The organism is Streptosporangium carneum, assembly GCF_027922005.1.
GTDB lineage: Bacteria > Actinomycetota > Actinomycetes > Streptosporangiales > Streptosporangiaceae > Streptosporangium > Streptosporangium carneum.
The window spans coordinates 198,107-313,449 of record NZ_BSEV01000009.1 but is presented as its reverse complement, the minus strand read 5'-3'; the positions used below and the strand labels follow the sequence as shown (position 1 = coordinate 313,449).

Below are 115,343 nucleotides of genomic sequence, written 5' to 3'. Positions count from 1 at the left end.
AACGGCGAAGCATCCCTTTTGACCGTCATTTCTACCGCCGAGCGACCCACAAGAATGCCGCAAATACCAGATAACGGTCAAATTTCACCTTAAGCCGTATGGCATGGCGAAAGGCGTGACGTCGCCTGCGCCACCCGCCGCGACGTCCTCGGCCCGGCTCAGGGAACGAGTGCTCAGCGGCCGCCGGCGGTGTGCACGACCTCACCGTTGATGTTGCCGTTCGCCTCCGAGCAGAGAAAGACGACCACGCGCGCGACGTCCTCCGCGGTGCTCAGGCGACCGCTCGGGGTCTCCCGTACGGCTCGCTCGAGCAGCTCGGGGTCCACCGCCTCAAGGCTCTCCGTCAGCGTGCCTCCCGGCGCGACCACGTTCGCGAGCACCCCGTCGCGGGTCCACATCAGCCCTCGCGCGAAGCCGTGCAACGCCGCCTTGGCCGCGCTGTAGAGCTCGGAGCCCGGATTCCCGTGGGTCGCGGTGACCGAGGACAGCAGCGCGATGCGCCCCCAGCCCCGTTCCCGCATTCCGCCCAGGGCCTGCCGGACCGTCCACAGATGACCCTCGACGTTCTCGCGGAAGAGGGCGAGCCAGTGGTCCATGGGGAGGTCCTGGTACGGAGGCACGTCCTCAGGGTTGATCCACACCCACGTCTGGGCGTTCGCCACCACGACGTCGACCCCGCCCCAGCGCTCCTCGACCGTGGCGACCGTCTCGGCGGCGGAGGCCGGATCGGCGAGGTCGTAGCGCAGGGCGCACGCCCGGTCGCCTCCGCCGAGCTCCTCGACCACACGCTTGGCCGCCGCGTCGGAGGTGTGGTAGGTGACGGCGACCCGCGCGCGCTCCCGCGCGAACACACGCGCGGTCGCGAGGCCGATGCCACGGGTGGCGCCGGTGATCAGTACCCGCTTGTCTTCCAGACCAAGATCCATCGTGTGTTCCTTACGGCCTGCCGCCCGGCCTGCTGCTCGGCGTCGAGGACATGTCGGCCATCAATCTCCGCCAACGGGCTCGAGAGCGGCTGGGACGCGTCCGAAGCGGAGCCCCGCGTCCGGCGGCGGCCTCCAGAAGGCGTCAAGCGGGTCTCGGTACGGTCCCACCGGAGTTCGCGCCGTGACGAAGGAAGGCCGATGCTGCACAGGAAACTCATGGCGGTCGGGGAACCGGTGCTGCGAAAGGTGCAGGACCATCCCTTCTGGTCAGGTCTCCGGGACGGTTCGCTGCCGGGCGAGGCGCTCGCCTGTTTCGTCGAGCAGGACACCGCCTTCCTGCTCCCCGCCTACGCCCGGGCGCTGGCCCGGTGCGCGGCGACCGCTCCCGACGACGAGGACACGCTCCTGCTCGGCCAGTCGATCGTCGGCACGCTCGAGGCCAGGGACAGGTTGCGCCGGACCTACGCCGACCTGGCGGACGAGTTGGGCCTGCCGAAGCTCGGCGAGCCGCGTCCGGTGGATCCCGCCACCCACGCGCACGCGTCGTTCTTCGCGGCCGCCAGCGCGCGATCCTTCAACTCCGGCGTCGGCGCGCTGCTCCCCATGGTGTGGTTCAACGCGGAGGTGTCCGACCGCCTCAAGCGCGACGCGACGCCCGGCTCGCGCTACCTGCCGTGGATCGAGGTCTACCACCCGGGCGAGTCGTACCGGTACGCGGTCCAGGCGTTCTTCGACATGGTCGACCGAGCCGGCGAGAGGTGCTCGACCTGGCAGCGTCAGCTGATCGTCGAGCAGTTCTCCATCGGCGTCCGTTACGAATGGGCGTTCGCGGAGTGCTGCGTCCTGCAGCCTCCGTGGCCGGTGTGACCCGTGGACCTCGAAGACGAGCAGCCGACGAGAAAGGTCTCCAGCGAGATGAGCACCGAAACTCCAGTTTCATATCCCTTTCAGTGGACGCCGCCGATGGAGGTCCCCACCGGACTGCGGGGACTGCGCGAGAAGGCCCTCGTCGAGGTCAGACTGCCCAGCGGCGACACCGCGGTGATGGTGACCCGCTACAAGGACGTCAGAAGACTGTTCGCGGACGAACGACTGAGCAAGAACATCGCCAGGCCGGAAGTCGCGAGGATATCCGCGGACAACGAGCTGTTCGTCGACCCCCGGATCGACGCCGACCCACCGGACCACACGCGGATGCGCGGCCTGGTCACCAGGGCGTTCACCGCTCGCCGGATAGAACTGCTGCGCCCGTTCGCCCAGGCGGTCACCGACGAGCTGCTCGAGGAGATGGCGAAGGGCCCCAGGCCCGCCGACCTGAACGAGGCGCTCGCCTTCCCGCTGCCGATCCTGGTGATCTGCAGGCTGCTGGGCATCCCTCCCGAGGACCGGAACAGGTTCCGCGGACTGGTGGACGGTTTCCTGTCGGTCACCAAGCTGCCCCCGGAGAAGGTCGAGGAATGCCGCACGGGACTGTGGAGCTACCTCGTCGAGCTGATCGCGTTCAAGCGGGCGAACCCGAGCGACGACCTGATCAGCGATCTGATCAGGGTCAGGGACGAGGACGACAACCGACTGTCCGAGCATGAGCTGCACTTCTGGACGCAGAGCCTGCTCATCGCGGGCTACGTCACCACCGCCAGCCAGATCGGCACCGGAACCGCCGTCCTGCTGCACCGGCAGGATCTGGTCGAGGAGATCAGGGCCGACTACTCGCTGGTCCCCTCGGCGGTCGAGGAGCTGCTGCGGGCGCAGATCATGGGGTCCTCGATCGGCACGCTGCGCTACGCGTTGGCGGACATCGAACTGTCCGACGGCACGGTGATCAGAAGCGGGTCCAGCGTCCTGCTGTCCGAGGAGTCGGCCAACATGGACGAGAGCGTCTTCAGCGACCCCTTCACGCTCGACATCCGCCGCAAGGAGAACCACCACATGACCTTCGGCGCCGGCATCCACTACTGCGTGGGCGCGGCGCTGGCCCGGATGGAACTCCAGGTCGCGACCGAGACCCTGCTGCGCCGCTTCCCGGACATAGACCTCGCGGTCGCCGGCGAGGACCTGCCCAGGGGGCTCGGCGGATTCATGGAGGGGTTCAGCGAGATCCCGGTCGTCTGGTGAACCGCGACCCGATCCGGCGCCCTCCCGCCCCCGTGGGAGGCGGGCGTCGCCGCGGCGACGTGGAGGTGGGCGGATGACCCACGGGGAAACGGCTGCCGAACCGCGCACCGCTCTCGTCACGGGAGCCAACCGCGGCATCGGCCGCGCGGTCGCCGCCGAACTGCACCGCAGGAACCTGCGGGTCGTGGTGACCGGGCGGGACGCCGAGGCGGCCCGCGCCGCGGCCGCGGAAATCGGCTCCGGCGTGCGCTCGCACGCGCTGGACGTCACCGACCCGGACGGCGTCATCCGGTCGAGCGAGGAGATCGGCCCGGTCGACGTGCTGGTCTGCAACGCGGGCGTGCTGCTGGACATGGGGACGGATCCGCTCTCCGTCCCCCTCGAACTCGTCGAGCGGACACTGCTGGTGAACCTGCTCGGCTCATGGCGGGTGACGCAGGCGTTCGTGCCGCCCATGGTCCGCAGGGGATGGGGCCGGGTGGTGCTGGTCTCCAGCGGCACGACCGCCGAGTTCGGCGGCGCCCTGTTCGCCGGCGCGCCCGGCTACTCGATATCGAAGAGCGCGCTGAACGGGCTCACCGCGATGCTGGCCGCCCAGACCGAGGGGTCGGGAGTGCTGGTGAACGCGGTGAACCCGGGACGGGTCCGCACCAGGATGATGCCGACCCAGACGACCCTCCCAGAAGAGGCGGCCCGGTACATCGCCGACGTGGCGACCCTTCCGGCCGACGGGCCCACGGGACGGTTCCTCACCGGGAACCGCAGCCGAGGCTGACTCGCCCCCAGGAAACAGGAGACGGCATGGAATTCGACCTTTCCGGCAGGAAAGCCGTGGTGACCGGAGCCGGCGCCGGAATCGGGCTGGCGTGCGTGCAGGCACTCGTCTCGGCGGGCGCCGAGGTGTTCGGCGGCGCGCGCACGATCACCCCGGAACTGCTCGCGGCCACACCGCACACGTTCGAGGTCGACCTCCTCACCGAGGAGGGGCCCGGACTGCTGATCGAGCAGGCCCTCGCCAAGTTCGGCGGCATCGACGTCCTGGTCAACAACGTCGGCGGCGGCGTGAAGCTGGCGGCCGGTTTCCTCGACATCGACGACGACGTCTGGCGGCACACGTTCGACCTGAACGTCATGACCACGATACGGGCCACCCGGGCGGCGCTGCCCAGCCTGATCGAACGCGACGGCGCGATCGTCAACATCGGGTCGATGAACGCGAGCATGGTGGACCCCCGGCTCGGCCACTACTCGGCGGCCAAGGCCGCGCTCGCCAACATCGGCAAGGCGCTCTCGGCGGAGTTCAGCTCGCAGGGAGTCCGCGTCAACACCATCTCCCCCGGCCCCGTGCGGACCCGGCTGTGGACCAACCCGGAGATCGCGCGGCGGGCGGGGGTCACCCCCGAGGAGTTCGTCGCGGCGGTGCCGAAGATAACCGGACTGTCCACCGGCAAGATGATCGAACCCGACGAGGTGGCGGCCCTGGTGGTGCTGCTGGCGTCCGGCAGGGTGCGCAGCGTGACGGGCGCGGACTACACGATCGACGCGGGAATGGCCCCGCCCGCGCACTACAACCGCCCGAAGTGAACGTGCCCGCCACGTCCCGCGCGTCCCCGTGACGGCGTGGACGGGCGACGGGCGAACGACCACGGCCGGGTCGGCCAGGCGGTGACGCCTGACCTGCCCGGCCGCCGCGCGTCCACGCCGCCGGGCCGCCCCGTACCCGGTGAGCAGAGCCGAAAAGGCCAGGGCGTCCGAAGACACCGGACATGGCCAGCCAGGGCGTCCGAAGACACCGGACATGGCCGAAGGAGCGGGAGACGTCTGAAAGAGCGGGACACGTCCGAAGGGGCGGGGGCCGGAGAGCCCGCAGGGTCCGCCGTACCCGGGTCAGCCCGCCGTGCCGAGAATCCGGCCGAGCACCCCGTCGAGCAGGGCGGCGGGGTCGCCGGTCCCCGCCTCCGCCCTCCAGGCCACGTAACCGTCGGGGCGGACGAGCGCCGCGCCGTCACCGTCGAGGCCGTAGCGGGTCTCCCAGACGCCGTCGACGTCGACCAGCTCGACGCCGGAGGAGGCGGGGCCGACGCGGTAGGCCCGCAGCGGGACCCCGGTCCGGGCCGCGACCCGGCCCGCCGCGTCCGCCCACGCGCCGCCGCCGGGCCCCGTGAGCAGCACGAAGGCGTCGTGGAAGAGGTCGTGCACGGAGATCGGCGCGCCCTCCGCCTCCAGACGGAGATGCGGCGCGCGGACGCCCGCGACGGCCCGCTGCTCCAGTTTGTCGCCGTAGACGGTCTCGTGCTCCGCGCCGGCAACCGCCGCGGACCGATAGCGCTGACCGAGCGTGCACAGCACGTCGTCCACGTCGTCCACGTCCTCCTCGTCCGGGCCGCCGCCGAAGCGGGCCCGCTGCCGCCGTACGGTGATGTCCGCCAGCGCCCTGGCGACGGGTCCGCGCTCCGCCTCGTAGGAGTCGAGCAGACCGTCGGCCGCCCAGCCCCCGACCACGCCCGCGAGCTTCCAGGCCAGGTTGTGGGCGTCCTGCACGGCCGCGTTCGCCCCCATCGCCCCCGCGGGCGGCCACACGTGCGCGCTGTCCCCGACGAGGAAGACCCGGCCTTCGCGGAAGCGCTCGGCGACGCCGACCGCCTCCTCCCAGCTCGCGACGTCCAGGATCTCGACCGCGACGTCCCTGCCGACGACCGCCCTCGCCAGCCTGGCGCAGCGCTCGGGGGTGAAGTCGGCCGCCGACTCCTTCCCGGGGTCGTAGGTGACGCTGATCGCCCACTGGTTCGGGACGGCCGTGGTGAGGAACGAGCCGAGGCCGATCTCGGGGTTGACGACGATCCAGAACAGCGCCCGTCTCCTCACGACCTCCGAGAGGTCGGCCTCGACGACGAAGGTCACCCAGTGCTGGGTGACCCCGGGTCCGAGACGGGCGACGCCCAGCCGCCGCCTGATCGCGCCGCGGAAGCCGTCGGCCGCGACGAGATAGCCGGAGCGGACGGTGCGCCGCCGCCCCTCCCGGTCCTCGGTCACCGCCGTGACACCGTCCGCGTCCGCCTCGACCGAGACACACCGGACGCCGAAGCGGATGTCGGCGCCGTTCGCGCGCGCGGCGTCGATCAGGACGGGCTCGACGCTGCGCTGGTCCGCCATGCCGAACTCGCAGGCGGTCAGCTCGGGCAGCGCACCACGCGTGTCGTCCTCCAGGATCCAGTGCCACTCGTCCGCCAGACTCCGGCAGCGCACCACGCCCGCCTCCCCGTCGAAGGGCCGGCCCGCCTCCCTGATGCGCGCCGCGACGCCGAGCGGGCGGTAGATCTCCATGGTCCGCTGGTTGATCCCGCGTGCCCGGCCCTGGATCGACACGTCCGGATGGCGGTCGACCAGCACGGAACGCACACCGTGGTGCGACAGGAAGAGCGAGGACGCGAGGCCCGCGTATCCGCCGCCGACGATGAGGACCGGCACGGTTTCGTCGTACGCCGCCACTGCGCCCCTCCTTCTCCGGTGCCCGCCCGGTTCGCCGGCCGGTCACCGGCGTTGAGCTCCGGTTTCCCCACGCGAGGCTGCCACGGCCGACTCGAGCCTCACTGGGGCTGCCCCGGCCGACCGCCGATCGAGCCGCCCCCCAGCGCTCCGGTGCATCCTGCGGCACGACAGCGGACGCCAAAGGAGGACGCGATGCCGTTCGTAGCGATCACCTACGACATAGAGAGCGGTTACGAGGACGAGGTCGCCGAGGTCTTCTCCGACTTCCAGCGGCCGAAGTCGGCGGTGGTGCCGGACGCGGACGGCCGGCAGGCAGGGCGGATCCTGGCCACCGCGGTGTTCGTCAGGGACAGCCTGCTGGTGCGGTTCATCGAGTTCGAGGGCGACCTGGACGCCGTGGCACGGCACATGGCGGCCCAGCCGGGCGTCCAGGAGGTGGAGCGCAGGCTCAAGCCGTACCTGCGCTCCCCCCGCGACACCGACACCGTCGAGGGCTTCGTCCGGACGTTCAACAACGGCATGCTGCGCTGTGTCACCCAGCTGTCCGTCCCCAGGTCCGCCGGTTAAGGCGCTGAAGCAATCCGTTCCGGGTCCGGTCCATGGTCGATCGCCGTAGCTGAAGCCCCCATGCAGAAAGGAGCTCAGGGCTGAGGTGGAAAAACCCCGACTAGAAAAGGCCTTTCCCACCCGTGAGGCGCCGACTTCGGTGAGCCGCCTGTTGCCCGCCCTCTGATCGTTGCCCAGAGCCCCCCTGGAATCCTTGTCGCCTCCCCGAGAAGTATCGCCCTGCCCGAGAAGCATCATCCCGCCTTGGAAATGTCACTCTGCCCGAGAGGTCGAGAAATATCGTCCTGCCTTATAGCTCCTAACAGAATGATCTCCGTTGTGGTTTGATCTCTCGCTGTAACGACAGCGGGAGAGGTGAGCGGGTTGGCGCGGCTGAAGCCGTGGGAGGTCGGCGACGAGCTGTGGGCGATCATCGAGCCCCTGCTGCCCAAACATCAGCGGCGAGCCCGCTGGCCAGGGCGAAAGCGCCTGGATGACCGTCTGGCCCTGCAGGGTGTGCTGTTCGTGCTGCACACCGGGATCTCCTGGGAACACCTGCCGCAGGAACTCGGGTACGGCTCGGGCATGACGTGCTGGCGGCGGCTGAACGAGTGGCACAAGGCCGGTGTCTGGCAGCGCCTGCACGAGGTGCTCCTGGCCCGGCTGCGCGCGGCAGGAGCGATCGACCTCTCCCGGGCTTCGGTGGACTCCTCCCACGTCAGAGCCCTAAAAAGGGGGGCGCAGACCGGCCCGTCGCCGGTCGATCGGGGACGATCCGGCAGCAAACACCAGCTGATCAGCGACGCCACCGGCATCCCGCTGGCGGCAATTGTGACTGGCGGCAACCGCGGGCGACGTCACCCAGCTGATGTCGCTTCTGGAGGCCGTCCCGCCGGTGCGCGGCAAGCGCGGCCGGCCGCGTCGGCGCCCCGATGTCGTCCTCGCCGACCGCGGCTACGACCACGACAAGTACCGCAAGCAGGTCCGCGGCTTGGGCATTCGCCCGCTGATCGCCCGACGCGGCACCGAGCACGGCTCCGGCCTGGGCAAACACCGCTGGGTCGTCGAGCAGGCCTTTGCCTTGTTGCACCACTTCCGTCGACTGCGTATCCGCTGGGAGGTGCGCGCCGACATCCACGAAGCCTTCCTCAGCCTCGGCTGCGCCTTGATCTGCCGGCGCCGCCTCAGCTCATTGCGTTAGCGGTTCCAATGGGCCCACTTCGAGAGGGAGATCAGCAAGCTCACCTTGTCCCCTCCGGGGCTGAGCGCGCCGATCGAGATCATCCCATCCCTTGAGTAGTCCTGCCGCTGTTCGACGAGGGTGAACATCGTCCACCGCCACCGGGTGGCGATCCTGCCGATCCGGTGCGCGGACGCCTGGGCGGGGGCGCGGACGAGTCCCGCGACCGACTGCCACGCCTTCATCCTGGCGTACCCGCCACGGAAGCCTCGGACATGGCGGACATCGCAGCAGGCGTTGTAGAACAGCTCGGCGAACGCCTCCTTCAGGGTGGCCGGATGTCCCTTCAGCCTGATCTCCCTCCCGCACCAGCCCGGCAGCAGCGCGTTCACGGCCGGTGACCTCATCTCCCCGGGTTCGAAACGCCGGGGAAGCTCGATGGTCATCGCCAGGTACGGCGGGCCCCAGTGCTCCACCGCGGCGGCGATGAGTCGCTCCTGCCCCGGAGTGCTCACGCGCCGGGGCTCGCCGTGCCCAAAGCCCCCGCGCGAGGAGCGCGCATCCCATCCGGGGAGGGGGAACGTCGTTTTCTTCTCGATCTCCGTTTCCTCCCTGAGGTAGTAGTGGGAATGGTGGGGCTCCCAGCCGCGGACGGAGCACGAATGCCTGTTCAGCCTGTTTCCCTCCCCCCGGGAGAGTCGCAGGGGCAGCCTGGCCAGGGGGTGGCCCTGCTTTCGCAGGGCGGCCGCGCAGCGCAGCGCCGCCGGTACGCGAGTCAGGTCGGCACCGAGCAACACCAGTTCCTGTGTCAGGCAGGCGATCAGCTCCGCCCATACGCCGGGCTTGGCGGGTACGCGCTCGAAGAGGGGCAGCAGGCCCAGCACCGGCTCCCACTCCTCGAGCATCAACTTGTCCAGTACCGGCTCCCACTCGTCGTACAGCGGGTTCCTCGAATCGAAGGGCCTTTCCCGAACGGCCAGCAACGCGGCCAGATCACGGATCTTGTAGGGATGCCGGTCCGCGGCGTAGTAGGCGGACACCAGCGCAGCCAGCGGCCTGACGTCGCGGGGGTCGCGGGACAGGGCCAGCGTGCGCAGCCCGCGCCGGAACTCGTCCGAGACCGCGAAGGCCTCCGGCGTCATGATCATGAAGGCTCCCATGGTGGCGGATGAGGAACCGGCCGTTCTCCGTCCCCCGCCCGGCGTCGTCCGGCCGGGGAGCGGAGGCGGGGCCGCTGTCGCGGCCCTCGCGTGAGATGACGAACATGTCGGCGTTCCCAGCATCGCGCGGGCCGGCCCCTCCACCAATAGGTGAACGATCTTGCGTATCGGTTGCGGGCGGCTGGGAGCCAGGCGGGCGGGTTCGGGCCGCTGGGGTTCTCGAACGTGACGCTGCGTAATTGAATACGTCATCGCCTTGTGCAGCTCTACGGATCCCGCCGATCGCTCTCACCGGCCACAATCAGGCACCTACAGTTGTCGGGCCACGCCTACGTAGCCGTACGATCACCCGATCAAGGACCGCGATGTCGATACACGAGAGTCTGGCAATCCTTCACCGCGCCGCCGAAGCCGGAACGGTCATCATCACGGCGTCGGAGCCCGCCTCCGCCGAAGCCGTCCGCGACCGCGAGACAGGGCTGAAGCCCCATTTCGGAACCGTCGACTGGACGGCTCCGCCCGGCTACCGGGCTTTCCTCGCCGAGCACAACACCTTTGCCTGTAAGCGCTGGGACGTCTCATCCAACGGGTACATCGAGTTCGTCGTCGTCGGCGACGATGCCATCGTTGAGCTGAACTCCGATCTCGTGCACATGCCCGAGCATGTGGACCGCGGCGACGGCCGGTGGCTGTCCACCAACCACCTGGTCGGCTTCGCCCTCGCCGACGCGGACAACGAGGCGGTCTGGTGCTTCGATGTCACCCAGCCGGACGCAGACGGCGAATATCCGGTCTACTACCACCACTACGACGATCAGGAAGGGCACGCACGCTACGTTGAGGGCGGGGACTGGGAGGACCTGGCCAACTCCACCCCGGACTTCCCCACGTTCGCTGCCTGGCTGGACGCGATGACCAACGCGTTCACCGCGCCTGAGCCACCGAGCTGGTTCGAGCAGCTGGGCTCTCCGGGCTTCTACCCGGGGCTGTAGGAGACTGTACGGGTAGGGGTGCGATCATGGTCGGCGATTCGGGCGTCCGTCCCAGCGGTGAGTCGTCCATGCCTGACGGATCAGACTGCGCACGGTGATGATCGTGTCGGCGAGGTCGAAGAATGCGTCGACGACGGTGGCGTGCCGCTCGTAGCAGCGGGCGATCCGGCAGAAGGCGTTCTGCCAGGCGTGGGTGCGTTCGACGTGCCACCTCCAGCTTGCCTGGACGGGCGCCTTCTCGCCCTTGTGTGCGATGCGGCCGTGCAGGCCGCGTTCGTCGAGGAGGGCGCGGGTCTTGTCGGAGTCGTAGCAGACGTCCAGGTGCACGGTGACGTCGTCGGGCAGCGGTCCCAGGTCGTCCAGGCGGTCCAGGGCCGGGGCGAGCAGCGGAGAGTCGTGACGGTTTGTCGAAGACGATCCGGTCGGTGATGCGTGGGCGGTGGCAGCCCAGCGGATGAGTCGCCGCGTAGGTCGGCCGCTCGGACAACAGAGCGGCGAATCGGCCCCCGAGTGGTTCGGTCAGCCATGACGGAAGCACAGGCACAGGTCTCCCCGGTGGTCACAGAGCGTCACAACTCCATGATCGCCAGGACCTGTGCCTGTCTTACTGCCGGGGTAGCACCAGCACGCCTGTCTGCGCGACCTCTTAGGAATGTCGCTCTGTCTGAGAAATATCGCTTTGTTCGAGGATCGTCGCCTCAGGCGAGCAGGGCCGCCCAAGGATTTCGGAGTGCTCTGGGCAACAATCATGGGGTGGGCAACGGGAGGCCCACCGTGGATGAAACCCCTGCGGATTGCTTCAGCCGCCCAGGGATGAATGGGCGGCCGGAAAGGAAGCGACTACGGTCCGCGCGTCGTACGGCGGGGCAGCCGTGCGTGGAGGGGGGCGGGTGGTCCGGCCGGCGTATAAAAGGACCGCAACCACCGACGCCCGCCAGGCCGGAGGCCTGATCTCACCAGAGCTCAGCTGAGACGGCCGGCCGGACCACCCGCCCCCCTCCACGCGAACAAAAGAACCAAAAGAACCAAAAGAACCAAACCAGCCCAGAGACCCCACCGAAGCCTCGCCGTCAGCCTCGCCGGAACCGGGCCACGGCCAGACAGAAGAACACGACCATGATGACGACGGCCCACACCAGAGAGCCCGTGACGTAGTACGCGGCGTCGTGGCCGAGGAAACGCCGTGCGTGGTCGCCGAGGGTGAGAGCCCGTACGGCGTTGGCCATCCACGTGACCGGCTGGTTGTCCGCGAACGCGCGCAGCCAGTCCGGCATGGTCTCGACGGGCACGTACGCGCTCGACCCGAAGGTCAGCGGGAAGACGAGCATCGCCATCCCCTGCGCCGCCTGGCCGTTTCCGGCGAGCAGGCCGAGTGTGATGAAGACCCAGCTGAAGGCGAGCCCGAACACCAGGCACAGCCCGAAGGCCGCCAGCGCCTGCGGGACCGAGCCGTGCGGCCGGAAACCGATGGCGAACCCGGTCAGTGTGGCGATCGCCAGACTCCACGCGAGCACCACGCCGTCGGCGAGCACCCGCCCGGCCAGCACCGCCGCGGACGGGAACGGCAGCGAGCGCAGGCGGTCGACGAACCCCCTCTGGAGGTCCTCGGCCATCACCACGGCCGTGCCGATGAGCGTGAAGGGCACCCCGGCGGCGACGAAGCCGGGAACGGCGAAGTCGACGTACGACAGGCCTCCCCGGGTGTCGAACGCGCCGCCGAAGACGTAGCGGAAGGTCATCAGGAAGCCCACGAGCTGCACGGTGCCGAGGACGACGAGCTGGGGCGTCCGCAGGAAGGTCAGCACGGCTCGCCTGGCGACGAGCATCGTGGCGATCGGCAGGGTGGCCCCGCGCGAGGCCCCGGCAGCGGTCATGGTCGCCTTCCGTCCCGTTCTCACCGCGTCACCCCGGTGGACGCGCCCGCCGCCGTGACCGGCGTCTCCCCTCCGGTCAGCGCGAGGAACACCTCTTCGAGCGTGGGCTGCCGCACGCCGATCTCGAGCGGTTCCGCCCCCGCGTCCTCGACGGCCCGCAGTCCGGCGGCCAGGCCTCTCGCGGCCGTCTCCTCGACCGTGCCCACGCTGACGCGACGGGTGGCCTCGTCGACCCGCGGTTCCGCGTGGCCGAGCCCGGCGAGGGCGGAGGCGATCCTCGCCAGGTCGGCGCGGTCCCGCGCGCGCACCTCCAGCACGCTGCCGCCGACCCGCCGTTTCAGTTCGGCGGGAGGCCCGGAGGCCACCGCGCGTCCGCGGTCGACGATGACGACGTGGCCGGCCAGGCGCTCCGCCTCGTCCAGGTACTGGGTGGTGAGCAGCACGTCGGTCCCCTGGTCGACGAGCCCGTCGATCGCGTCCCACAGTTCGACGCGGGAGCGCGGGTCGAGCCCGGTCGTCGGCTCGTCCAGCAGCAGCAGGCGGGGCCTGCTCACCAGGCTGGCGCCCAGGTCCAGTTTGCGGCGCATCCCTCCGGAATAGGTCCGTGCCAGCCGGTCGGCGTCCGCCGTGAGGCCGAAGCGCTCGAGGACGTCGGCGGCGCCGGCGCGGGCGGTGCGGGCCCGCTGGCCGTACAGCCGCGCCACCATCTCCAGGTTCTCCCGCCCGGTCATGGCGGGTTCGACCGAGGCGAACTGGCCCGCGAGCCCGATAGCGCGACGGACCGCCTCGGGCCGACGCCGCACGTCGAGGCCCGCGACCCGCAGCACACCGCCGTCGAGGCGCAACAGCGTCGCCACCGCCCTGACGAACGTCGTCTTCCCCGCCCCGTTCGGCCCCAGGACCGCGACCACCCGTCCCGGTTCGACCGTGAGATCGAGCCCGGCCAGAGCCGCCTTCCCGCCGAAACGTTTGACCAGTCCACACGCCTCGATCGTGAGCTCCGCCATGGCTTCACCTCGAACGTCGTCGCGGCATCGGACGTCATTGTGTCCGCCCGGCCTTGAATTGTGTCCGCCCCGCCTTGAGCGGCGCTGGAGGCTGCCACAAGCGCCAGGTGCTGCCATGGGCGGATGCGCGTACTATTCACCACCTGGGCGTGGCCGTCACATCTGTATGCGATGGTTCCCCTCGCCTGGGCGTGCCGGGCCGGCGGACACGACGTGCTGGTCGCGAGCCAGCCCGAACTCACGGAAACGATCCTGCGCACCGGCCTGCCCGCCGCGCCGGTGGGCCGCGACGTGGACGCGGTCGCGACCTTCAGGGACATCGCACTGCCCGGGGACATCGCACCGCCCGGGGACATCGCACCGCCCGGGGACATCGCACCGCCCGGGGACATCGCACCGCCCGGGGACATCGCACCGCCCGGGGACGTCGCACCGCCTCCGCCCGGGCGACGGCGGAGCGGCGAGCCTGGGGGAACGCTTGGCGGCGGGGCGAACGGAGGACCGGGCGGAACGCCTGCCGGAGGACCGGGCGGAACGCCTGCCGGAGGACCGGGCGGAGGCGGGCCTCGCGTCCTCGGGCTGTTGACCGCCCTGGCCGACGCCATGGTCGACGATCTCGTCGAGCTCGGCCGGAGATGGCGGGCGGACCTCGTCGTGTTCGAGCCCACGGCCTTCGCCGGGCCGCTGGCGGCGGCCGTGCTGGGCGTTCCCGCCGTACGGCACCTGTACGGCACCGACCTCATGAGCGTCGTCGGCCGGTTCCTCCCGGCAGCGCTGGACCCGCTGCGCGAGAGACTGGGCCTGCGGGCCGTCGACCCGTTCGGCGTGGCCACCGTCGACCCGTGCCCCGCCGGGCTGCAGGTGCCCGTCGGCTCCCGGCGGCTGCCGATGCGGTACGTCCCGCACAACGGCCCCGGCACGCTGCCGCCGGAGCTCCCACGCCCCTCGGGCCGTCCGCGCGTGTGCGTCACCTGGGGCACGACCATGAGCCGCGTGGACCCCGGGCTGTTCCTCGCCGGTCAGGTGGCACGGGCGATCGGCGACCTCGAGGTGGACGTGGTGGTCGCGGTCACACCGGGTCAGCGGGAGCTGCTCGGCCCGCTGCCGCCCCGGGCGCACGTCGTGGAGTCCGCGCCGCTCCACCTGCTGCTGCCCTCGTGCGACCTCGTGGTCGCCCACGGTGGCGCGGGCACGCTGCTGACCGCGCTGGCCCACGGCCTGCCGCAGCTTCTCCTGCCGCGGCTGCCCGACCACGTGCGTCACGCGGGCAGGCTCGCCGAGGCGGGCGCGGGCGTCGTGCTCCCGGCGTCGGCCTCGTCACCGGAGACGATCAGGGACGGGTTGTCCGAACTGCTGGCCGTCCCCGGCTACCGGACCGCCGCGGAACGGCTGCGGCGGGAGATGCACGGCCAGCCCTCACCCGAGGAGGTCGGGCGCGAGCTCGAACGCGTCGCGACGGGCGCCGCCGTCCGGTCATGACCGCGAAGGACCGCGAAGGACCGCGAAGGGCTGTGAAGAGCTGCGAAGGACCGCGAAGGGCTGCCGGGGCCACGGCTGTCGAGCCGTCCACGAGCCGCTCTCAACCTGCGGGTGCGACTCTCCGAGAGTCCTGCCGGATCCGGGTCTGTCGGCCGGGCGCGGGCGCCGCGCCGAGCGGCATGGCCCGGCGTCGTGGGGGCGGCCCCGCGAGGGTCCGCCCCGCAGGGAACCTCGGCGGGACACGCAGGACGCACATGGCCCCGCCAGGACCCGGCAGGACCCGGCAGGACCCGGCGTGGCAGCGGAGACGGACTTTTCATCCTTGAGAGGCAAGACGGGAGCAAACTATATGAATTCCTCCCCTAAGTTCGAACACGAATCCTTCGCCCAGCGGCACCGCGGCGGGATGCTGCTCGAGAGGCACGGCCTCGACCTCTACCCCCATCCCTTCCTGGGGTTCACCCTCGCCCCCGGGCACCGTTCAGCCGTGCTCAACACCGACGACGAGGGCTTCCGCCTCTCCGACTCGCCGTTCGGCACGGTTGACAGCGCCACCTGGCTCTCCTCGGGCGGAGGAGGGATCGTGCTCGGCAACTCGGTGGCGATCGGCCTCGCGGCGAGCTCGGACAGCGCGACCCCGGCCTCCCACCTGGCTTTCCTCACCGGAACCCGGCAGCTCAACCTGGGTCTCTGCGCGGCGGTCTCCCTTCAGGAGGTGGTGGCCGCGCTGCCGTTCCTGCACGCCGCGTCCACGGTGGTGATCATCGGCGGGGGGCCGGACTTCGTCAACCTGGTGGGCTCCCTGACCCCGGACAGCGTGTTCGGCGCCGTGTCCTACGAGCGCACGTTCGCGGAGCTGACGCGGCTGCCGCTGTTCGACCTCGCGACGCTCGCGACGGGCAGGCCACTTGACGACCTCGACTCCCGCAGGCGCCCGCAGGGGAAACCCTCCCCGTGGACCATCGCGGACACCCTGCCCCGCATGGAGACCGCCGCCCGCAGACGACTGCGCGACCTGGCGTTCCTGTCCAGGGCCGCCGGTGACCGGACCCGGATCCTCTTCTGTCTCCAGCCGTTCGTGAGCTCCCGCACGCGCGCGCTCACCGTGCAGGAAAAGGAGCGCTACGACTTCGACGCCCCCGTTTTCGGCATCCTGCACAGCGCCATCGAGAACAACTGGGACTCCTACGCCGCCCTGCTGGCCAAAGGCTGCGCCGACCTGGGGGTGTCCTTCGTGAACCTGTCGGCCGACCTCTTCGTCGGCGACTCCTTCGCCGACACCGTGCACTTCACGGACGAGGGAAACCGGCAGGCCGCGCAGATGATCTACCAGGCTCTCGAGGAGGCCTCGGCGGCGGAGAGCGTGCCGGCCCCTCGCTGAGACGTGTCAGCCCCGGTGAAAGACGTGAAGAGCCCGGCGAAAGACGTAAAGAGAAGGAAGCGCGATGACCCAAGCGACAACGAACCAGTCCGAACGAGTCCGGCAGCTGCGCGACATCCTCGTCGACGTCCTCGAGATCGAACCGGACGAGCTCACCGAGACCAGCGACTTCGTGAACGACCACGGCGCCGACTCGCTGCTGGCCATCGACATCATCTCCAGCATCGAGCGGGACATGGGCGTCTGCATCCCCAGCGAGGCCCTGCCCGAGATGACCGATCTGAGCGCGGTCCTCGGCCTGGTGAACCGATACGCGCCCGAGGCGGGGACCGATGCCTGAAGGGGCGTCGCGTCGCGTGGTGGTGACCGGGCTGGGGGCGGTGAGCAGCCTCGGAACGGGTGCTCGCGCCTTCACCGAGGCCATCCGTGAGGGACGCAGCGGCGTGTCGCCCATCAGAAGCTTCGACGCGACCGGATTCCCCCACACCTTCGCGGGCGAGGTCCACGACTTCGAGCCAGGCCGGATTCTGCGCAGGCTCCGCACGGGACAGTGGGGCCGCAGCAGCCTCTTCGCCGCCTCGGCCGCGCGGCTGGCGGTGACGGACGCGGGCGTCGACCCCGGCCTGCTCTCGGCCGCGCGCGCCGGTTCCGCGATGGGAACCACCCTCGGCGAGTCCACGGTCGTCGAGGCGCTCACCGGCCAGTGGGTGCGCGAGGGCATGAAACAGCTCGACCCGGCACTGGTGCGTCAGGCTCCGGCCAGCCGGATCGCCGTCGCGGTCAACGCCGAGCTCGCGCTCACCGGCGAGGCCCACACGGTCGCGACAGCCTGCTCCGCGAGCAACTACACGCTGGGCTACGCCTACGACATGGTCAGGACCGGGGAGGCGGACTTCATGATCGGCGGTGGGGCCGACTCCGTCAACCGGTGGGAACACGCGGGCTTCTACCGGCTCGGGGCTCTGGCCGAGTCGGTGTGCAGGCCGTTCGACACCAGGCGCTCGGGAATCCTGACCGCGGAGGGCGGTGTGGCGCTGTTCCTCGAGCCACTCGAGAGCGCGGTGGCCCGCGGGGCCAGGATCTACGCCGAGATGCTCGGCTACGGCGTCAACTGCGACGCCAAGCACCCGGTCGCGCCGGACCCGACCAGCATCGCGGAGTGCATCCGGGCCGCGCACCACAACGCGGGCGTGCGCCCCGAGGACGTCGACTACATCTGCGCCCACGGCACGGGCACCCCGACCAACGACGCCACCGAGGTCAGCGCCGTGCGCGAGGTGTTCGGCGACCGCCTGCCACCGATCAGCTCGATAAAGTCCATGATCGGACACACCATGGGCGCCGCCAGCGGCTTCGGGGCGCTGATCTGCTGCATGGCGCTGTACGACGGGTTCCTGCCGCCCACGGCCAACGTGACGGAGATCGACCCCGCGCTGGGCCCCGGGGTGGACTGCGTCCCGGGCAGGGGGCGCCCGGCGTCGCCGCGGATCGCGCAGAACCACGGGTTCGCCTTCGGCGGCAACAACGCGATCACGATCCTGGGGAGGGCCGCGTGACGACGACCACGACTCTCGCCCCGCTCGTGATCACCGGTTGCGGGGTCGTCTCGCCCGCGGGCGTCGGCCTGGAGGCGCTCGCGGACATGGTGAACGGCACGGTGAACGGCACGGTGAACGGCACAGTGAACGGGATCGAGGGCGGCCACCAGCCGGGAGAGGCCGAGCTGGAGGCGATCGGCGGGGAGTTCCCGCCGGTCCCTTTGGCCGCGACACCGGACTTCAGGGCGGAGGAGCACCTGGAGGGCAAAGGGGTCCGCTCACTGGACCGGACCACGCGTCTCGCCCTGGTGGCGAGCGCCCTGGCCCTGTCGGGGCTCGGCACGCCGCTGGCGGACCGGGACCGCGCGCGGACCGGCGTGGTGATGGGGACCAGCACCGGCAGCGTCCGCAGTTCCAGCGAGTTCTCCCGCGAGACGCTCGTGCGGGAGAAACCGTACCTGGTGCGCGCCAATCACTTCCCGCCCTCGGTGATGAACTTCTGCGCGAGCCAGATCGCCATCAGGAACTCCCTTCGCGGCGTGAACGCGACGATCGCCGACGGCCGGATATCGGGCCTGGCCGCGGTCAGGTACGCCCGCAACGCGATCGCCCAGGGGCACGTCGACCGCGCGCTGGTCGGGGCCGTCGAGGAACTGTGCCCCCAGTCCGCGTGGGGGTGGTACCTGTCGGACGCGCTCGCACGGGACGCTGCCGTCGGCGAGGGGGCCGCCGTGTTCGTCGTCGAGACGCCTGAGGGGGCCGCCGCGTCGGGCCGGACGCCGCTGGCCGAGCTGCTCGCCTGCGAGGTCGGCACCATGGGCATGTCCGGGCTGCGCCGCGGCATGGCCGTGTGCGTCGGGCGCGCCCTGGAACGCAGCGGCGTGTCCGCCGAGTCGATCACCACGGTCTCGCTGGGCGCGACCGGATTGCGGGGCCTGCGGGCGGCCGAGGAGGACGGCGTCCGCGCCGCCCTCGGCGGCCTGCCGCCCCACCGGATCAGGACGGCCGACGTCATGGGCGAGAGCTTCAGCGCCAGCGGCTCCCTGCAGATCGCCGCCCTGCTCGCGGCGTGGCGGCCCCGCGACGGCGCGGTGGGCCCCGTGGCGCTGGTGACCTCCGTGGGGGATGACGGCAACGTCGGCTGCCTGGTGGTGCGCCGCGCCGCCTCCTGACGCCCCGACGACACCCCGCTGATGCCCGGGCACGACACCGCGGACCCCTCTCGCCCGCGTCACCGGAGACGACCTCCCGCGGACGACCGTCCTTCCGCGCGGCGCGTGGAACGACCTCCCGCCACGGGCCGCCCCCGCGCGCGGCGTGTGCCTCCGGACGCCGGAACCCGCCCGCCGTCACGCGGCGTGTCCGCCCGCGCCCTCTCTTCTCCGCTCTCACCGGGGAGCCGGCTTCGCCTCCGGCACGCCGCTCCCGCCGGTTCCCGCGCGACGGCTCATCCGGCGGCCCTCTGCCGAGGGCCGCGTCCCGCCGTCCGGCTCCCCTGGGAGGACACCGCGGTGAGGGCGTCCGGAGCGCCGGACGGCCGGGGGAATCGGTCATGCGCCCGCGTGAGGGAAGACCGGCGGCAGAGTCGTTGACTCGATATTTTACTTGCTGTTATATGCAAGATATATCGCGATGGGCGAGTGCTTGCCGATCTCCGATCGGGGCGGACGGTCATCGCGAGTTCACGTTGCCCACCGGCCCCCGCTCGTCACGGCGGCGCCCGGGAGGTCCGGGCGCGGGCAGCGGGTCCCGGAGAGCAGCACCGAGCCGACCCCGCTCACAGCCGCATCAGCCGCAGCAGCAAGGAAGGTGCTCAAGTGTCCGAACAAGCGTTGCACGTTGTGATCATCGGAGCGGGCCTCGGCGGCGCGTGCCTGGCGCACGGGCTGAAGAAGGCCGGCATCAGCGTGGCCGTGTACGAACGGGAGGCAGCCAGGCACGACGGCTTGTTCGGCTTCCGGGTCGTGATCGCCCCGGACGGCAGCCGGGCGTTGCGCGACGCCCTCCCCCCCGACCTCTACGAGACCTTCGTCGCGACGTGCGCCGAGTCGCCACGGCACCTGACGGTCTACTCCGAGGGACTCGAGGAGTTGTTCACCACCGGTCTTCCGGAGGCGGACCGACAGGACGCGCGGGCCGTTCCCGGCATGAGGTACGCCAGCCTCATGACCCTGCGCCAGTTGCTGCTCACCGGGATCGAGGACACCGTGCGGTTCGGCAAGGAGTTTCTCCGCTACGAGCGGCGGCCCGACGGCCGGATAACCGTCTTCTTCGCCGACGGCACCTCCACGGTCGGTGACGTCCTGGTCGGCGCCGACGGCTCGCACTCCCGGGTACGGCACCAGCGCCGCCCCAGGGACGGCGTCCAGGACTGTGGCTTCGTCGCGGCGTACGGGCAGGTCGACCTCATCGAGGCGGCCCGGCTGCTGCCCTGGGAGATGCTCCGTGGGATATCGGTGGTGCACAGCCTCCAGGGGCCCTCCCTCGTCACCCAGCCCATGGAGTTCCGGTGGGACTGCGAGGGGGAGCTGAAGACCCACGTCGGCGGCGTCGACGCGGCCCTCATCAAAACCTGGCCCGGGCTGCGCTACGACAACACCAGGGATCACCTCATGTGGGGGCTCATGAGCTCCTCGCGCCTGTTCCCCGCCGAACCCGAGGGACTCGGCGGAAGCCGTCTCATCGACGTCGTCGCCGACATGACCAGACGGTGGTCCCCCGCCCTGCACACGCTCGTCAAGCTGACCGATCCGGCCACGGCGGTGGCGACGCGCGCCGTCGTCTCGCGCCCCGTCGACTCCCAGGAGACGACGAAGGTGACCCTGCTCGGCGACGCGGGCCACGTCAGGGTCCCCGACCCGGGCACGGGGGCGAACGCGACGCTCCGCGCCGCCGGACTGCTGTGCCGCCTGCTGTCCAGGGCCGTGGCGGACCGTCGGCCGGTCGTCGCCGCGATCCGCGACTACGAGGCACAGGCGCTCGGCTCCGGCTTCGACTTCCTGGCGTACTGGAAGTGCCTCAACCGCCAGGCCCGCCTGAACAAGCCGTTCATCGGCCCGGTGCTCGCGGCGGGCAGCCGTACCCGCCTGCGGGTCGCCAACCAGACCCCGAAGCTGAAGAGGCGCGTGGCCGGGGAGTTCAACTGGCTCCAGGGCGGCGGCCCCGCCGGATCCCCCCGGGTCTGGTGACCCAGCGGCCCGCGAGGCGTCCTCGAGCGGGCCGAGAGCGCGCGACGCCGCCCCGGGGCGGCTCCCGCCGGGGACGCGGCCTCCCGCCAGGACCGCGGGGGGCCGTGCGCGGCGTGACGGCGGACGGGCCCCGATGACGTGCGGGGGACGCGCGGGAAGGTACAGCCGTCTTCCAGTGGTCGTTGAGCCGATCATGTGAACCTGCCGGAGTGAGCGTCCGAACAATGGCTTCCGGAACGGCCGAGTGGGTCAGCTGTTCCCGGTGCCGAGAACTGACGTACGGCAGGCGCTTCGAGCGCGACCTGCGAGTCTGCCCCGGGTGCGGTGCGCACAGCCCGCTCACCGCCCGGCAACGTGTCGAGCAGTTGCTGGACGCCGACTCGGTCAGGCCGCTCGAGCGGCCGGCCGTCCTGGAGGACCCACTCGGTTTCACGGACTCCCTCCCCTACCCGGAACGGCTGCGCCGGGCGCGCGAGCGGACGGGGAGCGAGGAGGCGGTCACCTGTGTCACGGGCACACTGATGGGACATCCCGTCGTGGCGGCGGTCATGGACTTCCGCTTCATGGGCGGCAGCCTCGGCGTCGGGGTCGGCGAGGCCGTGACGAGGGCCGCGGAGACCGCGCTGCGGACGCGCGCCCCCCTCGTCGTCGTCACCGCCTCCGGCGGCGCGCGCATGCAGGAGGGCGCCCTGGCGCTGATGCAGATGGCGAAGACCAGCCAGGCGCTCGCGGAGCTGGACGAGGCGGGGATCCTCACCGTCTCGCTGCTCACCGACCCCACCTACGGCGGCGTCGCCGCCTCCTTCGCGACACTGGGCGACGTCATCCTGGCGGAGCCGGGGGCTCGCATCGGGTTCGCGGGGCCGAGGGTGATCGAGCAGACGATCAGGCACGAGCTCCCCGAGGGCTTCCAGACGGCCGAGTTCCTGCTGGCCAGAGGGCTCGTGGACGCGGTGGTGCCGCGAGTCGCGCTCAGGCCCGTGCTCGCCTCTCTTCTCGACGTCCAGGCGCCCGCGCCCGCCGCCTCGAAACCCGCGGTCTCCGCGCCCGCGACGCGGACGCGCCTGGTCCGGGATCCCGGCGAGCTGCCGGAACGGGACCCGGAGGAGGTGGTGCGGACCGCCCGTCACCAGGAGCGGCCGACCACCCTCGACTACGTGAACCAGCTGCTGGACACCTTCCAGGAACTGAGGGGCGACCGGCTCAGCGGCGACTGTCCCGCGATCGTGGGCGGTGTCGGGCGCTTCGACGGCCGGGCGGTCGTCGTCATCGGGCACCAGAAGGGCCACGACACCCCGGAACGGGTCCAGCGCAACTTCGGCATGGCGCTGCCGGAGGGCTACCGCAAGGCCGCGCGGCTGATGCGGCTGGCGGCCAAGCTGGGCCTGCCGGTCGTCACCCTGGTCGACACGCCCGGCGCGCACCCCGGCGTCGGAGCGGAGGAGCGGGGCCAGGCGTGGGCGATCGCGGAGAGCATCCGGCTCATGTCCGGGCTTCCCGTCCCGATCGTGACGGTGATAACGGGCGAGGGCGGCAGCGGCGGGGCGCTCGCCCTCGCGGTGGCGGACCGGGTCCTGGCCTGCGCGGGCGCGATGTACTCGGTGATCAGCCCGGAGGGGTGCGCGGCCATCCTCTGGAAGGACGGTTCCGCGGCGCCGAGGGCGGCGGCGGCGCTCCAGGTCGGCGCGCGCGACCTGCTCCGGCACGGGATCGTCGACGCCGTCGTGCCCGAACCCGAGGGCGGGGCGCACCGGGATCCCATGGCCGCCGCCGAGCTGTTGCGCGAGGCGCTGTCCGCGACCCTGCGCGAGGTCACCGCCCTCCCTCCTGACGACCTGGTGGCACAACGCCGACGACGGTTTCGGCGATACGGCGTCGAGATACCGAGGTACGCATGAAAGACGAGGACACCGTCACCGCGCCGAGCGGGATCGACGAGCTCTGCCGACAGGCCGCGGGTCTCATCGAGGCCGCGGGAGGACCGCTGAAGAGCGTGCGGTTGCGGGCGGGCGACCTAGCCGTCGAGGTCGAGTGGCCGGAGCCTGGCCGGGGGCCGGACGGGAAGGCCGCGTGGAACGGGCATGCCGTCGTCCAGCCCCTTCCCGCGCCCGCGACGCCCGACCCGCGTGAGGTCGTGCCGCCCGAGGACGACGGCACGTTCGTCGTCCACGCCCCCCTGGTCGGGACCTTCTACCGCGCCTCCTCCCCCGGCGCGCCGCCGTTCGCCGACGTCGGGGACGAGATCGTGGCAGGCCAGCAGCTGGCGATCGTCGAGGCGATGAAGCTGATGAACGCGGTCAAGATCGACCGTCCTGGCCGTGTCGTCGAGGTGCTCGTCTCCGACGGGTCGCCGGTGGAGTACGGCGAGCCGCTGTTCCTGCTCGCCCCGGTGTGAGCCGGGCCCTCGCAAACGCCGTGACGGAGAGGAACTCCATTGTTTTCGACGATCCTGATCGCGAACCGAGGCGAGATCGCGCTTCGCGTCGCCCGCACCTGCCGCGAGATGGGCATCAGAACCGTCGCCGTCTGCTCGGACAGCGACCGTGAGTCGGCCGTGACGCGCTTCGCCGACGAGTGCGTCCGCATCGGCCCCGCCGCCCCGCGGCTCAGCTACCTCAACGCCGCCGCGATCGTCACGGCGGCGCTGCGGACCGGCGCGGACGCCGTGCATCCCGGGTACGGCTTCCTGTCCGAGGACCCGGACTTCGCGGAGATCTGCGAAGCCGAGGGGCTGGCCTTCGTCGGCGCGCCCGCGTCGCTGCTCAGCAGGCTCGGCGACAAGGCGCAGGCCAGGGAGATCGCCCAGGCCGCGGGGCTGCCGGTGCTCCCCGGGAGCTCACGGTCGCTGGCGACCCTGGAGCAGGCCAGGTCCGTCGCCGACGGCATCGGCTATCCGGTGATCGTCAAGGCCACCGCCGGTGGGGGCGGGCGCGGCATGACCGTGGTGCGGGACCCCAGGGAGCTGCCGCGGGCCTGGGGCCAGGCGCGCGCCGGCGCCCAGGCGGCCTTCGGCGACCCCCGGCTCTACATCGAGGCGTTCCTCGACAACGCCAGGCACGTCGAGGTCCAGGTGCTCGGCGACGGCGCGGGGGGCGTGGTCGAGCTCGGCGAGCGTGACTGCTCGGTGCAGCGTCGCAGGCAGAAGCTGGTCGAGGAGACACCGGCTCCCGGGCTTCCCCGGGAGCTGGCCGAGCGGATACGCGCCGCCGCGGTGCACGCCGCCCGGGAGGTGAACTACTCGGGGGCCGGGACGTACGAGTTCCTCGTCGACGGCGACGACTTCTTCTTCATGGAGGTCAACTGCAGGATCCAGGTCGAGCACCCGGTCACCGAGATGGTGACCGGCGTCGACCTGGTCAGGGAGCAGCTCCGCGTCGCCGCCGGGTACGGGCTGTCCGTCCGCCAGGAGGACGTCCGGCCCAGGGGCGTGTCGATCGAGTGCCGCGTCAACGCGGAGGATCCCCTCAGGGGGTTCCTGCCGACGCCCGGCGTGGTCGAGGAGTTCCTGCCGCCCGGCGGTCCGTTCGTGCGGGTCGACACGCACGGGTATCCCGGCTTCCGGGTGACGGCCGACTACGACCCGCTGCTGGCCAAGGTCGCGGTCTGGGCCCCCGACCGCAGGCAGGCCATCGCGCGGGCCGACCGCGCCCTGGAGGAGTTCCGCGTATCAGGGCGCGGCATGCACACGACCAGGGACTTCCTGCGCGAGGTGCTCGGGGCTCCGGTGTTCCGCGCGGCCAAGCACACCACGGCCCTGGTCGACGACATGGGGACCGGCTCCGCCGAGCTCTCACGGCTGGGTTGAGCCGCCCGCGTCAGGCGGCCCGAGCGGGACGCGGGAGGCCTCCGAGAGGCGGCGGGCCGAGCGCCGTCACCGCGTGGCCGCCCCGTCGTGTCCTCGGGGACGGTCACGGGGAAACGGTCTCGGTCCGGTCGGCGGAGGCGCCGGCCGTACGGCCCGAGCGGGTGATCAGGAGGGTCTTGCCCAGGGTGGCGCGGGCCTCGATGGCCGCGTGGGCGTCGGCGGCCGCCTCCAGCGGGAAGGTCTGGCCGACCGTCGGACGCAGCCGTCCCGCCGCCGCCTCGGCCAGTGCCGTACGGCTGAGCTCCCTGAGGCGCTCCGGGGTGAGGGGCGCGCCGAACCCCACGGTCCGCAGGCCCCGGCTCTCCGCCTCGCCCTCCGGAAGCGAGGTCATCGCGCCGCCCGCCATGCCGAAGGCGCTGAGACGGCCCCCGTCACGCAGCAGCGCGACGGCGGACGCCCCGATCCGGCCGCCGACTCCGTCGAACACCAGGTCGACCCCGGCGCCGCCGGTGGCCGCGCGCACCCGGTCGGCCCAGTCGGGCCGCGTGTAGTCGACGGTGACCTCGGCGCCGAACCGCTCGGCCAGGCTCAGCTTGGCCTGCCCGCTCGCCGCGGCGACCACCCGGGCTCCGGCGGCGTGTGAGAGCTGCACGAGCAGGCTGCCCACACCGCCGCCCGCCGCCTCGACCAGCACCCACTCCCCGGCGAGCGGGGCCGCCCCGCGGACCAGTCCGACCGCGGTCCGCCCGTCCGCCAGCAACGCCACCGCGTCGGTCGTTCGCACGCCTTCGGGAATCGGGATCAGGTCGGCGGCGTCCACCGCCGCCGTCTCGGCGTAGCCGCCGCTGCCTCCGGTCGTGCTCACCACCCGCGAACCGATCAGCGCCCGGTCCACGTCGGGGCCCACGCCGACCACCGCTCCGCCGACCCCGTTGCCCGGGATCATCGGCAGTTCGGGCCGGTGGGCGGGAGTGGGCCCCTTCCCCGCCCTGATCTGGGTCTCCACGAACGTGATGCTCGCCACGGCCACGTCGACCAGCGCCTGCCCCGGGCCCGCGACGGGAGCGGGCACCTCCTCGGCGACCAGCACCTCAGGCGGACCGAACTCCCGCACCAGCACAGCCCGCATGCGACACCTCTTTCGGAGTGATTTACTCCGAATAATGTAATTCGGAGTAAATCACTCCGCAAGCGGAGCCCCGCCCCTCCGGGGGGCATGGCGTCACCACGAGGAACGGTGGCCGCCGCCGATCCCTGGGCGTGACGAACTCCGTGTGTCGGCCAGACGGTCCGCGTGCCCAGAAGCAGGGCGGGCCCGCTGTCGCCTTCCGGCGAGGGGCGGAGGGGACGGCTCGTCAGGAGTAGGCGGCGACCATGCCGGTGACGACGCCCACGAGCGAGACGGCCGTGAGCAGGGATCCGAGGATCACCGTGAAACGGCGGCCCCGCCGTACCCGGAGGACGTAGAGGAACACGTACGGCACGAAGCCCAGGACCCCCACGCCGAGGAAGGGCATGGTGAGCGCCGCGAGAAGGCCGACGGCGCCGGTCGCGACGGCGCGTTCGCCCTGGGGGGCGAGCTGGGCGCGCTTGACGTCCCCGACCGTCGAGTCCGGCGAGACGGCGACCGTCCTCGCCTCGCCGTTGTCGGCCACGAACCTGCCCTTGCAGTCGTAGCGGCCCTCGCCCAGCGACTCGCACGAGACGACCGTCAGGGTGCCCGGCCTGCCGATCTTCCCCGTCGCCAGTTCGATGTCCCTGATCGAGACGTAGAAGGGCAGCAGGCCCAGCCCCACCCAGAGGACCAGCAGGATGGTCATGCCGATCTTCCCCGGCGTGCGTCCGGGGCCCGGGGTCGGCCCGGGCTGGAAGGCGCTGACGAGGCCGTCGAGTGCGTCGCTCATACGGACAGCGTGGAGCAGGTCACTTGCGGCTCACCTGCTCACGACTTGTGGCGCGCCGCCTTGGCCTCCGCCTCCGCGGCGTCCAGCTTGGCGGCCTCCTCCGGAGTCGGCGCGGTGCCGCCGAGATGACGGGGCTGCCACCACGCGCCCGGCGGGATCTCCGGATAGGTCCGCTGGGCCCGGTCGAGCAGCTCGGCCATGCGCTCGCGCAGCTCGGCGGTCACCGCGTCGTAGTCGTCGCCGCGCTTGGGGTTCAGCGGCTCGCCGACCAGGATCGTGATCGGCACGTGCCGCTGGAAGAGCCTCTTGGGGCGGCCCTTGGTCCACAGCCGCTGGGTGCCCCACAGGGCGACCGGGATCAACGGCACCTTGGCGGCGACGGCCATCCTGACCGCGCCGTTCTTGATCTCCTTGACCGTGAAGGACTGGCTGATCGTGGCCTCGGCGAACACGCCCACGACCTCACCGGCCTTGAGCGCCTTCAGCGACGCGCCGAACGCCGCGGCGCCCGCCGCGCGGTCGACCGGGATGTGGTGCATGCCGCGCATCAGCGGCCCTGAGATCCGGTGGTCGAAGACCTCCTTCTTGGCCATGAAGCGCACCAGGCGCTTGGCGGGCAGGGCGGCCAGACCGGCGAAGATGAAGTCCAGATAGCTGATGTGGTTGCTGGCGAGCACCGCTCCGCCGGTCCGCGGGATGCGCTCTGCGCCCTCAACACGGATCTTGAGGTCCAGCGCGCGGAACAGGGTCTTCGCCGCCCCGATCACCGGGGGGTACACGATCTCAGCCATAGGCTGAACCGTACCTCAGCCTCCCGGTCTCTCTCAGCCCGGTGGGCGTCCTCCCCGCCCTGACCTCCCTCGCGGCCGCTCCGCCCGTCCCCGTGGCCCGTGGACGTCAGTGCCCGCGGAAGGCCTCCTCCAGCCACCACGAGGCCCGCGCGCCGCTGACCCTGGCGTGGACCAGCATCGGCCTCTCCCTCGCCCCGGCGAGCCAACCGGCCACCGCGGCCAGGTCCTCCCTGTCGCGCACGGTCACCGCCTCGCACCCGAACCCCCTGGCGATCTCGGCGAAGTCGACGGGCGGGAAGGTCACCGTGCCCAGCGGGTGCCCGTCGGGACCGAAATGGTGCACCTCCGCCCCGTAGCCCTCGTCGTCGTAGACCACGATCAGCATGGGCAGGCCCAGCCGTACGACGGTCTCCAGCTCGGCGACGCCCATCAGCGCGCCCCCGTCGCCGAGCGCGGCGACGGGGAGCCGGTGCGGCTGCGCCAGCGCGGCGCCGATCGCGGTGGCCAGGCCGAGGCCGACCGACTGGAAGGCCTGGGTGAAGCAGAAGCCGCGTTCGTCGGGAACGTCGAGGAACATCGCCGGGTAGCCCATGAAGTTCCCCGAGTCGGTGGAGACGACCCGCTCCGCGGGAAGCAGGCCGTCCAGCGCGATCGTCAGGGTACGGGGGTCGATGCGGCCGTCCCCGCCCTCGTCGGCGTAGGGCACGTCCCGCCAGCGGTTCTCCCCGGCGATGCGCGCAGCCAGCTCCTCGGAACGGTATCCGGCGCGGTCGTCGGGCGCGGCCTCGGCGAGCAGCCCGGCGACGGCTCGCGCGGTGAGGACGACGTCCCCGGTCACTCCGAGGTGAACCGGGCGGTGGAGACCGAGGGCGCCGGGATCCAGGTCGACCTGGACGACCCTGGCGTCCTGGCCGACGAGCGTGCCGTGACGCATGGTCCACATGTTGAGCGCGCAGCCCCAGCCGACGATCACGTCGGCGTCGCGGATGAGCCCGGCCGTGAGAGGGGAGGCGAAGCCTCCGCTCACGTCCAGGTCCCAGGGACTGCCCCTGAAGAGCCCCTTGGCGACCGCCGAGGTGGCCAGCAGCGCTCCGGTCAGCCCGGCGAGCCTCTCCAGCTCCCGCCTGGCCGCGCGCGCTCCCCGGCCCGCCACGAACACCGGGCGGCGCGCCGCCGCCAGGACCTCCGCCAGCCTGGCGGCGTCCTCCGCCCTCGGCTCCCCGCCTCTCGGACAGGTGCGCGGCTCCCGCCCCGCCCCTGGAGAGTTCGCGGACCGCGAGTCCTCCGAGGGACCGCCTCCCTCGACGTGCGGCCCACGCCAGGCGGGAACGGCCTGTCCCTGCACCTCGAGGGGGAGGTTGAGCAGGACCGTGCACCGCTCGTCACGGGCCACGCGGAACGCCTCCGCCGCCTGCGCGACGGCGGTCTCCGCCGAGGTGACGCGCATCGGGACCGCGCCGACCGCGGTGGCCAGGGCCGCCTGGTCGACGAAGAAGTTGGAGTGCGGCGCGGTCGCCTCCCCGGCCAGCACGATGAGCGGCGTGCGGCTCTTGGCCGCCTCGGTGACGCCCGTCATCGCGTTGGTGAGACCGGGCCCCTGATGGACGGTGAGCACGGCGACCCGCCCGCTCGTGCGCGCGTACGCGTCGGCCATGGTCGCCGCGCCGCCCTCGTGACGCGCGGCGACGAACCGCACGCCGTGCTCGATCAGCGCGTTGGTCACGTGGAAGTTGCCGCTGCCGACCACCCCGAAGGCGGCGTCGACGCCGAGCGAGGCGAGGACGGCGCCGACGGCCCGGGCGACGTTCACCGCTCGACCAGTGCCAGGACGCGCACCGGGCTGCCGGAGCCGCCGACGATGGGAAGCGGCGGAGCGACGATCACTGCGCCGGTGACCGGGAGCCTGTCGAGGTTGCGCAGCTGCGTCAGGCCGTACTTGCCCGCGCCGAGCAGGAACGAGTGACACGGGAAGGCGGGGTCGAAGCCGTGCGCGGCGCCCGCGTCCGTGCCGACCGTCTCGACGCCGATCCCCGCGATCGGCGTCTCCTCCGCCAGCCACCTGGCGCACTCGGCCGAGACGCCCGGCGTGTGCGGACCGGTCTCGTCGGCGTTGAGGAAGCTCTCCTGATCGTGGGAGCGAGCGTCCCAGCCGGTGCGGTAGAGCAGCCAGCCGCCCTCGGGCAACGGCCCGTTCGCCTCCTGCCAGGCCTTGACGTGGTCGATCTCCAGCAGGAAGTCCGGGTTCCGCGCGGCCTGCGCGGCGAGGTCGAGCACCGCGGCGGGGGCGATCAGCCGGTCGAGCGGCACCTGCGAGACGTCCTCGCCGTCCCTGCCGGTGACCCAGTGGACGGGCGCGTCGAAGTGCGTCCCGGTGTGCTCGCCGGTCGAGATGTCGTTCCAGTACCACGCGGGGCCCCGGTCGTCGTAGCGGCTGATCTCCCTGAGCGTGAACGGGACGGTGTTGCCGAAGGGCTCGGGCAGCCGCAGGACCGGCGTCCGCGACGACAGCGGCGCGGTGAGGTCGACCACCTCGATCCCGCCGTTCCGCACGCTGTCGACCAGGTTCCGCAGCACCGACATGACACCTCCAGCATCACAAGAAGACCTGGTCAGATCCTCCTACAGGCCGGTGTCCTCCGTCATCCCCGCCGGGCGGGGCGCGAACGACCGATGGGAACAAGAGGTTCCACGCGGTGGCGCTTGCCTCGACGCGCGAGCGGGAAAAAGTAGCAACTGTGAAGAAGCTCATCAACAGCGTCGACTCGGTCGTCGCGGACGCGCTGCGCGGGATGGCGTCCGCGCACCCGGGACTGCTGCGGGTGGACGAGGAGAACCGGATCGTCTCGCGCGCCTCGGGGCCCCGCGCGGGCAAGGTCGGCCTGGTCTCCGGCGGAGGCTCCGGCCACGAGCCGCTGCACGCGGGCTTCGTCGGGTACGGCATGCTCGACGCGGCCTGCCCCGGCGAGATCTTCACCTCCCCGGTGCCCGACCAGATGATCACGGCGGCCACGGCGGTGAACGGCGGCGCGGGCGTGCTGTACGTCGTGAAGAACTACACCGGCGACGTCCTGAACTTCGAGCTGGCGGCCGAGCTCTGCGCCGACGAGGGCGTCGAGGTGGCCCGTGTGCTCGTCGACGACGACGTGGCCGTGCGCGACTCCCTGCACACGGCGGGCCGCAGGGGCACAGGGGCGACCGTCTTCGTCGAGAAGATCGCCGGAGCGGCGGCCGAGGGCGGCGCGCCGCTGCCGGAGGTCGTGCGGGTGGCCGAGGAGGTCAACGCGCGGAGCCGGTCCTTCGGCGTCGCGCTGAGCGCCTGCACCACCCCCGCCTCGGGCAGGCCGACCTTCGAGCTGGGTGAGACCGAGATCGAACTGGGCATCGGCATCCACGGCGAACCGGGGCGGACCCGCTCGACCATGCGGCAGGCCCGTGAGCTGGTCGCCGTCGCGATGGACGCCCTCGACGAGGACATGCCGATCTCCGGCGACGTCCTGGTCATGCTGAACGGCATGGGCGCGACACCGCTCATCGAGCTCTACGTCGCCTTCGCCGAGGTCGCGGAGTACCTGTCGGGCAAGGGCGCCAGGGCGGCCCGGAGCCTGGTCGGCGACTACGTCACCAGCCTCGACATGCGAGGCTTCTCCGTCACGGTCTGCCTGCTGAACGAGGAGCTCACCCGGCTCTGGGACGCCCCGGTCGAGACCCCCGCCCTGCGCTGGGGCCGCTGAGATGGACACCGCCGTCTTCGCGCGCTGGATCGGCGAGATCGCCGCAGCGGTGCGCGCCGACAAGGACCGGCTCACCCGGCTGGATGCCGCGATCGGGGACGCCGACCACGGGGCCAACCTCGAGCGGGGCTTCGACGCCGTCGTCAGGGCGCTGGCCGACGACTCCCCCGACACCCCGGGAGCACTGCTCGGCCTGGTGGGAAACACGCTGATCCGCAGGGTCGGCGGGGCCTCGGGCCCCCTGTACGGCACGGCGTTCCGAGAGGCGGGCAAGGCTCTCGGCGACGCCCGGACGGTGTCCACGGCCGACCTGGCCAGGGCGCTGGAGGCCGGGCTGGCGGGCGTCCGGCGGCTGGGGGGTGCGGCGGAGGGGGACAAGACGATGGTGGACGCGATCGCTCCCGCGGTCAGGGCGCTGGCGGAGGCCGTACGGGACGGGAGCGGGCAGCGGGAGGCGCTCGGCGCGGCGGCGTCCGCGGCCCTCGCCGGAGCGGAGGCCACGATTCCGATGCGGGCGGGAAAGGGCCGGGCGAGCTATCTCGGCCCTCGCAGCGTGGGCCACGAGGATCCTGGCGCCGCCTCGGCCGCGCTCGTGTTCGCCGCCCTGTGCGCGGCCGAGGCGGCGTCCGACGAATCCCGGGGAGGGTAGGCCGCCGATGGTGGGCATCGTTCTCATCTCCCACAGCGGGCCGCTCGCGGCCGAGGTCGCGGCGCTGGCCGCGCGGATCTGCGCCGTCGACGTCCCCCTGGGCGCGGCGGGGGGCACCGAGGACGGCGGTCTGGGCAGCAGCCCCGAACTGGTGGCGGCGATGATCGAGCGGGTGGACCAGGGGGACGGGGTGATCCTGATTCCCGACCTCGGCGGCTCGGTGCTGACCGCCCGGCTCTTCGAGGCTCCGGGGGTGGTGGTCGCCGACGTGCCGTTCGTCGAGGGCACGATCGCGGCAGTGATCTCGGCGAGCGCGGGGGCGCCGCTGCGGGCCGTGCTCGCCGCGGCCGAGGATGCGAGGAGGTTCCGCAAGTTCTGACCTACCGCGGGCCCGTTCCGGCGTTCACACGGGCCTGGACAGGAGCGGGAAGGTCCCCGAGAACCCGAAGGGCCCCCGCCGGTGAGAGCGGGGACCCCGTCGGACGGGTTACGTCATTCCACGATCTTGCCGAGCGCCCCCTCGTACTGTTGGGCGTCCATTGGCATCAGTTCCTTCGACACGCGCACCACGACCGGGCCCTTCACATAGCTGTACTCACCTGCGGTCGGGCCGCTCTTCGCGGCCTCCTTGACGGAGGCGGCCCTCGCCTCGGCGTCCTCCGCCGTGGCGAACACCTCGACGGTGCCGCCGAGGTTCACGTCTCCCTGCTTGGCGGTGGGCACCTTGGCAGGGTCGACGCGCTGGTCGGCGAAGGACGCCTTCGAGGTGTAGCCGTTCGGACGCCCGAGCAGCTTGTTCGGGTCGCTGGCCTTGTCGTACGTCACAGTGGGGGTGACGGGCATGCCTTGCTTGGCGAGCGCCTCGACCATGCCGCTCGCGTCCAGGGTGGTGGTCGGAGCGGAACCGCAGGCGGTCAGGACCAGAGCCAGCGTTCCCGCGGAGAGCACCGCGTTCAGTCGAAGGATGTGGGGGGAGCTAAACATATTTCCTCTTCGTTTGGACCGCTCCTGCCATTACAGAAGCGGAAGCTCCTGTGATTACACGAACGGAGGCGGTTCTGTGAAGAGGCATCCCGGCAGAAGGAAGCTCACCCCCCGGATGGACCCGGTCACGGAGCGGGCTCGGGTCGGCCACGGCCCGGCGGGACGGGCCGTACCGCTCCGCGCGCCATGGCAGGCGTACGCCCCTCCGATCTACGCTAGGATCATGACGTCCAGCCCGAGAGGGCGAAGGACGATCGGGACGTAGCGCAGCTTGGTAGCGCACTTGACTGGGGGTCAAGGGGTCGCAGGTTCAAATCCTGTCGTCCCGACTGTAGAGAACGACGGTCGGCCTGATTCCTCCACGCCGTGGAGTCTCGCGGCCTCCCGTGTTCCGTCACCGTCGGTCAGAGACCGACGGAACAGAGCGAGATCCGGAGAACGGCGGGCACCCTTCCCACGGACGGGCCGTGCGCCCTCGGCGGAGCCTGGAGGAGCGGTCGCGTCGCGGGCCTACTTGTGCCGGAAGTAGACGAACAGGCGGCCGTGGTTCTTGGAGTCCTTGTCGATGCGGTGGTAGAGGGCCTTGATCTCCTTCTGCTCCAGGAAGCGCAGGACCTTCTTCTTGAGCTGACCTGAGCCCTTGCCCGGGATGATCTCGACCTCGGTGGCCCTCTTCCTGATGGCCTCGTCGATGACGTCCCGCAGCGCCCTGTCGATCTCGCCGCCGCGGTTGAAGATCGGGTGCAGATCCAGCTTCAGTTTCACGTGTCCAAGCCTCTCATCCCTCGCCCTCACGGGCCACCCGGGGACGCCCGGCGAGGCCTCGCCGGGCGGGGCGCCGGACCCGCCAGGTAATTAGATGTGACCAATTCCCACGTCGATTGTGGCAATTTCCGGATCTATGCAAAGAAAAGGCCTCTAGTTAGGCTCCCAACCATGATCGGCCACCTTTAGGGGTGGCCGTTCTCTCGTCACCCAACGGGGAGGGCCGAGTCCTCCTTCAGCCATGCCCTGGCACGGGCATGCCGGGTGACCTGGCGCCTCCTGACGGCGTGACGCGGCCATGCGCCCCTACAGGAGGTCCAGTTGTCAGGCAATCCCCTTTTATCGAGGGCCAGGCGCCTCGCGGCGGTCGTCGCGGGCGTCGGACTCGTCGCGGTGATGACGCCGCCGGCGAGCGCGGACCCGGCCCCCACCCCCAAGAAGTGGACGGCGACCCCGCTGGCCGGCGGGGAGCTGGTGCAGGGAGCCAAGTCACAGACCGGCAAGCTCGCCGAGAGCGACCCGGCGCTGCTGAAGTCCACCTCGGGCGCGACCGTCAACGTGATGGTCAAACTCGACTACGACTCCTATGCCGCCTATCAGGGTGACCTCGACGGGCTTCCCGCCACGAGCCCTGCGAAAACCGGCAAAGCCCTCGATATCAAAAGCAGTGCGGCCAAAAAATACGAAAACCACATCGAGGAGGTGGAGAACGCCTTCCTCGCCGAACTGGTCAAGGCCGTGCCCGGCGCCAGTGCGGGTCAGAGACTTCGGACCGTCTACGGCGGCATCGCGCTGCGGATCCCCGCCAACAAAGCGGCGACGGTGTTGAAGCTGCCCGGGGTCGCCGCCGTGCAGGAGGACAGGCCGGAGCAGCTCCTCACCGACTCCAGCGCCTCCTTCATCGGCGCGCCCGCGATCTACAGCAAGCTGGGCGGCAGTTCCTCCTCGGGCAAGGGCGTCGTCGTCGGCATCCTGGACTCGGGCGCGTGGCCCGAGCACCCCCAGTTCGCCGACCCCGGCACGCTGCCCGCCGTGCCCCCGACCAAGGACGGCACCCCTCGCGTCTGCGACTTCGGGGACAACCCGCTGACCCCGGCGGCCGACCCGTTCGTCTGCAACCGCAAACTGATCGGCGGCGCGCCGTTCCTGGAGACCTACAACGCCATCTACCCGAACGAGGTGTATCCGGACAGCGCCCGTGACTCCAACGGCCACGGCACGCACACCGGCACGACCTCGGCCGGCGGCCCCGTGGCCGACGCCAACCCGCTCGGCATCAGCCGCGGCCCGATCCACGGCATCGCCCCCGCGGCGCACGTGTCGGTGTACAAGGTCTGCGGCGAGCAGGGCTGTTTCCCCTCGGACTCCGCGCAGGCGGTCGGCCGGGCGATCCTCGACGGCGTCCGCGTGATCAACTTCTCCATCTCGGGGGGCACCTCCCCCTACAGCGACCCGGTCGAGCTGGCCTTCCTCGACGCCTACGCCGCGGGCGTGCTCGTGTCCACCTCCGCGGGCAACTCGGGCCCGGGCACCGCGACCGTCAACCACGTCAGCCCGTGGGTGACCACGGTCGCGGCCTCGACGCAGAGCCGGACGTTCCAGTCGACGATCACACTCGCGGGCTCGGGCGGCGCGACCGCCACGCTGAAGGGCTCCTCCATCACGGCGGGCATCGCCTCCCCGCTGCAGGTGGTGCTCGCCTCGGCGCCGCCGTACTCCAACGCCCTGTGCACGACCCCCGCGCCCCCGGGCCTGTTCGTCGGCAAGATCGTCGCCTGTGAACGGGGGCCCAACCGGGTGCTCAAGAGCTTCAACGTGCGCCAGGGCGGAGCGGCCGGCCTGATCCTCTACAACGCCACGCCGAACGACGTGATGACCGACAGCCACTGGCTCCCCTCGGTCCACATCGACAAGCCGGAGACCGACGCCCTGCTGGCCTTCCTGTCCGCGAACGCGGGCGCGACCGCGAAGTTCACCCAGGGCGCCAAGGCCACCTGGCAGGGTGACGTGATCACCACGTTCTCCTCGCGCGGTCCCGGCGGGGACTTCCTCAAGCCCGACGTCAGCGCGCCGGGCCTGCACATCCTGGCCGGTCAGACCCCGACGCTGGAGAACCCGGGGCTGGGCCCGCAGGGCAACCTGTACCAGGTCATCGCCGGCACCTCGATGGCGTCGCCGCACGTCGCCGGCGCCGCCGCCCTGGTGTTCGCGCTGCACCCCGACTGGACGCCGGGCCAGGTCAAGTCCGCGCTGGAGACCACGGCCAAGACCTCGGTCACCAAGCAGGACCGCGTCACCCCCGCCGACCCCTTCGACCTCGGCGGCGGCCGCATCGACCTGACCAAGGCGGGCGACCCCGGCCTGACCCTGAGCGAGACCGCGCAGAACTTCGCCGCCTCGGCGAACGACGAGCTGAACCGGATCGACCTCAACCTGCCGTCGGTGAACGCCCCGATCATGCCGGGCCTCATCACGGCCAAGCGGACGTTCACCAACGTCACCGACAGGACGCTCACCTACCAGGGCAGCGGCACGACCGTGAACGGGGCGAGCGTCACGGTGCTGCCGCAGGTGTTCAGCGTCAAGCCGGGCAAGTCCGTCAACGTCACCATCGCGATCGCCGCTCCGGACCTGCCCGACGGGCAGTACTTCGGCCAGGTGAACCTCAAGCAGGTCGGCGGCAAGCGTGATCTGCACCTTCCCGTGGCGTTCTTCCGCAAGGAGGGCGCCGTCCCGATCGACCAGACCTGCGCGCCGGCGACCATCCCGCGCAACACCGGCGAGGCCACCTGTACGGTCACCGTGCAGAACAGCACCCTCAAGGACGCCGAGGTGACGGCGGTCAGCACGCTGAACGGCAAGCTGCGGCTGAACGGCGTGACGGGCGCCACACAGGTGGGCTCGCAGGTGGCGACCGCGAAGGCCACCCTCGCCGCCAGGCAGCCCGACAAGCCGGGCGTCGCCCCCGGAACCGGGCCCGCGCCGTACCTGCCGCTCGACGCCTTCGGCGTCACGCCGACGTCGATCGGCGACGAGCAGGCGCTGAACTTCACCGTTCCCCCGTTCAAGTACGCGGGCAAGACCTACACCAGGATCGGCGTGGTCTCCAACGGCTACGCGGTCGTGGGAGGCACCTCGGGGTCGACCGACATCAGCGCGACACCGCAGTCGCTGCCGAACCCGTCGTCCCCGAACAACGTGCTCGCCCCCTACTGGACCGACCTGGACGGCACGGGCGCTCCCGGCGTCTACGTCGGCACGCTGACCGACGGCGTGAACAGCTGGCTCGTCGTCGAGTGGCGGCTCAACGTCTACGGCACCACGGACGCCAAGGTGTTCCAGCAGTGGATCGGGCTCAACGGCGAGGAGGACATCACCTACACCTACGCCCAGGACAGGCTGCCCGGCAACCCGCCCGCGGGCTACGGCCTGACCGTGGGCGCGGAGAACGACGAGGGCACGGCGGGCGGCCAGATCTCCGGACCGCCCACCGAGGACCTGAGGGTGACCAGCACGCCCGGCGCCCCCGGCGGCAGCCTGACCTACACGCTGAAGGTCAAGGGAGTCAGCACGGGCGTGGGAACGGTGACGACGGGCACGTCGACGCCGCAGGTCAAGGGCATCACCATCGAGGTCGACAAGGTGACCGTGCAGTAGGCGGCGCCACCCGGCCCCTCTGAGGCAAGGCCCCGCGCGGCCCGGCGACACCGGGCCGCGCGGGGCTCGTGCCGGTCTCAGCGGTGAAGGTAGTCGACCAGGTAGGCCTTCTCGGTCTCCAGCGTCTCGATGGCGCTCTTGACCACGTCTCCGATGCTCACGATGCCGACCAGCCGTCCTTCGGCCACGACCGGGACGTGCCGGATGCGGTGCGTCGTCATGGTCTGGCGCAGGTCGTCGACGTTGGCGTCGGGCGGGCAGCTGCGGACCTCGGTCGTCATGATGGACGCCACGGGGGCGCTCAGCACGTCCGCTCCGCGATCGTGCAGCCTTCGCACGATGTCACGCTCAGAGACGATGCCGGCGATCGAGGAGCCGTCCTCCGAGACCACGGCGGCGCCGATGTTGTTCTCCGCCAGTAGGTCCAGCAGCTCGGTCACCGTCGCCTCTGGGCGGACGGTCGCCACGTTCGAACCCTTGGCCTGCAGAATCGTCCCGATCAGCATCGACACCACCTCAGTTCAGCCTGGCTGGGGTATCCCTAGGTTTTGCCCCGCCCGAGCTGTTCCTAAGCGTGGGCGGCACTGAACCCGGTGATCGCAAAATCACGGAAAGCGACTCGAGGTCCGCTGGACGGAGTCCTGGTGATCACCGCCTAAAGTGGGGTGCGTGGCCCGTCCGGTCGTGAGTAGTGTGTGAAATATCACTAACCTCCGCTCCGGGGACACGATGACCGAGAAGCTCAACACCGGCAGCCACGACCTGCCGGTCTCCGACGCCCTCGCCGCGTTCATGCGCACCGGCTGGGCCGACACCCACCGGGCCGACCTGGCCGCCCTGCCGCTGGCGGCGTACACCGCCAAGCGCCGCGCCGCGCTCGCCGCGCGCTTTCCCGGCGAGCGGCTGATCATCCCGTCCGGCACGCTCAAGGTCCGCAGCAACGACACCGACTACCGGTTCAGGGCGCACAGCGCCTTCGCCTACCTCACGGGCGGCCAGGAACCGGGTGACGTCCTGGTCGTCGACCCCTCGGGCTCGGCCACGCTGTTCCTGCGCCCCCGCTCGCCGCGCTCGGCCCCCGGGGCGGCGGGGCAGGAGTTCTACCGCGACCGCCGCTACGGCGAGTTCTGGGTCGGCAGGCGTCCCGACCTGGCCGAGGCCGAGGCGCTTTACCTCGTCGACTGCGCGTCGATCGACCGGCTGGACGACGCGCTCAGGGGGCCCGCCCGGGTGCTGCGCGGGGTCGACCCGTCGGTGGACGCCCGGGTCGCGCCGCACGAGGGCGACGACGAGCTGGAGACGTTCCTGTCCGAGATGCGGCTGGTCAAGGACGAGTGGGAGGTCGCCGAGCTCCAGTTCTCCGTGGACGCGACCGTCCGTGGGTTCGAGGACGTGGTGCGGGCGCTGCCCGCCGCCATGGAGCACCGGCGCGGGGAACGCTACCTGGAGGGGGTCTTCGGCCTGCGGTCCCGCCTCGAGGGCAACGCGGTCGGCTACGACAGCATCGTGGCCTCAGGCGCGCACGCGTGCGTCCTGCACTGGATCCGCAACGACGGCAGGCTGAACGGCGAGGAACTGCTGCTGCTCGACGCGGGCGTGGAGACCGACAACCTCTACACCGCCGACATCACCAGGACGCTGCCGCTCTCCGGGCGCTTCAACCCGGTCCAGCGCCAGGTCTACGAGCTGGTCTACGAGGCCCAGAGCGCGGCGATCGCCACCCTGCGCCCCGGCGCGAGGTTCCGCGACTTCCACCTCGCGGCCATGCGGGTCATCGCGGAGGGCCTGCACGACTGGGGCGTGCTGGGGGTCGGGCCCGACGAGGCCATGGAGGCGGGCAACGGCCTGTACCGCCGCTACACCCTGTGTAACAGCGGTCACATGCTCGGCATCGACCTGCACGACTGCGCCAGGGCGCGCTCGGAGGTCTATCTGGACGGCGTGCTCGAGGAGGGCCAGGTGCTCACCGTCGAACCGGGCCTCTACCTCCAGCCGGACGACCTGACCCTCCCTCCCGAGCTGCGGGGCATCGGGGTGCGCATCGAGGACGACCTCGTCATCACCGCGGACGGCGCCCGCCTGATGTCGGCCGGGCTGCCCCGCCACCCCGACGAGGTCGAGGGCTGGATGGCGGCGATCGCCTCCTGATCACTCACCCACGACGCCTGAAAAGTCACCTTTTATCGCCTGAAAAAGGTTGATCTGCCTAACCTAGGCAAATGCGTGATTGCCTGGTGCTGGCCGGCCACACCGACGAGATCTACTCTCCCACCGCGCTGGACCTGCTCACCGACGTGGAACGGGAACGGGCCGCGGCCTTCCGCCACGAAACCCACAGGCGTGACTTCGTCGCGGCCCACCTCCTGGTACGGCGCTGCGCCGCCAGGGCGACCGGCGTCCCCGAGGACAGGCTGACGCTGCTGCAGCACTGCGACCGGTGCGGCCCCGGGCACGGCAGGCCGTACATCGCGGAGATCCCCGGGCTCGGCGTCAGCCTCACCCACAGCAGGGGCTACGTGTGCGCGGCCGCGGGCCCGGGGAAGATCGGCGTGGACGCCGAGCACGTGCCCCAGGGCCCGCTGGACGAGTCCCTGGCCGCGCAGGCTCTCGCTCCCGCCGAACGACCGCTGGTCTCCGACAACGAGGCCCTGATCCGCCTGTGGGTCCGCAAGGAGGCGCTCATCAAGCGGGGCGAGCTCACCCTGGGCGACCTGCGCGACATGGACCTGTCCGCGCTTCCCGTCGACGGAACCCCGCGGGAGGACGAGCCGCGCCGTCTCGAGTGGGAGGGCAGGCGCCTGCTGGAGTGGCGGACCCGTTCAGGCGTCGCGGTCAGCGTCGTCACCGACCATCCGGCCCTGCTTGGCCGATCTGCCGGGAGTCGGGTCGAGGAAGACCTGTGAGATCGACGGGAAGCGCTCGACGAGCCTGCGCTCCACCCGGTCGGAGGCCCGTTCGAGAGCCGCCCCCGTGGTCTCGTCGACGAAGTCCACCCGGGCGGCGACCATGATCTCGTCGGGTCCCAGCATCATGGTCAGCAGCTCGACCACCGACTCGACCTCGGGCAGGGCGAGCAGTTCGGCCCTGATCTCCTGCTCGATCCGCACCGGCGCGGCCTGGCCGATCAGCAGGGACACATTGGTCCTGATGAGGTTGAGCGCGACGCCCAGGAGAAGCAGGCCGATCACCACGGAGGCGACGCCGTCCCACAGGGGCGAACCGGTCAGCTGGTAGGCCAGCAGCCCGCACGCGGCGATCAGCAGGCCCGCCAGGGCTGCGGCGTCCTCGAAGAGCACGGCCTTGAGCGCGGTGTCCGGGGTTCTGGAGACGTAGCGCCGCGGGCTCACCCTGAACCGTCCGGCCTGGGCGCGCACCTGTGACAGCGCCTTGAGGAACGAGATCCCCTCGATCACGAACGAGACCGCCAGGACGGCGTAGGAGATCCTGAGGTCGGCGAGCTCCTCGCCGTGGGCGATCTCGTGGACTCCGTGGGTGATCGAGAATCCGGCGCCGCCGATGAGGGTGGCGAAGGCCGCCATCAGGGCCCAGAAGAACCCCGCCTTGCCGTGTCCGAACGGGTGCCGCGCGTCCGGCGGATGGCCGGCCCTGCGCACCGCGACGAACAGCAGGATCTCGGTGACCGTGTCGGCCGCGGAGTGCATGGCCTCGGACAGCATGGCCGACGAGCCGCTGATCAGACCGGCGACCAGCTTGGCCACCGCGATGGCGAGGTTGGCCAGTCCCGCGACGACCACGGTGCCGAGGCTCTCCGCGGACCCGTTCGCCGCCCCGTCGGCCGCCGCCCCGCCGCTCTCCGTGCTGGTCGCGTCACTCGTCGCCCGGCCCGCGAGCTCGTCCGCCGCCTCGTCGGGCGTCCCGTTCGCCGCCCTGCCCACTGCCCCGTTCGTCACCCTGCCCGTCGCTTCCTCCTCCACCCGGCCACCCTATGCGACCGTGATTCACGTCTCCCTCCCCTGCCGGAATGATTGAATCTTCATCTATGTTGACCGGCAAGGAGCTGAAAAAACACACGTATAGCCATATAGGGGATCAAATGACTCTCGCTCTTTCCGTGGACGCCCAGGACCTGCTCTTCCGTGAGGCGCGCACCGCCAACACCTTCACCGACGAGCCTGTCGACGACGAGCAGGTGCGGGCGATCTACGATCTGGTCAAGTACGCCCCGACGGCGATGAACCAGCAGCCGCTGCGGGTCGTCCTGGTGCGCTCCCCCGAGGCCCGCGCCCGTCTGGTCGAGCTCATGTCTCCGGGCAACCGCGCCAAGACCGCCGCCGCCCCTCTGGTCGCGATCCTCGCCGCCGACCTCGACTTCCACGAGGAGCTTCCCAAGGTCTTCCCGCACAGGCCGGAGGCCAGGGACATGTTCTCCTCCGACGAGGCGCGGCGCGCCAGGAGCGCCGCTTTCAACGCGACCCTGCAGGTCGGCTACTTCATCCTGGGCGTCCGGGCCGCCGGGTTGGCCGCGGGCCCGATGGCGGGCTACGACGCCGACGGCGTCGACAAGGAGTTCCTCGACGACGCCCACACCGTGCTGGCGGTCGTCAACATCGGCAAGCCGGGCAGGGACGCCTGGTTCGACCGCCTTCCCCGTCTGACCTATGAGGAGGTCGTGAGCACCGTCTGAGGTAGGTTCTGCTCTATGAGCCGGGAGCGAGCACGACACAGCGGACGAAGTGGCCGGTCGGCGACAGTCTCCCGCCCGACGAGCAAGGAACGGGTGATACGACCAGTGAACGACGAGGAGCCCCGCTGGCTCACCTCGATGGAGCAGCGGGCCTGGCGTGCTCACCTGGCCGCTCACAAACTCCTTGAGCACCGCCTCGATCGCGATCTGCAGACTTTCGGGCTGTCGGTGAACGACTACGAGATCCTGGTCAACCTGTCGGAGAGCTCCGAGCACCGCATGCGCATGAGCGACCTCGCCGACGCCACGATCCAGTCCCGCAGCCGCCTGTCCCACCAGATCTCCCGGATGGAGGCGGCCGGGCTGGTCGCCAGGGAGACCTGCGTGGACGACCGGCGCGGCACCTTCGCGGTGCTCACCGAGCACGGATGGGCCACGATCCAGCAGGTCGCGCCGCATCACGTGGCCAGCGTGCGGCAGCACTTCATCGACCTGCTGACCGACGACCAGCTCCGCGAGCTGGAGGCCGCGTACACCCCCGTGGTGAACCACCTCAAGAGCCTGCGCTGAAGCGAAACCGATACCGGTCGGTTCTCCCTTGGGTGACCGGGCGATCGCTACGATCCGCCCATGTCTCCTCGCCGGATCCTCACAGCGGCGGTCGCCGCCGCGCTCTTCCTGGTCACAGCGTGCGGCGGCGCCTCCGACGGGGCTCCGCCTGACGGCCCCGAGCTGGTCAGGAGGGCCGCGGAGGCGATGCGGGCGGTCAAATCCGCCGCCTTCGCCATGGAGACGGAGGGAGCTCCGCCGGTGCCGGTCAGGAAGGCCACCGGTCGCCTCAGCGGCGCGGGCGACGCCGACGGCACCATCCAGCTCGAGGTGATGGGCACCCTGCAGGAGATCACGTTCGTGCTGATCGGGGACACCGTCCACTTCAAGGGCGTGACGGGCGGCTTCCAGCGGATGTCCCGGAGCCAGCTGGCCTCGATCTACGACCCGTCGGCCATCCTCGACCCGGGGAAGGGCGTCGTCCAGCTCCTGACCAACGCGCTGAACCCCCGGACGGAGGCGGAGGAGAAGATCGAGGGCACGGAGGCCTACCGGGTCTCGGCCACGCTCTCGCAACAGGTCCTCGCGGTGATGGTGCCCGGCCTCAAGCAGAACGTCGACGCCACCCTCTGGATCGACAAGGTCACGGGACGCCTGCTCAAGGCCGACCTGCCGCTGACCGGCGGCAAGGTGATCGTCACCTTCAGGGACTACGACGTGCCGGTCCAGATCACCGCGCCCGCGGAGTGAGCCGGTGACCGACCCCGTTCCCGGACTCGGCCCGGCGGCCCGGCGGCGGATCGTCCTGGGCGTCGGCGGCACCGCGGTGCTGCTCGCGGCGCTGGACGCCTACGTCGTGGTCACCGTCCTCGTCGACATCGCCAGGGACGTCGACGTCCCGCTGAACCACCTGGAGCGTGCCACCCCCGTCGTCAGCGGCTTCCTGCTCGGCTACATCGCGGCCATGCCGCTGCTGGGCCAGCTCTCCGACCGGTACGGCAGGCGCCCGCTGATCCACCTGTGCCTCGCGGGCTTCGCGACCGGCTCCGTCGTCACCGCCCTGGCCGAGACGGTCCCCTGGCTGGTCGCGGGGCGCGGCCTGCAGGGCGTCGCGGGAGGCGCGCTGCTGCCCATCACCATGGCCCTGGTCGGAGACCTGTGGGACGAGCGGGCCAGGCCCGTCGCGCTCGGCGCGGTCGGCGCGGCCCAGGAGCTCGGCAGTGTGCTCGGCCCCCTGTACGGCGCCGCCATGGCCACCCTGGTCCCCACCGCCCTGGAGGTCGGCGGGACACAGCTGGGCGGCTGGCGGTCGATCTTCTGGCTGAACGTTCCGCTGGTCGCCGTCGCGGCGATCGCCGTACAACGCTGCGTGCCCGCGCCCGAACGCGCCCCGACCGGGAAGGCGCGGGTCGACGTGCCGGGCGGGCTGCTGCTGGCGCTCGCGCTCGGCCTGCTGGTCGCCGGGTTGTACAACCCGGACCCCGGCACGTCGGTCCTGCCCCCGTGGGGCCCCGTGATGGTCGGAACGGGCGCGGCGGCCCTCGCCGCGTTCGCGGTGTGGGAGACCAGGGCGAAGACCCGGCTGATCGACATGACCGGGGTACGGCGCGCGCCGTTCCTCGCCACGCTCGGAGTGAGCCTCATCAGCGGGGCGGCGCTGCTCGTCACGCTGGTCGACGTGCAGCTCTGCGCGCAGACGCTCCTCGGGCTCGGAAGCCTTGACGGGGCGCTGGTGCTGTCCCGCTTCCTCCTCGCGCTCTCCGTGGCCGCGCTGCTCGGCGGGGTCGTCGCCCGCAGGTACGGCGAGCGGGCGGTCGCGGTGGCCGGGCTGGCGCTGGCCACGATCGGCTACGTGCGCATCGGGCAGTGGCCTCTCGCCCTGGCCGAGGCGGGACACCGGCTCGACGTCGACCTGGTCGTCGCGGGGCTCGGCCTCGGCGCGGTGATCGCGCCCGTCTCCTCGGCCGTACTGCTCGTCACCCCCGCCGCCCGGCACGGCGTGGCGTCCGCGGCGGTGGTCGTGGCGCGGATGATGGGCATGCTGCTCGGTGTCGCAGGTCTTTCCGCGTGGGGTTTCCACCGCTTCCAGACGCTCACCGCCGATCTCGACACGCCGCTGCCGTTCGGCGTCGCCCCCGCGGTGTACGCCCGGCGGCTCGCCGACTACGAGAGAGAGATCCGGGCCGCGCTGCACACCGAGTACAGCGAGATCTTCCTGCTCACCGCGGCCCTGTGCGCGGTGGGCGTGCTGGTGGCGTCGCTGCTGCCGCGCGGGGCGAAGGACACGGCGACCCGCTGAGACAGCCCTCGGCCGACACGCCGGCGGCGGAAGGCGGGATCACGCGACGGCGGGGCGGAGGGGTGACGCCGCCCCGCCTCGCCCGAAAAGGCGACGGGCGGCCGGGGCCCCGCGAGGCCCCGGCCGCCCGCACCGGTCACTTCTTCTTCTGGACCTGCTTCTTCTGGCCCTGCCGCTTCTCGCGGATCTTCATCGTGACCTCGATCGGGGAGCCGGCGAAGCCGAACTCCTCCCTGATCCTGCGTTCGATGAAGCGGCGGTAGGTCTCCTCGAGGAAGCCCGAGGTGAACAGCACGAACCTGGGCGGCTCCGTCGTCGCCTGGGTGGCGAAGAGGATCTTGGGCTGCTTGCCTCCTCTGACCGGAGGCGGGGTCGCCGCGACCAGCTCGGTGAGGAAGGCGTTGAGGCGGGAGGTGGGAACCCGGGTCGACCAGGAGTCCAGCGCCTTCTCCAGAGCCGGGACGAGCCTGTCGACGTGCCAGCCGGTCTTGGCGGAGATGTTGACCCGCAACGCCCACGGCACGCGGACGAGCTGGCGGTCGATCTCCTTCTCCAGGTAGTAGCGGCGGTCCTCGTCGAGGAGGTCCCACTTGTTGAAGGCCACCACCATGGCACGGCCCGACTCGATCACCAGGGAGATGATCCGCAGGTCCTGCTCGGTCAGCACCTCGCTGGCGTCGATGAGCACGACCGCGATCTCCGAGCGCTCCAGGGCCGCCCTGGTGCGCATGCTGGCGTAGAAGTCGGCGCCCTTCAGCTCGCGGTCACGCCTGCGGATGCCCGCGGTGTCGACGAAACGCCAGGTCTTGCCGCCAAGCTGGATCAGCTCGTCGACCGGGTCCCGGGTCGTGCCCGCCATCGGGTCGACGAGGACGCGCTCCTCACCGGCCAGCTTGTTCAGCAGGGACGACTTGCCGACGTTCGGCTTGCCGACCAGGGCGACCCTGCGCGGGCCCCGCTCCGCGCCGAAACGCTGGGGCGGCGTCTCCGGCAGCTTGTCGAGGATCACGTCGAGCAGGTCGCCGCTCGAACGGCCGTGCAGGGCGGAGACCGGGTGGGGTTCGCCGAGGCCGAGGGACCACAGCCCGGCGGCCTCCATCTCCATCTGCTGGTTGTCGACCTTGTTCGCGGCCAGGATGACCGGCTTGCCGGAACCGCGCAGCACGTGCCCGACGATCTCGTCGGCGTCGGTGACACCGACGACCGCGTCCACGACGAACAGGATCACGTCGGCCAGCTCGGCCGCCACCTGCGCCTGCTCGGCGATCTTCAACGCCATGCCGGTCGCGTCCGGATCCCAGCCGCCGGTGTCGACGACCGTGAACCGTCGCCCACGCCAGGTGGCGTCATAGGTGACCCGGTCGCGGGTCACGCCGGGAACGTCCTCCACGACCGCCTCCCGGCGGCCGATCATCCGGTTGACCAGCGTGGACTTGCCGACGTTCGGTCGGCCGACCACGGCGACGACCGGCTGGGGCCCGGTGTCGGGCTCCGTCTCGTAGGAGCTGTCCTCGGTACCCGGATCGACCAGCTCGGCGTCGATCCAGCCGCTGTCTTCCTCGTATTCCTCCGTCACGCCTTTTCCTTAATCAAACGCAGTATCTCGGCGACGACCTCTTCGAGGTTCAGCGCCGTGGTGTCGAGTTCGACGGCGTCCGCCGCCATGGTCAGCGGGTCGGCCCTCCGCGTCGAGTCCAGGGTGTCGCGCCTGGCCATGGCGGCCTTCTGCGCCTGCACCGTGGTGCCTTCCAGCTCCGCCGTACGGCGCAGCGCCCTGGCGTCCGCGCTCGCGGTCAGATAGATCTTGACCGGGGCGTCGGGCACGACCACCGTGCCGATGTCCCGGCCCTCGACGACGATGTCGCCCGCGCCGATGATCTCACGCTGCTCCGCCACCAGCCTGCGCCTGACCTCGGCGACCGCGCTGACCGCCGAGACGGCGGCGGTGACCTCGGAGGTGCGGATGGGGGCGAGGGCGTCGGCTCCGTCGACGGCCACCGAGGGGGCGTCGGGGTCGGTGCCGATCGTGAGCACGGGGTCGAGCGCCCTGGCGGCGATCGCCTCGGGATCGGAGAGATCGACGCCCCGCTGGAGCATCCACCACGTGATCGCGCGGTACATCGCCCCGGTGTCGAGATAACGCAGCCCCAGCGCCCGCGCGACTCCGCGCGACGCGCTCGACTTACCCGACCCCGAAGGACCGTCCATGGCGACGACCAGTCCGGTCACGACGCCTCTCCCTTGCAGCCCGCTTCAGTTGTCCGTACGAGGCTACCGGGAACGACGGGGGACTCACGCATCGAACGACCCCCGCCGCCCCCGTGGCCCGCCTGGACGGGCCACGGGGGCGGGGAACTCAGGGCAGCTGCCAGCCGTGCGCCCGCAGCGCCTCCGACAGGGCGGGCACGGCCTCCGGCTGGACCGACAGGTCCGCCGCGCCCAGCGGCAGGCCGGGGGCGTGCTCGAGGCGGACGTCCTCGATGTTGACGCCCGCGGCCTGGGCCACCTGGAACAGCCGGGCCAGCTCGCCCGGACGGTCGCCGATGATGACCTGGACGGTGGCGTAGGCGCGCGCGGGACCGCCGTGCTTGCCCGGAATCCTGCCCGTGCCCGCGACGCCGCGGCGCAACAGGTCGGTGACGTCGCCGAGCGTCTCGGGGTCGGCGGAGGCCCGCAGCGCGGCGGCCGCCGCGGCCAGGTCGGCCGCGACCGCCTCCAGCACGTCGGCGACCGGCAGCGCGTTGCCCGACAGGATCCCGGTCCACAGACCCGGGTCCCCCGCCGCGATCCGCGTGACGTCGCGGACTCCCTGACCGGCCAGGCCGAGCGCGGTGGCCGGAGCCTCCGCGAGCCTGGCGGCCACGGCGGAGGCGGCCACGTGCGGGGCGTGCGAGACGACCGCGACGGCCCTGTCGTGCTCGGCCGCCTCGACCTCGACCACCTCGCCGCCGCAGAGCTTGATCAGAGCGCGCATGACCTCGACCGCGTCCGGGGAGGTCTGCTCCGTCGGGCACAGCGCCCACGGCCTGCCCAGGAACAGGTCGGCGCGCGCCGCCGCCGGCCCCGAGCGCTCCCTGCCCGCCAGGGGGTGCCCCGCGACATAGGAGGTCAGGTCACAGCCGAGGTCGGCGGCCTGCCTGAGCGGGAGCGCCTTGACGCTGGCCACGTCGGTGTAGAACCGGGCCGCGCCCGCCTTCTGGAGGCCGGCGAGCTGCTCGGCGACCAGGTGCGGCGGGACCGCGATGACCGCGACGTCCACCCTGCCGTCCGCGCGGTCACCCGCACCGCCGTCCGCACCGTCCCCGGCGCTCCACTCAATACCCGCTCCCAGCTCCCGCGCCAGCCGTACGGCCGCCGCGTCGCGGTCGGACAGGTAGACGGTGACGCCGTGCTCCCGCAGGGCCAGGGCGACCGAGGTGCCGATCAGACCCGTGCCGACGACGAGGACGCTCTCGAGGCCGCTCACCCGTGCTCCTCCGAGGTGGTCGCGCGCGAGGCGCTCACTGGGCGATGTCCACGCGCAGGGCCGCGGCGCCGCGCAGGTAGACGTGCTGGATCTCCTGGCGCGGCCGGTCGGTCTCCACGTGCGCCATCAGCCGCACGACGTGGGGCAGCGCGCCCGGGACGTCGATCTCGGACGCGCAGATCAGCGGGACGTCGTGGAAGCCGAGCTTGCGGGCGGCCAGGGCGGGAAACTCCGCGGTCAGGTCGGGCGTCGCGGTGAAGATCACGCTGATCACGTCGTCGGTGGTGAGCCTGTTGCGCCCCATCACCTCGGTGACCAGCTCGGTCACCCCGGCCAGGATCGCGTCCCTGTCGTTGCCCTCGACCTGGATCGCACCGCGGATCGCCCGCACCATCGTCGTTCCTCCGTATCGTTCACCCCGGGCCGCCCTGAGGCGGCCCGGGGTGTCCTGAACGTATGTGTCCAGGAAGGTTACAGGCCGACGGCGGCGTAGAGGTCGCCGACTTCCTTGACGGTCAGCGCCCGGACCGTCCCCGGCTTGAGACGGCCGAGCTTGACCGGCCCGAACTCGATGCGGGCCAGGTCGATGACCGGGTGCCCGGTCTCCTCCAGCATGCGCCGGACGATGTGCTTGCGTCCCTCGTGGAGGACGATCTCCACCAGGGCCTGCTGGCCGTGCTCCTGGACGATGGTGAAGGAGTCGGCCTTGGCGATGCCGTCCTCCAGCTCGATGCCCTTCTTCAGGCGGCGGCCCAGGTCACGCTCGATCTTCCCGGGAACCTTCGCCCAGTACTTCTTCTGCACGCCGTAGCTCGGGTGGGTGAGCCGGTTGGCCAGCTCGCCGTCGTTGGTGAGCAGGATGAGGCCTTCGGTCTCGGTGTCCAGACGGCCCACGTGGAACAGCCGCTCGGTGCGGTCGGCCACGTAGTCGGCCAGCGAGGGGCGGCCGTCGGGGTCGGACATGGTGCTGACGACGCCGATCGGCTTGTTGATGGCGAGATAGACGAGGTCGGGCATCGTGGGCAGACGCTTGCCGTCGACGTGGATGATCTGCTTGGTGGGGTCGACCCTGGCGCCGAAACGGCGGACCACCTGGCCGTCGACCGTCACCCTGCCGTCACCGATCATGTCCTCGCACGCCCTGCGGCTGGCGACGCCCGCCTGGGCGAGGACCTTCTGCAGCCGGACGCCGCCGGGAACCTCGGTGGTGTCGCGCTCGTCGACGTAGTCGCTGTCGTAGAAGTCGGAGTCACGCCGGGGCTGGCGGGCGGTCTTGAAACGGTCGTTCTCGATCGCGCCCGGCCTGAGCTCGGCCTTCTCCGCGGGGCCGCGCCCGCTTCCCTGAGCGCCGCGTCCGGCCGTCGCACGGCGCTCGCCGTACGAGCCCGCCCGCTTGCCGCCGATCGTCTGGACCTCGTCGCGCTTTCCGGTCCTGCCGAACCGCGCGCGGGAACCGCCGGGCGCCTCGCCCCGGCCGCGCTCGGCGCGGAACCCGCCGCGGTCGTCCCTGCGCGGAGCCTCCGAACGGAACCCACCGCGATCGTCACGACGCGGACCCTCGGAACGGAACCCGCCTCGATCGTCCCTGCGCGGAGCGTCGGAACGGAACCCGCCACGGTCATCGCGACGCGGACCCTCGGAACGGAACCCGCCTCGATCGTCACGACGCGGACCCTCCGAACGGAACCCACCACGGTCGTCACGACGCGGAGCGTCGGAACGGAACCCACCGCCCTGCGAGCCACCGTCGGACCTGCCGAACCGCCCGCGTGAGCCGCCGCGCTCGGCGCGGAACCCGCCGCGGTCGTCCTTGCGCGGAGCCTCCGAACGGAACCCGCCGCGATCGTCACGACGCGGAGCGTCGGAGCGGAACCCACCGCGGTCATCGCGACGCGGACCCTCCGAACGGTATCCGTCACGGTCGTCCCTGCGCGGACCCGCAGAACGGAAACCGTCACGGTCGTCCCTGCGCGGAGCCTCCGAACGGAACCCACCGCGATCGTCACGACGCGGACCCTCGGAACGGAACCCGCCACGGTCATCGCGACGCGGACCCTCGGAACGGAACCCGCCACGGTCATCGCGACGCGGACCCTCGGAACGGAACCCGCCTCGGTCGTCCCTGCGCGGAGCGTCGGAGCGGAAGCCGCCGCCCTGCGACCCGCCGGACTGACTGCGCGAGCCACCGCGGTCGGCGCGGAAGCCGCCCTGCGACCCGCCGCGAGATCCGCCCCTGGAGTCGTTGCCCCTGCGAGGGGCGCCACCGCGCGGGACGCCGCCACGGCCTCGACCGCGTCCATCACCGGACGGGGTGCTACGCCTGCTGTTCACTACTTCTGCTCCTCTAGGTTTTCCACGTCGTCGGGCAGGAACGGCGCCAGTTCGGGGAGCTCGTCGAGATCCCGCAGGCCCATCCGCTCGAGAAAATACGAACTTGTCCGGTAGAGCACAGCCTGGCTCTCCGGGTCGGTGCCGGCCTCCTCGACCAGCCCCCTCGCCACCAGCGTGCGCATGACACCGTCGCTGTTGACTCCTCGGATGGCCGCCACCCGGGCCCGGCTGACCGGTTGCCGGTAGGCGACCACGGCCAGTGTCTCCAGGGCCGCCTGGGTGAGCCGCGCCTGCTGGCCGTCGCGGACGAACCGCTCCACGAGGGCCGCGCACTCGGCCCGTGTGTAGAACCGCCAGCCGCCCGCGACCTCTCTGAGGTCAAAACCCCGGCCGGCGCCGGTGTATTCCTCCGACAGCTCGCGAAGCGCGCTGGCGACCTCGTGGGTCGGCCGTTCGAGCACCTGGGCGAGGGTCGTCTCGGCGACCGGCTCGTCGACCACGAGCAGGATCGCCTCCAGACCGGCGCGCAGGTCCGGCTCGAGTGCCGCGTCAGTCATCGGAAGGCTCTTTCCCCGTGCTCGCGTCGTAGTCGTCGGCGACGGTGACGTCACCGTCGTCGCTGCCGGTCCAGGTCACGTGCAGATCCCCGAGGGGCTCCAGCTGCTCGAAGGAGACGGCCGCCTCCCGGTAGAGCTCCAGGACGGCCAGGAAGCGCGCGACGACCTCGAAGGTGCCCGCGCAGTCGGAGGTGAGGGCTCGGAAGGTCGCCCGGCGCATCCGCCGCAGCCGCTGTACCAGAATAGCCGCCTGATCGCGGACGTTGGCGAGCGGTTGGTAGATGTGGGCGACCGAGACCGAGGGCGGGGCCTTCGGCGCGAAGGCGCGTCTGGCGAGCTCGGCGAGGCGCTCGGGGCCTATGCCCAGGACCAGCGTGGGCAGGAGGTTGGCGAACTGGGCCTCCATCGGCACGGTCCTGGGGAAGCGCAGGGCCTCGTCCGCCATGCGCGCGGAGAAGACCTTCACGACCTCCTTGTAGGCGCGGTACTGCAGGAGGCGGGCGAACAGCAGGTCGCGGGCCTCGAGGAGGGCGAGGTCCTCCTCGTCGTCGACCTCGCCCGAGGGCAGCAGCCTGGCCGCCTTGAGGTCGAGCAGAGTCGCCGCGACGAGCAGGAAGTGGCTCGTCTGGTCCAGGTCCCACTCCGGGCCCCTGGCCCGGATGTAGGCGATGAACTCGTCGGTGACCTGGCTGAGGGACACCTCGGTGATGTCCAGCTTGTGCTTGGAGATCAGACCGAGCAGCAGGTCGAAGGGGCCCTCGAAGACCTCCAGATGCACTCTGAAGGTGTCGTCGGCCGTCTGCGGCTGCTCGGTCATCCCGTCATTGTCCCGCACCCGGGACCGTGGTCACGGCCGGCGGATCACGGTTGTTGGGAGCTCCACCTGGCGAGGACCTCGCGAGCCAGCTCCCGGTAGGCGCTGGCGCCGAGCGAGGAGGAGTCGAAACTCGTGATGGGTTCTCCGGCCACGGTGGCGTCGGGGAAGCGAACCGTTCGGTTGATCACCGTGTGGTACACCTTGTCGTCGAACGCCTCGACCACCCGGGCGAGCACCTCACGGCCGTGCAGGGTGCGCGCGTCGTACATGGTGGCGAGCAGGCCCTCGATGACGAGGTCCTCGTTGATGCGCTGCTGGACCTTGATGATGGTGTCCATCAGCAGCGCGACGCCGCGCAGCGCGAAGAACTCGCATTCCAGCGGCACCATGACGCCGTGCGCGCACGCGAGCGCGTTGATCGTGAGCAGGCCCAGGGAGGGCTGGCAGTCGATCAGGCAGACGTCGTATTCGGGCAGGAGCGGCTTGATCACCCGTCCGAGCACCTGCTCGCGGGCGACCTCCGTGACGAGCTGGACCTCGGCCGCCGACAGGTCGATGTTGCTGGGCAGCAGGTCCATGCCCTCGACGCCGGTCTCCATCAGCACGTCCCTGGCGGTGATCTGCCGCTCCATCAGGAGGTTGTAGACCGTCAGGTCGAGCTGGTGGGGGTTGATGCCGAGGCCGACGGACAGGGCGCCCTGCGGGTCGAAGTCGACCAGCAGCACCTTCAGCCCGGCTTCGGCGAGCGCCGCGCCCAGGTTGATGGTGGTGGTCGTCTTGCCGACCCCGCCCTTCTGGTTGACCATGGCGACCACGCGCGCCGGTCCGTGCACGGTGCGAGGGGGCGGGTCGGGGAACACCGGGCGGGGTCGCCCGGTCGGGCCGAGGACTCCCCCGCTATGAGGGGTCCCGGCGGTCTTGGTGTCCCCCCAGGGATTCTCGGGGGTTCCGGGGGTCGTTGCCCGGACAGAACCGTCGGTGGTCACAGTCACCAGTCGAACCTCCCTGACGGCCTCGAACCGGACCGTCCGGACGGACACTATGGCGTCAACACGTATGCGGCAAGGCGGCACGCCCGGACACAACGAAGGTCAATGCCGCGCGCGCGGATGCGCGGCCGCATAGACCTCCCGAAGCTTGTCGACCGTGACCAGGGTATACACCTGGGTGGTGGTCACCGAAGCGTGGCCGAGTAATTCCTGAACCACCCTAACGTCCGCACCCCCATCCAGGAGGTGCGTTGCGAACGAATGTCGCAAGATATGCGGCGAGATTCCCGCCAGCCCCCCTCGCTCGGCCGCGCCCTGGAGGACCTCCCAGGCTCCCTGACGGGTGAGCCGCCCGCCCCTGGCGTTGAGGAACAGCCCCGAGCCGCCTCCGCCCTGGGCGGCGATGCCCGGCCTGGCCCTGGTGAGGTAGGCGCCCAGCGCCTCCCCGGCGAAGCGGCCCAGCGGCACGAGGCGGGCACGCCCGCCCTTGCCGCAGAGCCTCACGTGCCGGCTTCTCAGGTCGATGTCGTCGACCGCGAGCCCCACGGCCTCGGAGATGCGGGCGCCCGTGCCGTACAGCAGCTCGAGCAGCGCCCGGTTGCGCATCGTGAGCGGCGCCCCCTCCGGCCCCGACGCGGCGATCAACCGTTCCACGTCGTCCACGCTGATCGCCTTGGGCAGCCGCCTGAGCCGGGGCGGCAGGCGCACCTTGTGGGTGGGGTCGTGGTCGCACACGCCCTCCCGGAGAGCGAAGCGGTGCAGGCCGCGCACCGCGGAGACGGCACGCGCCGCCGAGCTGGCGACGAGGGCCTGGTGCTCCTCGTCGCCCTCCCTGAGCGCGGCGAGGAAGGCGGTGACGTCGGCCTCGGCGACCTCGTCGAAGGTGACGTGGCCACGACCCTTCAGGTGCTCCAGGTACCGCAGGAGGTCACGGCGGTAGGAGGCCAGTGTGTTGGCGGCCAGACCCCGCTCCATCGCCAGATGGGCGAGGTAGCTGGCCAGGACGGCCTCCGTCTCGCTCAGGGTCTCCTCCTGTCATGCCTCCGGTGCGTCGGCGGGCCGCAGCGAGGCGAAAGCATCCGCCGAAGCGGCGTATGCGGCGAGAATACCGGCCACGGCTTGGGAATTGTGGATCATTCCCTCCAGGGCACGCCGAACCGCGTCGGACAGGGGAATCCAGACCACCGGCATGTCGGACTCCTCGTGTCGCCGGACGAAGTCCAGCTCCCCCTCCGGGATGAGGGTGAGGTCCCTGGCGAGGAAGATCCGGGTCCGCTCGTCGGTCATCCCGGGCGAGGTGAAGGCGTCGACGAGGGTGTGCCAGGTCGCCGCCCGGTAGCCCGCCTCCTCGGCGAGCTCCCGGGCGGCGGCCACGTGCAGCGGCTCGTCCTCGACGTCCCGCAGTCCCGCGGGCAGTTCCCAGAGCAGGCGCCGGGCGGCGTGACGGTACTGCCGGATCATCAGCACCCGCTCGCGCTCGTCGAGCGCGAGCACGGCCACCGAACCGGGATGGACCGCGTAGTCGCGGTTGACGACCTCCTCGTCCGGCATGAGGACGGCGTCGGTCACCACGGTGATGACGCGCCCGCTGAAGTGCTCGACGGAGGAGACGACCTTCCACTCCTCGGGGAGGTCGACGACGTCGGGCGCGGAGCCGGAGACGGGGGCGGGCTCCGGAGCCGCCTTCCCCGGGGGGGCCGACGCGGGGCCGGATGCGAGGTCGCTCACTTTCCCCGCCCCGCCCTGGCCGCGGCGCCGCGGACGTCGGCGTAGGTCAGCGCGGCTCCGATCAGGCCCTTGAACAGCGGGTGCGAGCGGGTCGGCCGGGAACGGAACTCGGGGTGCGCCTGGGTCCCGATGAAGAACGGGTGGACGTCGACGGGCAGCTCGGCGTACTCGACCAGGCGGCCGTCCGGCGACAGCCCGGAGAAGACCATGCCGACCTTCTCCAGCTGGTCGCGGTAGGAGTTGTTGACCTCGTAGCGGTGACGGTGGCGCTCGTCCACCTTCGCCATGCCGTACAGCTGGCGGGCGAGGGAGCCCTCGGCGAGCTTGGCGGGGTACAGGCCCAGGCGCATGGTGCCGCCCATGTCGCGTTCGCCGGAGACGACGTCCTGCTGGTCGGCCATGGTGGAGATGACCGGGTGGGTGGTCTCGGGGTCGAACTCGGTGCTGCCCGCGTCCTCGATGCCCCCCAGGTTGCGGGCGGCCTCGATGACCATGCACTGCATGCCCAGACAGATGCCGAGCAGCGGGACCTTGGCCTCGCGGGCGTGCCGGACCGCGCCCAGCTTGCCCTCGATGCCGCGCACGCCGAAGCCGCCGGGGATGAGCACGCCGTCGACGCCGTCCAGCTCACGCTCGGCGCCCTCGGGGGTCTCGCAGTCGTCGCTCTTCACCCAGCGGATGTTGACGCGGGCGTCGTTGGCGAAACCGCCCGCGCGCAGCGCCTCCGTGACCGACAGGTAGGCGTCGGGCAGGTCGATGTACTTGCCGACGAGGGCGATCGTCACCTCCTTCGCCGGGCGGTGCACCCGGTGAAGGAGCTGCTCCCACTCCTTCCAGTCGACGTCGCGGAAGGGCAGGCCGAGGCGGCGCACCACGTAGGCGTCCAGCCCCTCGGAGTGCAGCACCCTGGGGATGTCGTAGATGCTCGCGGCGTCGACGGCGGAGACGACCGCGTCCTCGTCGACGTCGCACATGAGGCTGATCTTGCGCTTGAGGGAGTTGGTGATCGGCCGGTCGGAACGGCACACGATCGCGTCCGGCTGGATGCCGATGCTGCGCAGCGCGGCGACCGAGTGCTGCGTCGGCTTGGTCTTCAGCTCGCCGCTCGGCCCGATGTACGGCAGCAGCGAGACGTGCAGGAAGAAGACGTTGTCACGGCCGACCTCGTGACGGACCTGGCGCACGGCCTCGAGGAAGGGCAGCGACTCGATGTCGCCGACGGTGCCGCCGACCTCGGTGATGACCACGTCCACGTCGGGGCCCGCCATGGAGCGGATGCGGTCCTTGATCTCGTTGGTGATGTGCGGGATGACCTGCACGGTGTCACCGAGGTACTCGCCGCGGCGCTCCTTGGCGATGACGTTGGAGTAGACCTGGCCCGTGGTCACGTTCGCCGAGCCGTGCAGCTCGGTGTCGAGGAAGCGCTCGTAGTGGCCGACGTCGAGGTCGGTCTCCGCCCCGTCGTCTGTGACGAAGACCTCACCGTGCTGGAACGGGTTCATCGTTCCGGGGTCGACGTTGAGGTAGGGGTCGAGCTTCTGCATGGTGACCCGCAGGCCCCGCAGTTTCAGAAGGCGTCCGAGGCTGGAGGCCGTCAGTCCCTTGCCGAGACTGGAGGCGACGCCGCCGGTGACGAACAGATGCTTGGTGTGTGCGGCGCTGCGCAAGAAGTCTCCCGTGGTCGTCATAGATCAGTCGGCGCGCCCTGCTGACGGCCTACATGTCCACGGGCTCTCAGAATATCAAACGGTTACCGCGATCGGCCCGTACATCCCCTGACCCGCATTTCGCCGGGATATGACCAGGCGGTAACTTGGGCCGCTATGTCACTTCGTGGTGTGGTACGCCGTGCCGTCGGCAGCCTCGTTCACCGCCTCTGGACCACGGTCCGCGCCGCCGGCGCGGTGAGCGCCGCCAGCCCGGCGGGCTACGGCTTCCGCCGCCTCGGCCAGGGCGCGTGCCTGGCCTTCCCCGTCGGAGCCGTCTTCGGCGAGGCGTGGATCGAGATCGGCGACCACACCCTGGTCGGCGAGCGGGTGTCCATCTCCGCCGGCATGGGCCCGGGGGTCGACCTGGGCCCCGGCTCGATCGTGCGGATCGGCGGGAGCTGCTCGATCGGCAGGGGCAGCCACATCGTCGGACACCAGTCGATCGACATCGGCGACCACGTGTTCACCGGGCCGTACGTCTACATCACCGACCAGAACCACGTCTACGACGATCCCGAGACGCCGATCGGCCGTCAGTGGCCGCGCAACAACCCCGTGGTCATCGGCTCGGGCTCCTGGCTCGGCGCCGGCGCGATCATCCTGCCGGGGACCCGGATCGGCAGGCAGTGCGTGGTCGCGGGCGGGGCGGTGGTCCGCGGGGAGTTCCCCGACCACAGCGTGATCGCCGGCGTGCCCGCGCGGGTCGTCCGCCACTACGTGCCCGGCGAGGGGTGGTTGCCTCCCCATCTCGGCGGCGGCCGCGCCGAGCCCGCCGGCACCCGCTCCGCCCCCGCCGCGACAGGCGGCGTCCGCGCCGAGCCCGCGGGGTCGGTCGGCGCGGCCTGACCCCTTCCGGGCGTTCTCACCCCGCCGCCGGCTCACCGGCCCCTCAGCGCGCCGTTCTCCCCAGCAGGCCGGATGCCTCCTCCGGCCTCTCGCGCGGGTCCTCGACCGCCCCGCGCGCGCCTTCCGCCTTCCCGCGCGCGCCCCTGACCGCCTCGCCGCCCTCCGCCTCCTCCCGCAGGCTCTCGGCGAGCCTGCGCAGCGCGGGAAGGGCGGCGGCCAGCGCCGCCATGTCGTCCTCGCCGAGCCGTTCCACGTGCGCGCGGACGAGCTCGGCCCGTCGCTCCTGCCAGGCCCGCAACCGCGCCTCGGCCTCGGCGGTCGGCAGCAGCAACGCGGACCTGCGATCGTCCGGGGCGGTCTCGCGGCGCAGCAGGCCGGCCTTCGTGAGCTGGTTGACCAGCGTGGACACCGAGTTCCCCGCCAGATAGAGCTCCCTGGCCGCCGCCGAGACGCCGATGCCCGGATTGGCGGAGACCAGACGCAGCAACTCGACCTGCGCGCCTCGCAGCCTCGGCCCGGTCATGCCTCGGCGCAGCCTGCGCCGGACGAGCCGTTGGACGCCGGCCAGGACGTCGGCCAGCCCCTCGGGGAAGTCCGTGGTGCTCATAGGGGAATATTAGCTCTTAGTACGAGATAAGTACGCAAGCCCCTGGCCCGGAGCCCGCCATCGGCTTGCGGCTCCGTCGTCCCCCTGAGGACGGACGCGCCGTCACCCGCTGGACGGAAATCGTCCGAGGACAGGGTGGATTGCGGGGATTTTCCCTTGTGAGCGGCTCAGCGCCGCTCATAGCTTTCCCATGTTCGCTCCCGCCGACGGATATGGCGGGGATGGTGAAGGGGATTGCGTTGAGCGGAGTTCGTATCGGTCGCCGGCTGCTCGCGGCTGCCACAGGGGGGATCGCGCTGCTGGCCGCGGCGACCGGTCAGGTCGCCGCAGCGCACGCGGCCGACAGCGAGACCACGGTCGTCGCCAAGGGACTCGACAGCCCGCGCGGACTGTCGTTCGGCCCCGACGGCACGCTGTACGTCGCCGAGTCAGGCCACGGCGGCAAGGTCAAGTGCGCCACGCCTCCGGCACAGGAGGGCGAGAAGCCGGAGAAGATCTGCCTGGGCCTCACGGGACGCATCAGCACCGTCAAGGACGGCAAGACCTCCGTGCTGGTCGACGGCCTGCCCTCCGCGGCCAGCGGTCCGTTCGCGCTCGGACCGCACGACGTGGCGCTCACCGACAAGGGCGACCTCCTGGTGACCATCGGCTTCACCGGTGACACCGCCTTCCGCGCCAAGCTGGGCCCCAAGGGCAGGACGCTGGGCACGCTGCTGACGCTCTCCAAGAAGGGCAAGCGGCTCTCCGTCGCAGACCTGGTCGCCTACGAGACCAAGCACAACCCCGACCGCAAGGACAAGGGCAGCGCCGTCGACTCCTACCCGTTCGGCGTGGCCCCGCTGCCCGGCGGCGGCGCGCTGGTCGCCGACACCGGCGGCAACTCCGTGCTGCGGGTGGACAAGAAGGGCCGCGTCAGCACCGAGGCCGTCCTCCACGCCAGGTCCGTGGCGGCTCCCCCCGCGCTCAAGCTGCCCAAGGGCAGCAAGATCCCGATGCAGTCGGTGCCGATGGGCATCGCCAAGGGCCCCGACGGGGCCTACTACGTGGCCGAGCACGGAGGCTTCCCGAACCCGGAGGGCGCCGCCCGGGTCCTCCGCCTCAAGAACGGCAAGGTCACCACCGCCGCGAAGGGCTTCACCACGGTCGCCGACGTGACCTTCGACGCCGAGGGCAGGATGATCGTCCTCGGCTCCGTCGGCCCGCTCCCCGCGGAGGGAATGAGCAAGAGCACCGTCTACCGGATCGAGAGCGACGGCACCCGCACCGAACTCCTCAAGCCCGGCACGCTGGTCACCCCGCTCGGCGTGGCCGTGGGCCCCGACGGCGCCGTCTACGTGGCCAACCAGGCCATGGCGCCCGGCAAGGGCGAGATACTCCGGGTCCCCGTCTCGGAGTAGCCCTCGGGAGAACGAGGGGCGCACCCTGTTGCGGAGTGCGCCCCTCGTTTTTCGTGTCCGCGAACATCACCCCGGTGAATCCGGGAACATGGCCCGTGTGAACCGGCCACCGGCGATCGGCCAGGCCTGACGGGATCGTTCCTCGACCGGGAATCGTTGTAGGGAGGGACACGACACAACGGAGGTGCGGATGCTCGCGGCACTGACAGGTCTCGGCCTCTCCACCGCGGCCGGTTTGAACGCCTACATCCCCCTGCTCGTCGTCGGTCTGCTCGCCAACTTCACCGACTACGTACGGCTGCCGCAGGAGTTCGCCTGGCTGTCCAACGGGTGGGTGCTCGGGATCATCGGCGTGCTGCTGCTCGCGGAGATCGTCCTCGACAAGGTCCCGGTGGTCGACAGCGTCAACGACATGATCCAGACCGTGGTCCGCCCCGCCTCCGGCGGCGTGGTGTTCAGCGCGACCGAGGCGGCCGCCCGCCTGGACGGCTCCAGCTGGATGAGCCACAACCCCTGGGTCGGCTGGGCGCTGGGCATCGGCATCGCGCTGGCCGTGCACGTGATGAAGACGACCGCCAGGCCCGTCGTCAACGCGACGACGGCCGGGGTCGGCGCTCCCGTGGTGAGCACGATGGAGGACGCCGGATCGCTCGGCATGAGCCTGATCGCGATCTTCCTTCCGCTTCTCGTCGTGATCGCGGTGGCCGCGCTCGCGCTGTTCGCCTGGTGGGCCCTGCGCAAGGTGCGGCGCCGCCGCGCCCTCCGGCGAAGCCCGGCCTGAACCGGCGTCCCTGACCGACGCCCCGCGCGAGCCCGCGCGCCCGCGGACGCGCGGGCTATGCTCAAAACACCTGTTCTTCCCCCTGTCAGGAGGTGGTTCCGATCGGCACTTTCCTCACCATCGTGCTGGTGATCCTGCTGCTCTTCCTCCTCGCGGGGGCCGCCGGCGTCTACCTCCTGGTCAAGGTCGGCAAGAAGGCGACGAAGAAGGCTCGCAAGGTGACCGGCCGGGTGGCCTCCCACATGGCGGCGATGAGCCCGGGCGACGCGGGCGAGTCCGAGCGGATGCGTCTGGACCTGCGCCGGGAGGTCTCCCTGACCCGGCAGGCCGTGGACCAGGCGCTGCGTGACGGGTGGGGCCTGGGCGACCTGCCCCAGCTGGTGGCGGAGATCGGCGCGCACGCGGAGCAGCTGGACGGCCAGCTCGCCCTCTACGCCCAGCACAGCCGGACCTCCGCCTACGTCGACCACGCCTCCATGAACCGGCTGCGCGAGCACCACGCCAAGCTGACCACGTCGTGCGCCCGGATCCGCGCCGACCTGCTCAGCGACCAGATGGCGCACTCGGCCACCGGCATCGACGACATCCAGAGCCGCACCGACCTGGAGATCGAGGCGCGCCGCCACGCCCCCGACCCGCTGGACGAGATCGACGAGCTCTACCGGCGCACGGAGATCCACCGCTCCCACCGCGACGACCACCGCTGACCGGAGAGGCGCGACGCCCCGCCCCGGCGAAACCATGAGCCCCGAATCGGGGTGGACGGACCACCGGACCAGGCGGCCGGAACGGACGACCGGGGACGGACGGGATGGACCGGCGAGGCTCAGGGGGCGGGCACCGTGACCTGGCCGGGCGCGGGCGCGTCCCCGTCCGTGTCCGTGTTCCCGGCCGTCTCCCTGTCCGTGTCCCCGCCCGGGGCCCCGGCGTCCTCGCCGTTCCCCGGGCCGCCGTTCCGGGCGGCCTCGCGCTCCGCGCCCTCGCCCGTCTCCCCGCCGGCGTCCTGGTCCCCCGCGTCGGGCAGGTCGTGCTCCACCCGGCGCAGCGACGGGAGGAGCAGCATCACCGCCGCCAGCGCGAGCAGCAGCAGGCCCGCCGCCAGCAGCATCGCCGCGATGCCGCGCTCCTCCCCGACGCCGACCAGCGCGCCGAGGGAGCCGGCCAGCGGACCACCGGGACGCAGGGCGGGGCCGAGGACGCTCTCCGCGAGCGGCCCCGCCACCAGGTAGGAGATCGGCATCGCGAGCTGGGCCAGCGTGTGCGTGGTGCCCATGACCCGGCCGAGGGCCGTCGGCTCGATCTTCGTCTGGAACACCGTCGCCACGCTGCCCTGCACCACGGGCAGGGTGAACAGGAACGCCGCCGCCGCCGCGCCCACCAGCAGGGCCGAGGGCCGCAGCGTGTGCAGGATCAGCGCCACCCCGCCCAGCGCGGCGAACAGCGCCACCCCGGGCACCCGCCGCTTGGGGCCGCCCCAGGCGGTCATGACCAGACCGCCCACGAACAGGCCCGATCCCCCGGCGAACATCAGCACGCCCAGCGTGGCGGCCGAGGCGAAGGAGAGGATCAGCGGCTGGACCAGCACCCCGGCCACGCCGAACGCGAAGTTGTAGGCGGTCAGCACGAGCGCGAGGTTGAACAGGCCGCGGCGGGCGCGGAGGTAGCGCCAGCCGTACGCCAGGTCGGAGCGGAACGACGGCGGCTCGGCCCGCTCCTGGGGGATCAGCACCGTCGCGGGCAGGCGCATGAGCAGCAGCGTGCCGACCGCGACGAAGAAGGTCGTCAGGTCGATGACGAGCACCCCGGCCATGCCCACCGCGCCGATCAGGGCGCCGGCCGCCAGCGGCGCGGCGATGTGCAGCGCCCCGGCGGTCTGCATCAGGCCGTTGACCCTGCCCAGGTGCCGTTTCGGGGTGAGCAGCGGAATGATCGCGCTGTAGGCGGTGGTGTGGAAGACCCCGCTGGTCGAGCCGATCGCGGCGGCCACGTAGATGTGCCAGACCTGGAGCCCGCCGGTGGCGAGCAGCAGCGCGATCCCGGCCGTGGACAGCGCCACGACCGTGTCGGTGATCACCATGACCGTGCGGCGGTTGAACCGGTCGATCACCACCCCGGCGAAGGGGCCGACCAGGACGCTGGGCAGCATGCCGCTGAGCATGACGAAGGCGTACTGGCTGGCGGACCCGGTCTGCTGGAAGACCCACACCCCCAGCACGAACCAGGTGAGGCTGGAGCCGATGCCGGAGGCCAGCGACGCCAGCCACACGACACCGAACCTGACCAGCTCCCGGCGGTCGTGGGTTTCCGTCATGACGCTCCTTGGGGGGATGGGAGGTGGCCGGAGGCGACCAGGGCGCCCAGGTACCGGCCGAGCAGCTCGGAGTCCGCCGGCGGGCAGACGATTCCGAGGGCCGCCAGGCGCCCGTGCGTCGCCCGGCAGTCGAACAGGGGACGGGGGAAGGTCGGCTCCGGCCCGGCGACGACGCCCGCGAACGGGCCGATCGCCAGGTCGTCCCCGGCGGCGAGCCGTCCGGCGACCTCGTCGCGCCACTCCTCCCACGGGACCGTCCGCGCGGGATGGCCGTGCTCGCGCAGCGCCTCGGCGATCCGGTCGTAGCCCATCGTCGCCGGGTTGAAGTAGTGGATGTCCTCCCCCTGCCCGGCCGGGGGCTCGGCCACGGCCGAGGCGACGCCCGCCGCGAGGAGGTCGACGGGGAAGAGGTCCTCCTCGTAGGACAGGGCAGGCACCAGGCCGACCTGCGCGAAGGTGACGAGCAGGCGGGTGAAGTAGTCCTCGGGGACGCCCACCCCGCTGCGGCTGTCGCCGGTGACGCGGGCGGGCCGGTGGACGGTGACCGGGATCCCCCGCGACCTCGCCTGCCGGACCAGGCTGTCGGCCACCCACTTGCTCCGGTTGTAGCCGCCGTACAGGCCGTCGGGGTCGTCCGGCGGGTCCGCCTCGGTCACGCGCAGATCCCGGTACGCCGACCCCAGGTAGACGCCCAGGGTCGAGACGTGGTGCACGGGCAGACCGCCGCCGGCCGCCGCCAGGCGGAGCACCTCCAGGGTGCCCGCCACGTTGGCCGGGCGGAGCATCGCGTACGGCTGCGCGAAGTTGACCAGCCCGCCGTTGTGGCAGACGACGTCCACCGTGGCGGCCAGCTCGGCGAGCACGGAGTCGTCCAGCCCCAGGCGCGGCGCGGCCAGGTCGCCGGGCAGGCCGGTGACCCGGTCGCCCAGGACGGCCGGGTCCAGGCCGTGCCGGGTGAGGTTGTCGCGGACGCGGCGCAGGGCGTGGGCGGCCGAGTCGGCGCGGACCAGGCAGACCAGCCTGGCCGGGGTGCGGGCCAGCAGCTCGGCGGTCAGGTGGGCGCCGAGGAAACCGGTGGCGCCGGTCAGCAGGACCGTGCCGGGCGGCCCGCTCCTCCACGGCTCGCGTTCGGCGCCCCGGGCGCGCGCGGCGGGCGCGTCTCCCTCGCCGGCCCCGGTCCCGGACACGCGGGCGCGCACGACGACGTCGGCGGGCAGGACGGCCTCGGCCCGCAGGTCGGCGTCGTCGTCCCCCGCCCCTGCCGTTCCCGCGGCTCCCGACTCCGCGGCCGCCGCGTCGGTCAGCTCGGCCAGCTCCGCCAGGTCGGCGGCCTCGAACAGGGCCCGCATCGGCAGCCGCACGCCCAGCGAGCGGTCGATCTCGGCGATGACCTCGGCGACCCGCAGGGAGTGCCCCCCGGCGGTGAAGAAGTTGTCGGACCTGCCGACCCGCTTGACGTCGAGGACCCGCTCCCAGATCTCGGCCAGCGCGGTCTCCGTCGGGCCGGTCGGCGGCTCGTGGGAGGACGGCCCGGGGAGGTCGGCCGGGTCGGGCAGCGCCGCCAGGTCGGTCTTGCCGTGCGCGGTGTGCGGGATCCGCTCCAGCGGGACGAACACGGCGGGCACCAGGTAGTCGGGGAGACGCCCGCGCAGCCAGCGCCGGAGCCCGGCCACCGGGGACCCGGCGTCGCGGCCGCCGGAGCCGTCCCCCGTCCGGGCACGGTCGCCGATCCCGGCTCCGGTCCCGTCGCGGCCGTCACCGCCACCGTCGCCGCCGGAGGATGCGGACATCCCGTCTCCCCCGTGTCCGGGCTCCCCGGCTCCCGTGACGACGTAGGCGATCAGACGGTGGTGGCCCGCCGCGTCGGGACGGGTGGTGACGGCGCAGTCCAGGACCTCCGGGTGCTCCGACAGGGCCGCCTCGACCTCGGCGGGTTCGACCAGATAACCGTTGATCTTCACCTGGCCGTCGGCCCGGCCGAGGAACTCCAGCGTCCCGTCCGCGCGCAGGCGGGCCAGGTCGCCGGTGCGGTACATGCGGGCGCCGGGCGTCGGCGAGTGGGGGTCGGGGACGAACCTGGCCGCGGTCAGCCCCGCCTGTCCCGCGTACCCCCGGGCCAGGCACTCTCCCCCGAGGTGGAGCTCCCCGGGCGTGCCGGCCGGGGACGGCCTGCCGCGCCGGTCGAGCACGTAGGCGCGCACGTGGTCCAGGGGGAGGCCGATGGGCAGGTGGGCGGCGTCCTCGGGTCCCTCCACCGTGTGATGGGTGGTCGCGCAGACGGTGGCCTCGGTGGGGCCGTAGTGGTTGACCAGCTCGATCCGGCCGCCGGTGGCCCGCGCCCACGCGCGGGCCGACGCCGTCGAGGCGCGCTCGCCGCCGATCATCATGAGCCGGACCGGCCAGTCCTCCGGCACGGCGTGCCCCGCCAGGTCGTCGCCCCAGCGCCGCCAGAGCGCGGCCGGGGCGTCGACGGCCGTGACCTCCAGCTCGGCGCAGAAGCGGACCAGCTCGGGCCCGTCGAGCAGGGCGGGCTCGGGGTGCAGCGCCAGGGACGCGCCCGAGGTGAGCGCCGGGAACAGGTCGCCGACGGAGGCGTCGAAGGTCAGCGGTGGCAGCATGAGGACGCGGTCCGCCGGGCCGAAGCGGTGGGCGTCGACGAACGAGCGGTTGAACCGGGAGAGGGTGCCGTGGGTGATCATCACCCCCTTGGGCCTGCCGGTCGAGCCGGACGTGAAGATGGTGTAGGCGAGGTCCGCAGGGCGGGCCGGGGGGACCGGCGGCGGCGTGTCGGCGACGCCGGGGCCGGTCCGCAGGAGCGTGCGGGAGCCGTGGCCGAGCAGTGCGGGGTCGACCGCGGTCCCCTCGGAGGCCAGCAGGACCGGGACGTCCGTCTCGTCCAGGACGCCGGCGAGCCTGACCGGCGGGTGGGCGGGGTCCAGCGGAAGGTAGGAGCCGCCCGCCTTGAGCGCGGCGAGGATCGCCACCACGGCGTCGGGCACGTCGGAGACGAGCACGCCGACCGGCCGCCCCGCGACGGGGACGCCCGCCAGCAGGTGGGCGAGGTGGTTGGCCCGCCGGTCCAGCTCCCCGTAGGTGAGCGTCCGGCCCCGGGACAGGATCGCCGGGGCGTCCGGCGTCCGCGCCGCCTGCGCGGCGACGAGCTCGTGCACCGGCCGTCCGGCGGATTCCGTCTCCCCGGCGCCCGTGTGCCCGGCCTCCGTCTTTTTTCCGGCCTCCGTCTCTCCGGCGCCCGTGTGCCCGGCCTCCGTCCTTCCGGCCTCCGACGCCCCGGCGCCCGTGTGCCCGGCCTCTGCCTCCCCGGCCTCCGTCCTTCCTGCCCCCGTACGCGCCGGGGCGTCGTCCGCCCAGCCGTCCGGTCCGCCTCGGACCTCGGGGACCCGGCTCCCCGTCCCGCCCCGGATCCCGTCCGCCGGGCGGGGGGCGAGGTCCACCTCCCAGACGGGGGTGGCGAGCCGTTCGGCCATGGCGGTCAGCACGGTCACCAGGTGGCCGGTCAGCCGCTCGGCGGTCGCGGCGTCGAACAGGTCCGCGGCGTAGTCGAGGTTCAGGCCGATCCGCTCCCCGGTGACGACGCACAGCGTCAGGTCGAACCTGGCGCCGGGGGTGGGCAGCGACCAGCCGGTGGCGGTCAGGCCGGGCGCGGGCTCCCAGACCGGCGGGGCGCCCGGCTCGACCACCAGCATGGCCTGGAAGACCGGGTTGTAGCTGAGGTCGCGGGGCACCCGCAGGAGGTCGACCACCTGGTCGAAGGGGAGCATCTGGTGCTCCAGTCCCGCGACGGCGGTCTCCTTGACCTGGTCCAGCAGGCCTGCCAGCGTCGGGTCGCCGCTCAGGTCCGCGCGCAGCGCCAGCGTGTTGACGTACATGCCGACCGACCGCTGCAACTGCTGGAGGTCGCGGTTGGCCACGGGGGTGCCGACGACGACGTCGTCCTCGTCGCACACCCGGGCCAGCACCGCGGCGAACGCCGCCAGGAAGACCATGAACAGGGTGCACTGCTCGCGTCGCGCGAGGTCGCGCAGCGCCTCCGACAGGCCGGGCTCGAGCTCGGCGACACAGCGGTCGCCGCGGAGGGTGGGGGTGGCCGGACGCGGCCGGTCGGCCGGCAGGCCCAGCAGGGCGGGGGCGCCGTGCAGATGCTCGCGCCAGTGGGCGCGGGCCGCCTCGGACCGCCCGGTCCCCCGGTCGGCGAGCCACACGGCGTAGTCGGGGAACTGGGCGCCCGCCTCGGGCAGCGCCGCGACCGGGTCCTCCCCTGCCAGCAGTGCCCGGTAGGCGGCGAACAGCTCCTGGACGACGACCTCGGTGGAGGGGCCGTCCGAGACGATGTGGTGGATGCACAGCAGCAGGACGTGATCGTCGGGGGCGAGCCGCAGCAGCGCGGCGCGCAGCAGCGGCGGCCGGGCGAGGTCCATGGGGGCCGCCGTCAGCGCCCGGGTTACGGCCTCCGCCGTGCCGGGGGGCGCGTCGCGCAGGTCCACCAGCGGCAGCAGGGGGCCGGGGTCCGCCTCGCCGGGCGGATCGCACGGCGTCCGCCCCCGCGCCGTCGGGAGCGCCCCCTCGTGCGCCGGGGGCTGGGGGACGATCCGGTCGTGCACCACCTGCACAGGCCCGCCGGGTGTCTCCACGATCCCGGTGCGCAGCGCCTCGTGCCGCGCGACGACCGTCTTCAGCGCCGTGTCGGCGAGCTCCGCGTCCAGTGGGCCCTTCAGGCGCTGCCCGGCCCAGAGCAGGTAGGTGGAGCCGTCGAACCCCGCCCGGTCGAGGAACCACAGGCGTTCCTGGGAGGGGGTGAGCGGCACCGGCCTCGCACGGTCGCGGACGGGAACGGTCCGCTCCGCCGACCTCAGCGCGGCGAGTCGTCGCAGCGTGTCGCGGTCCATCCGGGGTCTCGGCCTCGCTTCGCCCGCCATCCGACCCTCCTCCTCGTACGGCCTGCCGATCGGCCTGATGGCTTTCACACCAGGCTGGCGTGAGCAGGGAAAAGAGAACAAGAATGCGGGAGCGCCCCCAAAGGCTAGGGTTTATGGCTATATGCGTCAACATTTGCTCATTAGCTGGGATTTCTACTTGCCCTCCACTCCTCCCCCAAGGCACTGAGCTGCTATTTTCCGAATTTCACCCATTCTGGCCTCCTTTTGTGGAACGCTCCACAAAATCACCTGTTGACGTGATGAGACGACGTCCAGGATCATCCTCGTCGGGAGTGTTTCATCTGTTGATCGCCGCGTGCTCGTCCGACGTGGCATAAAACGACCGAAGCAGGGATCGTCCCGCGATCCGCCGTCCGCCCCTCGCGGTCCGGGACGGGCGCGGGGCCTTTCAGGAGAACCTCCCCATGAACGCGATGCCGGACCAGTCCCTCTCATTCGGCCAGGAACACATGTGGTTCCTCGACCGGCTCGATCCCGGTGACGCCTCCCACAACGTCCTCAGCGCCTCCCGCCTGTACGGCGAGGTCGACGCCGGGCTGCTCGACCGCGCGCTCGGCGAGGTCGTCGCCCGGCACGAGCAGCTCCGCTCCCGCTTCCCCTCCCATGACGGCCTGCCGGTCCAGGTCGTCGATCCGCCGGGCCGGATCCGGCTGGAGGTCGTGGACCGCACCGCGATCCCGGCCGGCCGGTGGGACGAGGAGGCCGCGACCCTGCTGTCCGAATGGACCAACGGCTCCTTCGACCTGGCGGAGGGGCCGCTGCTGCGGGTCCGCCTGATCGCCTTCGGCCCCCGCGACCACGTGCTGTGCGTCGTCGCCCACCACATCGTCTGCGACGGCTGGTCCTTCGGCGTCCTGATCGGCGAGCTCACCGCCCTGTACACCGCCTTCCTCGACGGCAAGCCGTCCCCGCTGCCCCCGCCGCCCTGCGGGTACGGCGACTTCGTCGCCGAGCAGCGCCTGATGCTCGACGGCGACGAGGCGGCCGAGAGCCTCGCCTACTGGCGCCGGGAGCTCACCGGCGCCGCCCCGCTGGAACTGCCCACCGACCGGCCCCGCCCCGCGGTCCGCGGCACGCGGGGCGCCTCCCACCAGGTCCCCCTGCCGCGGGATCTCGTCGAGGGGGTGCAGCGTTTCGCCCGCGCCGAGCGCTGCACGCCGTTCATGGTGTTCCTGGCCGCCTACCAGCTCCTGCTGGCCGGGCGGAGCGGAGCGGACGACGTGTCCGTCGGCTCGGTGGCGGCCTCCCGGGACCGCGTGGAGTACGAAGCCGTCATCGGCCACTTCGTCACCACTCTCGTCTTCCGCGGCGACCTGTCGGGCGACCCGGCCTTCCGGGCCCTGCTCCGGCAGACCAGGCGGAAGGTGATGGGCGCCTTCCAGCACCGCCGGGTGCCGGCCGAGCGGGCCCTGGAGGGCTCGGACGCGGCACGCGACCTGAGCCGCAACCCGCTGTTCCAGACCGTCTTCGTGCTGCACAGCATGGGGGACGCCGACCTCGCGCTGCCCGGCGTCCGCGTGGAGATGGCCGACTCGGGTTTCCACGCCTCGCCGTACGACCTGGCGCTGCAGATCTTCAACGCCGGCGACGACCACCGGATGATGCTCACCTACAGCACCGACCTGTTCGACGCGGAGACCGTCGCCGGGTACGCCCGCGACTACCAGACGTTGCTCGAACGCCTCGTGGAGGAGCCGGAGGCGCGTCTGTCGCACCTGCTCGCCCCGCGCGGCGAGGAGCGGCGCGTCCTGGTCGAGGACCTCAACCGGACCGGCCGGCCGCTTCCCGCCGTGCCCGCCATGGTGACGATGTTCGAGGAGCGGGCCCGCGCCACGCCGGACGCGCCCGCCGTGGTCGCCGGGGACACCGTCCTGCGCTACGCCGAGTTGGACGCCGCCGCCGAACGGCTGGCCGCGCGTCTGCGCGCGGGCGGCGCGGGCCTCGGCGAGCTGGTGGCGGTCAGTCTGCCCAGGTCGGCCGACATGGTGGTCGGCCTGCTGGCGGTCATGAAGACCGGAGCCGCCTACCTGCCGGTCGACGCCGACTACCCCCCGGCCCGCGTCGCGCTGGTCCTGCAGGACGCCGACCCCGCGTTGCTGCTGACCCACGGCTCCCTGGCCGGGCACCTGCCCGCGGGACGGGCCCGGGTGATCCTGGTCGACGCCCCGGGCGGCGCCGGGGACGTCGATCAGGAGACCGCCGCCGCCGAGCCTCCGGAGGGATTCCCCGCGAGGGCGCGGCGGGCGGCCGACCCCGCGTACGTGCTCTACACCTCCGGTTCCACCGGCAGGCCGAAGGGCGTCGTCGTGCCCAACGGCGCGCTGGTCAACTTCCTGGTCGCGATGCGGGACCTGCTCGACGCCGACCCCGGGACCCCTGCCCCCGGCGACCGTCCCGGCCACGGGGACCTCCCCGCCTCCGGCGACCGTCCCGCCTCCGGGGACCACCCCGGCCACGAGGACCGTCCCGGCCTCGCTGGACACGCCGCTCCCGCCGCTCCTCCCGGGACGGGCCGCGACGAGGTCTGGCTCGCCCTCACCTCACTGTCCTTCGACATCTCCGCGCTGGAGCTCTACCTGCCGCTGGTCACCGGCGGCACCGTGGTCGTCGCCGACGGCGAGACCGCCAGGGACGGCGCCCGGCTGGCCCGCCTCATCCGCGACACCGGCGTCACCCACGTCCAGGCCACCCCGTCGGGCTGGTGGCCGCTGCTCGACGCGGGTTTCGACGACGAGCGGCTGACCGCCCTGGTCGGCGGCGAGGCGCTCCCGCTCGCGCAGGCCGTACGGCTGCGCGCCCGGGTCCGCCGCCTGATCAACGTGTACGGCCCGACCGAGACGACCATCTGGTCCACCGCCTGGGACGTCCCGGAGAACCCCACCCGGGTCCGCATCGGGCGCCCCATCGCCAACACCCGGGTCCACGTCATGGGCCGCAACGCCGAGCTCGCCCCGGCCGGAGCCCCCGGTGAGCTGCTCATCGGGGGCGACGGACTCGCCGACGGCTACCTGCGCCGCCCCGGCCTGACCGCCGACCGGTTCGTGCCCGACCCGTTCGGCCCGCCGGGCGCCCGGCTGTACCGGACCGGCGACGTCGTGCGGCGGCACCCCGACGGAACCCTGGAGTACCTCGGCCGTTCGGACAACCAGGTCAAACTCCGCGGCCACCGCATCGAGCTGGGGGAGGTCGAGAGCGTCGTCGAGGAGCACCCCGGCGTGCGCCAGGCCGTGGTGGCCGTCCGTGACGAGCTGCTGGTCGCCTACGTCGTCGGCGACGCGGCCCCCGAGGACCTGCGCGCCGCCGTCGCCGAGCGGCTGCCGTCCTGGATGACGCCCACCGTCTTCGTGACGCTGGACTCGCTGCCGCTGACCCCCAACGGCAAGATCGACCGCCGCGCCCTGCCCGCCCCGGGCCCGTCGCGGCGGGAGCGGGCCGCGACCCCGCCCCGCACGCCGGCCGAGCGGCTGGTCGCCTCGACCTTCGCCGAGGTGCTCGGGCGGAACGACGTCGACGCGCTCGACGACTTCTTCACCCTGGGCGGTCACTCGCTGCTCGCCATCAAGACGGTGGCCCGCCTCGGCGACGCCCTCGGCGTCGACCTGCCGGTCCGCGAGCTGTTCCTGCGCCCGGCCGTGGCCGACCTGGCCGCCGTCCTCGAGACGCTCACCGGGCGGCGGGCCGTGCCGCTGCGCCGCCGCGAGCCCGGCGCCGTCGTGCCGCTGTCGGCCGCGCAGGAACGCCTGTGGTTCCTGCACCGGCTCGACCCGGCCGACGCCTCCTACAGCATGTACCTCGTGCGGCGGCTGCGCGGCCCCCTCGACCGCGAGGCGCTGCGCGGCGCTCTGGGCGTCCTGGCCGCGCGGCACGAGAGCCTGCGCACCCGGTTCCCGCACGAGGACGGCCTGCCGCGCACCGTGGTCGAGCCCCCCGGCCCGGTGCCGCTGGAGGAGCTGGACCTGTCGCACCTGCCCGCCGACCGGCGCGAGGCCGAAGCCCGCGCCGCGACGGCCGCGCGGGTCAACGCCCCCCTGGACCTGGAGGCGGCGCCGCCCCTGCGCTGGACGCTTCTCACGCTCGGCGCAGGGGACCATGTGCTGTGCGGGGTGGTCCACCACATCCTGGGCGACGGCTGGTCGCTCAACGTGATGTTCGAGGAGCTGACCCTGCTCTACGACGCGCGGGTGCGGGGGACGGACGCGGGTCTGCCCGAGCCGCCCGTCCAGTACGGCGACTTCGCGCTGTGGCAGCGGCGGCGGGAGGCGCTGGGTGCCGGGGAGGAGTCGCTGGCCTACTGGCGGGACCGGCTCGCCGGCGTGCCCGCCCTGGACCTGCCCACCGACCGGCCCCGGTCGGCCGGGGCCGGTCACGGGGGCGCCTTCCACCCGCTCCGGATCCCCGGCGACCTCGCCGCCCGGCTGGAGGAACTGGCCCGCTCGCGCGGCGCGACCCTGTTCATGCTGTTGCTCGCCGCCTACCAGGTGCTGCTGTCGCGCCACTCGGGACAGCACGACTTCGCGGTGGGCTCCCCCACCGCGGGCCGCGACCGGGTCGAGCTCGAGCCCGTCGTCGGCTACTTCACCAACACGCTCGTGCTCCGCGCCGACCTCTCCGGCGACCCGTCCTTCGGCGACCTGCTCGCCCGGACCGCGACGACCGTGCTGGGCGCGATGGAGCACCAGGAGGTGCCGTTCGAGCGGCTGCTGCCCGCGCTGGAGATCGAACGCGACCCGACCAGGACCCCGCTGTTCCAGACGATGATGATCCTGCACAGCCAGGACGCGGACACCGGCCCCGGCGGACGGTTCGGCGGGCTGAGCGCGGAGCCGTTCGAGCACGGGTACGCGCAGGCCAAGTTCGACCTGATGCTGGAGGCGTGGCGCGGTCCCGGCAGCCTGAGCCTGGTCTTCGGCTACGACACCGGCCTGTTCACCGCCGCCACGGTCGCGGCGATGGCCGGCCGTCTCGAGGTCCTGCTGCGGGCCCTGCCGTCCCTCGCGGACACGCCGGTCTCGGCGCTGCCGGTGCTGACCGCCGAGGACGAGGCCCTGCTCGCCCGCGCGGCCGACGGCGGTCCCGCCGGGACGGTGAGCGTGCCCGAGGAGGTGGCGCGGGCCGTACGACTCCATCCCGGCGCGACGGCGGTGGAGTGCGGCGGGTCAACGCTGAGCTACGCCGGCCTGGACGCGCGCGTCGCCGCCCTGGCGGCCCTCCTGCGGGAGCGCGGGGTGAGCGCCGGCGACGTGGTGGGCGTCTGCCTCGGCCGGACCGCCGACACCGTCCCCGCGCTGCTGGCCGTGTGGCGGGCCGGAGCCGCCTACCTGCCGCTGGACCCGGCATACCCTGCCGAACGGCTGGCGTTCCTGGTCGGCGACAGCGGCGCGGCGGCCGTGGTGACCACCGCCGGACACGCCGTACGGCTTCCGCCCGGCGTGCCGACGGTCGTCCTGGACGACGCCGGTGACGGCGGTTCCGCGACCGGAGCGTGGGCCGGGACGGAGGACGACACCGGCGCGGAGACCGGGGCCGGAACGGAGAGCGAGGCCGGAGCGGAGACCGGGGCGGAGAACGGCACCGGAGCGAAACCCGAGGCTGAAGCGGAAACCGAGGCGGAGACCGGGGAGCTCGGCGGGGGAACCGGTGCCGAGGCCGGGGCGGAGGGCCGCGGCGGCGAGAACGGCCCCGGCGTCGGTCGCGTCCCCATGCCCGGAGAGGCCGCCTACCTGATCTACACCTCGGGCTCCACCGGGGTCCCCAAGGGCGTGGTCGCCACGCACGGCGGCCTGGCCGCGCGGGTCTCGTGGATGCGCGAGCACTACGGCCTGGGCCCCGGTGACCGCGTGGTGCAGTTCGCCTCGCTGAGCTTCGACACCCACGCCGAGGAGATCTATCCCGCGCTCGCCGCCGGGGCGTGCGTGGTGATGCTGCCGGACGGGGCCGCGACCCTGCCCGACCTGCTGGCCTCCCCCCGGGGGAACGAAATCACGGTGCTGGACCTGCCCACCGCCTACTGGCACCGGCTCGTCGAGACGATCGACGAGGTGGCCTGGCCCGCGTCGCTGCGACTGGTCGTCCTCGGCGGGGAGCAGGTGCACGGGACGCACGTCGCCCGCTGGCGGGAGCGGTTCGGCGACCGGGTACGGCTGGTGAACACCTACGGGCCGACCGAGGCGACCGTCATCGCCACGGCGGCCGAGCTGACCGGGGCGGGCGCGACCGGCTCGGCCAGGGAGAACGCCGCCATGGGGGACGCCGCCGGAACGGACGGCGAGACGCCGCCCATCGGCCGCCCGATCGGCGGTGCCACGGCGTGGATCCTGGACCCCGCAGGGCGGCCGGTCCCGCCGGGCGCCCCGGGTGAGCTGTGCCTCGGCGGCCCCGGGATCACCCTGGGCTACCACCGGCGGCCGGGCCAGACCGCCGAGCGCTTCCTCCCCGACCCTTCGGGACCGCCCGGGTCCCGGCTCTACCGCAGCGGCGACCGCGCCCGCCTGCGACCCGACGGGCGGATCGAGTTCCTGGGCCGGCTCGACGCGCAGGTGAAGGTCCGGGGGCACCGGATCGAGCCCGGCGAGATCGAGACACGGCTGCTCGCCCATCCCAAGGTGTCCCGCGCGGCCGTGGTGGCGCGGGGCGACGTGCTGGCCGCCTACGTCGTGGGCGGCGGGACGGCCGAGGAACTGCGCGCACACCTGTCCTCCGTCCTGCCCCGGCATCTGGTGCCCGACGCGTGGGTGTGGCTCGACACCCTGCCGCTCACCGTCTCCGGCAAGGTCGACGTCGCCGCGCTCCCGGCTCCCGGCCCGCAGGCCGGCGCCGGGCACGTCCCGCCCAGGACCGACACCGAGGAACTCGTCGCGGAGGTCTGGGCCGAGGTGCTCGGGCTGGAGCGGGTGGGCGCGCTGGACGACTTCTTCGCCCTGGGCGGTCACTCGCTGCTGGCCGTGCGGCTGGTGTCGCGGCTACGGGCGGAGACCGGCGTGGAGGTGCCGATCCGGACGCTGTTCGCCAACGCCACCGTGGAGACGCTGGCGCTGGCGCTGGAAGACCTGGTGGCGGAGGCGCTGGCCGAACTGGAGCCGGACGGCCCCACCGGGTGACCGGCCCCCGCCGACGGCACCGGACCCTACGATGACCGAGAACCCACCGGCGGGACCAAGAACCCACCGGTGGCCGAGAACCCGCCGACGGGACCGGGAACCCGCCGATGCCCCGCCCCAGCGAGGGGACGGGGATCACCACGGTCGTACGCCCGGAGCCGTCCCGAAGACGTTTCGACGGACCTCGGCTCAGGAGACTCCGGCCTCGCGCATGTCGCGGACCTCTCGCTTGAGCTCCTTGATCTCGTCGCGCAGCCGGGCCGCCACCTCGAACTGGAGGTCGGCGGCGGCCTGGTGCATCTGATCGGTGAGCGACTCGACCAGCGCCTCCAGCTGGGCCCTGGGCATCTCGCCCGCGATCGCCTTGGCGTGCTGGCCGACCTGCTTGACCGCGAAGCCGGGAACCGGGGCCTTGCCGCGCGACTGCTGGCGGCCGCTGCCGCCGAGGAGCTGGGCGGTGTCGGCGTCCTCGCGGTTGAGCGAGTCGAGGATGTCGGCGATCTTCTTGCGGAGCGGCTGGGGGTCGATGCCGTTGGCCTCGTTGTAGGCCGTCTGCTTGGCCCTGCGCCGGTTGGTCTCCTCGATCGCCCGCTCCATGGAGGGGGTGATCCGGTCGGCGTACATGTGCACCTGGCCGGAGACGTTGCGGGCCGCGCGGCCGATGGTCTGGATCAGCGAGGTCTCCGAGCGGAGGAAGCCCTCCTTGTCGGCGTCGAGAATGGCCACCAGCGAGACCTCGGGCAGGTCCAGGCCCTCGCGGAGGAGGTTGATGCCGACCAGCACGTCGAACTCGCCCATCCGCAGCTCGCGCAGGAGCTCGATGCGGCGCAGCGTGTCGACCTCGCTGTGGAGGTAGCGGACCCGGATGCCCAGCTCCAGGAGATAGTCGGTGAGGTCCTCCGACATCTTCTTGGTCAGCGTGGTGACCAGGACCCGCTCGTCCTTCTCGGTGCGCGTCCTGATCTCGTGGACGAGGTCGTCGATCTGGGACTTCGTGGGCTTGACGATCACCTCGGGGTCGACCAGGCCGGTCGGCCTGATCACCTGCTCGACCACGTCGCCTCCGGAGCGGCCGAGCTCGTAGGAGCCGGGGGTGGCCGACAGGTAGACCGTCTGGTCGATCCGCTCCAGGAACTCCTCCCACTTCAGCGGCCGGTTGTCCAGGGCGGAGGGCAGGCGGAAGCCGTGGTCGACGAGCGTGCGCTTGCGGGAGGCGTCGCCTTCGTACATCGCGCCGATCTGCGGGACCGTCTGGTGTGACTCGTCCAGGACCAGCAGGAAGTCCTCGGGGAAGTAGTCGAGGAGGGTGTTGGGCGCGCTGCCCGGGGCACGGCCGTCCATGTGGCGGGAGTAGTTCTCGATGCCGGAGCAGGTGCCGATCTGGCGCATCATCTCCAGGTCGTAGGTGGTGCGCATGCGCAGCCGCTGGGCCTCGAGCAGTTTGCCCTGCCGCTCCATCGTCTGCAGGCTCTCCGCCAGCTCGGCCTCGATGTCCCGGACGGCCCTGTCCATCCGCTCGGGGCCCGCGACGTAGTGGGAGGCGGGGAAGATGTAGAGCTCCTCGTCCTCCGTGATCACCTCACCCGTCAGCGGGTGCATGGTGGAGAGCTTCTCGATCTCGTCGCCGAACATCTCGATCCGCACGGCGAGCTCTTCGTACTTCGGGATGATCTCGATCGTGTCGCCGCGCACCCGGAAGGTGCCCCGGGTGAAGGCGAGGTCGTTGCGGGTGTAGTGCATGTCGACCAGGCGGCGCAGGAGCGTGTCGCGCTCGATCTCCTGGCCGACCTTCAGCGCGGTCATGCGGTCGACGTACTCCTGGGGGGTGCCCAGGCCGTAGATGCACGAGACCGACGCGACCACGACCGTGTCGCGGCGGGTCAGCAGCGAGTTGGTCGCCGAGTGACGCAGCCGCTCGACCTCCTCGTTGATCGAGGAGTCCTTCTCGATGTAGGTGTCGCTCTGCGGGACGTACGCCTCGGGCTGGTAGTAGTCGTAGTAGGAGACGAAGTATTCGACCGCGTTGTTGGGCAACATCTCGCGCAGCTCGTTGGCGAACTGCGCGGCGAGCGTCTTGTTGGGCTGGATGACCAGGGTCGGCCGCTGCAGCCGCTCGATGAGCCAGGCGACCGTCGCCGTCTTGCCCGTGCCCGTGGCGCCCAGCAGGACGTTGTCCTTGTCACCCGCCTTCACACGTCGCTCGAGCTCCGCGATCGCGGTCGGCTGGTCGCCCGAAGGGGTCATGTCGGTGACGACCTCGAAGGGGGCCACCTTGCGCTGCAAATCTGTTACCGGCCTCACTCTGACCACTGTAGGCGGCGCCACCGACATTCCCGGTCCCGATCACCGACCCCTGCCCCTCGTTCTCTCTCCCGCCCGCCCCAGCCTCCCGCCCGCACCCCGGCGTGCACGTCCTTCAACCGCATGTCAAGCAGACCGCAAGCCACATGTTCTTTACTGTCATTGCGTGCATGCGATCACCAAGCGTGATATATCGGGCTTTCGACAAACGGATCCACCGGAGGTGTGATGTCCCGCCCAAGAGAGGCCATCCAGTCGGCGATGGCCGCCGCCCAGGCGTACGGCCAGGGCGGCGATCTACGCCAGATCGCCGGACAGGTCGCTGGGCAGGTCGCCGGTCAGATCGCCAATCAGGTGTCCGGTCAGGTGGGTGAGAAGGGGTTCGCGCTCAACCCCGCGGACTTCCTGGCCGCACGCGAGCAGGGCGTGTCCGTCGGCACGCTCATCGAGGCCCGTAGCGCCTCGCTGAACGAGGCCGGGGAGATCGTCAACCGCAGTTTCACCGGTGACGGCCAGAACGGCGAGGCGGTCCACGTCATCTCCCCCGTGGTGATCCCCAAGGGCACCACGGCGCGGATCGTCGTCCCCCTGGTCGTGCTGGCGGGACTGGGCCTGGTCGGCCTGGTCGCCACGGGCCTGCCCGAGAGCGCGCGGGTGCTCTTCGGGCCGCACTACTGGGCCGTTCTGGTGCTGGCCGCGGCGTTCCTGTGGTGGCGGCGGAGCGTGGTCATGGTGCCGGAGGGCTGCAAGGCGCTGATCACCAAGTTCGGCAAGCTCGTGCAGATCGCGGAGCCCGGGCGGGTGACGCTGCTGAACCCGTGGAAGCGGGTCAGCTACATCGTCAACACCACCCGCGAGTACCCCTTCAACGCGCCCATCCGCGAAGCCCCGACCCAGCAGGGCGTCAAGGCCAGCGTGGACCTGTTCCTGCAGTTCCGGATCGAGGACCCGGCGGAGTTCATCTTCGTGCTCGGCTCGGTCAGCGGTTTCCAGGCCAAGCTGCAGAACGCGATCAGCGAGGTGACCCGCTCCCTCATCTACGCCCAGCGCGCCGAGGACATCTACGACCTGGTCGGCGAGAGCACCCTCGGCATGCTGGACAGCCTCAACCAGCAGTTCCTGCCCGCGGTACGGCTCACCGACGTGAACATCACCCACGCGGAGCCGTCCAGCCAGGAGTACCGGATGGACCTGGCCGCGCCGGAGATGATCCGGGTCGCCAAGGAGGCGTACACCTACGAGTACGAGTTGCTGCTGCGCAAGGAGCAGAACGAGGGAGACCTGGTCAAGGAGCTCGCCGGGCTGCAGGAGCAGCTGTCGGCCATCCACGCCGAGATCGCCGGATACCAGGCGCGGATGGACACGGCGCTGGAGCGCGCCTCCCACCAGGCCAAGGCCCAGGCGAGCCAGCGGCTGGTCGAGGCGGAGTCGACCGCGAAGGCCAACGCGGCGCTGCTGGAGGCCCAGGCTCTGGACATCAGGGCGCTGAGCGCGGCCGAGGCGCCGGAGATCCTGGACTACCGCTTCCAGCAGGACCTGCTCGACAAGCTCGAGGCCGTGGCCGCCCATCTGCCCCGCGTGGTGCAGGTCGGCGAGAGCACGGACATCGACCTGCTCGCCCTGGCCAGGCAGCTCGTCGGCAGCCGTGAGACACAGCTGTTCTCCGAGTCGGACATGGCGGCGATCAGGGCCAGGATCACCGAGATCGGCAGGCGGGTCGAGGGCCGGGAGGCCGAGATCTCCGCCCTGCTCAACCCCGTCGCGGACAGCGGCGAGACCGCGGAGACCGGACGGGGCCGGCAGGACGCCCCGGTCGCCGGCCTCCCCTCGGCCACCAGGACCATCCGACCCGCGGAACCCGCGGGAACGGCCGCACCCGTCGCGCAGGAAGACGTCTGAGATGAGCCGAGAGTTCTCCAAGATCAAGGAATCCCTGGCCTCGTGGTCGGAGATCCGCCAGCTGCTGCGCGGCGGGGAGTCGGGCCAGCTCGTCCCGGTCGTCATCCCCAAGGACCGCAGGGGTTTCGCCTGGGTGGCGCTGTTGCTGCTGGCGCTCTACCTCGCGGGCACGGCGCTGCTGGGCGGCGGGGCCCTGGCCGCCCTGGCCGCGGTCGGCGCCGTGCTGTCGCTGCTCGCGGCGCTGGTCTGGCTGTGGCGCCGGGCCATCATCGAGATCGAGGAGGGCACGACCGGCGTGCGCAGCCGGTGGGGGGCGATCGTCGGCACGCTGCCGCCTGGCCGCCACTACCTGTGGCTGCCGTGGGACCGGGTCGACGCGGTCGTCGACACCTCGACCGAGATCCCCTACTCCGCCCCGATCGTGGCCTGCCCGACCGCGGAGAACGTGCCGCTGAAGTCGATCGAGTTCTTCCTGAAGTTCCGCATCGTCGATCCGGTCGCCTTCGTCAGGACGATCGGCGCGGGCAACTTCGACCTCGTGCTCAGCAGCGCCGTACAGGACGCCATCCGTCAGCGCAGCCGCAGGGTCCACACCGAGCGGGCCTACGACCTGCGCGGCTCCGACGTGGGCGACATGCAGGAGCTGCTGACCCGCCAGCTCGGCAGGTACGGCGTGCGCATCACCGGCGCCAACATCCCCGACGTGCAGCTGCCCGACCAGTACCAGCAGCACCTGGCGACCCGTGAGAAGGTCGCCAAGGAACTGTCGGCCTTCGAGCGGGAGTGGGAGCTGACCCGCAAGCGCCGGATCGACACCCTGCTCATGGAGATCGAGCGGGCGAAGAAGACGAGGGACGCCCGCATCGTCGAGGTCAGGGCCGCCGCCAACACCGCGCGCAAGGACGTCGCCCGGATGCTGGAGGAGCACGAGACCGAGGCGCAGCGGGTGCGTTGGGAGATCGAGGCCAAGGGCAGGGCCGAGCTCACCTCGGCGGAGAACGAGGCCAAGGGGCTGCGCAGGCTGGCCGACTCCTACCGCGACAACCGCGCCGTGCTCCAGTACGAGCTGGCCCGCCGCCGCCTGGACGTGGGCGCCAGGCTCGCCGAGAACGCCCCGCGTCCCGTCGTCGTCCGCACCGGCGGCGCCTCCGGCGAGACCTCCACACTGTCCACTATGCTCCTGGCCCAGCTCCTGCCGCAGATCGGCGCGGGGAACGACCAGGTCAAGCCGCCCGTTGAACCTAACTGAAATCTCTCAACTCCAGGAGTCCCCAATGGTGTTCCGTAAACTCATGGCCGCCTTCGGCGCCGGTGTCGAGGTCGACACGGTGCTGCAGAACTCCAATGTCCGCCCCGGCGAGATCCTGCGCGGACAGGTCAACTTCCGCGGCGGCGGCTCCGACTACAAGGTGGAGGGCATCTTCATCGACTTCACCGCGGTCGTCGAGGTCGAGAGCGGCGACAACGAGTACAGGTCGACCTACAGCTTCCTGCGCCAGCAGATCACCGGCCCCTTCCACCTCGCGGCGGGCGCCCCGCAGACGGCCCCCTTCGAGATCCCCGTGCCGTGGGAGACCCCGATCAGCGCCATCGGCGGCCACCCGCTGCGCGGCATGCAGCTGGGCGTCTCCACCGAGTTGTCCCTGGCCGGGGCCCTCGACAAGGGCGACCTCGACCCGCTGTTCGTCAACCCGCTGCCCGCCCAGGACCACGTGCTGGGCGCGCTGGACAACATGGGCTTCCGCTTCAAGAAGGCCGACCTTGAGCGCGGCACGCTGCGCGGTTCCCGGATGCCGTTCTTCCAGGAGATCGAGTACTACGCGGGCCACGAGTACGGCCGGCACTTCAGCGAGCTGGAACTGACCTTCATCTCGGGCCCGCAGTCGATGGACGTCATCCTGGAGGCCGACAAGCGCGGCGGCTTCCTGAGCTCCAGCCACGACACCTACAACCGGTTCACGGTCCGCTACAACGACCACCCGGGGCAGGTGGAGCAGTCGCTTCGCGCCGGTCTCCACTCGATGGCCCAGCACCGCGGCTGGTTCTGACGTCTCACGGCACGGCTCGCGCCCCGGTCGTCGCACCCGCCGACCGGGGCCGTCGTGGGCGGTGGATCAGCGGGAGCGGGCCCGTCGGCAGAACACTCCGGCCTGCCCCTGTCCTCGCGGAGCCGGTCGTGCTCTCTGTCCTGCTCGTGGCAGGCGAGCAGTTCCCCTGACACGGTCGTAGCTCATGATCGCGAGAAAAGGGATCAGGGAGCGATGGACTCGTCCGGCCAACGGCGGTACATGCGTTCGACCCAGGCGTCGTAGCGGTGGCCTGAGACCGCCCTGTAGTCGTGCTGCCGGTAGATGGCGAAGGCCTTGCGCTTGACCTCGCGTGCGACGGGGTCGAGGTTGACCGGAAGAGGCTGGATCGTGTACCCGCGGTAGGCGATCACCTCGACGTCGGCGGGCACGGCCGTGAGCGCGAACCGGGCGGCGGCGACGTGGTCGGGGTGCTCGACGCCGACGGACGGCGGGTCGGGGTCGAGGACACGCAGCACCGTGGGACGGAAGACGTCCGTCAGCGAGCGCATCATGTCCAGCACGTCACGGTGGGTCAGGCAGGCGGCACGGCGCAGGAAGGCGTGCACACAGGTCCTGCCCTCGGGGTCGGCCCACAACCTGGTCAGCGCGCCGCGACCGCCGTCGGCCCGGGGGTCGCCCCCGTCGGGCAGTCCGACGAAGACCAGCCGGACACCGGGCAGGTCCTCCAGGGTGTCCACCTCCACCGATATCCGGCCCGTCGTCATGAAGCTGCGCCGCCACCGGTCGCGGGCTCCGGCGACCCAGGCGTAGGCCGCCCTGACGCCCTTCTGCCGATCGAGGGCGTACCGCCGGGGAGGGTGGTCGTCGGACACTCCCGCGACCGACTCCCCCGCCGTGAGATAGACCGTGACGGTTCGCGCGCCACGGGCGACCAGACCCAGCAGGTCGGGGCTCATGAAAAGCAGGTCGTCGTCCGGGTGGGCGGCCACCTGGAGGTACAGCCCGTCCGGCGCCCCGCCTGCCGACAGGAACGCGGGCCCGGGGACACAGGCCAGCGGCAGCACCAGGGGAAACACCAGGGCGACGACGACCGCGACCGCCATGACCGTGCTCACGCCTCGCCCGCCCCGCACGCCGACCCCCGTCGCCATCGAAAGTAATTCGACGGTAGATGGCGGGATCGTCCGGTTCATGAACCGAGCGAATGATCTTTAACCGGGTGCAGTCATTCGAGAGACCTGTGCGGACTCATCCGGGAGGCGGAGCCCGGAGTACGACCGGGGTGTGGTCCCGCCTCGCTCCCGGAACCGTCCCGCCCGCTCCACGAACGGGACGAAGACAGGCGGAACGCGTGCGAGATGTATGCGGGCGCGAGATCCACACCGACGAGACAGCACGGGCCCGGCCGGAACACGGACCCTCTTCTCAGCGCACACGGTCCTCGGGGCGCACGTGGACCGACGCGGTCTTTCAGCGCGCGCACGAACCGACGGTCCTCTCCACGCACACGCGAACGCCCCGGCCTTCTCAACGTACGCATGAGCCGACGGCCTTCTCGGCGCGCGCGTGGACCGGCGGCTCGGCCGCCCTCTCCGGCGCGCGGCCCGGCGTCCCGGCCCCGGACTTCTCCCGGACGCTCCCGGGCTGTCGCCCCGTCTCTCCCGTCGTGTCCGCGGACGCGACGGGCTTGTGACCTCTCAGGCGTCCGCGCGGGCCACCAGCTCGGCCCAGACCTCGTCCACCCGGGCCTCCAGCTCCTTCAGCGACCCCTCGTTCGGCACCACGACGTCGGCGATCCTCAGCCGGTCCTCGCGGCTCGCCTGTGCGGCGAGCCTGGCCCTGGCGTCCCCCTCGGCCATGCCCCGCAGCCTGACCAGCCGATCGAGGCGCGTCTCGTCGGCCGCGTCCACCACGATCACCACGTCGTACATGGGGGCGAGGTTGTTCTCCGCCAGCAACGGCACGTCGTAGACGACGATCGCGTCCTTGTCGGCCTGGCTCTGCAGCTCGGCGACCCTCGCCCCGACCAGCGGATGCACGACGGCGTTGAGGGAGGCCAGCTTGTCCGAGTCGGCGAAGACGATCGAGCCGAGCCCCTCCCGGTCGAGCGAGCCGTCCTCGCGCAGCACCCCGGGCCCGAACAGGGCCACGATCCGCGCCAGTCCCCCGGTCCCCGGCTCGACCACCTCTCGGGCGATCTTGTCAGCGTCGATCACCACGGCGCCCCTGGCGCTCAGCCGCCGCGACACCTCGCTCTTGCCGGAACCGATCCCGCCGGTAAGCCCCACCTTCAGCATGAGCCGCAGCATACGCGCCGGACCGGCGCCCTCGAGTCTCGGGGCACGGCCCCCGGACGGGACGCGTGATCCTCCGCGGCTCCGTCACGGGCAAGGGACGCCCACGGCGGGGGCGGGCAGGAAACGGGCCGGATGGTCGACGGTGCACGGCCCGCGACGTCCCGCGTGCTCCTCCACACGGCGGAACGATCCCGGTTACGGCTGCCTGCGCATGTGGACGAGGGTCAGGTGGTCGCTCATCCGCTCCCTGTGGGTCTCCTGGTAGCCGTGACGCCGGTACAGCCGCAGGTTGCCCTCCGACAGGTGTCCGGTGAACAGGTCGAACGCCGTCGCGGAGACCATCTCGTCGTGCACGGCCGCCAGCAGGGAGCTCCCGATCCCCCCGCCCTGGACGTCGGTCGCCACCACCAGACGGCCGACCAGGCAGGTCGTGCCGGACATCCGCCCGCGGACCGCGCCGACGACGCGCCCGCCCTCCCGGGCGACGAGCACGACGCCCGTCTCGACCGCCCTGCGAACCTGCTCGGCGGACTCGACCAGCGGCGGGATGAACGGATCCCCGTAGAGCTGGGCCTCGCTCACATAGGCGGCCCGCTGCACGGTCAGGATCTCGCCTGCGTCTTCGGGCTCCGCCCGCTCGATCACGGTCACGCGGCAACCCTAGCGCGCGGAAAAGAAAAAGGACCCCGCCTGAGCGGGGCCCTTCTTCCGATCCTCAGATCGCCACATTCACCGCCGAAGCGTCAGCTCTGACCACCGGCGAGCTTCTCGCGCAGAGCCGCGAGAGCCTCGTCGGAGGCGAGGGCGCCCGCCGCCGGAGCGGAGGAGCCACTGCTGGAGCCGGCCGCCGGGGTCTCACCGGAGTAGGAGGTGGGGGCAGCCTCGCCCGCCTCCGCCTCGGCCTTGCGGGCCTCCTCGACCTGACGCTTGTGCGCCTCGAAGCGGGTCTGGGCCTCGGCGTACTGCCGCTCCCACTCCTCGCGCTGACGGTCGAAGCCCTCGAGCCACTCGCCGGTCTCGGAGTCGAAGCCCTCGGGGTAGATGTAGTTGCCCGAGTCGTCGTAGGTCGCCGCCATGCCGTACAGCGTGGGGTCGAACTCGACGTCGGCGCCGATCGCGCCCTCGTTCGCCTGCTTGAGCGACAGCGAGATCCGGCGACGGTCGAGGTCGATGTCGATGATCTTCACGAAGATCTCGTCGCCGACCTGGACGACCTGCTCGGGGATCTCGACGTGGCGCTCGGCCAGCTCGGAGATGTGGACCAGGCCCTCGATGCCCTCCTCGACGCGGACGAACGCACCGAACGGCACCAGCTTGGTGACGCGACCCGGGACGACCTGACCGATCTGGTGGGTGCGGGCGAACTGCTGCCAGGGGTCCTCCTGCGTCGCCTTGAGCGACAGCGAGACCCGCTCGCGCTCCATGTCGACGTCGAGAACCTCGACGGTGACCTCCTGGCCGACCTCGACGACCTCGGAGGGGTGGTCGATGTGCTTCCAGGACAGCTCGGAGACGTGAACCAGTCCGTCGACGCCGCCGAGGTCCACGAACGCACCGAAGTTGACGATCGAGGAGACGACGCCCTTGCGGACCTGACCCTTCTGCAGGGTGTTGAGGAACGTCTGGCGAACCTCGGACTGGGTCTGCTCGAGCCAGGCGCGGCGGGACAGGACCACGTTGTTGCGGTTCTTGTCCAGCTCGATGATCTTGGCCTCGAGCTCACGGCCCACGTAGGGCTGCAGATCGCGGACACGGCGCATCTCGACCAGCGACGCGGGCAGGAAGCCGCGCAGGCCGATGTCGAGGATCAGGCCGCCCTTGACGACCTCGATGACGGTGCCGGTGACGATGCCGTCCTCGTCCTTGATCTTCTCGATCGTGCCCCAGGCGCGCTCGTACTGGGCGCGCTTCTTGGACAGGATGAGGCGACCCTCCTTGTCCTCCTTCTGGAGAACCAGGGCCTCGACGTGCTCGCCAACCTCGACGACGTCCGCCGGGTCGACATCGTGCTTGATCGAGAGCTCACGCGAGGGGATGACGCCCTCGGTCTTGTAGCCGATGTCGAGCAAAACTTCGTCTCGATCGACCTTGACGACGGTGCCCTCGACGATGTCGCCGTCGTTGAAGTACTTGATGGTCAGGTCGATCGCTGCGAGGAACTCTTCCTCGGAGCCGATGTCGTTGACCGCTACCTGCGGGGTGCTCGAGGTGGCCTCAGTGCTGCTCGTCATGTGTGGAATTGCTCCGAACGCGGACAGATGTCGATGTGGCGAACACGCAGCAGGCCCCTTATCGCCAAGCCGATTGACACCGACCTGGTCGAGCGCGAGCCCACTCCGTCCGAGACACACGCGAGCCCACAGCGCAGCGATCAGCATATGAGAACAGACGAGCCTGGTCAATCCGGTAGCACGACACGCCGACGGCATGACCATGAGCGAAAGCCGTCAGTAGGCGTTGATCTGCTGTCTCCGCTGCGCGCTGATAGTACCCCGAAGTCGCTCAGGAACGGAGATGTGTTGGGGATCCCCGTCCGCTGTGTATCGCCGGTCCGGGTGCTTGTTCAGCCACTCCAGCCAGTACTGCGAGCACCACTTGCGGCACTCGCCCTTCTTGCCGTTGCTCTGCACCCGCTGGATGGCCCGCCAGTCGTAGTCCTTGGTGAAGGGCGAGGACGACGGCTGCGCGCCGGCCAGGAAGACTCCCTTGAAGGCGAACCGGGTGCCGTCCCACTTCCCCGACTGGACGGTCGATCTCTTACGGGGCATCGCGCCGAAGGGCAGCGCGAGCGTGTCCGACGGCCCCGTGCCGAGTTTCTTGAGCATCCGCTCGGTCCGGACGAGCTGTTCCGCGATCTTCTTCTTCGACAGGCCCGGCAGGTAGGCGTGGCTCCAGCTGTGGTTGGCCACCTCGAAACCGCGCGAGGTCAGCCACTGCACGGCGCGCGCCTGGTCACGCTGGTCGCGCAGCCCGAACGGCTCGCGGTTGACCCAGAAGGTGGCGACGGGACGGAAGTCGGGGTACTTCTTCGCGACCTGGTAGATGATCCCGACCGCGGTGTCCTTGACGGGCATGCCCCTGTCGTCCAGCGCGAAGTGGCTCGGACTCCCGTCGTCGAAGGTCAGCACCACCGGGTGCTTGCCCGCCGGGATGTCGATCCTGCCGGTGGCGAACTCCTGCGCGGTGATCGGCACGTAGCCGTCCCTGGCCAGGCGCTCCATCTCCTTGCGCACCTGGGAGGGGGTGCGGTCGATGGAGGCCAGTCGCTTCTTCATGATCCGGTGGTACATCAGCACCGGGATCATCCCCGCCTCGTTGGCCTTGACCTGCCGCGCGAACTCCGCGGAGGCCACGACGGGCGGCGGCAGCTCCGCGGAGGGCAGGCTGACCGTCGGCGAGGGCGACGGCGAGGAGGGCGGCGTCGCCGTTCCCGCCGGGGTGGGCGTCGCCGTGTTCGCCAGTGAGGCCGATGTCGGGGGCGCCGCGGTGGGGAGCATGAGAAGCACCGTCACTGCGGCGATCACGACCACCACGTTGGAGAGCATGATGATCTGCGTGAGTGGCGCTGAACTCCGCACAAAACTCCCGTACCCATCGAGATCCTGGCTGGATTACCACCCTAGAACAGACTCGGGCAGGCCGGGCAATCGATCAGTGACCCACACAGTCACCGCCCGGTGACCGCGGGGTGGCCGCCCGGTGACGACCACCCGGCGACCACCTCCCGGCGACGGGCTCAGTGACCCGCGTCCTCCCAGGTACGGCCGACGCCGACGGAGACCTCCAGCGGGACGCGCAGGGAGTAGGCGGCGTTCATCCGGTCGACGACCAGCTCTCGCAACGTCTCCAACTCGCCGGGCGCCACCTCGAACACGAGCTCGTCGTGGACCTGCAGGAGCATCCGGGAGCCCAGCGCCACCTCCTTGAGCGCGCTCTGCACGTTGAGCATGGCGACCTTGATGATGTCGGCCGCCGAACCCTGGATCGGCGCGTTCAGCGCCATCCGCTCGGCCATCTCCCTGCGCTGCCGGTTGTCGCTGTTGAGGTCGGGCAGATAGCGGCGACGGCCCATGATGGTCTCGGTGTAGCCGTCCTGCCTGGCCTGCGTGACGATCGCGTTGAGGAAGTCGCGGACGCCGCCGAACTCCTCGAAGTATTCGTCCTTGAGCGCCCTGGCCTCCTGCACCGGGATGCCGAGCTGACCGGAGAGACCGAAGTCGGACAGGCCGTAGGCCAGGCCGTAGTTCATCGCCTTGATCTTGGCCCGCATCTCGCCGTTGACCTGCTGGGGCTCGATGTCGAAGACCCGCGCGGCGGTGGCCTGGTGGAAGTCGTGCCCGGACTCGAAGGCCGCGATCAGCGACTCGTCTCCGGACAGGTGCGCCATGATCCGCAGCTCGATCTGGCTGTAGTCGGCGGTCAGCAGGGTCTCGTAGCCGGGGCCGACCACGAAGCCCTGCCGGATCCTGCGGCCCTCCGCGGTGCGGATCGGGATGTTCTGCAGGTTGGGCTTCTCCGAGCTGATCCGCCCCGTGGCCGCCATGATCTGGTTGTAGGTGGTGTGGATCCGCCCGTCGTCGGCGATCTCCTTGATCAACCCCTCGACCGTGATGCGCAGCTTCGCCTGGTCGCGGTGCCTGAGCATGATGGTCGGAAGCTCGTGGTCGGTCTGCGTGGCCAGCCACGCCAGCTGCTCGGCGTCCGTGCTGTAGCCGGTCTTGATCTTCTTGGTCCTGGGCAGCCCGAGCCTGACGAACAGGATCTCCTGCAGCTGCTTGGGCGAGCCCAGGTTGAACTGCTCGCCGACGGAGGCGTGCGCCGCGTCGACCGCCTGCTTGACCGCGGCCCCGAACTCGGCCTCGAGGCCGCTGAGATACGCGCCGTCGGCGGCGATCCCGGCCCGCTCCAGCTCGGCCAGGACGGTCACCAGGGGCAGCTCGACGTCACCCATCAGGTGGGTGCCGCCGCGCGGCTCCAGGAAGGCCTCGAGGGCGTCGGCCAGCTCCCGCACGGCCATGGCCCGCAGCCCGAGGTCGCGGACGGCGTCGGTCTCCTCGTCGTCGAAGAGGCTGGCCTGGCCGTCGGTCTCGGCCTCGCCGCGCAGCTCCCGCCGCAGGTAGGCCCGGACGAGGTCCTCCAGCGGGAAGGCGCGCTGCCCGGGCATCGCCAGATAGGCGGCCAGGGCGGTGTCGCAGGTCAGGCCGCGCAGGTCCATCCCCTGCGCCCACAGCGCCAGCATCGGCCCCTTCGCGTCGTGCACGGCCTTGGCCCTCGAGGCGTCGCACAGCCAGTCGCGCAGGGCCGCCTCGTCGGCCTCGGTCAGCGTGGTCGGGTCGATGAACGCGGCGCCGGGGCCGCCGTCCGCGCCGCCGTCGGGCGCGGCGATCGCGATGCTGTCGATCCGCCCCGTGCCGCTGCCGTACGCGCCCTTGAAGGCGAGCCCGGCCCTGCCCTCGGGCAGCCTCCGCAGCCACGGGCCCACCTCGTCGGGGCCGAGCGCGACGGTCTCGACCTCGAAGCCCTCCCCCGTCTCCGGCTCGGCCGAGGAGAGCGTCTTGAACAGCCTGTCGCGCAGCTCGCCCCTGAACTCCAGCGTGTCGAGGATCTTGTCGATCTCGTGGCGGTCGCCCTGGCCGATCGTCAGCCCGGAGACCTCCAGCTCCAGCGGGACGTCGCGGGTGAGCTGGGTGAGACGGCGGTTCATCAGCACCTGGTCGAGGTGGTCGCGCAGTTTGTCGCCGACCTTGCCCTTGACCTCGTCGACCCGGTTGACCAGCTCCTCCAGCGAGCCGAACTCGCGGATCCACTTGGCGGCCGTCTTCTCCCCGACGCCCGGGATGTTCTTGAGGTTGTCGCTGCTGTCGCCCCTGATGGCCGCGAAGTCGGGGTACTGGGCCGGGGTGAGCTCGTACTTCTCCAGCACGGCCTCGGGGGTGAACCTGGTCATGTTGCTGATGCCGACCCTGGTCATCAGCACCGTGACACGCTCGTCGACCAGCTGCAGCGCGTCGCGGTCGCCGGTGACGATCAGCACGTTCATGTCCTGGGCGGCGGCGCGGGTGGCGAGCGTGGCGATCAGGTCGTCGGCCTCGAAACCCGCCAGCGACAGGTGCGGGACGCGCAGGGCGTCGAGCATCTCGTGGATCAGGCTCATCTGGCTGCGGAAACTGTCGGGGCTCGCGCTGCGGTTCGCCTTGTACTCGGGGTACTCCTCGTGCCGGAACGTCGGCTCGGAACGGTCGAAGCAGACGGCCACGTGTGTGGGCCGCTCGTCTCTGAGCACGTTGACCAGCATCGAGGTGAACCCGAAAACCGCGTTGGTCGTCTGGCCTGTCGTGGTGGAGAAGTTTTCCTCGGGCAGGGCATAGAAAGCCCGGTATGCCAGGGAATGTCCATCCAGCAACAGCAGACACGGACGCGAGGGGGTCGCTTCGTTCTTCGGCACAACGGAAGCCTAGTCTCCTGGTGCGACAGAAAAGCTGGTACAGCGCGACAGGAGACATCCCTTGACCATGACAGACCCAGAGGAAGTCGCCCGCGTCATCGAGGAGCGCCTCGGCGGCACCCACAGCGGCACGCTCGTCGAGCGGATGGGCATCGAGATCGTCGAGGCGACCCCCGAGCGGGTCGTGGGCCGGATGCCGGTCGAGGGCAACACCCAGCCGTACGGCCTGCTGCACGGCGGCGCCTCGTGCGTGCTGGCCGAGACCCTCGGCTCGATCGGCGCGGCCCTCCACGCCGGCGAGGGGCGCGGAGCGGTCGGCATCGAGATCAACGCCACCCACCACCGCTCGGCCACCTCCGGCCACGTCACCGGTGTCGCGACCAGGGCGCACGGCGGCGGGACGATCGCCACCTACGAGATCGAGATCACCGACGACCAGGGCCGCAGGGTGTGCACCTCGCGCCTGACCTGCGTGCTGCGCGACCGCTGACCTCCCGATGACCTCCGGCCTGCCCGCGGGCCCCGATCCAGCACGTTTTCGATCATAATCGGACCTCCCCTTTTTGCACTCTTGCCACACGAGTCGCTACCGTGGGTGACATCGATGCCCGTGGGGGGACCGAGTAGAAAACGCACAGGGTCGGGGAAGCTCTGTGCGGCGCCAAAGGTCTCCCCCGGGCTCGTGATCCCCGGCGTCCACCGCGTCCGCCCTGTTCGGGGTGTGAGGACCTCAGCGCGGAGACGCCTTCCACGAGAAGGCCCCCAGGCCCCCTCAGTCGCCTCCTGCGGCCCGCACGGCGGGCGGGCCGACAAATGCACGGCGACGCCCCGCCGCCCCCGCTGAGACGAGCTGGGAGCCTCGCAGGAGCCCACGCGCGGCCCCCGGGACCGCCGGAAGGGCGCGCGACTCGTCCGGCGAGGGCGAGGCGGCCGCCCGCTCGCACGGGCGGCCGCCGGGCGGGAGCGCCGCAGGACGGGAGGAGCTCAGACGTCGGTGTGCGTGGGGTCCAGCACCCGGCGCAGGAAGCTCTTGGTGCGCTCGTGCCGCGGGGCGCCGATCACCTGGGCGGCGGGGCCGTCCTCCACGATCACCCCGCCGTCCATGAAGACCACGCGGTCGGCCACGTCCCTGGCGAAGGCCATCTCGTGGGTGACCACGAGCATGGTCATGCCCTCCTCCGCCAGTTTGCGCATGACCGTGAGCACGTCGCCGACCAGCTCGGGGTCGAGCGCCGAGGTGGGCTCGTCGAAGAGCATCAGCGCCGGGTTCATGGCCAGCGCCCTGGCGATGGCCACGCGCTGCTGCTGTCCGCCGGACAGCTGGGCGGGGTAGGCGTCCGCCTTGGCCGCGACGCCGACCTTCTCCAGGTTCTCCCTGGCGATCCGCCTGGCCTCAGCCGCGCTCCGCCCGAGCACCCGCCGCTGGGCGATCACCACGTTCTGCAGCACGGTCATGTGCGGGAAGAGGTTGAACTGCTGGAAGACCATGCCGACGCGGCGGCGGGCCGCGTCGATGTCGACGTCGGGGTCGGTCAGCTCGACGCCCTCGAGGACGACCCTGCCCGAGGTGGGCTGCTCCAGCAGGTTCACGCAGCGCAACAGCGTCGACTTGCCCGACCCCGAGGGGCCGATGACGCAGACCACCTGTCCCGGGTCGACCGCGAAGTCGATCCCCTTGAGCACCTCGAGCTTGCCGAAGTGCTTGTGCAGGTTCCTGATCTCGACCGCGTGGGCCGCCGGGGTCACCGCTTTCGCCTCCTTCGCCGGAGTCGCCATCACCGCCCCCTCCCCTGACGCTTCTCCAACCGGCTCGCGAGGTAGCCGAGCGGGATCGTGACGAGCAGATAGGTCACGCCGACGACCAGGATGGGCGTGGCGTTGGAGAAGGTGGAGGCCAGGTCGTTGCCGAACTTGGTGAGCTCCACGTACTCGCTCGTGACGCCGAGGAAGAGCACCAGCGACGAGTCCTTGAGCAGGGACACGAACTGGTTGGTCGTCGGCGGGATGACGATGCGGACCGCCTGCGGGATGACGATGCTGATCATGGCCCGCGAGTGGGACATGCCCAGTGAGCGCGCCGCCTCCATCTGCCCCTTGGGAACCGCCTGCAGCCCCGCGCGGAGCGTCTCGGCCATGTAGGCGGACCCGACGATGGTCAGGCCCAGGATGCCCTGGCCGTAGGTGCCGCCCGGCACCTCGAAACCGCGCAGCGCCAACGGCAGGAACAGGATGAACAGGAAGATGAGCAGCGCGGGCAGACCACGGAAGATCTCGATGTAGGCGATCGCGATCCACCGGTACGGCAGCACCGACGACAGTCTCATCAGCGCGAAGATCAGGCCGAACAGGAACGCGAAGACGAAGCCGCCGACGGAGTAGATGATCGTGTTCTTCAGGGCGACCGTGAACACCTCCGGCCACGTCTCCGCCGCGACCTCGGGTTTGGCGAAGTTCTGCGCGAGACCGCCCCAGTCGATGCGCAGCACGAGGAAGACGACGACCGCCACCAGCACGACGTACTGGACGGCCCTGCTGATCTGCTGCTTCTTTCGCGGACTGAGCCGGGCCCTGCCGGGAGGAGTCCCGGCGGGGCCCGACGGCTCAGTCGCCGTTGACTTCTCGGTCATGGATCAGCCGAGCTCGCCGGGCTTCTTGCCGAACCACTTGACGTAGATCTGCTCGTAGGTGCCGTCGGACTTGGCCGTCGTGATCGCGTCGTTGATGGCCTTGAGCAGCACCGGGTCGGCGTTCTTCTTCAGGCCGATGCCGTACTGCTCGCCGGTGTTCAGACTGGCCAGCAGCTCGAACTTGTCGGCGATCTCCGGCTTCTTGAGCCAGGTGAGCACGACGGGCAGGTCCTGGATGATCACATCCACCTGACCGGACTGCAGGCCGAGGAGCTCCTTGGGAGAGTCGGCGAACTCCTTGGGGTTGAGGCCGTTCTTCTTGGCGTACTCCAGGCCCGTGGTCGACGCCTGGGCGCCGAAGGGCAGGTTCTTGGCCTTGATCTCCTCGAGCGTCTTGACGCCGACCCCCTTCTTGCCCAGAAGCGCCTGGGTCGCGTCGAAGTAGGGGACGGAGAAGTCGATGTTGGCCTGGCGCTCGGGCGTGATGGTCATGCCCGCCGCGGCGACGTCGCACTTGCCCGCGGCCATCGCCGCGCCGCTCTTGATGACGGCGAAGTCGATGTCGACGATGTCCTGGGTCAGGCCGAGCTTCTTCGCGGCCAGGTCGACGATGTCCACGTCGAATCCGACGACCTTGTCGCCCTGCTTGAACTGGAAGGGTTCGTAGGGCAGGTTCGTGCAGGTGGTCAGCTTGCCGGGGTGGATCACCTTGGGGCCGCCCGCCGCTGCGGGGGCACTGGAGGAGGCACCGTCACTCGTGCTCGCGCCGGTGTCGCCGCCGCCGCAGGCCGCGAGGCCGAGCGTTCCGGCGACCACCAACGCGCCCGCCGCCAACGCACGACGGGAAACAGAACTCAGGCCCACGGAGGCCTCCTTACGGTCAATGTCGCATCGTGGACAGTTACCTCCGGGTAATACTGCCTCACCTGCGAGGACGTATAGATCACCGCTACGACACAATTCGGACAACAACCACTTTCGGAGCCGCCAAGATCGCTATCGTGCCCAAACACGGATCCTGACGCCTCCGCTCACCGGACGGTCAGCCTCTCGGTCTTCATTCGACCAGCGCGGTCCCGGACCGGCGAAGTCAAGCCCAGAAACTGTGAAAATATTCTATATTCGCACTTCAGATGGGTGAACATGCCCTCCGAGCACACCTGACGCGCCTCGAAAGCGACCGCAGCATACCCGCGGAAACGGCCCGCGAACGCCCCCCTGATCACGAAATCGCCTTGTTCCGGCTTTTCGCGGCTTCGACGGGGGAACGTCCCCGCACCCTCGGGAAAAACGACCTCACACGCACCCCGGGAAAGCCGGGGGACGCCGGAAAAACCCGGGGGCCGGAGCACTAGAGGCATTGAGGGCCGGGTCCGTTTCAGCTAACTTGCCCGATGTGCGCAACCTCCCAAAGCTGTTCACCGGTGCCGCCGTCTCGCTCGTGCTCCTCACCGGCTGCTCGGAGAACGCCCCCGCGGCACCCACCCCCTCTCCCACCCCGACCTACCCGCTGACACCCCGCCCGGTGCGGCCGGGCGAGCGCCCGGTCACCGCCGCGCCGGTGACGGACGGCGACACCCGTTTCCAGGTGATCGGCCTGCAGACCGGCCTGGCCGGCTTCTTCGGCAGCCACGCCGAGTGGCAGGCCAAGGGACAGTACGTGGTCGTGCGGATCGTCGTCGACAACCCCGGCCGCACCAACTCCCGCTTCGAGGCCAGGCGGCAGAGGCTCCTCACCTCGGACGGCGGGTCGTACGGCGTCGACAACTTCACCCAGGCCATCAAGCGCCAACCGGACACTCTTCCGGTCGGGGCCGAGGTCAGGATCGAGATGGACCTGTGGTTCGACGTGCCCAAGGCGGCGAAGGTCACCGCGATCCGGTTGTACGGCGACCCGCCCCTCGGCGTCGGCGGCACCACCGACGGCATCACGGTCCCCCTGCCCTGACGGCCCGCCCTCACAGGCTGACGTCCGCCCGCCCCCGCGAAGGCCGCGCCGGGAGAGCACGCGTCCCCGCCGCGCGGACGCGACGGGGACGCGGGCAACCACCGGACGAAGGACTACGCCTGCGCCTCCGGCGCCTCATGCCCGAGACCGCCGCCCAGGTAGGCGGCCTGCACGTCGGGGTCGTCGAGCAGCTCCGCGGCGGGCGCGCTCTTGACCACCTTGCCGGTCTCCAGGACATAGGCCCTGTGGGCGAGCTTCAGGGCCTGCTGGGCGTTCTGCTCCACCAGCAGCACCGTGGTGCCGCGGCGGTTGATCTCCTCGATGATCGAGAAGATCTGCTGTACCATCAGCGGCGCCAGCCCCATCGACGGCTCGTCGAGCAGCAGCACCTTCGGCTTGGCCATCAGCGCGCGCCCGATGGCCAGCATCTGCTGCTCGCCGCCGGACATCGTGCCGCCCGCCTGCGTCCTGCGCTCGGCCAGTCTGGGGAACAGCTCGTAGACCTCCGCCAGGTCGGCGGCGAAGTCGCCCGAGCGCGTGTAGGCGCCCATGAGCAGGTTGTCGTGCACCGTCATGCCGGGGAAGACTCCCCGGCCCTCGGGCGCCTGCCCCAGGCCCGCGATGACCCGTTTGTGTCCCGGCATCTTGCTGATGTCCTGGCCGTCGAAGACGATGCTCCCCGATGTCAGACCGCGCAGGCCGGAGATCGTCTTCAGGGTCGTGGTCTTGCCGGCGCCGTTCGCGCCGATGAGCGTGACGATCTCGCCCTCGTTCACCTCGACCGAGATGCCCTTGATCGCCGCGATCTTGCCATAGTGGACGTGGATGTCCTTGACCTCAAGAAGCATCTGCGGGAGCCCCCAAATACGCCTCGACGACCCGGGGGTCGTTCCGCACCTCGTCCGGCAGACCGTCGGCGATCTTCTGGCCGAAGTCCAGCACCGCGATGCGGTCGCTGATGCCCATGATGAGGCTCATGTCGTGCTCGATGATGAGAATCGTCCGGCCCGCGTCACGGATGTCGCGGATCAGCTGCTGCAGCGCGATCTTCTCCGCCGGGTTCATGCCGGCGGCGGGCTCGTCGAGCAACAGCAGCTTCGGCTTCGTCGCCAGCGCGCGGGCGATCTCCAGCCTGCGCTGGTCGCCGTAGGGCAGGTTCTTCGCGTGGTCGTTCGCGCGATGCGAGATGCCGACGAAGTCGAGCAGCTCCATCGCCAGCGCGCGCCCTTCGCGCTCGGCCTTACGGTGCAGGGGAAGGCCCAGCGCCACGCTCAGCATGCCGGACCTGTGGTGCGCGTCCGCGCCCACCATGACGTTCTCGATGGCCGTCATGTTGTGGAACAGCCGGATGTTCTGGAAGGTGCGGGCGACACCACGCTTTGTGATCTTGAAGCGCTTGACGCCGCTGATCTTCTCGCCCTGGAAGCGGACCTGCCCCTCCGTCGGCTGGTAGACCCCGGTCACCACGTTGAAGACCGTGGTCTTGCCCGCGCCGTTCGGACCGATGAGGGCGAAGATCTCTCCCTCGTTGATGGTCAGGTCGACGTCGCGCAGTGCCGTGACTCCGCCGAACCTCATGACGAGACCCTGCAGCTCCAGCATCGCCCGGCCGCCGGGCCCTCCGACCGCCCCACTCACCTCGGCGCTCACTTGGAGGCCACCTCCTCACCGTGCGACTCGGGACCGGGAACCTCTGCGCCGAGGGCCCCCATCCCGCCTGATCCCTCCTGCAGCTCCGCCTTGCGCTGGCGTGACGGCAGCAGACCCTCGGGGCGGAAGATCATCAGCGCCACCAGCACCGCGCCGAAGATCAGCATGCGGTAGTCCTGCAGGCCGCGGAAGCGCTCGGGCAGCCACGCCACCACGAACGCGCCCAATATGACGCCCGGCAGGTTGCCCGCGCCACCCATGACCACCGCGGCCAGAATCGTCGCCGACAGCAGGAACTGGAAGTCGTTCGGGTTGATCGAGATGGCCTTGGCCGCCCACAGCACGCCCATCGCACCGCCGATGGAGGCGCCGATCGCGAAGGCGAGCATCTTGAACCTGAACGTCGGCACGCCCATGACCTCGGCCGCGTCCTCGTCCTCGCGGATCGCCGCCCAGGCGCGCCCGACGCGGCTCTTCTCCCAGCGCTTCACCAGGATGATCACGATGACGGCCAGCGCGACCAGCAGGTAGTAGTACGGCCGCGGGTCCAGCACGCCGTACTTGAAGATCTTGATTCCGAACAGCTCGACGTCCGGGAAGCTCGGCGGGTGCGGGATGGCGCGGATGCCGTTCGGGCCGCCGATCGAGTCGGTGTTGCGCGCCGTGATCCGGATGATCTCACCGAAGCCCAGCGTGACGATCGCCAGGTAGTCGCCGCGCAACCGCAGCGTCGGGGCGCCCAGCGTGATGCCGGACAGCGCGCACAGCCCGATCCCCACCAGCAGGATCAGCCAGAAGTTCCAGCCGAGCCTGGTGCCGATCAACGCCATCGCGTAGCCGCCGACCGCGTAGAAGGCCACGAAGCCCAGGTCGAGCAGGCCCGCCTGGCCGACGACGACGTTCAGGCCGATCGCCAGCACCACATAGGTGCCGATCGGGAAAAACAGGATGCTCGCCCAGTCGGTGTAGGGCGACATGAAGGAGCCGATGCTCTCCGACGGCAGCAGCAGCGCCCCGACGATCAGGAGCGCGTAGACGATCCAGCGCTGCCAGCCAGGCGTCTTCAGCCAGCGATCGTGTACGCCGTCGCCGTAGCGGCTGAGCCGATGACGGAAATCTTCCAGGGAATTCTTCTGCTTCATGCGCGCGCCTGCTGGAGTGATTCACCGAGGATTCCGGTGGGGCGGAACATCAGGACCAAGACGAGGATGCTGAAGGAGATCACGTGCTTCCAGTCGGAGCCCGCGAAGATCGCTCCGTAGTTCTCCACCAGCCCCAGCGCGACACCGCCGACCAGGGCGCCGCGCAGGTTGCCGATGCCGCCCAGGACCGCCGCGGTGAACGCCTTGATCCCGAAGAGGAAACCGATGTAGTAGTACGTGTTCTCGTAGGAGATCAGGTACAGCGCGCCGGCCACACCGGCCATGCCGCCGCCGATGAGGAACGTCATCCGGACGATCTTGTTGATGTCGACGCCCATCAAGACGGCCGCCTCGGGGTTTTGCGCGGTGGCGCGGATCCCCCGGCCGATCTTCGTACGGTTGACGAGAGCGTCGAGTGCGATCATCATGCCGACCGCCGCCACGATGACGAGCACCTGGTCCACCCTGACGGAGTGGCCGAAGATCGAGAAAAGCTCGCTCTTCTCCATCAGCCGGGGCAGGCCCATCTGGATGCGGCCCTTCTCGGGACGGTTGAAGACGTTGGGGATCACCAGGAGCGCGAACAGCTCCTGCAGGAAGATCGAGGCGCCGATGGCCGAGATCAGCGCCGCCAGCCGGGAGGCGCCGCGCTTGCGCAGCGGCCGGTAGGCGATCTGCTCGAGCGCGACCGCCGTGCCGGCCGAGGCCAGCGTCCCGGCTACGATCATCAACAGAATCACGCCGACGAGCGCGAGGCCGGTCAGCGGCTCGCTGACGCCGAGCGCGAACGGGACGAACATCGCACCGAAGGTTCCGATCATGAACACTTCTGAGTGCGCGAAGTTGATCAGCCGCAGCACGCCGTACACCATGGTGTAACCGAGCGCGATCAGGGCGTAGATCGATCCGAAGGCCAAGCCGTCGATCGTGGCCGGCCAGAACTGATTGACGAAGTCATTGAGCACTAGGGTTTACCACTTCTAGCGGGGGTCGCCTGCACTGCCGGTAGCACACCGCTTCCAGCAGAACCTCGTGGACTCTGGTGGAAGTACGCCGAAAGCGGGACCGCACTGCGGCGATCCCGCTCCCCGCGCGTCAACTACCTTCTCTTCTCGTGGTCCCGACTCAGCCCAGCTTGGCCTCTGTGGCCTTGCCCAGCAGCGTGATGGCGCCGTCCTTGACCTGGTAGATGTAGATGTCCTTCGCCTCGACCTCACCGTTCTCGGCGAACTTCACCTGCTTGGAGACACCCGCGAGGTCAATGGTCTTGAGGAACTCGTTGATCTTGTCTGTGGTGGTGTTGCCCGCCTTGACCGCTTCGGTGAAGACCGTGGCGGCGTCGTAGCCCTCGGCCGCGTAGATCGCCGGGTCGGCGTTGAAGGCCGCCTTGTAGGCTTCGGCGAAGCCCTTCACCTTGGCGTCGGTGACATCCGGCGTGGCGAGGTAGCACGGGCAGCCGATCAGGGCGCCCTCGGCGTTGTCCTTGCCCGCGCTCTCGATCAGGCCCTTGTCCAGCGAACCGTCGCCGGAGAAGAACTTCGCGTCCTTCACGCCCTTGTCACGAAGCTGCTTGAGCAGGTTGCCGCCGGCGGCGTAGTAACCGCCGAAGAAGACCGCGTCAGGCTTGGCCGCCGCGACCTTGTTCACCACCGAGGAGAAGTCGCTCTCGCTCGGGTCCAGCGAGTCGTTCGTCAGCTTGACGCCCTTGGTGCCGAGCTGGGTGCGGACCGCGTCGGCCAGCGGCTTGCCGTACTCCGACTTGTCGTCGATCACGAACACGTTCTTCGCACCCGCGGCACCCGCGATGAAGTCGGCGACGCCGGGACCCTGGACGCTGTCGTTCGGCAGCAGGCGGTGCCAGAACTTCCAGCCGTTCTCGGCCAGCTTGGTGTTCGTCGCCGAGGCGGTGATGCTGGGGATCTCCGCCTCCTCGAGCACCGGGGCCACCTGTGCGGACTCACCGGAGAAAGCGGGGCCGATCAGACCGACGATCTTGTCGTTCTTGATGGCCTGCTGGGCCAGCGCGACGGCCTTGGAGGCGTCGCCCTGGCTGTCGTACTTGACCAACTCGATCTTCACCGGCGGGTTGGTCTTGTTGTACTCGTTGATGACGAGGTTCGCGCCGTTCCACGGGGGAATGACGATGCCCGCGCTGGGACCGGTCAGGTCTCCCATGAAGCCGATCTTGACGGTGCCGCCAGCGGGAGCGGCAGCGCTGGGGTCGCCGCCCGACGGCTTGTCCTCAGAGCCGCCGTTACCACAGGCAGCGAGACCGAGGGTGAGCGCCACACCGGCAGCGAGCACTCCACCGAGGCGAGCAGTCTTAGGCCGCAAGGTTGCCTTCCTTTCACCCGACCCCTCATGGGGAGCGGGTTCACAGATGCCCTCCCTGACGGAGTGGCCAGGGGGTTGTGTCGGTTAGTACAGCCAGCGGATGTCACGGGTCGATACAGGACAGGCCACCGTAACCGTTTCGTTATTACACCGATCCTTTTCGGCTATAAGCGACAAAAGCAATGGTCACTGGCAGCATCGCGCCCCTCACATAGATCACTTACAGACACGCGAAAGCCCGCGCGACACCCTGGAACCCAGAGCCGCGCGGGCTTAACAGATAGGAAACCTTCCTAACGGACAGAGGACCGGGGCCGGCCGCTCATCCCGTCGCCCATCCCTCGATCCTCCCTGGCGGGACCACTCCCCCGCCCCGGCCCCTCACGGCCGACGCCCCGTCAGCCCCCCTCGCCCCCGCCGGAGCCCGACATCCCGTCGACCACGATCTGCGCCACCTGACGCATGCTCAGCCTGCGGTCCATCGACGCCTTCTGGATCCACCGGAACGCCTGCGGCTCACTCCAGCCGTGCTCCGACATCAGCAGACCCTTCGCCCGCTCGACGAGCTTGCGCGTCTCCAACCGCTCGGAAAGCGTCCCCACCTCCCGCTCGAGCGCCGCGATCTCCTCGTGCCTGCTCACCGCCATCTCGATCGCGGGCACCAGATCCGACTTCGTGAACGGCTTCACCAGATAGGCCATCGCCCCCGCGTCCCTCGCCCGCTCCACCAGATCACGCTGCGAGAACGCGGTGAGGATCAGGCACGGCGCGATCCGCTGCGACACGATCTGCTCGGCGGCCGAGATCCCGTCCAGGATGGGCATCTTCACATCCAGGATCACCAGATCGGGCCGGTGCTCCGCCGCCAGCGCCACCGCGGCCTCCCCGTCGCCCGCCTCCGCGACGACGGCGTATCCGTCCTCTTCCAGCATCTCCTTGAGATCGAGGCGAATCAGGGCCTCGTCTTCCGCGATCACCACTCGCCGCTGCGTACTCACGAGCAAGAGAGTACCGATGTCCGCTAGATTAGGACCACGCCGGTGTCCACAGCTGATCCAGTTCTGGGTAAGCTCGGTCCCGACACACAATCCGGACAAGTCCGGAAATATGCCCTGATATCCCAACGGCAGAGGAAATGGTCTCAAACACCATCTAGTGTGGGTTCGAATCCCACTCAGGGCACCAAAAACCGCCGGGCCTTGCACCGCCAGGCGGTTTCTGTCACACCCGTCGACGACACTCTCCGTATGTACGACACCACCGTCCGTCAGAGAGTGAGTCGGCTTCTCGACTCCGGCCAGACGATCAGCTCGGTCAGCCGCCAGACCGGCGTGTCACGTTCGACGATCAGACAATGGCGAGACCAACCGGATCGTGTCCCTTCACGTGTGGCCTCCTGCCCCAGGTGCCTGGACGTCCCGGAGTCCCCCGAGCCGGCCGACGCCTACGCCTACCTGCTGGGTCTCTATCTCGGAGACGGTTGCATCAGCGTCGTCGGAGATCCCGGGAAGCGGGTCTGGTCATTGCGGATCATGTGCGCGGACGCCTGGCCGGGCCTGCAGGAGGAATGCGCCCAAGCACTCGCCGCCCTCAGGCCCGGCAACAAGGTCCGCAGGCTTCCTCGTCAGGGGTGCACGGAAATCAACTCCTTCTCCAAGCACTGGCCTCACCTGTTCCCGCAGCACGGGCCGGGGAAAAAGCACAACCGTTCGATCATTCTGGAAAGCTGGCAGCGACAGATCGTCCAGGCGAATCCCGGCAGTCTCGTCCGCGGCCTGTTCCACTCCGACGGATGCAGGCTGAGCAACCGGGTCCGGCGAGAACTTCACAGCGGAACGCGCCGGTACGAATATCCTCGCTATCTCTTCGTGAACAAGTCCCGGGACATCCTGGAGCTCTGCGGGGAAACCCTCGATCTCCTCGGGGTGGCGTGGCGCCGGTCCAAGCCCGACACCATCTCCGTCGCGCGGCGGGAGGCCGTCGAGCGGCTGGACGAGTTCGTCGGGCCGAAGCACTGAGGGGCGGGGCGCACAGAGCGGGGCGGGTTGCCCGCGAGGGGAGGGATCGGGAAGAGTCGGCGACACCCGGGCCTGCGGGGTCCTTCGAAGTGAGAGGCAGCCATGACTTGTGACGTCGTTCCCGGCGAGCTCCGCCTGAGCGGGCACGGCCTGGTGTTGCGGGAGTGGGAGGACGACGACCTGGCGGCGATGGTCGGCCTGTTCGACGATTCGGAGGTCGCCTACTGGACGCCGTTGGTCTCGCCGTTCGACCTGGAGGCGGCCAGGGTCTACCTGAAGCGGGCGAGAGAGAGGCGGGCGGCGGCGCAGCGGGTTCAGCTGGCCATCACTCTGGACGGGGGCGAGGCCATGGGCGAGGTGCTGCTGATGCGCAGCGGGCCCGGCCTGGAGGTGGCGGAGATCGGCTACAGCGTGGGAGCGGCGTACCGGGGGCGGGGACTGGCGGCGCGGGCGGTGCGGGTGATGACGGAGTTCGCCCGCGAAACGGTGGGGATCGGGCGGTTGCTGCTGGAGATCGAGGCGGACAACGCGGCGAGCGCGGCGGTGGCGAGGACCGCGGGTTACTACCTGACAGACGCGCCGCCGATCACGGCCGAGGAGAAGGGCAGGACGCTGTCGCTGCGGACATGGGAGTACGGGGGGCGGTAACGAGGCCAGGAGGGCCACAGCGAGGGCACGGGAGGAAAATCCCCTATGAGCCCACTTGTTCGTTCTGAGGGCGTTCAGAAGCCCGGCAGAGCATGTTCGAAGGAAACAGTCGGGCGGAGCGGGGGCGGATGGCGGGCCCCGGACCGGGCCTGTGAAGCCTGGCCCGGCCGGGCGGAACGGACGGGTCCGGCCTGGAACGTCAGAGCCCGGCCCGGGTGAGTCAAGCGACCGGACCCAGCCAGGTGAATCGCCTGGCTGGGTCCGGCAAGGTGAGTCACCTGGTTGAGCCTGGCCCGAGCATGTCAAGTGGTTGGACTTGGCTCGGGCATGTCAAACGGTTGGGCCTGGCCCGGGTGAATCAAACGGTTGGGCCTGGCCCGGGTGAGCCAAACGGTTGGGCCTGGGCCAGGCGCGCGGAACGGGGAAGGCCGGGCGGAACGCGGGTCAGGCGGGGTGGGCGACGGCCGCGCCGATGGTGTGGACGCGCAGGGCGTTGGTCGAGCCTGCGGTGCCGGGAGGGGAACCGGCGACGATGACGACCTTGTCGCCCTTCTCCAGTCGGGCGTGGGCCAGCAGGGAGGCTTCGACCTGGCGGACCATGTCGTCGGTGTGATGGACGAACGGCACCTCGAAGGTCTCGACACCCCAGGTCAGCGCGAGCTGGTTGCGAACGTGAGGTGCGGAGGTGAAGGCGAGCAGCGGGATCGGCGAGCGGTAGCGGGCCAGGCGGCGGGCCGTCTCACCCGACATGGTGAAGGCGACGAGGGCCTTGGCGCCGACGATGGCGCCGACCTCGGCGGCGGCGCGGGCGATGGCGCCGCCGGTGGTCTCCGGCAGCCGGTCGAGGCTGTGAGTGGCCTGCAGCGAGGTCTTCTCGGCCGCGCTGGCGATGCGGCTCATGGTCTGGACCGTCTCGATGGGGTAGTTGCCCACCGAGGTCTCGCCGGAGAGCATGACGGCGTCGGCGCCCTCCATGACGGCGTAGGCGACGTCGGAGGCCTCGGCACGGGTCGGGCGCGGGGCGGAGATCATCGAGTCGAGCATCTGGGTGGCGACGATGACGGGACGGGCCTTCTCCCTGCAGAGCTCGATGGCCCGCTTCTGGACGATCGGCACGTCCTCGAGGGGCAGCTCGACGCCGAGGTCGCCACGGGCGACCATGATGCCGTCGAAGGCCTCGATGATCTCGGGGAGCCGCTCGACGGCCTGGGGCTTCTCGATCTTCGCCAGCAGCGGGAGCCGGACGGCCTCCTGCTCCATGATGTTGCGCACGACGTCGGCGTCCGAGGGGCGGCGCACGAAGGAGAGGGCGATGAGGTCGAATCCGGTGCGCAGGGCCCAGCGGAGGTCGGTCTCGTCCTTGTCGGTGAGGGCCGGGGCGCTGACGTTGACGCCGGGCAGGTTGAGGCCCTTGTTGTCGGAGATCATGCCGCCGATGATCACGCGGGTGGTGACGCGGGGGCCGTCGATGCGGGTGACCTCCAGGTGGACGCGTCCGTCGTCGACGAGGATGCTGTCGCCGGGGCGGACGTCCTTGTGGAGGCCGAGATAGGTGGTCGAGACCTGTTCGCGGTCTCCCGGAACGTCTTCCGTGGTGATGGTGAAGACGTCGCCGAAACCGAGGCGGACGGGCCCTTCCTCGAACTTGCCGACGCGGATCTTGGGACCCTGCAGGTCCGCGAGCACGCCTACGCCGCGGCCGAGTTCGGCGGCGGCCTCCCTCACCCTGTCGTAGACCTCCTTGTGCAGCTCGTGGCTGCCGTGGCTGAGGTTGAAACGAGCCACGTCCATGCCTGCGGCGATGAGCTCGCGGAGGCGTTCTGGAGAGGAGGTGGCGGGGCCCAGGGTGCAGACGATTTTCGCGCGACGAGTCACAGGTCCCACCCTAATTGGTACAGACCACTTGGTCGTTACGTTGACTGGAGCGGGGATGAAAAACTCGGTGACATCACGCTACAGCCGTCACACCATGGTCGTGAACAGACACCTCGCCGGACAGGGCGGGGCGGCCCCGGACGAGGACACGGCGGGTGGGGACACCACGGACGGTTGAGGCGGCGCCCGGGGTGCGAGGCGTGCGCGGGCGACCGGTGATTCGAGTGAGGCGTTCTCATCGGATCTTCATGGAGCGCCAAGGGGGTGTTGAGGCGGCCGTTCGAGGGTTTGGCGCATGGATGTGCGCGGGGAACCCCGGTGGTCGAGGTGGGTGCTGGTCGCGGCGTGCGGATTGGCGGGAGTGTTGTACGGCTGGGCGCTCAGCTCGGTGGGATACGGCAACTCCTACTATGCGGCGGCGGTCAGGTCCATGACGCTGAGCTGGTCGAACTTCTTCTTCGGGGCGTTCGACCCGCTGGGGGTCTCGACGGTGGACAAGCCGCCGGGCGCGTTGTGGGCGCAGGTGCTGTCGGTGCGGGTGTTCGGATATCACGGCTGGGCGCTGATCGTGCCGCAGGCGGTCGAGGGGGTGCTGGCGGTCGCCGTGCTGCACCGGGCGGTGGGACGCTGGGCGGGCCCGGCCGCGGCGTCGATCTCGGCGCTGGCACTGGCGCTGACACCGATCACGGTGGCGGTGAACCGGAACGACAATCCCGACACGCTGCTGGTGCTGTCGCTGGTGTGCGCGGCGTACGCGGTGACGCGGGCGGTCCAGGGCGGCCGGGCTCGCTGGCTGGTGACGGCGGGGGCGTTCGTGGGGCTGGCGTTCACGGTGAAGATGCTGCAGGCGTGGGTGGTCGCTCCGGCGCTGCTGGGAGCCTGGCTGGCGGCCGGGCTCTCGTGGCGACGGCTGTGGTCGGCCGTCGCGGCGGGGGCGGTGATGCTGGTGACGTCGCTGGCGTGGGTGGTCGCGGTCGAGGTGTGGCCGGGCGCCAGGCCGTACGTGGGAGGCAGCAGGGACGGCGGCGCGTGGGATCTGGTGGTCGGTTACAACGGCCTCGGACGGCTGCTGGGGACGCGCGACGGGGCGGGGACCGGGCTGGGGAACGCGGGGCCGAGCATGGGCGGCGACCCGGGTCTCGGCCGGCTGTTCAACGAGCAGGTGGCCGGGCAGATCAGCTGGTTGCTGCCGTTCTGCCTGGTGGGGATGGTGGCGGCGGTCGTCACGATGGTCGTGCGGAGACGACGGGGCGGGGTGCGGAGCGGCCTGGCCGTCGAGACAGAGGGGGCACGGGAGGGGGCGGCGTCTCGGACCGCGCGGACCCGGGGAAGACGGGACGAGACCGTGGGGGCCGGGACGCTGGATGCCGAGGTGGTGAGGGCCGGGACCGAGAGCGGCGGGGCTGGGACCGGCGGGGCTGGGACCGAGAGCGGCGGAGCTGGAAACGGGACCGGCGGGACGTACGCGGCGGGCTGGGTGCTGTGGGGCGGCTGGCTGGTGCTCTGCTGGGCGGTCTTCAGCTTCGCGGAGGGGATCTTCCACCCGTACTACACGACGCAGCTCGGTCCCGCGGTGGCGGCGGTGGCCGGGGCGGGCGCGGTGACGATGTGGCGGCTGTACCTGCGACCCGCGGGCTGGTCGTGGGCACTGCTGCCGGTCGCCGTGGGAGCGTCCGCGCTGTGGGCCGTGCTCGTGGTGGGGCGGACGCCGGACTGGCTGCCCTGGCTGACTCCGCTGATCGGGGTCGCGGGAGCCCTGGGGGTGGCGGGGCTGCTGGTCGGCCGGTTGCCGCTGCGGGTGTCACGCGGCCGGACACGACGGGTCCCTGCGGTGGCGGCGACGGTCGCCGCCGTGGCCGTGATGGCGGCTCCCACGGCGTGGTCCGCGGCCGAGCCCCTCGACGGGCCCGGCGGCACGGGCGGGGTGAATCCGACGGCGGGGCCGGAGGCCGGGTTCGGCGGCGGTGGGCCAGGACGGGGTGGCTCCTGGGCGGGCGGGCCTGGACGCGGCGGTCGTGGCCCCGGTGGCGGACCCGATGGCGGACCTGATGGCGGCCCCGGTGGCGGACCCGATGGCGGACCCGATGGCGGACCCGATGGCGGACCCGGTGACGGAAGCGCGCCCGGCGGTTTCGTCCGGGGGAACGGCCGAGGCCAGGGCGGCGTTCCTGGGGCGGGAGATCAGGCGGGGCCAGGCGCCGGGCAGAGCGGCGCGACAGGACAGGGACGGGACGGCGGGCCTCGCGGGGGCGGGGGCGGCCTGTCGACATGGGGTGTGGCGACCGGGACGCTGACGGCCGGGCAGCGTGACGTGCTGGAGTACGTCACCGCCAGGCGGGACGGGGCCAGGATCCTGCTGGCGACCCTGTCCGCGACCGGTGCTGCGCCGTACATCATCGCGACGGGCGAGGACGTGGTCGCGATGGGGGGCTACAACGCGACCGACCAGGCGGTGAGCCTGGAGGAGCTGAAGCGGCTGGTCGCGGACGGCGATCTGCGGTTCGTCCAGCTGTCGGGCTTCACCGGCCAGGGAGCGGACTCCGACCCCCGGCTGGTCTGGATCGAGGAGAACTGCTCCCCTGTCACGCTGGAGGGTGTCACCGATCTTCGCCGGTGCGGCGCGTAACGCGGCGATCATGCCCGTTCACCGGGCTGAGCGCCGCCCACCCACGCCGACCAGGCCCGCGCCACCGCCCGCCGCACCGGCGTCCCATGGGACGCCACGGCGAAGACGAACGGGCGGACCGCCGATCGCCGGTGGAGCGGTAGGCGGGGCGCCGCCGATGGAACGGGCGTGCCGGGCGTCGATGGTGAAGCGCGATCCGAGGCGACGACGGGACGGGGTCTCGGCGAAGTCGGACGTGCGGATCGCCAACCATGAAACTGAGTTCGAGACAGCGGTAGGACGGTAGACGGGACTCCCTGCTGGAACGAGGCTCGAGGCGACGCCGAGACGGTAGGCGAGGCACCCCCGATGGAACGGGCGCACCGGTCATCGACGATGGAGTGGGCTCCGAAACAGCGGTGGTGGGGTGGGTGGGCGGGGCGCTCCTGGTGGGGTGGGGCGGTGAAGAAGAAGTGTCGGTGGGCGTGCTTTGTCAGCGGGGGGTTGTGGCGGCTTTGGCGGCGTCGACGAGGCCTCGGCCGTAGAAGCCGTTGCGGGACTTGGAACCCTCGCAGACGTGGGTGCTCTCGCCTCCGGAGGCGCGGTAGACGTACTTGCGCGGGCTGGGGCAGGCCTTGTGGGTCGCGGTGGCGTAGAGCAGGCGTTGGACGTCGGCGGGCGGCATGGTGACGCCGTCCTTGGACGGCTTGCCGAAGCGGCTGATGAGGATGGCGGCGACGCCGGTCGCGTGCGGGGCGGCCATGGAGGTGCCCGCGAGGTACTGGTAGTAGGCGCAGGTTCCGGCACGGCAGTCGCGGACGACGGAGCCGCCCCGCGGCTGGCCGTCCTCGCCGATCAGGCCACTGGCGCGGAGCACGTGCTCGGGGGCCGCGGCCAGGATCGTCCTGGCGATGTCGGGCCTGCCGTCGCCGTCGTACTCGTCGCCGCCGGGGGCCGACAGGTCGGTCTGCTCGATGCCGTAGTCGGAGTAGTAGGCCTTGTTCTTGCCCGGGCCGACGGAGGAGACCGAGATGACGCCCTTCGACTCGGCCGGGACGCTGAGGCAGGAGTTGTCGATCCTGCGCAGGCGCTGGGAGTCGAGGGGGTAGTCGGGGCTGCCCGTGTCGACTCTCGGCTTTCCGAGGTCGGTCCCCTCGTTGCCGATGGCGCTGATCAGGGTGACGCCGTGCTTGCGGGCGTAGTCGAGGGCGCGTTGCATGCCGGTGATGACGCCGCGCTGCTCGCGCTGCTCGGCCTTCGAGTCGCGGGGGTTGGCCTTGCAGTTGAACAGCCACGGATCGATGTAGTAACTCATGTTGACCACGTCGATGCCGTTGTCCGCGGCGTAGGTGAGGGCGTCGAGGCTGGGCTTGAGGAAGAACAGGCCGGCGTCCTGGCCCGCGCGGAGGTTGACGAGGGTCACCTTGGGGGCCACACCCGCGATGCCCAGGTCGTTGATCGGGGAGGCGATGGTGCTGGCCACGTGGGTGCCGTGGCCGTCGTCGTCCCAGTCGACGGGGTCCTTGCAGCTCTTGAACTCGCAGGGGCCGTCGAGTTCCTTGCCGTTGGAGTCCTCGGGGCGGTCGGTCACGAAGTTGCGGCTGAGCTCGCGGTCGAAGTTCGGCGCGATGTCGGGGTGTTTCCCGTCGACGCCGGTGTCGATGACACCGACCAGGACTTTCTCGCTGCCGGGGGCGGCGGCGTAGGAGCCGGTCGCGGTCGCGCCGATCATCTTCATGTCCCACTGCCGTCCGGCGAGGGGTTCCTCCCCGAAGGTGACGGCGCGGATGTCGGAGGCGTTGACCCGGGCGGGCAGGACCGGGGTGGCGGTGGCGTGGCCGATCGTGCGGTCGGAGGAGATGCCCGCGACGGCGGCGTCGGCCTCCAGGGTTTCCGCGAAGCCGTCGCCGGGACCTCTGGCGACGACGTAGCCGAGTTTGGGCTCTGTCGACAGCGGGACGCCTCCGCTCGCCCTGATGGCGGCGATGGCTCTGGCCTGGGCTCCGTCGGTGTAGAAGACGAGGTAGTCGCGGAGCTTGCCGCTGTCGGCCGCCGCCCCACCCCCCGGGGCGCCCGCGGCGAGGCCCGCCGCCATGAGGGCGGCGGTCGCCGCCCCGGCCAGGCGCTTGCTCCAGCGATTCATCGACCCTCCATGCCTGTCAAGACCGGGAGAATCATCCTTCAGGGATACAAGCGTCAAAGCAACCTGATCACGATTTGACTGCTGTTTCCGGTACAGCTGGCGAAGCCGTACCGGAAACAGCGGCCCGGTGATCAGACCAGCGGCCTGGCGGTCGGCGGGATCGCCACCGGCAGGGCCGTCTGGCCGGTGAGGTAACGGTCGACGGCCGAGGCGGCCGAACGCCCCTCGGCGATCGCCCAGACGATCAGCGACTGGCCGCGGCCGATGTCTCCGGCGACGAAGACGCCGTCGACCGACGACATGTAGCCCTTGTCCCTGGCGACGTTGCCCCGCGCGTCGAAGAACTCGCCGTCGGCGGCCGAGGCCAGGTCCTCCAGCAGTCCCGCCTTCTCCGGGCCGACGAAGCCCATCGACAGCGTGACCAGCTCAGCCGGGATCTCGCGCTCGGTGCCCGGGACCGGCTTGAACCCGGCCGCCGGTCCCTCGACCTCTACCAGGCGCAGCGCCCTGACGTTGCCGTCGGCGTCCCCGACGAACTCGGTGGTCGAGACCGCGTAGACGCGGTCGCCACCGCCGTCGGCCAGCTCCTCGTGGGCGCTCTCCATCTTGAACAGGATGGGGAACGTGGGCCACGGCTGGCTGCCGGGACGGCCGGCCGGGGGCTGGGGCATGATCTCCAGCTGGGTGACCGAGGCGGCGCCCTGACGGATGGCGGTGCCGATGCAGTCGGCGCCGGTGTCTCCGCCGCCGATCACGACGACGTGCTTGCCCTCCGCGCTGATCGGGGAGACCGGGTAGTCGCCCTCCTGGACCTTGTTGGCGGGCGGGAGGTACTCCATCGCCTGGTGGACGCCCCTCAGGTCGCGCCCGGCGACGGACAGGTCCCGCCACTGGGTCGCGCCGCCGGCCAGGACGACCGCGTCGAACTCCTCACGGAGCCGGGCGGCGGTGATGTCGACGCCGACGTTGACGCCGGTGCGGAACTCGGTGCCCTCCGCCCGCATCTGCGCGAGCCTGCGGTCGATGTGCCGCTTCTCCATCTTGAACTCGGGGATGCCGTAGCGGAGCAGGCCGCCGATCCGGTCGGCGCGCTCGAACACCACCACGTCGTGCCCGGCCCTGGTGAGCTGCTGGGCGGCGGCCAGGCCCGCGGGGCCCGAGCCGACGACCGCGACCCGCTTGCCGGTCTTCGAGGCCGGGACCTGGGGGGTGACCCAGCCCTCGTCGAAGGCGCGGTCGATGATCTCGACCTCGACCCGCTTGATCGCCACCGGGTCCGAGTTGATGCCGAGCACGCAGGCCGCCTCGCAGGGCGCCGGGCACAGGCGGCCGGTGAACTCGGGGAAGTTGTTGGTCGCGTGCAGGCGCTCGATGGCCTCGCGCCAGTCGTCACGGTAGACCAGGTCGTTCCACTCGGGGATGAGGTTGCCCAGCGGGCAGCCGTTGTGGCAGAACGGGATGCCGCAGTCCATGCAGCGCGCGGCCTGCTTGGTCAGGGCGGGCTTGGGGAAGTCCTGGTAGACCTCCCGCCAGTCGCGGATGCGCACGTCGACCGGGCGGCGGGCGGGCAGCTCGCGTCCGTGAGTGAGAAAACCCTTCGGGTCAGCCATCGGTGTACCCCCCTTATCCCTGAACCGCAGCGGCCATGACCGCCTCGTCGATGTCGCGGCCTTCGAGGCGGGCGGCCTCCGCCGCGCGCAGCACCCGCTTGTAGTCGGTCGGCATGATCTTGCTGAAACGGGCCGGGTCCCAGTCGGCCAGGAGCGCCTTGGCGACCGTGGAGCCGGTCTCCGTCAGGTGTGCCTCGACGATCTCCCGCAGTTCCTCGGAGTCGGCCTCGCTCAGCTCCTCGATCTCGACCATCTCGCGGTTGACCCGCGCGGCGTCGAGGTCGAGCAGGTAGGCGACGCCGCCGGACATGCCCGCGGCGAAGTTGCGGCCCGTCGGGCCGAGGACGATGGCCCTGCCGCCCGTCATGTACTCGCAGCCGTGGTCGCCGACGCCCTCGACGACGGCGGTCGCGCCGGAGTTGCGGACGCAGAACCGCTCGCCGACGACGCCGCGGATGAACGCCTCGCCGGAGGTCGCGCCGTACAGACCGACGTTGCCCGCGATGATGTGGCCGTCGAGCGGGGCCTCGTCGTACGGCTGGACGGTGATCCTGCCGCCCGACAGGCCCTTGCCGAGGTAGTCGTTGGCGTCGCCGGTCAGGCGCAGGGTGACGCCCTTGGGCACGAAGGCGCCGAAGGAGTTGCCCGCGGAGCCGGTGAAGCGGACGTCGATGGTGTCGTCGGGCAGGCCCGCCCCGCCGTACCGCTTGGTCACCTCGTGGCCGAGCATGGTGCCGACCGTACGGTTGACGTTGCGGATGGGCAGTTCCAGCGTGACCCTCCTGCCGCTCTCCAGAGCGCCTTCGGCGAGCTGGATCAGCGTGTGGTCCAGCGCCTTGTCGAGACCGTGGTCCTGCTCCTGCGTACGGCGCAGCGCGGTGCCCTCGGGCAGCTCGGGCCGGTGCAGGATCGGGGCCAGGTCAAGGCCCGAGGCCTTCCAGTGGTGCTCGGCCGGGGTGGTGTCCAGCAGCTCGGAGTGGCCGATGGCCTCGTCCAGGGTGCGGAAGCCCAGCGCGGCGAGGTACTCGCGGATCTCCTCGGCGATGAACTCGAAGAAGTTGACCACGAACTCGGGCTTGCCGCTGAAGCGCCTGCGCAGCTCGGGGTTCTGGGTGGCGACGCCGACCGGGCAGGTGTCCAGGTGGCAGACGCGCATCATCACGCAGCCGGAGACGACCAGCGGGGCGGTGGCGAAGCCGTACTCCTCCGCGCCGAGCAGCGCGGCGACGATCACGTCGCGGCCTGTCTTGAGCTGGCCGTCGACCTGCACGACGATCCGGTCGCGCAGCCCGTTGAGCAGCAGCGTCTGCTGGGTCTCGGCCAGGCCGAGCTCCCAGGGGGCGCCCGCGTGCTTGAGCGAGGTCAGCGGGGAGGCTCCGGTGCCGCCGTCGTGGCCCGAGATGAGCACGACGTCGGCGTGCGCCTTGGACACGCCCGCCGCGACCGTGCCGACGCCGACCTCGGCCACGAGCTTGACGTGCACGCGGGCGGCCGGGTTGGAGTTCTTCAGGTCGTGGATGAGCTGGGCGAGGTCCTCGATGGAGTAGATGTCGTGGTGCGGCGGCGGCGAGATGAGGCCGACGCCCGGCGTCGAGTGCCGGGTCTTGGCGATCCACGGGTAGACCTTGTGGCCGGGCAGCTGGCCGCCCTCGCCCGGCTTGGCCCCCTGGGCCATCTTGATCTGCAGGTCGTCGGCGTTGACGAGGTACTCGGAGGTGACGCCGAAGCGTCCCGAGGCCACCTGCTTGATGGCGGAGCGGCGGGCGGGGTCGTACAGGCGCTCGGGGTCCTCGCCGCCCTCGCCGGTGTTGGACTTGCCGCCGAGGCGGTTCATCGCGATGGCGAGGGTCTCGTGCGCCTCCATCGAGATGGAGCCGTAGGACATGGCGCCGGTCGAGAAGCGCTTGACGATCTCGCTGACCGGCTCGACCTCGTCGATCGGGACCGGCTCGCGGACTCCCTCGCGGAGGCCGAACAGGCCGCGCAGCGTCATGAGCCTCTCGGCCTGGGAGTCGACCAGGGAGGTGTACTCCTTGAAGATCTCGTAGCGGCGCGAGCGGGTGGCGTGCTGCAGCTTGAAGACCGTCTCGGGGTTGAACAGGTGCGGCTCGCCCTCGCGGCGCCACTGGTACTCGCCGCCGACCTCCAGGCGGCGGTGGGCGTTCTCCACGCGGGGGTAGGCGCGCCCGTGCCGGAGCGCGACCTCCTGGGCGAGGACGTCGAACCCGACGCCGCCGAGGCGGGAGGTGGTCCCGGAGAAGCAGACGCCGATGACGTCGTCGTCGAGGCCGAGCGCCTCGAAGATCTGCGCGCCGGTGTAGGAGGCGACGGTGGACACGCCCATCTTGGACATGACCTTCAGGACGCCCTTGCCGTACGCCTTGATGAGGTTGCGCACGGCCTTGTGCCGCTCGGTCGCCAGGACGCCGGAGGCGATCATGTCCTCGACGGTCTCGATCGCGAGGTAGGGGTTGACCGCGCCCGCGCCGTAGCCGATGAGCAGGGCCATGTGGTGGGCCTCGCGGGCCTCGCCGGTCTCGATGACCAGGCCGACCCGGGTGCGGGTCTTCTCGGCGATGAGGTGGTGGTGGACCGCGCCGGTGAGCATCAGCGACGGGATGGGCGCCAGGACGTCCGAGGAGCCCCGGTCGGAGAGCACGATGATCCGCGCTCCGCCCTCGATCGCCGCGGAGACCTCGGAGCGGATCTCCTCGAGGCGGTGGAGCAGGGCCTCGCCGCCGCCGCGGACCTCGTAGAGGCCGGAGACGACGTGCGGGTGGAAGCCCGGCAGCGCGCCCTCGTCGTTGATGTGGATGATCTTGGCGAGCTCTTCGTTGTCGATCACCGGGTAGGGCAGCACGAGCTGGCGGCAGGAGGCGGGCTCGGGGTCGAGCAGGTTGCCCTCGGGGCCGAGCGTGCTGGCCAGGGAGGTGACGAGCTCCTCGCGGATGGCGTCCAGCGGCGGGTTGGTGACCTGCGCGAACAGCTGGCTGAAGTAGTCGAACAGCAGCCTGGGCTTGTCGCTGAGGACCGCGACCGGGGTGTCGGTGCCCATGGAGCCGATCGGCTCCATGCCCGTCTTCGCCATCGGCGACAGGATGATCCGCAGCTCCTCCTCGGTGTAGCCGAAGGTCTGCTGCCGCTTGATGAGCGCCTCGTGGGTGGGGATCTCGCGCGAGCGGGCGGGAAGCTCCTCGAAACGGACGAGTCCGGCGTGCAGCCAGTCGCCGTAGGGCAGCTCGGCGGCGAGCTCGGCCTTGATCTCGTCGTCCTCGATGATCTTGCCGCGCGCGGTGTCGATCAGGAACATCCTGCCGGGCTGCAGGCGGCCCTTGCGGACCACGTCCTGCGGGTCGATGTCGAGGACGCCCGCCTCGGAGGCGAGCACGACCAGGCCGTCGGCGGTGACCCAGAACCTTCCGGGACGCAGGCCGTTGCGGTCGAGGACCGCGCCGACGAGGGTGCCGTCGGAGAAGGTGATCGAGGCGGGACCGTCCCAGGCCTCCATCAGCGTGGAGTGGAACTCGTAGAAGGCCCGCCGCGCGGGGTCCATCTCGGTGTTGTTCTCCCACGCCTCGGGGATCATCATCAGCACGGCGTGGGGCAGCTTGCGCCCGGCGAGGTGGAGAAGTTCCAGCGTCTCGTCGAAGGAGGCGGTGTCGGAGCCCTCCGGGTCGCAGATCGGGAACAGGCGCGACAGGTCGCCGGGGAGCGCGGCGGTCTTCAGCATGGCCTCGCGGGCGCGCATCCAGTTGCGGTTGCCCTTGACCGTGTTGATCTCGCCGTTGTGGGCGATGTAGCGGTAGGGGTGCGCCAGCGGCCACGAGGGGAAGGTGTTGGTCGAGAAGCGCGAGTGGACCAGCGAGATCGCGGTCTCGTAGCGCTCGTCGCTCAGGTCGGGGAAGAACGGCTCGACCTGCCCGGGGGTGAGCATGCCCTTGTAGACGATCGTCCGGGAGCTCAGCGAGGCGAAGTAGACGTCCGCCTCGTGCTCGGCCCGCTTGCGCAGGCAGAAGGCGAGCCTGTCCAGCTCCAGGCCGCTCTCGCCGTTCGGGGAGGAGACGAAGAGCTGCCCGAAGAACGGCATCACCGCGCGGGCGCTGGGGCCGGGGAGCGTCGAGTCGGTCGGGACGTCGCGCCAGCCGAGGACCGTCAGCCCCTCCTGTGCCGCGATCTCCTCGATCAGCCGGACCGCGCCGGCGCGGGCCTCGGGGTCGGCGGGCAGGAAGGCGGTGCCCGCGGCGTACGCGCCCGCTTCGGGGAGCGGGAAGCCCGCTTCGGCGCGGAGGAAGGCGTCGGGGATCTGCGTGAGGATGCCGGCGCCGTCACCGGTGTCCGGCTCGCTCCCCTGGGCCCCCCGGTGGTCCAGGTTGCACAGAGCCGTCAGGGCCTTGGCGACGATGTCGTGGCTGCGGCGTCCGGCCACGTCGGCGACCATCGCGACACCACAGGCGTCGTGCTCGTTCGAGGGGTGGTAAAGGCCCTGGGGCTCGGGAAAGCCGAGGTGGGCAGCAGGCATTGAATCCCTCCCGTCGTCTTGCTTCTCTGGATCAAGCAAGGGACGACGTTGGCCCTGCTGCGTGGTGGGTAGACATTACCGTACCCTGTCGGAATGCTGCCTACCCGGGCTGCATTACGAGCATTTAGTACAGATTTGCCCGCTTCGGTCAACGCGCTGACGAGGCACTGCATTCCAGGTCGGGCCCCTAAGGTGGGCGCATGGAAGCGATTGCTGAGCTCCTCGCGCGGGCGGGTGTGGACGGCAGGCGGCCGCGGGCGGTGCTGGCGGCGCTCGGCGAAGGCCGCTGGTGGACTCTGGCCGACCTGGTCAGGGAGACCGCGACGGCGCGGCGGACCGTCGAGGCCCTGCTGCGCGAGACCGACCTGGAGCGCTCCGGCGACCGGTTCAGGCTCAGGGCCCCCCTGCCGGGCCTGACAGGGGCGACAGGGCGCGAAGGCGCGCCCGCCGACCCGGTGGCCCACCTGCTCGCCGACCACGCCCCCCTGGTCGCCAGGATGGACGAGCTGATCGTCAGGGCGCCCAGGGGACGTCACACCCTGGACCACGTGTCCGCGACCGCGGAGACCGTCGTCAGGCGCGCCCTGCTGCTGGAGGCCAGGTTCTGGCTGGACGGCGCCAGGCTGCTCTGCGTCGGCGACCACGACCTCACCTCGCTGGCGGCCGCCGCGCTGCACCCCGGCCTCGAGGTGACCGTGGTGGACGTCGACGAGCGCATCCTCGGCTACATCGCCGAGCGGGCCGACCTGCTCGGCCTGCCGGTGCGGACCCGCTGGGCCGACCTGCGGCTCGGGCTGCCGGCGTCGGCGCGCTCGTGGGCCGACCTGGCGATCACCGACCCGCCCTACACGCCGGAGGGCGTGGGGCTGTTCGTCGCCCGCGCCGCCGAGGGCCTGCGCGACCGCGAGCAGGGCCGGATCCTGCTGGCCTACGGCGCGAGCGAGCGCACCCCCGCGCTGGCGCTGAAGGTGCAGCAGGCCCTGTCCCAGCTCAACCTCCTCAGCGAG

At 71.1% G+C, this 115,343-nt stretch carries 88 protein-coding genes, 2 tRNA genes and 1 pseudogene (1 of these 91 cut by a window edge); 42 read left to right on the top strand and 49 right to left on the bottom strand.

Translation table 11 applies throughout. The features are described from left to right. Window positions 1-173 precede the first annotated feature (173 nt). Window positions 174-926 carry an SDR family NAD(P)-dependent oxidoreductase gene (locus PKF00_RS21655; RefSeq protein WP_271219406.1) on the bottom strand — a complete coding sequence of 251 codons (753 nt, stop codon included), beginning with the start codon at window positions 924-926 and terminating at the stop codon, window positions 174-176. A gap of 198 nt (window positions 927-1,124) precedes the next feature. On the opposite strand from PKF00_RS21655, the gene PKF00_RS21650 reads away from it, so the two are divergent. From PKF00_RS21650 to PKF00_RS21635, 4 genes are all read left to right on the top strand, one after another. After that, window positions 1,125-1,793, top strand: a complete 669-nt coding sequence (locus tag PKF00_RS21650; protein WP_271219405.1) for a TenA family protein — start codon at window positions 1,125-1,127, stop codon at window positions 1,791-1,793. 327 nt (window positions 1,794-2,120) lie between these two features. Further along, a complete protein-coding gene (locus tag PKF00_RS21645; RefSeq protein WP_425582187.1) occupies window positions 2,121-3,041 on the top strand; it encodes a cytochrome P450 in 921 nt (306 codons plus the stop codon). A 73-nt stretch (window positions 3,042-3,114) separates the two neighbouring features. Next, entirely contained in the window at window positions 3,115-3,816 is a 702-nt protein-coding gene (locus tag PKF00_RS21640; protein WP_271219403.1) for an SDR family NAD(P)-dependent oxidoreductase, read from the top strand. 26 nt (window positions 3,817-3,842) lie between these two features. Then, the gene (locus PKF00_RS21635; RefSeq protein ID WP_271219402.1) at window positions 3,843-4,625 is read left to right on the top strand and encodes an SDR family NAD(P)-dependent oxidoreductase; all 783 of its coding nucleotides are present in this window, start codon (window positions 3,843-3,845) and stop codon (window positions 4,623-4,625) included. 303 nt (window positions 4,626-4,928) lie between these two features. Here the strand turns inward: PKF00_RS21635 and PKF00_RS21630 are convergent, their stop codons facing one another. Continuing rightward, window positions 4,929-6,530 carry an FAD-dependent monooxygenase gene (locus PKF00_RS21630; protein ID WP_271219401.1) on the bottom strand — a complete coding sequence of 534 codons (1,602 nt, stop codon included), beginning with the start codon at window positions 6,528-6,530 and terminating at the stop codon, window positions 4,929-4,931. Window positions 6,531-6,722: 192 nt separating this feature from the next. On the opposite strand from PKF00_RS21630, the gene PKF00_RS21625 reads away from it, so the two are divergent. Both PKF00_RS21625 and PKF00_RS21620 read left to right on the top strand, forming a co-directional pair. Further along, the gene (locus PKF00_RS21625) at window positions 6,723-7,097 is read left to right on the top strand and encodes a SchA/CurD-like domain-containing protein (RefSeq protein WP_271219400.1); all 375 of its coding nucleotides are present in this window, start codon (window positions 6,723-6,725) and stop codon (window positions 7,095-7,097) included. 363 nt (window positions 7,098-7,460) lie between these two features. Then, a protein-coding gene (locus tag PKF00_RS21620; protein WP_425582186.1) for an IS5 family transposase occupies window positions 7,461-8,277 on the top strand; the annotation gives its coding sequence in 2 pieces (ribosomal slippage) (window positions 7,461-7,925 and window positions 7,927-8,277; 816 coding nt in all). Here PKF00_RS21620 and PKF00_RS21615 read toward each other — a convergent pair. Further along, the gene (locus PKF00_RS21615) at window positions 8,274-9,404 is read right to left on the bottom strand and encodes a DUF6183 family protein (protein WP_271219399.1); all 1,131 of its coding nucleotides are present in this window, start codon (window positions 9,402-9,404) and stop codon (window positions 8,274-8,276) included. The two genes, PKF00_RS21620 and PKF00_RS21615, sit on opposite strands and share 4 nt — an antisense overlap. A 377-nt stretch (window positions 9,405-9,781) precedes the next feature. Here PKF00_RS21615 and PKF00_RS21610 point away from each other — a divergent pair, with 377 nt between their 5' ends. Further along, window positions 9,782-10,408, top strand: coding sequence for a hypothetical protein (locus PKF00_RS21610; RefSeq protein WP_271219398.1), 627 nt, complete (start codon window positions 9,782-9,784; stop codon window positions 10,406-10,408). A 24-nt stretch (window positions 10,409-10,432) separates the two neighbouring features. On the opposite strand, the pseudogene PKF00_RS21605 reads toward PKF00_RS21610, so the two are convergent. From PKF00_RS21605 to PKF00_RS21595, 3 genes and pseudogenes are all read right to left on the bottom strand, one after another. Next, window positions 10,433-10,952, bottom strand: a pseudogene (locus tag PKF00_RS21605) (transposase family protein). 526 nt (window positions 10,953-11,478) lie between these two features. Next, the gene (locus tag PKF00_RS21600) at window positions 11,479-12,282 is read right to left on the bottom strand and encodes an ABC transporter permease (protein WP_271219397.1); all 804 of its coding nucleotides are present in this window, start codon (window positions 12,280-12,282) and stop codon (window positions 11,479-11,481) included. A gap of 20 nt (window positions 12,283-12,302) precedes the next feature. After that, complete coding sequence (locus PKF00_RS21595) at window positions 12,303-13,289, bottom strand: ATP-binding cassette domain-containing protein (protein WP_271219396.1); 987 nt, start codon at window positions 13,287-13,289, stop codon at window positions 12,303-12,305. A gap of 123 nt (window positions 13,290-13,412) precedes the next feature. Between PKF00_RS21595 and PKF00_RS21590 the strand changes: the two genes are divergently transcribed. The 9 genes from PKF00_RS21590 to PKF00_RS21550 all read left to right on the top strand — a co-directional run bounded on the left by PKF00_RS21590 (window position 13,413) and on the right by PKF00_RS21550 (window position 24,680). Continuing rightward, window positions 13,413-14,768, top strand: a complete 1,356-nt coding sequence (locus PKF00_RS21590) for a nucleotide disphospho-sugar-binding domain-containing protein (RefSeq protein WP_271219395.1) — start codon at window positions 13,413-13,415, stop codon at window positions 14,766-14,768. Window positions 14,769-15,117: 349 nt separating this feature from the next. After that, the gene (locus tag PKF00_RS21585; RefSeq protein ID WP_271219394.1) at window positions 15,118-16,149 is read left to right on the top strand and encodes an SGNH/GDSL hydrolase family protein; all 1,032 of its coding nucleotides are present in this window, start codon (window positions 15,118-15,120) and stop codon (window positions 16,147-16,149) included. A gap of 64 nt (window positions 16,150-16,213) precedes the next feature. Continuing rightward, entirely contained in the window at window positions 16,214-16,489 is a 276-nt protein-coding gene (locus tag PKF00_RS21580) for an acyl carrier protein (protein WP_271219393.1), read from the top strand. Beyond that, window positions 16,482-17,705 (top strand): beta-ketoacyl-[acyl-carrier-protein] synthase family protein, encoded by a 1,224-nt coding sequence (locus tag PKF00_RS21575; protein ID WP_271219392.1) that lies wholly within the window; start codon window positions 16,482-16,484, stop codon window positions 17,703-17,705. The genes PKF00_RS21580 and PKF00_RS21575 overlap by 8 nt, the downstream gene beginning before the upstream one ends. Continuing rightward, complete coding sequence (locus PKF00_RS21570) at window positions 17,702-18,859, top strand: beta-ketoacyl synthase N-terminal-like domain-containing protein (protein WP_271219391.1); 1,158 nt, start codon at window positions 17,702-17,704, stop codon at window positions 18,857-18,859. The genes PKF00_RS21575 and PKF00_RS21570 overlap by 4 nt, the downstream gene beginning before the upstream one ends. Window positions 18,860-19,504: 645 nt before the next feature. Continuing rightward, complete coding sequence (locus tag PKF00_RS21565) at window positions 19,505-20,875, top strand: FAD-dependent monooxygenase (RefSeq protein ID WP_271219390.1); 1,371 nt, start codon at window positions 19,505-19,507, stop codon at window positions 20,873-20,875. A gap of 224 nt (window positions 20,876-21,099) precedes the next feature. Further along, a complete protein-coding gene (locus PKF00_RS21560) occupies window positions 21,100-22,773 on the top strand; it encodes an acetyl-CoA carboxylase carboxyltransferase subunit alpha (protein ID WP_271219389.1) in 1,674 nt (557 codons plus the stop codon). Further along, window positions 22,770-23,270, top strand: a complete 501-nt coding sequence (locus PKF00_RS21555; RefSeq protein WP_271219388.1) for an acetyl-CoA carboxylase biotin carboxyl carrier protein — start codon at window positions 22,770-22,772, stop codon at window positions 23,268-23,270. The genes PKF00_RS21560 and PKF00_RS21555 overlap by 4 nt, the downstream gene beginning before the upstream one ends. A 39-nt stretch (window positions 23,271-23,309) precedes the next feature. Next, on the top strand, window positions 23,310-24,680 hold the full coding sequence (locus PKF00_RS21550) for an acetyl-CoA carboxylase biotin carboxylase subunit (RefSeq protein ID WP_271219387.1): 1,371 nt from the start codon (window positions 23,310-23,312) through the stop codon (window positions 24,678-24,680). 103 nt (window positions 24,681-24,783) lie between these two features. Here PKF00_RS21550 and PKF00_RS21545 read toward each other — a convergent pair whose 3' ends face one another. The 5 genes from PKF00_RS21545 to PKF00_RS21525 form a co-directional block, all read right to left on the bottom strand. Beyond that, complete coding sequence (locus PKF00_RS21545) at window positions 24,784-25,809, bottom strand: zinc-binding dehydrogenase (protein ID WP_271219386.1); 1,026 nt, start codon at window positions 25,807-25,809, stop codon at window positions 24,784-24,786. 226 nt (window positions 25,810-26,035) lie between these two features. Then, complete coding sequence (locus tag PKF00_RS21540) at window positions 26,036-26,584, bottom strand: hypothetical protein (RefSeq protein ID WP_271219385.1); 549 nt, start codon at window positions 26,582-26,584, stop codon at window positions 26,036-26,038. A gap of 38 nt (window positions 26,585-26,622) precedes the next feature. Next, window positions 26,623-27,375 carry a lysophospholipid acyltransferase family protein gene (locus PKF00_RS21535; RefSeq protein ID WP_271219384.1) on the bottom strand — a complete coding sequence of 251 codons (753 nt, stop codon included), beginning with the start codon at window positions 27,373-27,375 and terminating at the stop codon, window positions 26,623-26,625. Between the two features lie 106 nt (window positions 27,376-27,481). Further along, on the bottom strand, window positions 27,482-29,185 hold the full coding sequence (locus tag PKF00_RS21530) for a thiamine pyrophosphate-binding protein (protein ID WP_271219383.1): 1,704 nt from the start codon (window positions 29,183-29,185) through the stop codon (window positions 27,482-27,484). After that, window positions 29,182-29,955: a cyclase family protein gene (locus PKF00_RS21525; protein ID WP_271219382.1), complete on the bottom strand. Its 774-nt coding sequence runs from the start codon at window positions 29,953-29,955 to the stop codon at window positions 29,182-29,184. Before PKF00_RS21525 ends, PKF00_RS21530 begins: the two co-directional genes overlap by 4 nt. Window positions 29,956-30,110: 155 nt before the next feature. Here PKF00_RS21525 and dhaK point away from each other — a divergent pair, with 155 nt between their 5' ends. The 3 genes from dhaK to PKF00_RS21510 are packed head-to-tail and all read left to right on the top strand — an operon-like array spanning window position 30,111 to window position 32,134. Then, on the top strand, window positions 30,111-31,106 hold the full coding sequence (gene dhaK / locus PKF00_RS21520; RefSeq protein ID WP_271219381.1) for a dihydroxyacetone kinase subunit DhaK: 996 nt from the start codon (window positions 30,111-30,113) through the stop codon (window positions 31,104-31,106). Window position 31,107: 1 nt separating this feature from the next. Next, a complete protein-coding gene (gene dhaL, locus PKF00_RS21515) occupies window positions 31,108-31,755 on the top strand; it encodes a dihydroxyacetone kinase subunit DhaL (RefSeq protein WP_271219380.1) in 648 nt (215 codons plus the stop codon). 7 nt (window positions 31,756-31,762) lie between these two features. After that, complete coding sequence (locus tag PKF00_RS21510) at window positions 31,763-32,134, top strand: PTS-dependent dihydroxyacetone kinase phosphotransferase subunit DhaM (RefSeq protein ID WP_271219379.1); 372 nt, start codon at window positions 31,763-31,765, stop codon at window positions 32,132-32,134. A gap of 113 nt (window positions 32,135-32,247) precedes the next feature. On the opposite strand, the gene PKF00_RS21505 is transcribed toward PKF00_RS21510, so the two are convergent. Beyond that, window positions 32,248-32,739 carry a hypothetical protein gene (locus PKF00_RS21505; RefSeq protein ID WP_271219378.1) on the bottom strand — a complete coding sequence of 164 codons (492 nt, stop codon included), beginning with the start codon at window positions 32,737-32,739 and terminating at the stop codon, window positions 32,248-32,250. 255 nt (window positions 32,740-32,994) lie between these two features. Between PKF00_RS21505 and PKF00_RS21500 the strand changes: the two genes are divergently transcribed. Beyond that, window positions 32,995-33,068, top strand: a tRNA-Pro gene (locus tag PKF00_RS21500). A 181-nt stretch (window positions 33,069-33,249) separates the two neighbouring features. Here the strand turns inward: PKF00_RS21500 and PKF00_RS21495 are convergent. After that, the gene (locus PKF00_RS21495; RefSeq protein ID WP_271219377.1) at window positions 33,250-33,504 is read right to left on the bottom strand and encodes a Smr/MutS family protein; all 255 of its coding nucleotides are present in this window, start codon (window positions 33,502-33,504) and stop codon (window positions 33,250-33,252) included. A gap of 321 nt (window positions 33,505-33,825) precedes the next feature. On the opposite strand from PKF00_RS21495, the gene PKF00_RS21490 reads away from it, so the two are divergent. Beyond that, window positions 33,826-37,161 carry a S8 family serine peptidase gene (locus tag PKF00_RS21490; protein ID WP_271219376.1) on the top strand — a complete coding sequence of 1,112 codons (3,336 nt, stop codon included), beginning with the start codon at window positions 33,826-33,828 and terminating at the stop codon, window positions 37,159-37,161. Between the two features lie 77 nt (window positions 37,162-37,238). On the opposite strand, the gene PKF00_RS21485 is transcribed toward PKF00_RS21490, so the two are convergent. After that, complete coding sequence (locus tag PKF00_RS21485) at window positions 37,239-37,667, bottom strand: CBS domain-containing protein (RefSeq protein ID WP_271219375.1); 429 nt, start codon at window positions 37,665-37,667, stop codon at window positions 37,239-37,241. A 223-nt stretch (window positions 37,668-37,890) separates the two neighbouring features. Between PKF00_RS21485 and PKF00_RS21480 the strand changes: the two genes are divergently transcribed. Together PKF00_RS21480 and PKF00_RS21475 are read left to right on the top strand one after the other, a co-directional pair. Further along, window positions 37,891-39,309 (top strand): aminopeptidase P family protein, encoded by a 1,419-nt coding sequence (locus tag PKF00_RS21480; RefSeq protein WP_271219374.1) that lies wholly within the window; start codon window positions 37,891-37,893, stop codon window positions 39,307-39,309. 71 nt (window positions 39,310-39,380) lie between these two features. Next, complete coding sequence (locus tag PKF00_RS21475; RefSeq protein ID WP_271219373.1) at window positions 39,381-40,064, top strand: 4'-phosphopantetheinyl transferase family protein; 684 nt, start codon at window positions 39,381-39,383, stop codon at window positions 40,062-40,064. On the opposite strand, the gene PKF00_RS21470 is transcribed toward PKF00_RS21475, so the two are convergent. Beyond that, the gene (locus PKF00_RS21470) at window positions 39,981-41,096 is read right to left on the bottom strand and encodes a cation diffusion facilitator family transporter (RefSeq protein WP_271219372.1); all 1,116 of its coding nucleotides are present in this window, start codon (window positions 41,094-41,096) and stop codon (window positions 39,981-39,983) included. The genes PKF00_RS21475 and PKF00_RS21470 overlap by 84 nt on opposite strands. 119 nt (window positions 41,097-41,215) lie before the next feature. Between PKF00_RS21470 and PKF00_RS21465 the strand changes: the two genes are divergently transcribed. The 4 genes from PKF00_RS21465 to PKF00_RS21450 all read left to right on the top strand — a co-directional run bounded on the left by PKF00_RS21465 (window position 41,216) and on the right by PKF00_RS21450 (window position 44,654). Continuing rightward, window positions 41,216-41,806 (top strand): malonic semialdehyde reductase, encoded by a 591-nt coding sequence (locus PKF00_RS21465; protein WP_271219371.1) that lies wholly within the window; start codon window positions 41,216-41,218, stop codon window positions 41,804-41,806. A gap of 93 nt (window positions 41,807-41,899) precedes the next feature. Continuing rightward, complete coding sequence (locus PKF00_RS21460; RefSeq protein WP_271219370.1) at window positions 41,900-42,376, top strand: MarR family winged helix-turn-helix transcriptional regulator; 477 nt, start codon at window positions 41,900-41,902, stop codon at window positions 42,374-42,376. Window positions 42,377-42,436: 60 nt separating this feature from the next. Continuing rightward, window positions 42,437-43,105 (top strand): LppX_LprAFG lipoprotein, encoded by a 669-nt coding sequence (locus PKF00_RS21455; protein ID WP_271219369.1) that lies wholly within the window; start codon window positions 42,437-42,439, stop codon window positions 43,103-43,105. Between the two features lie 4 nt (window positions 43,106-43,109). Further along, on the top strand, window positions 43,110-44,654 hold the full coding sequence (locus PKF00_RS21450) for an MFS transporter (RefSeq protein ID WP_271219368.1): 1,545 nt from the start codon (window positions 43,110-43,112) through the stop codon (window positions 44,652-44,654). Window positions 44,655-44,790: 136 nt separating this feature from the next. On the opposite strand, the gene der is transcribed toward PKF00_RS21450, so the two are convergent. The 11 genes from der to pyrG all read right to left on the bottom strand — a co-directional run bounded on the left by der (window position 44,791) and on the right by pyrG (window position 56,209). Further along, the gene (der, locus tag PKF00_RS21445) at window positions 44,791-46,230 is read right to left on the bottom strand and encodes a ribosome biogenesis GTPase Der (protein ID WP_271219367.1); all 1,440 of its coding nucleotides are present in this window, start codon (window positions 46,228-46,230) and stop codon (window positions 44,791-44,793) included. After that, window positions 46,227-46,883: a (d)CMP kinase gene (cmk, locus tag PKF00_RS21440; protein WP_271219366.1), complete on the bottom strand. Its 657-nt coding sequence runs from the start codon at window positions 46,881-46,883 to the stop codon at window positions 46,227-46,229. The genes der and cmk overlap by 4 nt, the downstream gene beginning before the upstream one ends. A 127-nt stretch (window positions 46,884-47,010) precedes the next feature. Further along, a complete protein-coding gene (locus PKF00_RS21435) occupies window positions 47,011-48,120 on the bottom strand; it encodes a prephenate dehydrogenase (RefSeq protein ID WP_271219365.1) in 1,110 nt (369 codons plus the stop codon). A gap of 34 nt (window positions 48,121-48,154) precedes the next feature. Beyond that, window positions 48,155-48,514 (bottom strand): chorismate mutase, encoded by a 360-nt coding sequence (aroH, locus tag PKF00_RS21430; protein WP_271219364.1) that lies wholly within the window; start codon window positions 48,512-48,514, stop codon window positions 48,155-48,157. Between the two features lie 77 nt (window positions 48,515-48,591). Further along, window positions 48,592-50,451: a pseudouridine synthase gene (locus tag PKF00_RS21425; RefSeq protein ID WP_271219363.1), complete on the bottom strand. Its 1,860-nt coding sequence runs from the start codon at window positions 50,449-50,451 to the stop codon at window positions 48,592-48,594. After that, entirely contained in the window at window positions 50,451-51,008 is a 558-nt protein-coding gene (gene scpB / locus PKF00_RS21420; protein WP_271219362.1) for an SMC-Scp complex subunit ScpB, read from the bottom strand. Before scpB ends, PKF00_RS21425 begins: the two co-directional genes overlap by 1 nt. Further along, the gene (locus PKF00_RS21415) at window positions 51,001-51,825 is read right to left on the bottom strand and encodes a segregation and condensation protein A (protein WP_271219361.1); all 825 of its coding nucleotides are present in this window, start codon (window positions 51,823-51,825) and stop codon (window positions 51,001-51,003) included. Before PKF00_RS21415 ends, scpB begins: the two co-directional genes overlap by 8 nt. 44 nt (window positions 51,826-51,869) lie before the next feature. Beyond that, on the bottom strand, window positions 51,870-52,817 hold the full coding sequence (locus tag PKF00_RS21410; protein WP_271219360.1) for a ParA family protein: 948 nt from the start codon (window positions 52,815-52,817) through the stop codon (window positions 51,870-51,872). A gap of 99 nt (window positions 52,818-52,916) precedes the next feature. Next, on the bottom strand, window positions 52,917-53,837 hold the full coding sequence (locus tag PKF00_RS21405) for a site-specific tyrosine recombinase XerD (RefSeq protein ID WP_271219449.1): 921 nt from the start codon (window positions 53,835-53,837) through the stop codon (window positions 52,917-52,919). Window positions 53,838-53,849: 12 nt separating this feature from the next. Next, window positions 53,850-54,542 (bottom strand): NUDIX domain-containing protein, encoded by a 693-nt coding sequence (locus tag PKF00_RS21400; protein WP_271219359.1) that lies wholly within the window; start codon window positions 54,540-54,542, stop codon window positions 53,850-53,852. Beyond that, window positions 54,539-56,209: a CTP synthase gene (gene pyrG, locus PKF00_RS21395; protein ID WP_271219358.1), complete on the bottom strand. Its 1,671-nt coding sequence runs from the start codon at window positions 56,207-56,209 to the stop codon at window positions 54,539-54,541. Before pyrG ends, PKF00_RS21400 begins: the two co-directional genes overlap by 4 nt. A 156-nt stretch (window positions 56,210-56,365) precedes the next feature. Here pyrG and PKF00_RS21390 point away from each other — a divergent pair, with 156 nt between their 5' ends. Further along, window positions 56,366-57,097, top strand: a complete 732-nt coding sequence (locus PKF00_RS21390) for an acyltransferase (RefSeq protein ID WP_271219357.1) — start codon at window positions 56,366-56,368, stop codon at window positions 57,095-57,097. Window positions 57,098-57,140: 43 nt separating this feature from the next. Here the strand turns inward: PKF00_RS21390 and PKF00_RS21385 are convergent, their stop codons facing one another. Continuing rightward, window positions 57,141-57,704, bottom strand: coding sequence for a MarR family winged helix-turn-helix transcriptional regulator (locus tag PKF00_RS21385; protein WP_271219356.1), 564 nt, complete (start codon window positions 57,702-57,704; stop codon window positions 57,141-57,143). A gap of 239 nt (window positions 57,705-57,943) precedes the next feature. On the opposite strand from PKF00_RS21385, the gene PKF00_RS21380 reads away from it, so the two are divergent. The 3 genes from PKF00_RS21380 to PKF00_RS21370 all read left to right on the top strand — a co-directional run bounded on the left by PKF00_RS21380 (window position 57,944) and on the right by PKF00_RS21370 (window position 60,589). Beyond that, window positions 57,944-59,101, top strand: a complete 1,158-nt coding sequence (locus PKF00_RS21380) for a ScyD/ScyE family protein (protein WP_271219355.1) — start codon at window positions 57,944-57,946, stop codon at window positions 59,099-59,101. 190 nt (window positions 59,102-59,291) lie between these two features. Then, on the top strand, window positions 59,292-59,882 hold the full coding sequence (locus tag PKF00_RS21375) for a DUF4126 domain-containing protein (protein ID WP_271219354.1): 591 nt from the start codon (window positions 59,292-59,294) through the stop codon (window positions 59,880-59,882). Window positions 59,883-59,974: 92 nt separating this feature from the next. Next, on the top strand, window positions 59,975-60,589 hold the full coding sequence (locus PKF00_RS21370; protein ID WP_271219353.1) for a hypothetical protein: 615 nt from the start codon (window positions 59,975-59,977) through the stop codon (window positions 60,587-60,589). Between the two features lie 119 nt (window positions 60,590-60,708). Here the strand turns inward: PKF00_RS21370 and PKF00_RS21365 are convergent, their stop codons facing one another. Further along, a complete protein-coding gene (locus PKF00_RS21365) occupies window positions 60,709-62,193 on the bottom strand; it encodes an MFS transporter (protein ID WP_271219352.1) in 1,485 nt (494 codons plus the stop codon). Then, complete coding sequence (locus PKF00_RS21360; RefSeq protein ID WP_271219351.1) at window positions 62,190-67,127, bottom strand: non-ribosomal peptide synthetase; 4,938 nt, start codon at window positions 67,125-67,127, stop codon at window positions 62,190-62,192. Before PKF00_RS21360 ends, PKF00_RS21365 begins: the two co-directional genes overlap by 4 nt. Window positions 67,128-67,552: 425 nt before the next feature. Here PKF00_RS21360 and PKF00_RS21355 point away from each other — a divergent pair, with 425 nt between their 5' ends. Continuing rightward, on the top strand, window positions 67,553-74,245 hold the full coding sequence (locus PKF00_RS21355) for a non-ribosomal peptide synthetase (protein WP_271219350.1): 6,693 nt from the start codon (window positions 67,553-67,555) through the stop codon (window positions 74,243-74,245). A gap of 189 nt (window positions 74,246-74,434) precedes the next feature. Here PKF00_RS21355 and uvrB read toward each other — a convergent pair whose 3' ends face one another. Then, window positions 74,435-76,546, bottom strand: coding sequence for an excinuclease ABC subunit UvrB (gene uvrB / locus PKF00_RS21350; protein ID WP_271219349.1), 2,112 nt, complete (start codon window positions 76,544-76,546; stop codon window positions 74,435-74,437). Between the two features lie 228 nt (window positions 76,547-76,774). On the opposite strand from uvrB, the gene PKF00_RS21345 reads away from it, so the two are divergent. From PKF00_RS21345 to PKF00_RS21335, 3 genes are read left to right on the top strand one after another with little or no spacing between them, the layout of a single operon-like run. Continuing rightward, entirely contained in the window at window positions 76,775-78,445 is a 1,671-nt protein-coding gene (locus PKF00_RS21345; RefSeq protein WP_271219348.1) for an SPFH domain-containing protein, read from the top strand. Between the two features lies 1 nt (window position 78,446). Further along, window positions 78,447-79,694: an SPFH domain-containing protein gene (locus PKF00_RS21340; protein ID WP_271219347.1), complete on the top strand. Its 1,248-nt coding sequence runs from the start codon at window positions 78,447-78,449 to the stop codon at window positions 79,692-79,694. Window positions 79,695-79,719: 25 nt separating this feature from the next. Next, window positions 79,720-80,493: a sporulation protein gene (locus tag PKF00_RS21335; RefSeq protein ID WP_271219346.1), complete on the top strand. Its 774-nt coding sequence runs from the start codon at window positions 79,720-79,722 to the stop codon at window positions 80,491-80,493. A 203-nt stretch (window positions 80,494-80,696) separates the two neighbouring features. On the opposite strand, the gene PKF00_RS21330 is transcribed toward PKF00_RS21335, so the two are convergent. The 6 genes from PKF00_RS21330 to polA form a co-directional block, all read right to left on the bottom strand. Next, a complete protein-coding gene (locus PKF00_RS21330) occupies window positions 80,697-81,626 on the bottom strand; it encodes a PIG-L family deacetylase (protein ID WP_271219345.1) in 930 nt (309 codons plus the stop codon). 546 nt (window positions 81,627-82,172) lie between these two features. Beyond that, window positions 82,173-82,772 (bottom strand): dephospho-CoA kinase, encoded by a 600-nt coding sequence (coaE, locus tag PKF00_RS21325; protein ID WP_271219344.1) that lies wholly within the window; start codon window positions 82,770-82,772, stop codon window positions 82,173-82,175. A 195-nt stretch (window positions 82,773-82,967) separates the two neighbouring features. Then, entirely contained in the window at window positions 82,968-83,423 is a 456-nt protein-coding gene (locus PKF00_RS21320) for a GNAT family N-acetyltransferase (protein WP_271219343.1), read from the bottom strand. Window positions 83,424-83,515: 92 nt separating this feature from the next. After that, window positions 83,516-85,003 carry a 30S ribosomal protein S1 gene (gene rpsA / locus PKF00_RS21315; protein ID WP_271219342.1) on the bottom strand — a complete coding sequence of 496 codons (1,488 nt, stop codon included), beginning with the start codon at window positions 85,001-85,003 and terminating at the stop codon, window positions 83,516-83,518. A gap of 216 nt (window positions 85,004-85,219) precedes the next feature. Next, window positions 85,220-86,317 carry a polysaccharide deacetylase family protein gene (locus PKF00_RS21310; RefSeq protein WP_271219341.1) on the bottom strand — a complete coding sequence of 366 codons (1,098 nt, stop codon included), beginning with the start codon at window positions 86,315-86,317 and terminating at the stop codon, window positions 85,220-85,222. Between the two features lie 191 nt (window positions 86,318-86,508). Then, window positions 86,509-89,217, bottom strand: a complete 2,709-nt coding sequence (gene polA, locus PKF00_RS21305) for a DNA polymerase I (protein WP_271219340.1) — start codon at window positions 89,215-89,217, stop codon at window positions 86,509-86,511. Window positions 89,218-89,284: 67 nt separating this feature from the next. On the opposite strand from polA, the gene PKF00_RS21300 reads away from it, so the two are divergent. Further along, a complete protein-coding gene (locus PKF00_RS21300) occupies window positions 89,285-89,707 on the top strand; it encodes a PaaI family thioesterase (RefSeq protein ID WP_271219339.1) in 423 nt (140 codons plus the stop codon). Between the two features lie 494 nt (window positions 89,708-90,201). On the opposite strand, the gene PKF00_RS21295 is transcribed toward PKF00_RS21300, so the two are convergent. From PKF00_RS21295 to PKF00_RS21285, 3 genes are read right to left on the bottom strand one after another with little or no spacing between them, the layout of a single operon-like run. Further along, entirely contained in the window at window positions 90,202-90,993 is a 792-nt protein-coding gene (locus PKF00_RS21295) for an amino acid ABC transporter ATP-binding protein (protein ID WP_271219338.1), read from the bottom strand. Next, window positions 90,993-91,844, bottom strand: coding sequence for an amino acid ABC transporter permease (locus tag PKF00_RS21290; protein WP_271219337.1), 852 nt, complete (start codon window positions 91,842-91,844; stop codon window positions 90,993-90,995). The genes PKF00_RS21295 and PKF00_RS21290 overlap by 1 nt, the downstream gene beginning before the upstream one ends. A gap of 3 nt (window positions 91,845-91,847) precedes the next feature. Further along, window positions 91,848-92,708: an ABC transporter substrate-binding protein gene (locus PKF00_RS21285; RefSeq protein WP_271219336.1), complete on the bottom strand. Its 861-nt coding sequence runs from the start codon at window positions 92,706-92,708 to the stop codon at window positions 91,848-91,850. 532 nt (window positions 92,709-93,240) lie between these two features. On the opposite strand from PKF00_RS21285, the gene PKF00_RS21280 reads away from it, so the two are divergent. After that, a complete protein-coding gene (locus tag PKF00_RS21280; protein WP_271219335.1) occupies window positions 93,241-93,792 on the top strand; it encodes a DUF4352 domain-containing protein in 552 nt (183 codons plus the stop codon). A gap of 113 nt (window positions 93,793-93,905) precedes the next feature. Here PKF00_RS21280 and PKF00_RS21275 read toward each other — a convergent pair whose 3' ends face one another. The 6 genes from PKF00_RS21275 to PKF00_RS21250 all read right to left on the bottom strand — a co-directional run bounded on the left by PKF00_RS21275 (window position 93,906) and on the right by PKF00_RS21250 (window position 99,916). Further along, window positions 93,906-94,640: an ABC transporter ATP-binding protein gene (locus PKF00_RS21275; protein ID WP_271219334.1), complete on the bottom strand. Its 735-nt coding sequence runs from the start codon at window positions 94,638-94,640 to the stop codon at window positions 93,906-93,908. After that, on the bottom strand, window positions 94,630-95,442 hold the full coding sequence (locus tag PKF00_RS21270) for an ABC transporter ATP-binding protein (RefSeq protein WP_425582185.1): 813 nt from the start codon (window positions 95,440-95,442) through the stop codon (window positions 94,630-94,632). The genes PKF00_RS21275 and PKF00_RS21270 overlap by 11 nt, the downstream gene beginning before the upstream one ends. Next, window positions 95,439-96,584 (bottom strand): branched-chain amino acid ABC transporter permease, encoded by a 1,146-nt coding sequence (locus tag PKF00_RS21265; protein WP_271219333.1) that lies wholly within the window; start codon window positions 96,582-96,584, stop codon window positions 95,439-95,441. Before PKF00_RS21265 ends, PKF00_RS21270 begins: the two co-directional genes overlap by 4 nt. Continuing rightward, window positions 96,581-97,501: a branched-chain amino acid ABC transporter permease gene (locus tag PKF00_RS21260; RefSeq protein WP_309298425.1), complete on the bottom strand. Its 921-nt coding sequence runs from the start codon at window positions 97,499-97,501 to the stop codon at window positions 96,581-96,583. Before PKF00_RS21260 ends, PKF00_RS21265 begins: the two co-directional genes overlap by 4 nt. Before the next feature lie 208 nt (window positions 97,502-97,709). Further along, window positions 97,710-98,918: a branched-chain amino acid ABC transporter substrate-binding protein gene (locus PKF00_RS21255; RefSeq protein WP_271219331.1), complete on the bottom strand. Its 1,209-nt coding sequence runs from the start codon at window positions 98,916-98,918 to the stop codon at window positions 97,710-97,712. 398 nt (window positions 98,919-99,316) lie between these two features. Continuing rightward, entirely contained in the window at window positions 99,317-99,916 is a 600-nt protein-coding gene (locus tag PKF00_RS21250; RefSeq protein ID WP_425582184.1) for an ANTAR domain-containing response regulator, read from the bottom strand. A gap of 111 nt (window positions 99,917-100,027) precedes the next feature. Here PKF00_RS21250 and PKF00_RS21245 point away from each other — a divergent pair. The 3 genes from PKF00_RS21245 (at window position 100,028) to PKF00_RS21235 (ending at window position 101,584) form a co-directional block, all read left to right on the top strand. Next, window positions 100,028-100,103: transfer RNA gene (locus tag PKF00_RS21245), tRNA-Leu, on the top strand. A 62-nt stretch (window positions 100,104-100,165) separates the two neighbouring features. Then, the gene (locus PKF00_RS21240; protein WP_271219330.1) at window positions 100,166-100,936 is read left to right on the top strand and encodes a helix-turn-helix domain-containing protein; all 771 of its coding nucleotides are present in this window, start codon (window positions 100,166-100,168) and stop codon (window positions 100,934-100,936) included. 102 nt (window positions 100,937-101,038) lie between these two features. Then, window positions 101,039-101,584: a GNAT family N-acetyltransferase gene (locus tag PKF00_RS21235; RefSeq protein WP_271219329.1), complete on the top strand. Its 546-nt coding sequence runs from the start codon at window positions 101,039-101,041 to the stop codon at window positions 101,582-101,584. Between the two features lie 444 nt (window positions 101,585-102,028). On the opposite strand, the gene pyk is transcribed toward PKF00_RS21235, so the two are convergent. Beyond that, window positions 102,029-103,459, bottom strand: coding sequence for a pyruvate kinase (pyk, locus tag PKF00_RS21230; RefSeq protein WP_271219328.1), 1,431 nt, complete (start codon window positions 103,457-103,459; stop codon window positions 102,029-102,031). A 295-nt stretch (window positions 103,460-103,754) separates the two neighbouring features. On the opposite strand from pyk, the gene PKF00_RS21225 reads away from it, so the two are divergent. Further along, on the top strand, window positions 103,755-106,085 hold the full coding sequence (locus PKF00_RS21225; RefSeq protein WP_271219327.1) for an ArnT family glycosyltransferase: 2,331 nt from the start codon (window positions 103,755-103,757) through the stop codon (window positions 106,083-106,085). A gap of 472 nt (window positions 106,086-106,557) precedes the next feature. Here the strand turns inward: PKF00_RS21225 and PKF00_RS21220 are convergent, their stop codons facing one another. The 3 genes from PKF00_RS21220 to gltB all read right to left on the bottom strand — a co-directional run bounded on the left by PKF00_RS21220 (window position 106,558) and on the right by gltB (window position 114,336). Continuing rightward, window positions 106,558-108,207: a S8 family peptidase gene (locus PKF00_RS21220; protein WP_271219326.1), complete on the bottom strand. Its 1,650-nt coding sequence runs from the start codon at window positions 108,205-108,207 to the stop codon at window positions 106,558-106,560. A 131-nt stretch (window positions 108,208-108,338) separates the two neighbouring features. After that, window positions 108,339-109,817, bottom strand: a complete 1,479-nt coding sequence (locus PKF00_RS21215) for a glutamate synthase subunit beta (RefSeq protein WP_271219325.1) — start codon at window positions 109,815-109,817, stop codon at window positions 108,339-108,341. A 13-nt stretch (window positions 109,818-109,830) separates the two neighbouring features. Further along, on the bottom strand, window positions 109,831-114,336 hold the full coding sequence (gene gltB / locus PKF00_RS21210; protein ID WP_271219324.1) for a glutamate synthase large subunit: 4,506 nt from the start codon (window positions 114,334-114,336) through the stop codon (window positions 109,831-109,833). Between the two features lie 200 nt (window positions 114,337-114,536). On the opposite strand from gltB, the gene PKF00_RS21205 reads away from it, so the two are divergent. Then, window positions 114,537-115,343, top strand: the 5' portion of a protein-coding gene (locus tag PKF00_RS21205) for a bis-aminopropyl spermidine synthase family protein (RefSeq protein WP_271219323.1). Its footprint extends 750 nt past the window's final position; only the first 807 of its 1,557 coding nucleotides appear in the window; it begins with the start codon at window positions 114,537-114,539; its stop codon lies off the right edge, out of view.

Bases quoted from the DNA above. Each gene is read 5' to 3' on its own strand.
- PKF00_RS21340 (WP_271219347.1), top strand. From the start codon at position 78,447: ATGAGCCGAGAGTTCTCCAAGATCAAGGAATCCCTGGCCTCGTGGTCG.
- PKF00_RS21480 (WP_271219374.1), top strand. From the start codon at position 37,891: ATGACCGAGAAGCTCAACACCGGCAGCCACGACCTGCCGGTCTCCGAC.
- PKF00_RS21510 (WP_271219379.1), top strand. From the start codon at position 31,763: ATGGTGGGCATCGTTCTCATCTCCCACAGCGGGCCGCTCGCGGCCGAG.
- PKF00_RS21505 (WP_271219378.1), bottom strand. From the start codon at position 32,739: ATGTTTAGCTCCCCCCACATCCTTCGACTGAACGCGGTGCTCTCCGCG.
- PKF00_RS21215 (WP_271219325.1), bottom strand. From the start codon at position 109,817: ATGGCTGACCCGAAGGGTTTTCTCACTCACGGACGCGAGCTGCCCGCC.
- PKF00_RS21390 (WP_271219357.1), top strand. From the start codon at position 56,366: ATGTCACTTCGTGGTGTGGTACGCCGTGCCGTCGGCAGCCTCGTTCAC.
- PKF00_RS21300 (WP_271219339.1), top strand. From the start codon at position 89,285: ATGACAGACCCAGAGGAAGTCGCCCGCGTCATCGAGGAGCGCCTCGGC.
- dhaL (WP_271219380.1), top strand. From the start codon at position 31,108: ATGGACACCGCCGTCTTCGCGCGCTGGATCGGCGAGATCGCCGCAGCG.
- PKF00_RS21220 (WP_271219326.1), bottom strand. From the start codon at position 108,207: ATGAATCGCTGGAGCAAGCGCCTGGCCGGGGCGGCGACCGCCGCCCTC.
- PKF00_RS21525 (WP_271219382.1), bottom strand. From the start codon at position 29,955: ATGTCGGTGCTGCGGAACCTGGTCGACAGCGTGCGGAACGGCGGGATC.
- PKF00_RS21330 (WP_271219345.1), bottom strand. From the start codon at position 81,626: ATGGCGACGGGGGTCGGCGTGCGGGGCGGGCGAGGCGTGAGCACGGTC.
- PKF00_RS21415 (WP_271219361.1), bottom strand. From the start codon at position 51,825: ATGACCGAGCAGCCGCAGACGGCCGACGACACCTTCAGAGTGCATCTG.
- PKF00_RS21540 (WP_271219385.1), bottom strand. From the start codon at position 26,584: ATGAGCGACGCACTCGACGGCCTCGTCAGCGCCTTCCAGCCCGGGCCG.
- PKF00_RS21465 (WP_271219371.1), top strand. From the start codon at position 41,216: ATGACTCTCGCTCTTTCCGTGGACGCCCAGGACCTGCTCTTCCGTGAG.
- PKF00_RS21275 (WP_271219334.1), bottom strand. From the start codon at position 94,640: ATGCTTCTTGAGGTCAAGGACATCCACGTCCACTATGGCAAGATCGCG.
- PKF00_RS21455 (WP_271219369.1), top strand. From the start codon at position 42,437: ATGTCTCCTCGCCGGATCCTCACAGCGGCGGTCGCCGCCGCGCTCTTC.
- scpB (WP_271219362.1), bottom strand. From the start codon at position 51,008: ATGACTGACGCGGCACTCGAGCCGGACCTGCGCGCCGGTCTGGAGGCG.
- PKF00_RS21475 (WP_271219373.1), top strand. From the start codon at position 39,381: ATGCGTGATTGCCTGGTGCTGGCCGGCCACACCGACGAGATCTACTCT.
- PKF00_RS21335 (WP_271219346.1), top strand. From the start codon at position 79,720: ATGGTGTTCCGTAAACTCATGGCCGCCTTCGGCGCCGGTGTCGAGGTC.
- PKF00_RS21590 (WP_271219395.1), top strand. From the start codon at position 13,413: ATGCGCGTACTATTCACCACCTGGGCGTGGCCGTCACATCTGTATGCG.
- PKF00_RS21355 (WP_271219350.1), top strand. From the start codon at position 67,553: ATGAACGCGATGCCGGACCAGTCCCTCTCATTCGGCCAGGAACACATG.
- PKF00_RS21575 (WP_271219392.1), top strand. From the start codon at position 16,482: ATGCCTGAAGGGGCGTCGCGTCGCGTGGTGGTGACCGGGCTGGGGGCG.
- PKF00_RS21610 (WP_271219398.1), top strand. From the start codon at position 9,782: ATGTCGATACACGAGAGTCTGGCAATCCTTCACCGCGCCGCCGAAGCC.
- PKF00_RS21625 (WP_271219400.1), top strand. From the start codon at position 6,723: ATGCCGTTCGTAGCGATCACCTACGACATAGAGAGCGGTTACGAGGAC.
- PKF00_RS21360 (WP_271219351.1), bottom strand. From the start codon at position 67,127: ATGGCGGGCGAAGCGAGGCCGAGACCCCGGATGGACCGCGACACGCTG.
- rpsA (WP_271219342.1), bottom strand. From the start codon at position 85,003: ATGACGAGCAGCACTGAGGCCACCTCGAGCACCCCGCAGGTAGCGGTC.
- aroH (WP_271219364.1), bottom strand. From the start codon at position 48,514: ATGGTGCGGGCGATCCGCGGTGCGATCCAGGTCGAGGGCAACGACAGG.
- PKF00_RS21375 (WP_271219354.1), top strand. From the start codon at position 59,292: ATGCTCGCGGCACTGACAGGTCTCGGCCTCTCCACCGCGGCCGGTTTG.
- PKF00_RS21640 (WP_271219403.1), top strand. From the start codon at position 3,115: ATGACCCACGGGGAAACGGCTGCCGAACCGCGCACCGCTCTCGTCACG.
- PKF00_RS21345 (WP_271219348.1), top strand. From the start codon at position 76,775: ATGTCCCGCCCAAGAGAGGCCATCCAGTCGGCGATGGCCGCCGCCCAG.
- PKF00_RS21650 (WP_271219405.1), top strand. From the start codon at position 1,125: ATGCTGCACAGGAAACTCATGGCGGTCGGGGAACCGGTGCTGCGAAAG.
- PKF00_RS21585 (WP_271219394.1), top strand. From the start codon at position 15,118: ATGAATTCCTCCCCTAAGTTCGAACACGAATCCTTCGCCCAGCGGCAC.
- PKF00_RS21635 (WP_271219402.1), top strand. From the start codon at position 3,843: ATGGAATTCGACCTTTCCGGCAGGAAAGCCGTGGTGACCGGAGCCGGC.
- PKF00_RS21580 (WP_271219393.1), top strand. From the start codon at position 16,214: ATGACCCAAGCGACAACGAACCAGTCCGAACGAGTCCGGCAGCTGCGC.
- PKF00_RS21485 (WP_271219375.1), bottom strand. From the start codon at position 37,667: ATGCTGATCGGGACGATTCTGCAGGCCAAGGGTTCGAACGTGGCGACC.
- PKF00_RS21240 (WP_271219330.1), top strand. From the start codon at position 100,166: ATGTACGACACCACCGTCCGTCAGAGAGTGAGTCGGCTTCTCGACTCC.
- PKF00_RS21595 (WP_271219396.1), bottom strand. From the start codon at position 13,289: ATGGCGGAGCTCACGATCGAGGCGTGTGGACTGGTCAAACGTTTCGGC.
- PKF00_RS21545 (WP_271219386.1), bottom strand. From the start codon at position 25,809: ATGCGGGCTGTGCTGGTGCGGGAGTTCGGTCCGCCTGAGGTGCTGGTC.
- PKF00_RS21560 (WP_271219389.1), top strand. From the start codon at position 21,100: ATGGCTTCCGGAACGGCCGAGTGGGTCAGCTGTTCCCGGTGCCGAGAA.
- PKF00_RS21655 (WP_271219406.1), bottom strand. From the start codon at position 926: ATGGATCTTGGTCTGGAAGACAAGCGGGTACTGATCACCGGCGCCACC.
- PKF00_RS21555 (WP_271219388.1), top strand. From the start codon at position 22,770: ATGAAAGACGAGGACACCGTCACCGCGCCGAGCGGGATCGACGAGCTC.
- PKF00_RS21600 (WP_271219397.1), bottom strand. From the start codon at position 12,282: ATGACCGCTGCCGGGGCCTCGCGCGGGGCCACCCTGCCGATCGCCACG.
- PKF00_RS21365 (WP_271219352.1), bottom strand. From the start codon at position 62,193: ATGACGGAAACCCACGACCGCCGGGAGCTGGTCAGGTTCGGTGTCGTG.
- PKF00_RS21535 (WP_271219384.1), bottom strand. From the start codon at position 27,375: ATGGCTGAGATCGTGTACCCCCCGGTGATCGGGGCGGCGAAGACCCTG.
- PKF00_RS21290 (WP_271219337.1), bottom strand. From the start codon at position 91,844: ATGACCGAGAAGTCAACGGCGACTGAGCCGTCGGGCCCCGCCGGGACT.
- PKF00_RS21295 (WP_271219338.1), bottom strand. From the start codon at position 90,993: ATGGCGACTCCGGCGAAGGAGGCGAAAGCGGTGACCCCGGCGGCCCAC.
- PKF00_RS21615 (WP_271219399.1), bottom strand. From the start codon at position 9,404: ATGATCATGACGCCGGAGGCCTTCGCGGTCTCGGACGAGTTCCGGCGC.
- PKF00_RS21310 (WP_271219341.1), bottom strand. From the start codon at position 86,317: ATGCTCTCCAACGTGGTGGTCGTGATCGCCGCAGTGACGGTGCTTCTC.
- PKF00_RS21645 (WP_425582187.1), top strand. From the start codon at position 2,121: ATGCGCGGCCTGGTCACCAGGGCGTTCACCGCTCGCCGGATAGAACTG.
- PKF00_RS21225 (WP_271219327.1), top strand. From the start codon at position 103,755: ATGGATGTGCGCGGGGAACCCCGGTGGTCGAGGTGGGTGCTGGTCGCG.
- PKF00_RS21385 (WP_271219356.1), bottom strand. From the start codon at position 57,704: ATGAGCACCACGGACTTCCCCGAGGGGCTGGCCGACGTCCTGGCCGGC.
- coaE (WP_271219344.1), bottom strand. From the start codon at position 82,772: ATGCTGAAGGTGGGGCTTACCGGCGGGATCGGTTCCGGCAAGAGCGAG.
- PKF00_RS21235 (WP_271219329.1), top strand. From the start codon at position 101,039: ATGACTTGTGACGTCGTTCCCGGCGAGCTCCGCCTGAGCGGGCACGGC.
- gltB (WP_271219324.1), bottom strand. From the start codon at position 114,336: ATGCCTGCTGCCCACCTCGGCTTTCCCGAGCCCCAGGGCCTTTACCAC.
- PKF00_RS21265 (WP_271219333.1), bottom strand. From the start codon at position 96,584: ATGAAGCAGAAGAATTCCCTGGAAGATTTCCGTCATCGGCTCAGCCGC.